The 115,343-nt window shown below is 69.5% G+C and carries 99 protein-coding genes and 4 pseudogenes (2 of these 103 running past the window's edge); 47 read left to right on the forward strand and 56 right to left on the reverse strand.

Features of this window, described 5'->3' with window-relative positions; all coding sequences use genetic code 11:
* Positions 1-649: the 3' portion of an SAM-dependent methyltransferase gene (locus MMA15_RS26155; RefSeq protein WP_241062621.1), read on the forward strand. 200 nt of this gene lie to the left of the window's left edge; 649 of the gene's 849 nt are visible here — the last part of the coding sequence; the start codon falls outside the window, past its left edge; its stop codon occupies positions 647-649.
* An 82-nt stretch (positions 650-731) separates the two neighbouring features.
* On the opposite strand, the gene MMA15_RS26160 is transcribed toward MMA15_RS26155, so the two are convergent.
* The 3 genes from MMA15_RS26160 to MMA15_RS26170 all read right to left on the reverse strand — a co-directional run bounded on the left by MMA15_RS26160 (position 732) and on the right by MMA15_RS26170 (position 3,990).
* Entirely contained in the window at positions 732-2,084 is a 1,353-nt protein-coding gene (locus tag MMA15_RS26160) for a phytase (protein ID WP_241062622.1), read from the reverse strand.
* 283 nt (positions 2,085-2,367) lie between these two features.
* Positions 2,368-2,820 carry a subtilase-type protease inhibitor gene (locus MMA15_RS26165; protein WP_241062623.1) on the reverse strand — a complete coding sequence of 151 codons (453 nt, stop codon included), beginning with the start codon at positions 2,818-2,820 and terminating at the stop codon, positions 2,368-2,370.
* Positions 2,821-3,240: 420 nt separating this feature from the next.
* Positions 3,241-3,990 carry a dienelactone hydrolase family protein gene (locus MMA15_RS26170; protein WP_241062624.1) on the reverse strand — a complete coding sequence of 250 codons (750 nt, stop codon included), beginning with the start codon at positions 3,988-3,990 and terminating at the stop codon, positions 3,241-3,243.
* Positions 3,991-4,545: 555 nt separating this feature from the next.
* On the opposite strand from MMA15_RS26170, the gene MMA15_RS26175 reads away from it, so the two are divergent.
* The gene (locus MMA15_RS26175) at positions 4,546-5,586 is read left to right on the forward strand and encodes a ricin-type beta-trefoil lectin domain protein (protein WP_241062625.1); all 1,041 of its coding nucleotides are present in this window, start codon (positions 4,546-4,548) and stop codon (positions 5,584-5,586) included.
* A 9-nt stretch (positions 5,587-5,595) separates the two neighbouring features.
* Positions 5,596-6,216, forward strand: coding sequence for an L-threonylcarbamoyladenylate synthase (locus tag MMA15_RS26180; RefSeq protein WP_241062626.1), 621 nt, complete (start codon positions 5,596-5,598; stop codon positions 6,214-6,216).
* Positions 6,217-6,332: 116 nt separating this feature from the next.
* Here the strand turns inward: MMA15_RS26180 and MMA15_RS26185 are convergent, their stop codons facing one another.
* Positions 6,333-6,977, reverse strand: coding sequence for a TetR/AcrR family transcriptional regulator (locus tag MMA15_RS26185; RefSeq protein ID WP_241062627.1), 645 nt, complete (start codon positions 6,975-6,977; stop codon positions 6,333-6,335).
* A 334-nt stretch (positions 6,978-7,311) separates the two neighbouring features.
* Between MMA15_RS26185 and MMA15_RS26190 the strand changes: the two genes are divergently transcribed.
* Complete coding sequence (locus MMA15_RS26190) at positions 7,312-8,724, forward strand: YncE family protein (protein ID WP_241062628.1); 1,413 nt, start codon at positions 7,312-7,314, stop codon at positions 8,722-8,724.
* A gap of 157 nt (positions 8,725-8,881) precedes the next feature.
* Here MMA15_RS26190 and MMA15_RS26195 read toward each other — a convergent pair whose 3' ends face one another.
* The gene (locus MMA15_RS26195; RefSeq protein ID WP_241062629.1) at positions 8,882-10,015 is read right to left on the reverse strand and encodes an MFS transporter; all 1,134 of its coding nucleotides are present in this window, start codon (positions 10,013-10,015) and stop codon (positions 8,882-8,884) included.
* 274 nt (positions 10,016-10,289) lie between these two features.
* On the opposite strand from MMA15_RS26195, the gene MMA15_RS26200 reads away from it, so the two are divergent.
* Together MMA15_RS26200 and MMA15_RS26205 are read left to right on the forward strand one after the other, a co-directional pair.
* Positions 10,290-12,911, forward strand: a complete 2,622-nt coding sequence (locus MMA15_RS26200; protein ID WP_241062630.1) for a glycosyltransferase — start codon at positions 10,290-10,292, stop codon at positions 12,909-12,911.
* On the forward strand, positions 12,911-14,380 hold the full coding sequence (locus MMA15_RS26205; RefSeq protein ID WP_241062631.1) for a radical SAM protein: 1,470 nt from the start codon (positions 12,911-12,913) through the stop codon (positions 14,378-14,380). Before MMA15_RS26200 ends, MMA15_RS26205 begins: the two co-directional genes overlap by 1 nt.
* A gap of 81 nt (positions 14,381-14,461) precedes the next feature.
* On the opposite strand, the gene MMA15_RS26210 is transcribed toward MMA15_RS26205, so the two are convergent.
* The 7 genes from MMA15_RS26210 to MMA15_RS26240 all read right to left on the reverse strand — a co-directional run bounded on the left by MMA15_RS26210 (position 14,462) and on the right by MMA15_RS26240 (position 22,640).
* Positions 14,462-15,730, reverse strand: coding sequence for a phospholipase D-like domain-containing protein (locus MMA15_RS26210; RefSeq protein ID WP_241062632.1), 1,269 nt, complete (start codon positions 15,728-15,730; stop codon positions 14,462-14,464).
* 130 nt (positions 15,731-15,860) lie between these two features.
* Entirely contained in the window at positions 15,861-16,934 is a 1,074-nt protein-coding gene (locus tag MMA15_RS26215) for a terpene synthase family protein (RefSeq protein WP_241062633.1), read from the reverse strand.
* Between the two features lie 171 nt (positions 16,935-17,105).
* Positions 17,106-18,185, reverse strand: coding sequence for a polyprenyl synthetase family protein (locus MMA15_RS26220; RefSeq protein ID WP_241062634.1), 1,080 nt, complete (start codon positions 18,183-18,185; stop codon positions 17,106-17,108).
* Positions 18,186-18,223: 38 nt separating this feature from the next.
* Positions 18,224-19,738, reverse strand: a complete 1,515-nt coding sequence (locus MMA15_RS26225; protein WP_241062635.1) for an ABC1 kinase family protein — start codon at positions 19,736-19,738, stop codon at positions 18,224-18,226.
* A 48-nt stretch (positions 19,739-19,786) separates the two neighbouring features.
* Entirely contained in the window at positions 19,787-20,107 is a 321-nt protein-coding gene (locus tag MMA15_RS26230) for a hypothetical protein (RefSeq protein WP_241062636.1), read from the reverse strand.
* A 631-nt stretch (positions 20,108-20,738) separates the two neighbouring features.
* A complete protein-coding gene (locus MMA15_RS26235; RefSeq protein ID WP_241062637.1) occupies positions 20,739-21,035 on the reverse strand; it encodes a hypothetical protein in 297 nt (98 codons plus the stop codon).
* A 159-nt stretch (positions 21,036-21,194) separates the two neighbouring features.
* On the reverse strand, positions 21,195-22,640 hold the full coding sequence (locus tag MMA15_RS26240) for an NCS2 family permease (protein WP_241062638.1): 1,446 nt from the start codon (positions 22,638-22,640) through the stop codon (positions 21,195-21,197).
* 276 nt (positions 22,641-22,916) lie between these two features.
* On the opposite strand from MMA15_RS26240, the gene MMA15_RS26245 reads away from it, so the two are divergent.
* The gene (locus MMA15_RS26245) at positions 22,917-23,600 is read left to right on the forward strand and encodes a helix-turn-helix domain-containing protein (protein WP_241062639.1); all 684 of its coding nucleotides are present in this window, start codon (positions 22,917-22,919) and stop codon (positions 23,598-23,600) included.
* Positions 23,601-23,657: 57 nt separating this feature from the next.
* Here the strand turns inward: MMA15_RS26245 and MMA15_RS26250 are convergent, their stop codons facing one another.
* Positions 23,658-25,787 carry a beta-glucosidase family protein gene (locus MMA15_RS26250; protein WP_241062640.1) on the reverse strand — a complete coding sequence of 710 codons (2,130 nt, stop codon included), beginning with the start codon at positions 25,785-25,787 and terminating at the stop codon, positions 23,658-23,660.
* 316 nt (positions 25,788-26,103) lie between these two features.
* Between MMA15_RS26250 and MMA15_RS26255 the strand changes: the two genes are divergently transcribed.
* Positions 26,104-27,084 carry a hypothetical protein gene (locus tag MMA15_RS26255; RefSeq protein ID WP_241062641.1) on the forward strand — a complete coding sequence of 327 codons (981 nt, stop codon included), beginning with the start codon at positions 26,104-26,106 and terminating at the stop codon, positions 27,082-27,084.
* Positions 27,085-27,199: 115 nt separating this feature from the next.
* Here the strand turns inward: MMA15_RS26255 and MMA15_RS26260 are convergent, their stop codons facing one another.
* The gene (locus tag MMA15_RS26260) at positions 27,200-27,451 is read right to left on the reverse strand and encodes a hypothetical protein (protein ID WP_308290594.1); all 252 of its coding nucleotides are present in this window, start codon (positions 27,449-27,451) and stop codon (positions 27,200-27,202) included.
* A gap of 660 nt (positions 27,452-28,111) precedes the next feature.
* On the opposite strand from MMA15_RS26260, the gene MMA15_RS26265 reads away from it, so the two are divergent.
* From MMA15_RS26265 to MMA15_RS26285, 5 genes are all read left to right on the forward strand, one after another.
* The gene (locus MMA15_RS26265; RefSeq protein ID WP_241062643.1) at positions 28,112-28,258 is read left to right on the forward strand and encodes a keywimysin-related RiPP; all 147 of its coding nucleotides are present in this window, start codon (positions 28,112-28,114) and stop codon (positions 28,256-28,258) included.
* Between the two features lie 89 nt (positions 28,259-28,347).
* Positions 28,348-30,207: an asparagine synthase-related protein gene (locus tag MMA15_RS26270; protein WP_241062644.1), complete on the forward strand. Its 1,860-nt coding sequence runs from the start codon at positions 28,348-28,350 to the stop codon at positions 30,205-30,207.
* Positions 30,204-30,635 (forward strand): lasso peptide biosynthesis B2 protein, encoded by a 432-nt coding sequence (locus MMA15_RS26275; RefSeq protein WP_241062645.1) that lies wholly within the window; start codon positions 30,204-30,206, stop codon positions 30,633-30,635. The genes MMA15_RS26270 and MMA15_RS26275 overlap by 4 nt, the downstream gene beginning before the upstream one ends.
* A complete protein-coding gene (locus MMA15_RS26280) occupies positions 30,632-31,681 on the forward strand; it encodes an ABC transporter ATP-binding protein (protein ID WP_241062646.1) in 1,050 nt (349 codons plus the stop codon). The genes MMA15_RS26275 and MMA15_RS26280 overlap by 4 nt, the downstream gene beginning before the upstream one ends.
* A 117-nt stretch (positions 31,682-31,798) precedes the next feature.
* Positions 31,799-32,689, forward strand: coding sequence for an ABC transporter permease (locus MMA15_RS26285; protein WP_241062647.1), 891 nt, complete (start codon positions 31,799-31,801; stop codon positions 32,687-32,689).
* 109 nt (positions 32,690-32,798) lie between these two features.
* On the opposite strand, the gene MMA15_RS26290 is transcribed toward MMA15_RS26285, so the two are convergent.
* Together MMA15_RS26290 and MMA15_RS26295 are read right to left on the reverse strand one after the other, a co-directional pair.
* The gene (locus MMA15_RS26290; protein ID WP_241062648.1) at positions 32,799-33,077 is read right to left on the reverse strand and encodes a lasso peptide biosynthesis PqqD family chaperone; all 279 of its coding nucleotides are present in this window, start codon (positions 33,075-33,077) and stop codon (positions 32,799-32,801) included.
* Between the two features lie 263 nt (positions 33,078-33,340).
* Entirely contained in the window at positions 33,341-34,321 is a 981-nt protein-coding gene (locus tag MMA15_RS26295) for a LysR family transcriptional regulator (RefSeq protein ID WP_241062649.1), read from the reverse strand.
* Positions 34,322-34,563: 242 nt separating this feature from the next.
* On the opposite strand from MMA15_RS26295, the gene MMA15_RS26300 reads away from it, so the two are divergent.
* The 6 genes and pseudogenes from MMA15_RS26300 to MMA15_RS26325 all read left to right on the forward strand — a co-directional run bounded on the left by MMA15_RS26300 (position 34,564) and on the right by MMA15_RS26325 (position 41,477).
* Positions 34,564-35,409 carry an enoyl-CoA hydratase/isomerase family protein gene (locus tag MMA15_RS26300; RefSeq protein WP_241062650.1) on the forward strand — a complete coding sequence of 282 codons (846 nt, stop codon included), beginning with the start codon at positions 34,564-34,566 and terminating at the stop codon, positions 35,407-35,409.
* A gap of 195 nt (positions 35,410-35,604) precedes the next feature.
* Positions 35,605-37,350, forward strand: a complete 1,746-nt coding sequence (locus MMA15_RS26305; RefSeq protein ID WP_241062651.1) for an acetate--CoA ligase — start codon at positions 35,605-35,607, stop codon at positions 37,348-37,350.
* Positions 37,292-38,683 carry an MFS transporter gene (locus tag MMA15_RS26310; RefSeq protein WP_241062652.1) on the forward strand — a complete coding sequence of 464 codons (1,392 nt, stop codon included), beginning with the start codon at positions 37,292-37,294 and terminating at the stop codon, positions 38,681-38,683. Before MMA15_RS26305 ends, MMA15_RS26310 begins: the two co-directional genes overlap by 59 nt.
* Before the next feature lie 368 nt (positions 38,684-39,051).
* Positions 39,052-39,681, forward strand: coding sequence for a DUF1345 domain-containing protein (locus tag MMA15_RS26315; protein ID WP_241062653.1), 630 nt, complete (start codon positions 39,052-39,054; stop codon positions 39,679-39,681).
* Positions 39,682-39,901: 220 nt separating this feature from the next.
* Positions 39,902-40,309: a YciI family protein gene (locus MMA15_RS26320; protein WP_241062654.1), complete on the forward strand. Its 408-nt coding sequence runs from the start codon at positions 39,902-39,904 to the stop codon at positions 40,307-40,309.
* Positions 40,310-40,317: 8 nt separating this feature from the next.
* Positions 40,318-41,477, forward strand: a pseudogene (locus tag MMA15_RS26325) (RNA polymerase sigma factor).
* An 83-nt stretch (positions 41,478-41,560) separates the two neighbouring features.
* Here the strand turns inward: MMA15_RS26325 and MMA15_RS26330 are convergent.
* Positions 41,561-43,225, reverse strand: coding sequence for an adenosine deaminase family protein (locus MMA15_RS26330; RefSeq protein ID WP_241062655.1), 1,665 nt, complete (start codon positions 43,223-43,225; stop codon positions 41,561-41,563).
* A gap of 367 nt (positions 43,226-43,592) precedes the next feature.
* Between MMA15_RS26330 and MMA15_RS26335 the strand changes: the two genes are divergently transcribed.
* The gene (locus MMA15_RS26335; RefSeq protein ID WP_241062656.1) at positions 43,593-43,958 is read left to right on the forward strand and encodes a PH domain-containing protein; all 366 of its coding nucleotides are present in this window, start codon (positions 43,593-43,595) and stop codon (positions 43,956-43,958) included.
* Positions 43,959-44,135: 177 nt separating this feature from the next.
* Entirely contained in the window at positions 44,136-45,356 is a 1,221-nt protein-coding gene (locus MMA15_RS26340) for a cytochrome P450 (protein WP_241062657.1), read from the forward strand.
* A gap of 138 nt (positions 45,357-45,494) precedes the next feature.
* Here MMA15_RS26340 and MMA15_RS28355 read toward each other — a convergent pair whose 3' ends face one another.
* Both MMA15_RS28355 and MMA15_RS26350 read right to left on the reverse strand, forming a co-directional pair.
* A complete protein-coding gene (locus MMA15_RS28355) occupies positions 45,495-46,562 on the reverse strand; it encodes a DUF4142 domain-containing protein (protein WP_308290630.1) in 1,068 nt (355 codons plus the stop codon).
* 230 nt (positions 46,563-46,792) lie between these two features.
* Positions 46,793-47,539 carry a VOC family protein gene (locus MMA15_RS26350; protein ID WP_241062659.1) on the reverse strand — a complete coding sequence of 249 codons (747 nt, stop codon included), beginning with the start codon at positions 47,537-47,539 and terminating at the stop codon, positions 46,793-46,795.
* A 316-nt stretch (positions 47,540-47,855) separates the two neighbouring features.
* On the opposite strand from MMA15_RS26350, the gene MMA15_RS26355 reads away from it, so the two are divergent.
* The 4 genes from MMA15_RS26355 to MMA15_RS26370 all read left to right on the forward strand — a co-directional run bounded on the left by MMA15_RS26355 (position 47,856) and on the right by MMA15_RS26370 (position 51,369).
* On the forward strand, positions 47,856-48,986 hold the full coding sequence (locus MMA15_RS26355) for a hypothetical protein (RefSeq protein ID WP_241062660.1): 1,131 nt from the start codon (positions 47,856-47,858) through the stop codon (positions 48,984-48,986).
* A 910-nt stretch (positions 48,987-49,896) separates the two neighbouring features.
* The gene (locus MMA15_RS26360) at positions 49,897-50,583 is read left to right on the forward strand and encodes a DNA alkylation repair protein (protein WP_241062661.1); all 687 of its coding nucleotides are present in this window, start codon (positions 49,897-49,899) and stop codon (positions 50,581-50,583) included.
* A gap of 85 nt (positions 50,584-50,668) precedes the next feature.
* Positions 50,669-50,854: a hypothetical protein gene (locus tag MMA15_RS26365; RefSeq protein ID WP_241062662.1), complete on the forward strand. Its 186-nt coding sequence runs from the start codon at positions 50,669-50,671 to the stop codon at positions 50,852-50,854.
* A 161-nt stretch (positions 50,855-51,015) separates the two neighbouring features.
* The gene (locus MMA15_RS26370; protein ID WP_241062663.1) at positions 51,016-51,369 is read left to right on the forward strand and encodes a hypothetical protein; all 354 of its coding nucleotides are present in this window, start codon (positions 51,016-51,018) and stop codon (positions 51,367-51,369) included.
* A gap of 72 nt (positions 51,370-51,441) precedes the next feature.
* Here the strand turns inward: MMA15_RS26370 and MMA15_RS26375 are convergent, their stop codons facing one another.
* Positions 51,442-52,128: an SLC13 family permease gene (locus MMA15_RS26375; protein WP_241062664.1), complete on the reverse strand. Its 687-nt coding sequence runs from the start codon at positions 52,126-52,128 to the stop codon at positions 51,442-51,444.
* Here MMA15_RS26375 and MMA15_RS26380 point away from each other — a divergent pair.
* The 4 genes from MMA15_RS26380 (at position 52,032) to MMA15_RS26395 (ending at position 56,570) form a co-directional block, all read left to right on the forward strand.
* Positions 52,032-52,445, forward strand: coding sequence for a LysR substrate-binding domain-containing protein (locus tag MMA15_RS26380; RefSeq protein WP_241062665.1), 414 nt, complete (start codon positions 52,032-52,034; stop codon positions 52,443-52,445). The genes MMA15_RS26375 and MMA15_RS26380 overlap by 97 nt on opposite strands.
* A gap of 280 nt (positions 52,446-52,725) precedes the next feature.
* A complete protein-coding gene (locus MMA15_RS26385; RefSeq protein ID WP_241062666.1) occupies positions 52,726-52,932 on the forward strand; it encodes a hypothetical protein in 207 nt (68 codons plus the stop codon).
* Positions 52,933-52,936: 4 nt separating this feature from the next.
* Positions 52,937-54,655: a sodium:solute symporter family protein gene (locus tag MMA15_RS26390; RefSeq protein ID WP_241062667.1), complete on the forward strand. Its 1,719-nt coding sequence runs from the start codon at positions 52,937-52,939 to the stop codon at positions 54,653-54,655.
* Complete coding sequence (locus tag MMA15_RS26395; RefSeq protein ID WP_372498305.1) at positions 54,546-56,570, forward strand: ATP-binding SpoIIE family protein phosphatase; 2,025 nt, start codon at positions 54,546-54,548, stop codon at positions 56,568-56,570. The genes MMA15_RS26390 and MMA15_RS26395 overlap by 110 nt, the downstream gene beginning before the upstream one ends.
* A gap of 116 nt (positions 56,571-56,686) precedes the next feature.
* On the opposite strand, the gene MMA15_RS26400 is transcribed toward MMA15_RS26395, so the two are convergent.
* The 3 genes from MMA15_RS26400 to rph form a co-directional block, all read right to left on the reverse strand.
* A complete protein-coding gene (locus MMA15_RS26400) occupies positions 56,687-57,097 on the reverse strand; it encodes a RidA family protein (protein ID WP_241062668.1) in 411 nt (136 codons plus the stop codon).
* A 146-nt stretch (positions 57,098-57,243) separates the two neighbouring features.
* Complete coding sequence (locus MMA15_RS26405) at positions 57,244-58,242, reverse strand: RNA polymerase subunit sigma-70 (protein ID WP_241062669.1); 999 nt, start codon at positions 58,240-58,242, stop codon at positions 57,244-57,246.
* A 178-nt stretch (positions 58,243-58,420) separates the two neighbouring features.
* Complete coding sequence (rph, locus tag MMA15_RS26410) at positions 58,421-61,063, reverse strand: rifamycin-inactivating phosphotransferase (RefSeq protein ID WP_277400588.1); 2,643 nt, start codon at positions 61,061-61,063, stop codon at positions 58,421-58,423.
* A gap of 318 nt (positions 61,064-61,381) precedes the next feature.
* Between rph and MMA15_RS26415 the strand changes: the two genes are divergently transcribed.
* Complete coding sequence (locus tag MMA15_RS26415) at positions 61,382-62,368, forward strand: LacI family DNA-binding transcriptional regulator (protein WP_241062670.1); 987 nt, start codon at positions 61,382-61,384, stop codon at positions 62,366-62,368.
* A 48-nt stretch (positions 62,369-62,416) separates the two neighbouring features.
* Here the strand turns inward: MMA15_RS26415 and MMA15_RS26420 are convergent, their stop codons facing one another.
* From MMA15_RS26420 to MMA15_RS26445, 6 genes are all read right to left on the reverse strand, one after another.
* Positions 62,417-63,772 carry an MmgE/PrpD family protein gene (locus MMA15_RS26420; RefSeq protein ID WP_241062671.1) on the reverse strand — a complete coding sequence of 452 codons (1,356 nt, stop codon included), beginning with the start codon at positions 63,770-63,772 and terminating at the stop codon, positions 62,417-62,419.
* A complete protein-coding gene (locus MMA15_RS26425) occupies positions 63,769-65,124 on the reverse strand; it encodes an amidohydrolase family protein (RefSeq protein WP_241062672.1) in 1,356 nt (451 codons plus the stop codon). Before MMA15_RS26425 ends, MMA15_RS26420 begins: the two co-directional genes overlap by 4 nt.
* A 31-nt stretch (positions 65,125-65,155) precedes the next feature.
* Positions 65,156-66,001, reverse strand: coding sequence for an ABC transporter permease (locus MMA15_RS26430; RefSeq protein ID WP_241062673.1), 846 nt, complete (start codon positions 65,999-66,001; stop codon positions 65,156-65,158).
* Positions 65,998-66,924 carry an ABC transporter permease gene (locus MMA15_RS26435; RefSeq protein ID WP_241062674.1) on the reverse strand — a complete coding sequence of 309 codons (927 nt, stop codon included), beginning with the start codon at positions 66,922-66,924 and terminating at the stop codon, positions 65,998-66,000. Before MMA15_RS26435 ends, MMA15_RS26430 begins: the two co-directional genes overlap by 4 nt.
* Before the next feature lie 8 nt (positions 66,925-66,932).
* A complete protein-coding gene (locus MMA15_RS26440; protein WP_241062675.1) occupies positions 66,933-68,528 on the reverse strand; it encodes an ABC transporter substrate-binding protein in 1,596 nt (531 codons plus the stop codon).
* Positions 68,529-68,602: 74 nt separating this feature from the next.
* Positions 68,603-70,501 (reverse strand): dipeptide ABC transporter ATP-binding protein, encoded by a 1,899-nt coding sequence (locus tag MMA15_RS26445; RefSeq protein ID WP_308290595.1) that lies wholly within the window; start codon positions 70,499-70,501, stop codon positions 68,603-68,605.
* A 268-nt stretch (positions 70,502-70,769) separates the two neighbouring features.
* Between MMA15_RS26445 and MMA15_RS26450 the strand changes: the two genes are divergently transcribed.
* Entirely contained in the window at positions 70,770-71,870 is a 1,101-nt protein-coding gene (locus MMA15_RS26450) for an NAD(P)/FAD-dependent oxidoreductase (protein WP_241062677.1), read from the forward strand.
* Between the two features lie 60 nt (positions 71,871-71,930).
* On the opposite strand, the gene MMA15_RS26455 is transcribed toward MMA15_RS26450, so the two are convergent.
* Genes MMA15_RS26455 through MMA15_RS26495 form a run of 9 tightly spaced genes read right to left on the reverse strand, consistent with a single transcriptional unit; the run spans position 71,931 to position 81,703 of the window.
* Positions 71,931-72,830 carry an NAD(P)-dependent oxidoreductase gene (locus MMA15_RS26455; protein WP_241062678.1) on the reverse strand — a complete coding sequence of 300 codons (900 nt, stop codon included), beginning with the start codon at positions 72,828-72,830 and terminating at the stop codon, positions 71,931-71,933.
* 29 nt (positions 72,831-72,859) lie between these two features.
* The gene (locus MMA15_RS26460) at positions 72,860-73,666 is read right to left on the reverse strand and encodes an N-acyl homoserine lactonase family protein (RefSeq protein WP_241062679.1); all 807 of its coding nucleotides are present in this window, start codon (positions 73,664-73,666) and stop codon (positions 72,860-72,862) included.
* The gene (locus MMA15_RS26465) at positions 73,663-74,523 is read right to left on the reverse strand and encodes an isocitrate lyase/PEP mutase family protein (RefSeq protein ID WP_241062680.1); all 861 of its coding nucleotides are present in this window, start codon (positions 74,521-74,523) and stop codon (positions 73,663-73,665) included. Before MMA15_RS26465 ends, MMA15_RS26460 begins: the two co-directional genes overlap by 4 nt.
* Positions 74,520-76,019 (reverse strand): FAD-dependent tricarballylate dehydrogenase TcuA, encoded by a 1,500-nt coding sequence (tcuA, locus tag MMA15_RS26470; protein WP_241062681.1) that lies wholly within the window; start codon positions 76,017-76,019, stop codon positions 74,520-74,522. Before tcuA ends, MMA15_RS26465 begins: the two co-directional genes overlap by 4 nt.
* Before the next feature lie 38 nt (positions 76,020-76,057).
* Positions 76,058-77,401 carry an MFS transporter gene (locus MMA15_RS26475; RefSeq protein ID WP_241062682.1) on the reverse strand — a complete coding sequence of 448 codons (1,344 nt, stop codon included), beginning with the start codon at positions 77,399-77,401 and terminating at the stop codon, positions 76,058-76,060.
* Positions 77,402-77,419: 18 nt separating this feature from the next.
* Positions 77,420-78,889, reverse strand: a complete 1,470-nt coding sequence (locus tag MMA15_RS26480) for an aldehyde dehydrogenase (protein ID WP_241062683.1) — start codon at positions 78,887-78,889, stop codon at positions 77,420-77,422.
* Positions 78,886-79,632: a GntR family transcriptional regulator gene (locus MMA15_RS26485; protein ID WP_241062684.1), complete on the reverse strand. Its 747-nt coding sequence runs from the start codon at positions 79,630-79,632 to the stop codon at positions 78,886-78,888. The genes MMA15_RS26480 and MMA15_RS26485 overlap by 4 nt, the downstream gene beginning before the upstream one ends.
* Before the next feature lie 17 nt (positions 79,633-79,649).
* A complete protein-coding gene (locus MMA15_RS26490) occupies positions 79,650-80,792 on the reverse strand; it encodes a PrpF domain-containing protein (protein ID WP_241062685.1) in 1,143 nt (380 codons plus the stop codon).
* Complete coding sequence (locus MMA15_RS26495) at positions 80,789-81,703, reverse strand: NAD(P)-dependent oxidoreductase (protein WP_241062686.1); 915 nt, start codon at positions 81,701-81,703, stop codon at positions 80,789-80,791. Before MMA15_RS26495 ends, MMA15_RS26490 begins: the two co-directional genes overlap by 4 nt.
* 721 nt (positions 81,704-82,424) lie before the next feature.
* On the opposite strand from MMA15_RS26495, the gene MMA15_RS26500 reads away from it, so the two are divergent.
* Positions 82,425-83,729, forward strand: coding sequence for a phospholipase D-like domain-containing protein (locus MMA15_RS26500; RefSeq protein WP_241062687.1), 1,305 nt, complete (start codon positions 82,425-82,427; stop codon positions 83,727-83,729).
* 100 nt (positions 83,730-83,829) lie between these two features.
* Here MMA15_RS26500 and MMA15_RS26505 read toward each other — a convergent pair whose 3' ends face one another.
* Positions 83,830-84,804: a hypothetical protein gene (locus MMA15_RS26505; RefSeq protein ID WP_241062688.1), complete on the reverse strand. Its 975-nt coding sequence runs from the start codon at positions 84,802-84,804 to the stop codon at positions 83,830-83,832.
* Positions 84,805-84,865: 61 nt separating this feature from the next.
* On the opposite strand from MMA15_RS26505, the gene MMA15_RS26510 reads away from it, so the two are divergent.
* Entirely contained in the window at positions 84,866-85,531 is a 666-nt protein-coding gene (locus tag MMA15_RS26510) for a TetR/AcrR family transcriptional regulator (protein WP_241062689.1), read from the forward strand.
* Between the two features lie 112 nt (positions 85,532-85,643).
* Here the strand turns inward: MMA15_RS26510 and MMA15_RS26515 are convergent, their stop codons facing one another.
* From MMA15_RS26515 to MMA15_RS26535, 5 genes are all read right to left on the reverse strand, one after another.
* On the reverse strand, positions 85,644-85,805 hold the full coding sequence (locus MMA15_RS26515) for a hypothetical protein (RefSeq protein ID WP_241062690.1): 162 nt from the start codon (positions 85,803-85,805) through the stop codon (positions 85,644-85,646).
* A 230-nt stretch (positions 85,806-86,035) separates the two neighbouring features.
* Positions 86,036-86,698 (reverse strand): response regulator, encoded by a 663-nt coding sequence (locus MMA15_RS26520; protein WP_241062691.1) that lies wholly within the window; start codon positions 86,696-86,698, stop codon positions 86,036-86,038.
* Positions 86,695-87,921: a sensor histidine kinase gene (locus MMA15_RS26525; protein WP_241062692.1), complete on the reverse strand. Its 1,227-nt coding sequence runs from the start codon at positions 87,919-87,921 to the stop codon at positions 86,695-86,697. The genes MMA15_RS26520 and MMA15_RS26525 overlap by 4 nt, the downstream gene beginning before the upstream one ends.
* Positions 87,921-88,745, reverse strand: coding sequence for an ABC transporter permease subunit (locus MMA15_RS26530; protein WP_241062693.1), 825 nt, complete (start codon positions 88,743-88,745; stop codon positions 87,921-87,923). The genes MMA15_RS26525 and MMA15_RS26530 overlap by 1 nt, the downstream gene beginning before the upstream one ends.
* Positions 88,742-89,698, reverse strand: coding sequence for an ATP-binding cassette domain-containing protein (locus MMA15_RS26535; RefSeq protein WP_241062694.1), 957 nt, complete (start codon positions 89,696-89,698; stop codon positions 88,742-88,744). The genes MMA15_RS26530 and MMA15_RS26535 overlap by 4 nt, the downstream gene beginning before the upstream one ends.
* Before the next feature lie 318 nt (positions 89,699-90,016).
* Between MMA15_RS26535 and MMA15_RS28600 the strand changes: the two are divergent.
* Positions 90,017-91,312, forward strand: a pseudogene (locus MMA15_RS28600) (FAD-dependent monooxygenase); the annotation flags it as partial.
* Positions 91,313-91,560: 248 nt separating this feature from the next.
* On the opposite strand, the gene MMA15_RS26545 reads toward MMA15_RS28600, so the two are convergent.
* Positions 91,561-92,190, reverse strand: coding sequence for a TetR/AcrR family transcriptional regulator (locus MMA15_RS26545; RefSeq protein WP_241062695.1), 630 nt, complete (start codon positions 92,188-92,190; stop codon positions 91,561-91,563).
* Positions 92,191-92,381: 191 nt separating this feature from the next.
* Complete coding sequence (locus MMA15_RS26550; RefSeq protein ID WP_241062696.1) at positions 92,382-92,990, reverse strand: GOLPH3/VPS74 family protein; 609 nt, start codon at positions 92,988-92,990, stop codon at positions 92,382-92,384.
* A 581-nt stretch (positions 92,991-93,571) separates the two neighbouring features.
* On the opposite strand from MMA15_RS26550, the gene MMA15_RS26555 reads away from it, so the two are divergent.
* On the forward strand, positions 93,572-95,011 hold the full coding sequence (locus MMA15_RS26555) for a tannase/feruloyl esterase family alpha/beta hydrolase (protein ID WP_241062697.1): 1,440 nt from the start codon (positions 93,572-93,574) through the stop codon (positions 95,009-95,011).
* A gap of 279 nt (positions 95,012-95,290) precedes the next feature.
* On the opposite strand, the pseudogene MMA15_RS28605 reads toward MMA15_RS26555, so the two are convergent.
* The 3 genes and pseudogenes from MMA15_RS28605 to MMA15_RS26565 form a co-directional block, all read right to left on the reverse strand.
* Positions 95,291-95,893: pseudogene (locus MMA15_RS28605) on the reverse strand (VOC family protein); the annotation flags it as partial.
* Positions 95,893-95,982 (reverse strand): annotated as a pseudogene (locus MMA15_RS28610) (hypothetical protein); the annotation flags it as partial. The pseudogenes MMA15_RS28605 and MMA15_RS28610, both read right to left, overlap by 1 nt.
* A complete protein-coding gene (locus tag MMA15_RS26565) occupies positions 95,979-96,221 on the reverse strand; it encodes a ferredoxin (RefSeq protein ID WP_241062699.1) in 243 nt (80 codons plus the stop codon). The gene MMA15_RS26565 and the pseudogene MMA15_RS28610, both read right to left, overlap by 4 nt.
* A gap of 310 nt (positions 96,222-96,531) precedes the next feature.
* On the opposite strand from MMA15_RS26565, the gene MMA15_RS26570 reads away from it, so the two are divergent.
* From MMA15_RS26570 to MMA15_RS26610, 9 genes are read left to right on the forward strand one after another with little or no spacing between them, the layout of a single operon-like run.
* Positions 96,532-98,094 carry an aldehyde dehydrogenase family protein gene (locus MMA15_RS26570; RefSeq protein WP_241062700.1) on the forward strand — a complete coding sequence of 521 codons (1,563 nt, stop codon included), beginning with the start codon at positions 96,532-96,534 and terminating at the stop codon, positions 98,092-98,094.
* Complete coding sequence (locus MMA15_RS26575) at positions 98,091-99,434, forward strand: aromatic ring-hydroxylating oxygenase subunit alpha (protein WP_241062701.1); 1,344 nt, start codon at positions 98,091-98,093, stop codon at positions 99,432-99,434. The genes MMA15_RS26570 and MMA15_RS26575 overlap by 4 nt, the downstream gene beginning before the upstream one ends.
* Before the next feature lie 48 nt (positions 99,435-99,482).
* Entirely contained in the window at positions 99,483-99,998 is a 516-nt protein-coding gene (locus tag MMA15_RS26580; protein WP_241062702.1) for an aromatic-ring-hydroxylating dioxygenase subunit beta, read from the forward strand.
* Positions 99,998-100,279 carry a dihydrodiol dehydrogenase gene (locus MMA15_RS26585; RefSeq protein WP_241062703.1) on the forward strand — a complete coding sequence of 94 codons (282 nt, stop codon included), beginning with the start codon at positions 99,998-100,000 and terminating at the stop codon, positions 100,277-100,279. Before MMA15_RS26580 ends, MMA15_RS26585 begins: the two co-directional genes overlap by 1 nt.
* Positions 100,280-100,284: 5 nt before the next feature.
* Positions 100,285-101,055 (forward strand): SDR family NAD(P)-dependent oxidoreductase, encoded by a 771-nt coding sequence (locus tag MMA15_RS26590; protein WP_241062704.1) that lies wholly within the window; start codon positions 100,285-100,287, stop codon positions 101,053-101,055.
* Positions 101,056-101,115: 60 nt separating this feature from the next.
* The gene (locus MMA15_RS26595) at positions 101,116-102,591 is read left to right on the forward strand and encodes an aldehyde dehydrogenase family protein (RefSeq protein ID WP_241062705.1); all 1,476 of its coding nucleotides are present in this window, start codon (positions 101,116-101,118) and stop codon (positions 102,589-102,591) included.
* Positions 102,592-102,622: 31 nt separating this feature from the next.
* Positions 102,623-105,361: a branched-chain amino acid ABC transporter permease/ATP-binding protein gene (locus MMA15_RS26600; RefSeq protein WP_241062706.1), complete on the forward strand. Its 2,739-nt coding sequence runs from the start codon at positions 102,623-102,625 to the stop codon at positions 105,359-105,361.
* Positions 105,342-106,097, forward strand: coding sequence for an ABC transporter ATP-binding protein (locus MMA15_RS26605; protein ID WP_241062707.1), 756 nt, complete (start codon positions 105,342-105,344; stop codon positions 106,095-106,097). Before MMA15_RS26600 ends, MMA15_RS26605 begins: the two co-directional genes overlap by 20 nt.
* Before the next feature lie 15 nt (positions 106,098-106,112).
* Complete coding sequence (locus tag MMA15_RS26610; RefSeq protein WP_241062708.1) at positions 106,113-107,264, forward strand: ABC transporter substrate-binding protein; 1,152 nt, start codon at positions 106,113-106,115, stop codon at positions 107,262-107,264.
* A gap of 99 nt (positions 107,265-107,363) precedes the next feature.
* On the opposite strand, the gene MMA15_RS26615 is transcribed toward MMA15_RS26610, so the two are convergent.
* Positions 107,364-108,341, reverse strand: a complete 978-nt coding sequence (locus MMA15_RS26615; protein WP_241062709.1) for a dihydrodipicolinate synthase family protein — start codon at positions 108,339-108,341, stop codon at positions 107,364-107,366.
* A complete protein-coding gene (locus MMA15_RS26620) occupies positions 108,338-109,525 on the reverse strand; it encodes an NAD(P)/FAD-dependent oxidoreductase (protein ID WP_241062710.1) in 1,188 nt (395 codons plus the stop codon). Before MMA15_RS26620 ends, MMA15_RS26615 begins: the two co-directional genes overlap by 4 nt.
* A gap of 92 nt (positions 109,526-109,617) precedes the next feature.
* Between MMA15_RS26620 and MMA15_RS26625 the strand changes: the two genes are divergently transcribed.
* Positions 109,618-110,310 carry a class II aldolase/adducin family protein gene (locus MMA15_RS26625; RefSeq protein ID WP_241062711.1) on the forward strand — a complete coding sequence of 231 codons (693 nt, stop codon included), beginning with the start codon at positions 109,618-109,620 and terminating at the stop codon, positions 110,308-110,310.
* Between the two features lie 19 nt (positions 110,311-110,329).
* On the opposite strand, the gene MMA15_RS26630 is transcribed toward MMA15_RS26625, so the two are convergent.
* The 5 genes from MMA15_RS26630 to MMA15_RS26650 are packed head-to-tail and all read right to left on the reverse strand — an operon-like array spanning position 110,330 to position 113,376.
* Positions 110,330-110,641 carry a Dabb family protein gene (locus MMA15_RS26630; RefSeq protein ID WP_241062712.1) on the reverse strand — a complete coding sequence of 104 codons (312 nt, stop codon included), beginning with the start codon at positions 110,639-110,641 and terminating at the stop codon, positions 110,330-110,332.
* The gene (locus tag MMA15_RS26635; protein WP_241062713.1) at positions 110,638-111,420 is read right to left on the reverse strand and encodes an SDR family NAD(P)-dependent oxidoreductase; all 783 of its coding nucleotides are present in this window, start codon (positions 111,418-111,420) and stop codon (positions 110,638-110,640) included. The genes MMA15_RS26630 and MMA15_RS26635 overlap by 4 nt, the downstream gene beginning before the upstream one ends.
* A gap of 27 nt (positions 111,421-111,447) precedes the next feature.
* On the reverse strand, positions 111,448-111,630 hold the full coding sequence (locus MMA15_RS26640) for a hypothetical protein (protein ID WP_241062714.1): 183 nt from the start codon (positions 111,628-111,630) through the stop codon (positions 111,448-111,450).
* Between the two features lie 13 nt (positions 111,631-111,643).
* Positions 111,644-112,135, reverse strand: coding sequence for an aromatic-ring-hydroxylating dioxygenase subunit beta (locus MMA15_RS26645; RefSeq protein ID WP_241062715.1), 492 nt, complete (start codon positions 112,133-112,135; stop codon positions 111,644-111,646).
* On the reverse strand, positions 112,132-113,376 hold the full coding sequence (locus tag MMA15_RS26650) for an aromatic ring-hydroxylating oxygenase subunit alpha (protein ID WP_241062716.1): 1,245 nt from the start codon (positions 113,374-113,376) through the stop codon (positions 112,132-112,134). The genes MMA15_RS26645 and MMA15_RS26650 overlap by 4 nt, the downstream gene beginning before the upstream one ends.
* A gap of 271 nt (positions 113,377-113,647) precedes the next feature.
* Between MMA15_RS26650 and MMA15_RS26655 the strand changes: the two genes are divergently transcribed.
* On the forward strand, positions 113,648-114,577 hold the full coding sequence (locus MMA15_RS26655) for a MarR family winged helix-turn-helix transcriptional regulator (protein WP_241062717.1): 930 nt from the start codon (positions 113,648-113,650) through the stop codon (positions 114,575-114,577).
* A 512-nt stretch (positions 114,578-115,089) separates the two neighbouring features.
* A protein-coding gene (locus MMA15_RS26665) for a cupin domain-containing protein (protein ID WP_241062718.1) crosses the window boundary here: on the forward strand, positions 115,090-115,343 show its start. It continues 820 nt past the right edge of the window; only the first 254 of its 1,074 coding nucleotides appear in the window; it begins with the start codon at positions 115,090-115,092; the stop codon falls past the right edge of the window.

Raw genomic sequence — 115,343 nt, forward strand, 5'->3', positions numbered from 1 at the left:
CCACCGGGCCGCGCGCCATCTCGCCCGGGAGCACGGCTTACGCCAGTTCCTCGACATCGGGACGGGCATCCCCACCTCGCCCAATCTGCACGAGGTCGCACAGGCCGTCGACCCGACGGCACGCGTGGTCTACGCCGACAACGACCCGATCGTGCTGGCGCACTCCCGTGCTCTGCACACCAGTTCACCGGAGGGTGCCACGGCCTATATCCAGGCCGATGCGACCGAGCCGGACGCCATCCTGAACGCCCCTGAGTTCCAGCAGACGCTCGACCTGGGCCGTCCCGTCGCGATCACCCTCTGCCTGCTGCTGCACTGGCTGCCGGAGGGCTACGACGCATACGGCCTGGTCCGTAAGCTCGCCGACGTCGTACCGGCCGGGAGCGCGCTGGTGATCACCCATGTCACCAAGGACTTCGATGAGCGCGCGGGAAAGATCGAAGAGGACTTCGAGGACACGGGCTCTTCGGTACGCACCCGCACCAAGGCGCAGGTCGAGCGCTTCTTCGACGGATTCGACCTCGTGCCGCCAGGACTGGTGCCGCCGCAGCGCTGGCACCAGGAGCAGATGGAGATCGAGGCGGGCAGCAGCGACGTCGTCGGCGAGGACCACATTCCCATCTGGGCGGGCGTCGGCCTGAAGCGCTGAACTGCCCCAGCAGCGGCGAGAGTTCAAGCACACGGCTTCCCGGCAGCCGCCTGGCCCGGTCAGACCAGCCCCGGTCCGGACCTCAGCCGGGGTCGCGGGGGTCGAAGGAGTCCGGGTCGACGGTCAGCGGATCGGGAAAGGCCGCCGCGAGGCGGTCCCAGCGGGTGAACTTGAAGTTCGTGCCCGGCCGTTCGCCGTCCGCCGGAGTCTCCGCACCGTCGTGGGTGACAAGCACGCCCTTCGGAAACGCCCTGCCCAGCGGGGAGTTGACCACCGTGGAACCGTCGGAGTGCTGCACGGAGTCCGTCGCCGGGCCGTCCGTGACGGTGAACGACCCGACGTACGGGGTGCGTTCGCCCCGCCCGTACACCGCGAAGGTGTCGTCGCCCTGGCTGGAGGCGAGGACGTATCCGCGGCCGTCGCCCGCGTGGTAGACCGTGAGGCCCTCGGCGTCGGCGCTGAGCCGCCGTCCGCCGTGACCGGGGTCGTGCGCGGTGTCGAGGACGCACTCCTCCTTCTCCTCGTCGTAGCTCCAAGGCACCCCGTACTCACGGACCTTGTCGAACAGCGAGGGCGCGGCGAACTCGCCGCCGTCGAGGCCGATCCGCCACAGGCCCACGTCCTCCTGGGCGGCGTAGAGGATGTGCTCCTCCTGGTCGACGGCCATTCCCTCGACCTGTGGCCGCTCACCGGGGTCGGCGCACGGCGTCCACCTCTTGCCGCCGGGAAGCGTGAAGGAGGCCGGCAGGGCGGCCGAGTCCCGCGTGGTGTAACCGACCCTGCCGCCCACGTCCTTGAGCCTCAGCAGCTTCAGACCGGTCTCCTCGCGCCGTGAGACGACCGCGTAGGCCGCGTCGTCGTCGCTGTAGGCCGCGAGGCCGTAGGCGTTGCGCTGCTCGTCCACCTCCTCCTCGTCGCCGGAGAAGACCGGGCGCACGCCCCGAGCTGTGACGTCGGTCAGCGGAGGCCGTCCGGCGGACACGGCCGCCGGGTCGATCGCGTAGGCACGCACCCGGTCCCGGCCGCGGTCGCTTACGAGGGCCAAGTCCGTTGCGTGGCCGTCGAGTTCGAAGCCGTAGACGATATCGACGTTGTTGAGGCGCCCCGGCTCGGACCCCTCGCCGGGAGCGCCCGGCGCGTCGAGATGCTGAAGCCGCCGTCCGTCCGTGCCGTACACGTCGAGACCGGCCTCCTTGAGCGTGCCGACGACCAGGCTGAGCCCCGGGTCGTCCGGGTCGACCCAGACGGCCGGGTCGTCGGCGTCGGCGTTGCCGCCCTGCTCGTCGTCGTGTACGGCGGGTGTCTCGACGGCGGCCGTGGTACGTGCCGGGCCCGAAGCACCATGCGTCCGCCCCGGCCCGCCGGCGGCCAGCGCGGCGGGCGCACTCACGGTGAGCAGCACGCCCGCCACGACGGCGGCTCTGCGAACGGCCAAGGCACACAAGGGAGTTCGGACCCCCGCACGAACGGAGGCACCAACGGAGGAACGGACGGATGCACGAACGGACGCTCGGGCGGAGGCACGCGCGGAGGTGAAGGCGGTCGGTCTCACGGCTCTCCTCTAAGGCAGGAACGAGGTCGGCAGACCTGTGCGGGGAATCGTCGCACCGGCCGGTGAACCGGCCTCCACCGCCGGGCGTCCGAAGCCCGATCAGTACATGACGGGCTCAGTACGGGACGGGATCAGCCCTCTCTGATCCCGTCGGTCACACGACGGATCAGAAGGCGAAGACGCTGCTGCCGGTGTCCTTCATCGTGCAGGGGTTGGCGAAGGTGTGCTGCCAGTCCACGCGCTGCCCCTTCCACACGCCCTCGGCGGTGACCACGACCGGGTCCCAGATCCTCGTGCACATCGCCCCCGTCGATCCTTCGGTGCGTACGAGCTGCTCGAACCGGCCGCCCACGGAGGCCAGTTGACCGCATGCCCGGCCGGCTGCGGGGTGCGTGCCGCGGGGTCTGGGCGCGCACTCCAGCACCACGGCCCGCTGAACCGCCGCCGTCGCGGAGTCCGTTCCCCTGCCGACGGTCAGCACCAGCGCCGACGGGGCGTAGATGCTGTCCGCCTCCACGGAGTCGGCGTGGGCGACGCCGCTGCCGACGCTCATCAGACACCCGGCGGCGATCGCCGTGGCAGTCCCCAGCGCCTTCACACTCAACTGCTTAAACCGCATTCCGAACACTCCTCGACTTGAGTTCTCATATATCGGACGCGGAGGACTCTGGCGCAAGCCGCCGCCGCATGCACATCAAGCGCATACCGAACGATCGGTTCCGGTCGCGGTGCCTGCGGCCGATCGTGGTTGTGAGCGCGGACCGCCTGGTCAGGAGTGGTCCACGGGGCGCCAGGGGCATCCGGGACGGTGTCCGTCATGTGGGCAGATCATGGGTCGTTCAACCGAAAACAACCCAGCGACCTGCGGTGATGCCCGCAATCGTGCTTGCCCCGCTGTCACATTTCGGCCGGATACCGCCCTTGGGGCGTGTAACGGGAGCACGGGCGGGCGCTCTTGAGCGCCTCGCGGGCACAGCAGTCCGCAGGCCGCTGAGAGGGACGCGTCGTGGAGTTCGAACGGCCGTAGGGGCTGGGAGCCTCAGACGCCGCCCAGGGTGCGTTCCAGCAGAGGCAGCAGGCGGTCCCAGTGGCGCTGCGTCGCCGAGGGGCTGAAGGCGTCGGTGTCCGACATGGTGAAGCCGTGGACGGTGCCGGGGTAGATCTCGGTGGTGTATTCCACGCCTGCGGCGTCGAGTGCCTGGTTCAGCTCGCCGAGGGCCTCGGGCGTCAAGTCGTTCTCGGCGAGGCCGAGATGAACCTGGGCGGTGAGCTTGGGTACGAGGCGGTGCGGGCTGTCCGGGGCGTCGGTGACCAGGAAGCCGGGGTGGAATCCGGCGACGGCGGCCACCTGGCCGGGGTGGGCGGTCGCGGTGCGCATGGCCAAGGCGGCGCCCCAGCAGTAGCCGGTCACCCCGACCGGACCGGCGCTCACCTCGGGCTGGGCGGTGAGGAATGTGAGGTAGGCGTCGGCGTCGCGCAGTACACGCTCGGTCGTGTGCTCCTCGATCAGGGGCATCAGCCGGGCGATGAGCTCGGAGCGGACGTCCTCGCCGATGTGCTCGGGCAGTTCGGTCACCGGTGCCGGGCCGTGCCGGTAGTAGAGGTTGGGTACGAGTACGTAGTACCCGTGCTCGGCCAGTTCGCGGGCCATTCGCCTCAGTACGGGCCGCACGCCGAAGGCGTCCGTGTACAGCAGCACCCCCGGGTGCCGTCCGCCACGGTCGGGGAAAGCGGCGAAAGCGTCGGCCTGACCGTCGTCGGTGGGAATGTGAAGCGTCTTGATGGGCATGGCTGATCATCTTTCCCCAACGCCGGTGCTCGCACACAAGGGTTTCAGGACAACCACGGATGGAACGGACGACCGGCTCGCCCTGCGCACGTAACCCGCGTTGAAATACCGGCACATGACGCAAAAAAACACAGGCGGGGAAAGTGAGTCCGACATCACGAAAGAGGAGGCTCGTCCCATTGCGTTCGAGCCGTTTTCTTCCGTCAACGGCTTTCACGCCCGCGCCTTTTGGCTGTTGACTGGACCGGGGCGGGTGACCCCGCGCCCCTTGCGGCCCGTGAGGCTTCCGGACGGCACGACCTGTGTCCTGCGGCTTTCGGCGCCCCCACGTCCCTATGGGCCTGGATATGTGCGCGTACCGAGCGCGTCGGTCATGGAGCCGCGGCGGCGGCGCGAGCGTCGTACCGGGGAATGAACCACCGCGGGCGGCGGGCCCGTCGAGGCGCCCGGCGTATTGCACGGGCAGGGACTCCGACGGCTACGGCCGAATTCCATTCGGTACGTTGCATCGATCCGTAAGTTCCATCGATCAGTACGTTTCAGCGAGAGGACGCGATGACCGGTTCCCGTGATGAACGGCAGGCGAAGTCCGGTTCCCCCGGCCAGGGTTCCGGCGATTCCGCGCACGCCGCGCAGGAGCCGTCCGCCTCATCGCAGGTTCCGCTGAATCCCCAGGACTTCCAGGACCCCCTGGACCCACGCGACCGGGACGCGAGAGACCGCGCGGCCGCTCCCACGTCGGAGCCGGACCCGGACGACGCGTCGCGCGTCGTCACGACGATCAACCCCCGCATCGTCCCCGCGGGTTCGAGGAACCCGGTCCCGCCACCGCCGCCGCCGAGCCGGATGCGCAGGGCCCTCCTCGCCGCCGTCGCGGCCACGGTCGTCGCGGGGCTCTCCGCCGGAGGCTTCATGCTGTACGGCGACGACGACACGGACGAGACGTCGGGCAGGGACGCCGACCGGGAGACGTACTGGAACGGCGGCCAGGAGAACGACGCACCGGGCTCCGCCTCGCCCGCCCCCAGCGACTCCTCCGGCAAGGACGACGGAAAGGGCAAGCACAACAAGCCCGGCCCGGGCCGCAGTTCGAAGACGGGCACCCCCGGCGACGGCGACGGAGGCAAGCAGCGCCCGCCGCAGGACGACGACGATCAGGCGCCTCCCGCACCGGGTCCGCCCGACGGCTCCGGCGGCGGCGACGGCGCGGACGGCACCGTGCTCATCTGGAACCACAACTCCGACCAGTGCATCAACGTCCCAGGCGGCGAAGGCCGCGACGGTACACCGCTGGAGATACGTACCTGCTCCGGCGCCGATTCGATGCGCTGGACGTTCGAGGGCGACGGCACGGTGCGCGCCCTGGGCCTGTGCATGGACGTCGCCAACGGTTCCACCGAGAACGGCGCCGTCATCCAGCTCGCCGACTGTAGCGGCAACCCCGCCCAGCAGTTCCGGCTCAGCGAGGGCAGCGACCTGGTCAATCCGCAGGCCGACAAGTGCGTGGCGGTGCGGGACGGGAACGTGCAGAGCGGCACGCCGCTTCAACTCTGGGAGTGCACGGGCGAGGACAGCCAGAAGTGGAGTCCGGCGTAGGGTCGACGGATGGCGAAGTATTTCGACGTGCATCCTGAGAACCCGCAGCGGCGCACCATCGGCACGGTGGCGGAGAGCATCCGGTCTGGGGCGCTCATCGCGTATCCGACGGACTCCTGTTTCGCGCTGGGGTGTCAGCTCGGCAGCCGCGACGGCATCGACCGGATCCGCTCCATCCGCAATCTCGGCGACCGCCATCACTTCACGCTGGTGTGCGAGAACTTCGCGCAGCTCGGACAGTTCGTGCATGTCGACAACGACGTGTTCCGCGCGATCAAGGCCGCGACGCCCGGCAGTTACACCTTCATCCTGCCCGCGACCAAGGAGGTGCCGCGCCGGCTGCTGCACCCCAAGAAGAAGACCGTGGGCGTGCGGATCCCGGATCACGCCGTGGCGTCGGCGCTCCTCGCCGAACTCGGCGAGCCGATGCTCTCCAGCACGCTGCTCCTTCCCGACGAGGAGGAGCCGATGACCCAGGGCTGGGAGATCAAGGAACGGCTCGACCACGTGGTGGACGCGGTGATCGACTCAGGCGACTGCGGCACGGAGCCGACCACGGTCATCGACTTCTCCGAGGGCGAGGCGGAGATCGTACGGCGGGGCGCGGGCGACACCACGCGCTTCGAGTAGCGACTGCGGCCGTGGCCGCGGCCGTGGTCACGAATGACGGCCGTGGCCGCGATCGTCGCGGCCACGGCTGAGCGGCGGCCGGCCGCCGGAGACTCGATCGGGGACCTCGTCGGCGCTCAGCCCTCGAAGCGCAGCAACCCCAGGAGAATGCGGACGAGTTCGTCCACGACCTCGTCCAGGGACGCGTCGACCCACCCCGCCGACCAGTCGTGCAGCAGCCCGTTGACGCTGCCGATGAACGCCGCCGCCGCGAGGCGGTAGTCGCGGTCCGCGGCTTCGCCCCTGCGAACGGCGGCCTCCGCCTCCGCACGTATCAGCTCGATCCACCGTGCGCGCCGGGCCAGCCGCTGCTCGTCCATGCGGGGACTGACGCCGACGATCTCCGTGAAGGTGATCCTGATACGGCGCGAATCCTCGGCGATGCTCCCCGCATACGCACGGAAGACCCGGGCGTAGCGTTCCGCGAACGGCATGCCCGAGGTACCGGCGAGCGCTTCGACCACGGCGCTCTCGGCCCAGTCGTTGACCTGCAAGTGCAGTACGGACAGGACGTCTTCGAGGGTGCGGAACTCCTCGTAGAACTGCCGGGTCGACAGTCCTGCCGACTCGCAGAGCGCGGCGACGGTCGTCGCCCGGTAGCCCGGTCCCGCGCCGAACAGCTCCAGTGCCGCGTCGAGGAACCTCTGGCGGCGCTCGGCGCGCCGCTCGTCGGCCGCCTTTCCCGCATAGCGGCCGGTCGGCCGCCTGAGCCGCTGCGTCACCGGTCTCCCCTCATCGTGTTCCAGTCCTTCGCCGGCCCGGCTGCCCTCGGCCGACCCGTCCACCCGGCCGCCCCCTCAACGCCCGTACGCGGGTGCGCACATGGCCGTAGGCGGCCGTAGGTGCCGCCAGCCATCCTCTCCCGCCAGGGGGTTGAAGAACGACGAGTCCGCGGTTACCTTCGGTAGCCCAATGTGAAGTGAACTGTTTTCACATTGTCCGGCAGTGACGCCCCGCCGGAAACCCCTGTCCCGCACGGCAATTCACCCCCCACGCGCGTGCTCGCCCGGCACCGTCCGCGCCCGCGCGGACGCAGTCACCACGCGAAGGAGAGCCATGGACGTTTCCAGAACCACGCACGCGGACGACGCGCACCGCCGTGAGGCCCCGGCGCCCCGATCGCCCGGTGTCACACCGGCCCGCCGCCGCAAGCTCGGGCTGCCGGTCGCCGTCGCCACGGCGCTTGTCGCGGTCGCGGCCACCACGGGTGCGACCTCCCCGGTGAAGACCGCCGCGCATTCCCCGGCCTCCTCCGGCTCCTCCACGCCCTCGGCCTCCTCGGCCGCCGCATCCGCCTCCACGGACACGGATGCCGCGAACCTTCAGGAAGTGATGTTCGTCGGCAACAACTGGGACGGCACGGCCGACGTGATCAAGTCCAGCGGCTCCTTCGAGAAGCTGGGGCGCATCAATGTGATCCCCGACAAGGAGGAGCGGCTCAAGGAGATCTACGCGGACCCCGTGAAGCTCGTCTACTTCATGGCCATACGCAACGGGCCGGGGGAGGGCCACGACCAGTTCGTGGACGACATGTACTCCACCCCTGACGGCAAGTCCATGGTCGTCTCCCGCCCGAGCTTCGCGGACGTCGTCTCCGTCGACGTGGAGACCGGGAAGATCAACTGGCGCTTCCCCGTGTCCGGTTACCGCTCAGACCACATGGCCGTCTCACCCGACGGGAAGCGTGTCGCCGTCTCCGCCTCCACCTCCAACACCGTCCACGTGCTCGACATCGAGACGGGCGAGGAGGCCGGTTCCTTCAAGACCGGCGACAAGCCGCACGAGAACGTCTTCACCGGCGGCGGCCGATACATCTGGAACATGTCCATCGGCGATGTGCAGACCGCCACCGACGACCCCTGGCTGGACTGGACGAAGGGCGACCGCAAGATCACCGTCGTCGACGCGTCGACCTTCGAGGAGGTCAAGGTCGTCGACATGCGCGAAAGGCTCGACGCCTTCGGCCGCAAGGACCTCTCCGACGCCGTGCGCCCGGTGGCCTTCACCCCCGACGAGTCCAAGCTCTACTTCCAAGTGTCCTTCTACAACGGCTTCTTGGAGTACGACGTCGCCGAAGACAAGATCACCCGCGACAAGACCCTCCCCAAGAACCCGGACACCAGCGAGGACCGCACCACCTGGGTCAACGACTCACGCCACCACGGCATGTCGATGAGCCCCGGCGGTGACAAGCTCTGCATCGCCGGGACCATGGACGACTACGCCACCGTCGTGGACCGCGAGTCCCTGGAGGAAGGGCCCCTGGTCGCCGCCGACAAGCCGTACTGGGCGACCGTCAGCGGAGACGGCGAATCCTGCGTCATCTCCGAGAGCGGAAGCGACCGCGTCACCGCCATCGACTTCTCCACCGGGAAGAAGACGGTCTCGGTGCCCGTCGGAGACCATCCGCAGCGTGTGCGCGTCGCCCATGTCCCCGAGGGCTGGACCGGCCCCGCCGCACGTGGATGAGTGCGAACGACGGGCGCTTCCGGTGCTGTTACGGATCTCGGGGCCGCGTGCGTGCACGGGCGCACGCGAGGACCGGGGCACGTGGGCGGACCCGGGCACGTGCCCGTACGCGATGCGCGTACGGGCGCGGCCCCCCGGGCTCCCCGGCCCCGGCCCGTCACTCCTCCCGCGTGCCCGCCCGCGCCAGCTCCTTCCCCGAGGCGCGTACGGGTCCGGCCCCTCGCCCGCGCACCGCGAGGGCGACCGGGGTTATCAGCAGCGCCAGCAGCCCGACCAGGCCGATCGAGACCGTGAGGCTCGTCAGCGACGCCATGCCGCCGACCATCGGCGGACCGCCCAGCATCCCCGCATAGGCGACGGTCGTGACGAAGCCCAACTCCCGTTCCCCGCCGCCCCCGTCGGCGCGCCGCCCCGCGTCACCGGCGAGCGCCATCGCCGTGGGGAAGCAGAACGCCAGCCCCGCACCCGCAAGCGCGAAGCCGCCGTAGGCCACCGGCCCCGCCGGTACCGCCGCCGCGGCCCCCAGACCGGACGCCGCCACCAGACCGCTGCCCGCCAGCACCCGGTGCGGCCCGTAACGGGACTCCACCCGCTCGCCGACCAGCCGGGTCACCGCCATCGTCACCGCGAACACCGAATAGGCCGTCGCCGCGACCGACTCCGTAACGGAACGCTCCTTCACGAGGAACAGCGCCGACCACTCGGCGCACGTGCCCTCCGCCACGGCCGCGCACAGCGCGACCGCAGCGAGCAGCCACAGCCGCCCGCTGCGCACGACTTGCAGATAGCCGCCCTCGGCGCGGTGCTGCGGCTCGGGCCGTTCACCCGGCAGCGACCTCCCGGCGGCCAGCAGCGCCAGCAGCCCCGCCCCCGTCACGAAGCAGAAGTGCTGCGCGGGCGGCACGTCCAGCGCGGCGGCCAGCCCGGCACCCAGCGACCCCAGCAGCCCGCCGCCGCTGAAACCCGCGTGGAAGAACGGCATCAACGGCCGCCCCGTCTCACGGACCACGGCCACCGCGGCCACGTTCATCGCCACGTCGACCGTGCCCATCAACCCGCCGAGACCCGCCAGCGCCGCACCCAGCATGAGCGGCGAACCGGCCAGCCCCACCAGCGGCAGCACCAGGCACGCCCCGGCGAGCGCCCCCACCACAACGGAACGCGCACCCCACGCCGCGCAGGCACGCCCGGCGAGCGGAGCGGTGACGATCATCGCGATGCTCGGCCCCAGAAGTGCGAGTCCCAGCCCCGCCGGATCGGCCCCGGCCTGCGAGGCGAGCGCCGGCGACACGGGCCGCCCAGGCGCCGTAGAGCCCGCCGTTGACGACGAACACCGCCGCCACCGCTGCGCGGTGGGAAACCACGAGTACCCCCTAATTCCGGCCATGGACCCTGGCTGCGAGGGAGGTCAGGCTATTGGCATCTACCTTTCCGTGGCAGGAAGTTGATCGAATCGCGGTGTTCTCGTCAAACCCCCGGATCGGTTGCCTAACGTCTGGTCAGCGGGTCCCGCGGGCCCACCCCGGCCCGTACAGCGGCACGAAGCGGCAGGAGTACCGAGATCCATGACCGTCTTGTGGGGCATATCGTTCGACGCCACTCCGATCTCCGGCGTGGTGGTCGAGTTCGTAAAGACCGCCCGGATCTTCCGCGAGCAGGGCTACCAGGTGCACCTGGACCTCGGCTACGACGTGAAGGCCGACAAGAACGCCTTCTTCCGTCCCTACGCTGACGAAGCGTCATTACTGCCCGACTGGGTGCGGCTCGGCAGAGTAGAGGGCCTGGACCAAGTCCCCGGCTACGACCAGCAGTTCGTCTCCGACGTGCTGAGCGAGTACGTCAGGGACGGCGAGGGCGCCCGACTGCTGCCCCGGATCGAGGCCGCGGCCGAGGCCATCAGCGACCGCATCGTGGAGACTTGGGAGCGCCATGACGTCTCCTTCGTGATGGTGGAGAACGGCACGCTGCCGGAGAACATCACCTACACCAGGGCACTGCGCGCGGCCGTCGAACGCTACGGGAAGCGCCACCGCCTGGGCCGCTTCGTGCTGTGGCGCGACCACGACCTGATGTGGCAGAGCGAACCCGGCACCGGCAAGTACGGCACCTTCCCCTACCCCCGCACCGTCGCGCCCGTGAACTCGCCCTACATCCACTACCTCGCGCTCCATGAGGAGGCCCGCCGAAAGACCCTCGAGTGGGTACCGGACCTGGAGAACATCGACGTACTGCCCAACACCTTCACTCACGCCCCCGCCGTCCCCGGCCGGCGGCCCGCGGGCTTCCGCGCCGGCTTCGGCATCCCCGAGGACGCCCCGCTCATCGCCCGCTGCACCCGGATCATCCCGCAGAAGCGCATCGACCGCGACATCCACCTCCTGGCCCGGCTCGCCGAACGCGTCCCCGGCGCAAGGCTGTTCGTGGCCGGCGACACCGAAGAGGCGCCAGGCGAACACGCCAGGCTGGTGCGTCTGGCCGAGACGCTCGGAGTAGGCGACCGCGTCGTCTTCGGCGGGCGACTCGCACCCCACGAGGCCGACATCGGAGCCGCCAGCGGCGACGGCTGGTCGGTCCGCGACCTGCTCGCACACGCCGACCTGGCGTCCTTCCTGACCTCCTACGACTACGAGAGCTACGGGAATCCGATCGGTGAGGCCATCGCCTCGCGCGTCCCGTATCTGACGACCCGCTACCAGCTCTACGACACGGTCTACGGGGACAAGGGATTCCGCGCCCCCGTCATGGAACTCACCGACGGAGACCTGCCCACGGCCTCGTTCGTGGACAGCGTGGCCGAACTGATCCTGGACGAAAGGAAGCGCGAGGAGATGGCCGACTTCAACCACCGGCTCGGCAAGCGGCACTTCGGCGCGGACCGGGCAGGAGAGCTGCTTGCCGAGCTGTTCCTGACGCCCATGGGCGAACACACCCGCATGAGCGTCGTCCTCCCCGTCTACAACGAGGCCGCCAACCTGCCGGCCGTACTGACGTCCCTGTACGAACAGCGCGGCGCCGACGGCCCGTTGGACAAGTCGCTCTACGAGATCGTGCTCGTCGACAACAACTCCACCGACGACACCGTGAAGATCGCACGGCGCTTCGCCGCCGAACACCCCGACCTCGCCCTGCACATCGTCCCCGAACCGGAACAGGGCGTGGCCTGCGCCCGCAAGACCGGCATGGACTTCGCCTCGCAGCGCAGCGCCCGCCGGGGGCTGCCCGACTCCGAGAGGCGCTTCTACCTCGTCTCCGCGGACGCCGACTGCCGCGTCGACGAGCGCTGGCTGTGGGAGCTGCTGACCGCGATGGAGTCCGGCAAGGCCGCAATCGGCGTGTGCGACTACTACTACTCGCCCGAGCACTTCACCGGCAGGCCCAGGCTGTGGGACGCCATCCAGCGCACGCTGCGCTGCCGCGCCGTGACGTTCTCGCTGTTCGGGGGCTTCCCGGACGGCAAGGGGTTCGCGGTCGAGAGGGAGGCGTACGAGAAGGTCGGCGGCATCGAGATCTTCTACCAGCTCCAGAACGGACGCTTCGTCAACCACCTGTCCGACGACTGGGACTTCGGCATCCTCGTCCGCGGCTCGGGCGAGGACATCGCCTACGTCCCAGGCTCCCGTGTGGAGATCAACCCGCGGAGGGTCAACCACGCCCTCGACGAGGTGATCACGGGCCGCGCCTACGGCTCCGACGGCATCATCGTGATGCGCGACATCCGCATGCCGGAACCTGAACCGGACCGGGGCGGCGAGGACCTCACCGAGGAAGAGGCCCTCCAGGCATGGGAGTTCTCCATCAAGGACTTCACGCCGAAGAACACCATCCTCCCCGTACTGCTGACACCGTCCCTCCTCGACGACGACGGAGTGATCGAGTTCTTCGGGCCGTCGCTCGCCGAACGGCTGGGGCAGCGCATCGCGGAGATCAAGGAGGAGATGCGCGTCGTCGACTTCACCCCCATCCACTCCTACAAGACCCCCTCGTACCGGCTGTACTTCGAGTTCGCCGACGAGATCTTCGCCCGGCTGCGCGCCACCGTCGGCGAGGACATCGGCTACCCGCCGCCGCTGCCCGAGTGCCTGCGAGACGTGCCGCCGGAACGCTTCACCGAGTTCGTCCGCTACTTCTGCGAGGACCGCGAATCGGGCGAGGCCCACAACTACTTCGGAAACGGAGGCGTGTTCTGATGACGGTGGACATCGGGCACCGGCCGACGTACGAAGAGACCCTCGCCTCGCTGCGGGAGACCGACCCCCGCCACCCCGCTCCCGCCGTAGTGGAGACCCTCGGCGCACCGCGGAACCGCCATCTGCTGGAGTACGTCACCGAGGACCCCTTCGGGGCGCACGTCTTCCCCGGCAACATCCCCGACGCCTCACCCGAGGGCTTCCTCGCCGACCTCGACCGCCAGCTCGCCGCCACGGCACCCATCCATCTGTGGTCCTACATCCCCACGTGCGCCTACCGCTGCCGGTTCTGCCAGTACCCCGTGGTGCTGGCCAAGGGCGCCCCCGAGGTCGTCGACCGCAAGGCCAACCAGTGGGTCGACTGGAACATCCGCGAGGCGGAGCTGTGGCTGCGTGACGTGCCCAGCCTGGCGTCGGCACCGATCGGCGAGTTCAACGTCTTCGGCGGCACGCCGTCGCTGCTGCCGCCCGATGCCATCCGCCGCCTGCTGGACTTCTACAAGGAGCACTTCAACTTCGGCCCCGACACCGCCATACGCTTCGAGGGCGACCCCAGCACGTTCACACCCGAGAAGCTGGAACTGCTCGCCGAACTGGGCTGCACCAAACTCAGCAGCGGCGTCCAGTCGTTCGACGACCCCGTGCTGGAGCAGTGCGGCCGTGAGCACACCGCGCGGATGTGCGTGGACTTCATACGCGAGGCACAGCGCACCGGCTTCGAGTGGATCAGCATCGACCTCATGTACGGGCTGCTCGACCAGACCGTCGACAGCGTGCGCCGCGACCTCGACATCGTCCTGGAGAACGAACTGACCGCCGTGGTCTGCACGAAGCTCCACCTCGCCTCCTACAGCGACACCAGGACCGGAGTCGCCGGCGTCCAGCCCGCGGCATGGCAACTGCCCGACTACCGCGCCAAGTTGGTACGCGACGGACACCACTGGCCCACCCTCGGCGAGCAGTACCAGATGCGCGAGGTGCTCCACGAGGGCCTGGCGCGCGGCGGCTACCGCGAGCAGCCCACCATGTACTTCGCACGGGAGGAGTCGGGCCCGGAGAAGTGGAAGTCGATCATGGTCGACCAGGACAAGCAGGAGGCCGAGGTCGCGATCGGGCTGGGCGGAAGCTCAAGCTGCCGCACCTCCGAGGCGATCACCGACGTGAACTGGAAGACGTACTCCGAGGCGGTCGAGGCGGGCCGCGTGCCGCTGGGGTCGGTGACGCGCTTCACCGAGGAGGCACAGGAGGCCAGGGCGGTGAAGATGGCCCTCTCGACGCTGCGTCCCGTCAGCGACGAGCTGCACCGGCGGCGCTTCCCCGGCTCTTCGCTGTTCGCCGAGCCCTGGCTGGGCAGGTTCCGCTCCCTCGCGGAGCGCGGTCTCGCCGTCGTCGACGACTCCGCCGGGGAGATCCGGCTGACCTCCGACGGCAAGGTGCTGGTCGAGGCGCTCATCAACGCCGAACTGTGAGGCGGCCGTTCGCCCCTCCCGCGCCGTATGGACGGCCCCGGCGCGGGAGGGGCGGGCCGTGCCCGCGAGGTCACGCAGGACTCACGTATGGGCCTTGCACGTGTCGCGGATCTTGTAGAAGTACGAGAGGTACTTGGCGTGGTAGTCCGCGCCGGTGATCCTCACCATCGCCTCGTCGGCCGAACGCAGCCCGGAACCCGTCCAGTTGTGGCTTCCGGTGTAGACGCGCGGCGTGAGGCTGCCGCCGTAGTCGCCGTCCAGCAGCATGAACTTGGTGTGCGTACGGACGTCGACGCCGGGCCCGTTGGGGAACTTGCAGGCCAGGCTCTGGACGCCGGCGTCGTCCAGGACGGACTTCACGGTGGAGTCGCCCTCGCTGTAGACGACGTCGATCCAGCAGCCCTTGCCGCGCAGTTCGGCGAGCTTGTCCGCCACCTGCTTCCTCGACTTGAGGAACTGGTACATCGCCACCCGGATGTCGGTCTGGTGCTTCGCGCCGTCGCCGCCGGTGTACGAACAGCGCACCTCGTCAAGGGTGTTGACGATCGTGTCGGTCGACGGATCGCCGTAGTCGGAGTCGCCGCGCGGGAAGTAGTAGGCGCGGTAGGCCGATCCCGTGGGCGTCGACCAGTAGTAGGTGTTGTCGCCCCGCTTCGAGGAGCGCAGCTTGCGCTCGTCCTCGTGGAACTTGGCGTACCCGTCGTACACCGCGCCGTCGGTGAACGTCACCGCGTCGTTGTACGACTCCTTCTTGTACCAGTCGTTGAGGTTCGACGACGACTGGAAGACGACCTTCGAATAGCTCGAACCGTCCTCGAAGCCGCCGATCTTCGAGAAGAGGAAGAACTTGTTGTGGTTGTAGGCGGGCTTGGGCGGCGGGGTCGCGGCGCATCCGCGGCTGACGTCGTCCTCCCCGTCGTCGTCCTCGAACTTGTCGTCGCAGACGACGATCCACGATCCGGCGCCGTCGTCGGTGCCCAGCGCTTCCTTCAGCGCGGCGTACGCCTGGCTGCCCTTGTCACGGGTGTTGTCGTCGACGATCAGCCGCACCGCGACGCCCCGACTCTTCGCGGCGACGAGCGCGTCTGCGACCGCCTTGTCCTCCAGTTCGAACATCGACGCCCGTATGGTCTCGCCCTTGGGCGTGGCGTCGATGAGGTCGATGAGCTGGTCGAAGACCGCGGACTGTGCCGCCTCGTCGCCCAACGGGTCGTTGAAGACAGGGCCGTTGACGACGGGCTTCGCCGGTGCCGCGGAAGAATTCGTGGCCTGGCTGACCATCAGGCCCGCCACCAACGCGATCAGCGCGGTCAACAGCCCCGCTAAGCGGGCCGAACGGCGTGCGAACATGCGTAATTCCCCCCAGAAATACGGTGCATGAGTCCCGAGCACCCTAGAGGGGCGTACGTCGCGTTGTCAGGGCGCGGGGCCTTCCGTCACAGGTCGGACCGGTGGCGGTGGTCCCGTCAGGGTCGGGCGTTCACAGGGAGAGGTCCTGCCACCACCATGAGACTGACGGGAGGCTCCGCGGGTCCAGGTCGCCCGTGACCGGCTCGTCCGCCCATGCGAGCCGCTCGATCGTGCGCGCGTGCGCGGCCTCGGGCTCTGCCGGGTTGAGATAGCGCGGAGTGCGCAGCCCCCAGTCGATGTTGCCCCGGATGCCCTGACCCAGGCCGTTGAGATAGCGGTACAGATCGCGGCTCCCGTTCGCCATCACCTTCGCGCGCAACGCGAGGAACCTGCACATCACGGTGTCGCGCAGGGCGACCGCCTCATGGAGGGCCTGCTCGGGGCCGCACGCCTGCTGCGCCTGGAGCACGGTGAGGACGTTCTGGTCGGTGTGGCGGAGGGTGGCCTCCTTCGAGAAGGAGTGCCGGTCGTTGTCAAGCGCGGCCACGAGGATGGCCATCTGCGTCAGCGCGCAGACGGCAGGCGAGTCCATCTCGGCGGCGGGCACGTCGCAGCCGTACGCGATCTCCAGCATCGCGAACGTCGGCTCCCCGCCCGCGGAATGCAGCCGCATCGCCAGATAGTCGTCGAGGGTCGGCATCTCCTTGCGTGCCCGGTTGCCGATCTGCCACTGGACGCCGCTGAGCCAGGCCCGGTGCGCATGATGGAAGCGGCGGCTCTGCACGGGACCCGAGTACGCGAGGAAGCGTTCGCCGAGATCGTGCAGCGACGCGGCGTAGGGGTCCCGGATCGTGAGGGGGCCGGGCACTTCGAGAGCCTGCTGAACCTGGGCGGCCATCGCCGCGAACGCCGCCGGGTCGGCGGCCAGAGGGCCCTCGTCGCATCGCGCGTCGTCGAACGCGAAGCCCCAGTAGACCCAGGCGGCCGTGATCCACAGCCCTTCCAGGTCGGCCTCCGGTACGAAGCGTGCGTAGAACTCGGCGCTGCGGGTCCCGGCAACCCGCCTCTCCTCCTCGGGGGTACGGCAGACGCCGAACCGGTTGATCCAGCTCAGCGCCCGGCGTTCGGCTTCGGCCACCTCGGGATGGATGGCGGACTCGATGGGGCAGTAGAACGGCAGTGTTCCGGTGGTGGTGGTGCTCACTGGTGCCTCGTACTCGTCTCGGAGCCGGTCGTCGACCGGATCGTGGAAAGGCCGTCGGCGCTGGAGGTCTGCTGCGGGCGTGCTGGTCGTGGGGGAGCGGGGTGTCGAATCCGGAGGCCGCTGGCTCGTCGGGAGTCGCGGTGACCGCCGGGAGCCGCGGTCGTCGGAGGGTCAGGTGGAGCGGATGGTCAGGCCGTCGGCGATCTCCCGCAGCGCCGCGGTCACTTGGGGCGGGAACCCGGCGTCGTCGAGAGCGCCGAGCGCCTTGCGGTGGCGTTCCGCGATCATGTCCTCGACGGCCTGACGGGCGCCGACGGTCTCCAGCACCCCGCACACGGCGGCGGCTCCCGTCTCGTCGAGGTCGGGGTCGCCCACCAGGTCCTCCAGCAGCCGCCGCTGCACGGGCGAGGCGTGCCGTGCGGCCATCGTCATCAGGGCCGTCCCCTTGCCCGATCTGAGGTCTTCGAGCACGGGCTTGCCGGTGAGGCCGGGCGACCCGAACGTGCCCAGCAGATCGTCGCGTAGCTGGAAGGCCTCGCCGAGCGGCACCGCGAAGGCGGAGAAGCCTCTCAGCGTCGCGGAGTCCGCGCCTGCCAGCGCCGCGCCGATTTGCAGCGGCCGTTCCACGGTGTACTTGGCGGTCTTGAGACGGGCCACGGTCAGCGCACGGTCCAGGTCGTCGGCCGGGGGACCGGCGCCCAGCAGGTCGATGTACTGGCCGAGCAGCACCTCGTCGCGCATCGAGTCGAGCAGGGGCAGTACGGCACGGAGCTGCTCCCACGTCAGCCCCGCGCGGTGCAGGAGCTGATCGGACCGGATGAGCGCGAGATCGCCGAGGAGGATCGCCGAACTGGCGCCCAGGACCTCGGCGTCGGGGCGTCCGGCGTGCAGCGACGTAAGGGCGCGGTGTGCGCTCGGCAGCCCGCGCCGGGTGTCGCTGCCGTCCATGAAGTCGTCGTGGATGAGCGTGAAGACGTGGAACAGCTCCAGGCTCGCGGCGGTACGCAGCACGGGCTGTGTCACGCTGCCGCCTCCCGCCGCATGCCATCCCAGTACGCACAGCAGCGGGCGGATTCGTTTGCCGGGAGCGGTGACGTAGCGGGTCAGCACCTCCGTGAGGTCGTCCCTGCCGCCGAGGCAGCGGGCCTCCTCCAGAGGGAGAGGGCGGAGGCAGTCGGCGAGGACGGTGTCGATCCTCCGGCGGATGCTGGTGAAGTCGAGTCGTTCGGGTGTGAATGTCTGCGTGCTCATGGTTCCTTGGGACGTTGAGGGCGCGCGGAGGCTCGCTTTCAGTGGTTTCTGGAGCTGTGCCGCCAGAGCATGGCGGCGGTGAGGCCGAGCAGCACTTCCTTGGCGCCCAGGCGCATGCCTGAGCAACGCCGCGTGGACTGTGTGCCGTTGACGGTCATGCTCAGACTCAGGTCGCGGTTGGACAGATCGCGGGTGACGCCGCGTAGCTGCTGTGGGGCGACCGCGCCCGCGGAGATCACCTCCAGGGCGGTACGCACGGCCTGCTCCGGCGAGAAGGCCTCCTTGACCAAGTCCGTGACGATGCCGAGGAGTTCGTCGGAGAAGACGTCGATGAGCGACAGCTCGGGGCACAGATGTCGGATCGAGCCTTCGATGTTGGCGAAGGACTTGCCCAGGATGGAGACCATCGGACTGGTGCGGATGCCGCGCCGAGTCGAGTGCTGAAGCAGCGCGGTGAGGGTGACGCCGAAGTTCAGCTCCTCCAGTGAGGCCGTGGCGATCTGCGGCACCAGGGCCGCCAAGTCACCGGCGAACGCCGAGGACTTGGCCCACGCCGTGGTGCTGCCCATGTCGATCCACGCCCTCGCCGTGCCCGCTCCGTCGTTCATGGCGAGGTTCAGCAGCAGAAGCAGGATGCTCGTGCTCATCGGCCGGTCGATGCGGCCGACCATTCCCCAGTCGATGATCGTGGCCTTCTCGCCCGGGTGTACGAAGACGTTGCCCGGGTGGGGGTCGGCGTGGAAGACGCGGTCCACGAAGTAGCCGCGGTACATGAAGCCCAGCAGGTCACGGCCGATCCCCGCACGCTCCTCCAGCGAGAAGGCGTCGCGGTCGGCCTCCCTGATCGACGTCCCCGGCGCCAGGCTCTGGACCAGGACCCTCGGGGTCGCGGAGATCACCTCCGGGACGGCGATGTGCTCGAACCTCGCCACCGCCTCGGCGGCCTCCGTCATGTTCCGCGCCTCGACGACGTAGTCGAGCTCCGGGCGCATCGCGTCGAAGACCACCCCGAGCATGGCCTCCACGTCGATGACCTCGTTGAACCGGGGCGCCCGCCGTGCCGCGAACCGCGAGAGCGTGCGCATCAGCTTCATGTCCGCGGTCACGGTCTCCCGCACGCCCGGCCGCTGGATCTTCACCGCCGCGGGTCTGCCGTCGGAGAGGACCGCACGGTAGACCTGCGCCAGCGAGGCGGTGCCCAGAGGGGAGTCGGTGTCGATATGGCGGAACCGCCGGCGCCAGCCGGCGCCCAGCTCCTGCGTCAGCGCCGGTTCGAACTCGGCGAACGCGGCGGGAGAGACCTGGTCGTGGAGCTTCTCGAACTCGCTGACCATCTCGGGCGGTACGAAGTCGGGGCGGGTCGCGAGGATCTGACCCATCTTCACGTAGAAGGGGCCGAGGGACTCCAGGGTCTGCCGGGCGTGACGTGCCCTGCGCTCGCCGAGGTCCTCCTGCCCCGGTGACGGCCCGGCGTTGCGGAACAGGTCCGTCGCCGTGCGCCCGGCGAACTGGCCGAGTGCGCGGGCGACCAGACCCGCGCGGCTACCGCGCATGATCCCCCTCCGTCGGGACGGCCCGTCGGGCGGCTCGTCTCATGGCTGCTAGCGCTGCGCGTCGGAAAGCTGCTCGATCCGGTGCGTCAGCGCCTCGATCTGCTCGCGCAGGCCGTCGAGTTCGTCGGGTGTGCGCATCCGCGGAACCTTGACCTCCGGCTCCTCCCCGGCCTTCTGCTCCCCGGCGTGCTGCTCACGCCGCTGCCGCCGGTGCGAGCGGTCCTCGTCGTCGACTGCCCTGCTGAGTGAATGGCGTACGTCGTGTTCGAAGTCCTCGGCCCGGTCGAGTACGTCGTCCACGAGGTCCTCCGTGGCGTCGACGATGCGCCGCAACGCGCGGCTGACCGAGGAGCGGGAGTGGCGGGACATCGGTGACCTCCAGGAAGGGAAGACGGCTCTGCTCTGCGCTGTGACTACCGAGCGCGACAGCGACCGTGATCCGGCGCGGACGGCCGCTCGGTGCCGCCGGGCATCCGGCGGAGCGCGTTTATGCACTCGGCAGGAGTTTTCCGACGACATGGAGTGTCTCCCCCGTGCCTGGGAACCGACTCCCCTTCCACTTCGTGTGGGTTACTTAAAGTGACTAGTCCTCCCATCGGGAGACCGCGAGTCCTGCCGCGGGCGTCGTGCACGGGAGCGGGATCTGCCAACTGCGGGCCGCCTTCTGCTACTTCAGGCGGGGTCGTACGGCAGCGGCCTCCGGCGGTCGCGGCACACGAAGCGCCCGGTGACTCGAAGGGGTCACCGGGCGTGGCGCGGGCAGCCGAACTGCCGTGGCGGTCCTGGACCTGAGAGCCAAGGCCAAGTCGCGGTCAGGCGAGGTCACTTACGGGGTGGGAACGGAACGTACGGCGCAAGTGCGCATGCTCAGGGGAAAGCCGGCGCCCGCGCATGCGCACGGGGAGGTCGAGCACCGGACTCGTGAAGCCTGGCGCACCGGCGCGCGCTCACACGGGCACGCGGACGCGGGAGCGCGGATGACGAGAGCGCCGGGCGCCCGTCAGGGGACCGTCGTGCCGGTGTCGTTCTCGTCGGGCCCGTCTTCGGCGTCCCCGTGGTACTGCGGGTCGATCGCGTTGGCGGCGCCGAGTGCCGTAAGCACCCAGGCGTCGTCGCGGAGCCGGAGCCGCGCGGCCTCCCGGTGGGCGAGCGCGGCTTCCAGTTCGTCGAGTGCGGTCTCGAGCTGGGCGCTGTCTGTTCCGGCCGCGGCTTCGCGAACATGGCGGCGTGCTTCCTCCACGCCCTGGTTCGCGTCCTCGTACAGGGCGTCGGCCTCGGGCTCCTTCGGATCAACCATGTGCCGAGCCTACGGCTCCCGGGGCCCCGCACGGGCTGCCGGGTCGGCCGGTGGCGGCGCGATCCATACCTCCGCCTCGGCCCGGTTATGCCACGCAGCGGACGGGGCGGGCCCCGGCAGTGTGTGCCGGGGCCCGCCCCGCTGCGTCCGTATGTGTGATCACTTGACGCCGAGGAGCATCTTGAGCGGCTCGATGGCGAAGTAGACGAGGAAGAGCAGCGCCGAGCCCCACAGCAGCCAGTGGACCTCGCGGGCCTTGCCCATGCACGCCTTGATGACGACGTAGGCGATGAAGCCGGCGCCGATGCCGTTGGTGATGGAGTACGTGAACGGCATGACGGCGATGGTCAGGAACGCGGGGATGGCCAGTTCGTAGCGGTCCCAGTCGATGTGCTTGACCTGCGTCATCATCAGGAACCCGACGACGACGAGCGCGGGGGACGCGGCCTGGAGCGGAACGATCGTCAGCACAGGCGTGAGGAAGAGCGCCAGGCCGAACAGGCCGCCGGTGACGATGCTCGACAGTCCGGTGCGCGCGCCTTCGCCGACGCCCGCCGCGGATTCGATGTAGGTGGTGGCCGACGATGCGGAGGAGGCGCCGCCGGCGACGGCCGCCGCGCCGTCGATCAGCAGTACGCGGCCGATACCGGGCACCTGGCCGCGGTTGTCGAGGAGTCCGGCCTCGGCGGTGACACCGACGATGGTGCCCATGGTGTCGAAGAAGTCGGACAGGATCAGCGCGAAGATGAGCAGGACGACGGTCAGAACGCCGACCTGTCCCACCGAGCCGAGTAGATCGAACTTGCCGATGAGCCCGAAGTCGGGGGCGGCGACGGGGTTGGCCGGCAGCTTGGGCGAGGTGACGCCCCAGTTCTTCACCTTCGCGAACTCGTTGACGACGATGGCGACGACCGTCATCAGGATGATGCTGATGAGAATGGCGCCCTTCACCTTGCGGGCGACGAGCACGATCGTCACGAGCACGCCGAGGCAGAAGACCAGCATGGGCCAGCCGTTGAGGGTGCCGGTGCCGAGCTGAACGGGCACGGTGGTCTTCGCCGCGTCCGGGATGCGGGTGACGAACCCGGCGTCCACGAAGCCGATGAACGCGATGAACAGGCCGATGCCGACGCTGATCGCCTGCTTCAGCGGCTGCGGGATCGCGTACATCACGGCCTCACGCAGACCGGTCAGCACCAGAACGCTGATCAGCAGGCCCTCGACGACGATGAGGCCCATCGCGTCTTCCCAGTGCATCAGGGGCGCGACCTGGAAGGCGACGATGACGTTGATACCCAGGCCCGTGGCCAGCGCCAGCGGCAGATTGCCGCCCACGCCCATGATCACGGTCATCACCGCGGCCACGAGGGCGGTGGCGGTGGCCAGTTGGGCACCGTCGAGGTGGTTGCCGAACTTGTCCTCGGCGCTGCCGAGGATGATCGGGTTGAGCACGAGGATGTACGCCATCGTGAAGAAGGTGGCGAAACCGCCGCGTATCTCCCGGTTGAAGGTCGAACCGCGTTCGCTTATGCGGAAGAACCTGTCGACCGGGCCGCCCGTTCTGGGGGGCGGGGGGGCGGCGGGGCTTGTCGTGCTGGTCTGCATGACTGCGTCTCCTGGATACCAACGTCGAGAAGGAAGGCAGAGCACCGCAGCAGGGGGCGTATTGGCAGGCGATCGTGCAAACACTCATGCGGCGCCTTGCGCAGCGGATCATACGCGGCAGCGCCGGTTCCACAACGTGTTGCGACGTCCGGCGGGAGACGCATGCGGCTTGTCCCTGTCGGTTCCTACGAAATCAGCCACGACCTATCCCTCAAAACGGGATGCAGGCGACAGAGGGTCGTGGAGTTGCCGTCGGTAACTGCTTACTCTCTGCGCGTGCATCCACGGATCTCCTTCAACGCGCGCGCCGCCCGTATCCTGCGCGAGAGACTGGGGATGGCTCCTGGCCACGTCGCATACGGCATGCGCGCCTCCTACGGCATGAGTCACGTCAGCCCCGATCACATCACCGCATGGGAACGCGGCGACGCCCTGCCCGACGCCAACGAGGTGACCGCTCTGGCGGGCGCGCTGTGGTGCTCTCCCGGCGAGTTGATGGGCCGGCCGCGCACCCTGCTGGAACACCGCCTGGCCCGCGGGATCTCCGCCGAGGACGTCGCCCGCCTCATCGGCATGGACCTCGCCGCCTACCAATACATGGAGGAAACCGGTCGCTGGACTGGTGACAAACGTCAGTCCGCCAACCTCGGCAGTCTCCTCAAACTGCCCCCTCGCGACTTCGTCGCCATCACGGGCCTGGAGGGCGAACTCGAACGTCTCCTCACCGAAGCCGTCACCACCCGCTGGCAGGCCCATGTCCGCGCCATCGCCAAGCTGGTCGCCCTGGAGAAGCGGGAACTACAGGAACCACTGCGCTCCATGCAGGACGAGTACCAGGCCCTGCTGGCGGCCACCCTCGGGCGGGCCAGCAGCAACGCGACCGCCGAGGAAGGGCGTCGCTTCATGGAGAACATCGTCGACCACTTCTGGGCACGGGTGGAGGAGAACGAGGGGCGCTAGCGGCCGAGTCGACGGCCTCCGGGCACGCCGCCGTCGCCGCGTCCCCTGCGGTGGTCCTCACTCCCTGACCTGGTAGGAGGCGCCGAGCGGCAGCGAGCGTGAGGAGGGGCCGACGGCGACGCCGTACTCGCCCTTGCGCACGCGGAACCCGTCGGTCTCCGTGTCCCAGAACGACAACTGCCGCGGGGCGACGGAGACTTGGACTCGCTCGGTCTCGCCGCTCCCCAGGCTCACCTTCCGGAAGCCGCCCAGTTCCCTGGGCGGGCTGTCCGCCTCCGTATCGGGTTTGCTCACGTACACCTGCGCGGCCTCGGAGCCCGCCCGCTTCCCGTTGTTGGTGACGGTGAACGACAGCTTCACCGGGTCGTCCGGGCCGCCGGAGTTCTTCTCCAGACGCAGGCCGGAGTAGGTGAAGTCGCTGTAGGACAGGCCGTGTCCGAAGGGGAAGAGCGGCTTGGTGTCCGTCTTGTCGTACCAGCGGTAGCCGACGTCGATGCCTTCCGAGTAGTGCGCCGTGCCGTCGACTCCCGGGTACTGCGCCCTGGTGCGCGCCGGCACCTCGTCCTCGGCGGCGGGGAAGGTCTGGGGAAGCTTGCCGGAGGGGTTCACATCGCCCCACAGCAGGCGTGCGGTGGCGGCGCCCCCGCGTGCGCCCGGATACCAGGTCTCCAGAACGCTCGCGACCTGCGGCAGCCACGGCATCAGCACGGGGCCGCCGGTCTGGAGCACCACGGCCGTACGGGAGTTGGCGGCGGCGACCTTCGAGATCAGCTCGTCCTGGTTGCCGGGCAGCGAAAGGCCGGAGCGGTCGCTGCCCTCCTCCTCCTTGTCGTGCGCGAAGACCAGGGCGACGTCGGCGGACCTCGCCGCCTCGGCCGCGGCCTTCGTATCGCACCCGTCGTGGTAGGTGACGTGTGCCGAGCCGCCCGCACGCTCTTTGATCGCGTCGAGCGCCCTGTCCTCGGAGAGCGGGTCGACCTTGCTGCTGCCGCCGCCCTGCGCGGAGTCGGCGGCGGCGGCTCCGATCACGGCGATCCGGGACGTGGCATCGCCCAGGGGGAGGGCGTCGTCGTCGTTCTTCAGCAGTACGGCGCTCTGTTCGGCGACCCGCTGCGCCGCGTCGTTGCCCGCCGCCTCGTCGATCGGGGAGGTGGCGGTGCCGTCACGCTCGAAGAGCCCGAACCGGAAGAGGACGGTGAGCACTTCGCGTACGCGCCGGTCGACGTCCTCCTTGGTGATGTCGCCGCGGTGCAGCGCGGCACGGACGCTGAGCGGATTGACGTGGAAGGACAGGGGCAGTTCGACGTTCAGGCCCGCGGCGAGGTCCGAAGTGGCGTGCGTGGAGGGGTAGTCGGAGACCACGTACCCCTCGAAGCCGAAGCGGGAGCGGAGCATCGTGCGCAGGGTGTGCGCGTTGGAGCAGGCGTAGACGGTGTTGACGCGGTTGTAGGAGCACATCACCGAGCCCGGCTCGCCCTGCCGCACCGCGAGGTCGAAGGGCGTTCCGTAGATCTCGTGCAGGGCGCGTTCGCCGATCTCGGCGGAGACGGTCATGCGGTCCGTCTCCTGGTTGTTGGCCGCGAAGTGCTTGACGGTGGCGATGACGCCCTGCGACTGGATGCCGACGGTGTCGGCGCCCGCCATGCTGCCGGAGAGATACGGGTCCTCGCTGAAGTACTCGAAGTTGCGGCCGTTGACGGGGACCCGCTGGATGTTGGTGCCGGGTCCGAAGACCTGCGACTGACCCCGTGCTCGTGCCTCGCTTCCGACCGTCCGCCCGTACTCCCGTGCCACCTCGGTGTCGAAGCTGGCGGCCTGTGCGACGGGGGCGGGCAGTTCGGTGGCCTTCTGTCCGTTGCGTACGCCGGCGGGGCCGTCCGTCATCGTCACGCCGGGCACGCCGAGGCGCCGTATCGGAGCGATGTAGCCGGTGGTCGGCACGGGGGAGCCGATGGTGCCGTGCAGCATGCGGACCTTCTCGTCGAGGGTCATCGCATTCAGCAGCAGATCGGCGCGGTCGGACGGGCTGAGCGATCTGTCCGTCCAGGGGCGGTCGCCTTCGGCGCCCGCCGAGGCGGCGGAGGCAGTGGACTGGGCGTGGGAGAGCGGGCCGGGGCCCGGAACGGTCAGCGCGGCACAGAAGGCCAGGGTCGTCGCGACCCTGACGAGGGGCCGAGGAGGTCCCATCACCTCAGCACGTCCTTTCCGCCGCGGCAGCGGCCCGACAGACGACTGATGTTCACTTGTTCGCTTGTTGTGGTATCCCCAAGTGCCGCCGAAGAATGCGGCACTTGTGCGAAAGGTGAGTCAAATGCTCTGAACTACGGGGCTGCGGCGGAGAGTTGGGAGCGCCGCCGTCCGGCCGGGGCCGAGCGGTCGCCGACTCCCGCGCCACAGGGGCGAGTCGGGGCCGGTTTCGGCATCTTGCGCCGGTCCTTTCGCCGTGGTTAGGTCCCGGCGGCTCACTTCTACGCGTGTCACCGACGGAAGCCGAAAAGGACTCATGCCCCCCACGAAGCTCGTCAGAACCGCCCTCGCCGCCGTCGGCGCGGGCACCGTGCTCGCCGTCGTCGCCCTGCCCGCCGCATACGCGGGCGACGACGACGGCTGGCAGTCCGCAGGCAAGGGCAAGACGGCAGGAATCAGCGGAATCGCCGTATCCGAAGCCGCAGTCGCGGACGGCGACGTCAAGGCGGTCGTCGTACGCGACAACAAGAAGCCCGACGAGAACCGCGTCGCCGCCGTCGGCTATCACGACGGGGACAAGCCCGACGTCGAGCCGCTCGACTGGAAGGGCGGCGAACTGCCCGCCGACCTGGAGGCACTCACCGGCATACCCGGCGAGAAGGGCGGCCACCTCGCGGCCACGAGCTCGGGCACGGTCTACCACCTCCGCGTGGCGGGCGGCGAGGCGAAGGTCGTCGACACCTTCGAGCTGCCCGCCGTCCAGTCGGGCGACGAGGTGGAGAGCCTCACGCTCGGCACCGCTTCACCGTCCGCCGCACGGGGCGCCCGGGCCCCGGCGGCAGAGGGCAAGTTGACCGCGGTCTGGGGAGGCCGCGGCGAGGACGACCGCCCCGGCACCCTGCACGCCGCCCTCCTCTCCTTCGACTCCGAGGGCAGGGCCGACTTCGGCAAGGTGCAGTCGGCGGAGGTGCGCGCCCCGTACCCGGCCGAGAACGTCCGCCACGCCTCGGACACGGCAGCCGCCGACTCCGGTGATCTGCTGGTGAGTTCGGCCTCCGACCCGGGTGACGACGGGCCCTTCGACTCCGCGGTGTACGTCGCGGGACGTGTCTCGCTCGACGACTCGGGCGCGCTCGTACTCACCGTGGCGAAGGACCCCGAGGTGCTGAGGAAGTTCGAGAAGCACAAGATCGAGGCTCTTGCCTGCCTTCCCGGTAAGGACAAGGCGATCCTCGGCACCGACGACGAGAACGAGGGCGGCTCGCTGACGACGGCCGGCGGTGTGTGCGGCAAGTGACGACGGGCCGTGGCCGCCGCGCTGCCCCGCCCGTCGGATGCGGTGAACATGCGGTGGAGGCCGGGCTCGGCATCTTTTCCGGTTCTGCACATTATGGGAAGCCGGGGTGCGCGCGTCAGCGGTGACGGATCTTCGCGGCGACCCCGTGCCCTATGAAGAGGTAGACGACCGCGGGAAGGCCGTAGTTGAGGACGAAGCGCACCTGCTCGTTCTCCATGGTGAAGATGTCGTGCGACCAGGCGGAGAGCCAGCCCGCGAGGTCGCGTACGAACTGGACGAAGACGTTGCCCTGGTTGGCCTCCAGCAGGTGCAGCAGGATCCACAGAACCAGCAGCCCGGCGGCGACATCGGCGATCGTATGGATCACCAGGGCCGTCCGCCTCGACGGCGAGTCGTCCCGGGAGTCGCCGTGGCGGGGGCCGGCGGGGGCTGGTTCATGCGGGTAGCTCATGGCGGTCCGATCTGCGGTGCGGGGGAGTTGCCGAGGGCGGGCCGGGCGCGGGTGCGGAGGCGGTCCTCCCCGTTCCCGTGAACGGGCGCTCCGCGTCGGCCGGTTGCCGGCCGCCGGGGGCCCGTGCCCTTTCCGCGTCTCTCTGCGGGAGCTGTGCCGGGGGTGTTACCCGGCCGTGGGGCGAACACCTTCACGGAGGCGTCGCAAGGCGTACACGTGAGCTTCGCACCCGGGAGTCCCGGTGAGCGGCGCCGCACCTGCCCTCATGTTCGCCCGGTGCGCGGACGGGCACCCCGCCCCTCCCGGAGTTCGCGATGCGCGGGCGTGAATCGCCGCTGGTTCAGGCGTGTTGGGCGTGCGCCGATGGCTTGAGGGCGGGGAGTCCGCGCCGTTGCGCGGGAAGCGGCCGTTCCGTCCTGTGTGCATCACGTGCGCACCAAAGTGCGGTTTAACACCTTCTGTCGATTGTGTTCCGGTTCTCGGGGGAGGCACAGGACCGGGCGGTCCGCGACCCGGCCGTGCGGGTCCGTCCGATGTCCGACCAGGCCGGAAAGAGGACCGGAAGAGGAGAACGCGATGACGGAAGAGACGGTCTACGAGCCGCCGGCGCTGACGCCGGCAGGCGACTTCAGCGAGGACACGCTGGGAAGCGCCGTCGGCTTCACGCTCGACGGCGGTCAGTACCCCTACCACGTGTACTTCGGCGGGCCCCCGCACACCTGAGCGCGCCGTGAGTCGCCGGCGGGGACGGTTGCCGACCGTCCCCGCCGTGCCGGTCAGTCGATCGACACGCTTGTGTGGAGGAGGCGTTGGTGGAGCGTTGGTGGGTGGCCCTGCCGGACACGGCGGCGGCCGCCGGTGTGGCGCGGCGGATTGCCGATGCCGCGCCGGACCGTCTCACGCACGCCTCCGGGCGTCCCTGGCTGCTGGGCCGCTGGTCCGGCGGCGAAGCGGCCATCGCCGAGGCCGGGCCGGTGCGTGCCGCCGTGCTGGGACGCTCCGCGCTCACCGCGCGTACGTTGCGGCACAAGGCCCGCGGGGTGCGGCACGTACGGGACGTCGAGGCGGCCGTCGCCGGGCCCGGCAGCTACCACCTGCTGGCGTCCGTGGACGGCTCGGTGTGGGCGCGTGGTTCGGCGTCCGCGGTACGCAGGGTCTTCACCGCCGTCGTCGACGGTGTCCAGATCGCCGCGGGAGACGCCGCCACCCTGGCGGTGCTGACCGGCGCCGAACCCGAACTGCCCGTACTGGCGGCCCACTTGCTCGACCCCCCGGTGTCGTCGGCCGCCCTCTCGGAGCGGACGGTGTGGCGAGGCGTGCGCGCGGTGCGCCCCGACGAGGCGCTGCTGTGGCACCGGGACGAGGGGCGTGCGGGCCGCACCGTCCGCTGGTGGCATCCGCCGCGGCCGGGTCTCCCGCTGCGCAGGGCCGCCGTGGCCGTACGCGCCGCCCTGCACGAGGCGGTGGCCACCTGTACTTCGGGAGGCGGCACCGTCAGCGCGGACCTGTCGGGCGGGCTCGACTCGACGAGCCTGTGCTTCCTCGCCTCCCGCAGCGAGGCCGAGTTGGTGACGGTGCGCTGGGAGGGCGTCGATCCGCGCAACGACGACGCCGCATGGGCCGCCCGTGCCGCCCAGCATCTTCCTGCCGCCACCCACGAGGTGGCGGGAGCGGAGGAGACCCCGGACTGGTTCGCGGGACTCGACGGCATGCGGCTCGCCACGGACGGACCCGCCGCCTGGGTGCGGGACGTGGCCAAGCTCGACGACGTACGGCGGCGGGCGCGCGGCCAGGGTTCACGTATGCATCTGTGCGGAGGCGGCGGCGACGAGCTGTTCACACCCGCCCCCTCCCATCTCACCGATCTGCTCGCCAGGCATCCGCTGTTCGCCCTGGGCGGCCTGAGGCGCCGTCGTACGGACTGGCGCGCCGGGCGCATCGAGACGATCCGCGGGCTGTGGCACGGAGTCCGGCGGGACCACCGGCAGGCGCTGCGTGCTGCCGCCAGGCGGCTGACCGTTCCCGGCATCTCCCCACCCGAGGCACTTCTCGGCTGGCAGACGCCGCCGCGCATGCCGGTTTGGGCCACCCCCGAGGCGGTCGACGCCGCGTGCGACGTGCTGTGCGACATCGCCGACGAACTCCCCGAGCCCCTGGCCCCGCAGCGCTGGATGCACGGCGTGCTCCACCAGGTACGCCACGGCGGCGACGCCGTACGGCAGATGAACTCGGCGCTGGACGGCCCGGAATGCGCCTTCCCCTACGGGGACGACGCGGTAGTGGCCGCGGCGCTGTCGGTCGATCCGCGCGAGGCCGCCGCCCCGGGCCGCTACAAGCCGCTGCTGACGACCGCGATGACGGGCCTGATGCCGCCCGGTCTGCTGCGGCGCACCACGAAGGGCGCCTACGACGCGGACCTCTACCGTGCGCTGCGCCGCCAGACCCGCGGCATCCGGGCGCTGCTGGACGACTCACGGCTGGCCGCGGCCGGACTCATCGACCCTCAACTCCTCGGCAGGGCCGTCCACTCGCACGCCCCCGTAGCCGCGCTGACGCCGCTGATGCCGACCCTCGGCTGCGAGGTCTGGCTGCGCTCACTGCCTCATGCCGCCACATCGCCGCCCGTACCGAAGGCCACTGAGCTTCCCGATTCCCTGCGAGGAGCCCCATGACCGGCGCCCCCGCGCCACCGGCGGCGCCCTCCCGCACCGGCCCGCACCAGCGCCTGCTGGCACGGCTGTGCGTCGCGGTCACCCTGCCGCTGGCCCGGGCACGGCCGCACCGGGTGCGCGGCGTGCTGTGCCTGCTGCGCACCGGCGCCGCACCCGCGAGCGCCCGGCAGGCCGCAGCGGCCCGTGAGTTGATCGTCTCCGTCAGCCGACGGTGTGCGGCGCCGCACGGCTGTCTGCACCGTTCGCTGGCGACGACCGTGCTGTGCCGGGCCCGAGGCGTGTGGCCCACCTGGTGCACCGGCGTACGGACGCAGCCGTTCGGCGCCCACGCCTGGGTGGCCGTGGCGGGCGAACCGGTGGGCGAGCCCGCGCACGAGAGCGACTACGCGCCGATCCTCACCGTGCCGCCACGTGGGAGGAGTTCATGACGTGGACGGCCCGCCCCCGCTCCGGTACGGCTCGGGCGCCGGGCGCGGAGAGCGCAGGAACGGTGAACGGGGCGAGGGCAACGGATTCCCAGGCCGCCGCCGGGCAGAGGGAGGTCGAGAATGCCGTCGTCCACGCACGAGGGCTGACGAAGTCCTACCCGGGCCACGACGCCGTACAGGGCGTGGACCTGACCGTCCGCGCGGGCGAGATCTTCGGCTTCCTCGGCCCCAACGGCGCCGGCAAGTCCACCACCATCTCGATGCTCTGCACGCTGACGCCGCCCACCGGCGGGCGGGCCGTCGTCGCCGGCGCAGACATCCGCACCCGGCCCCGGCTCGTGCGTGCCCGCGTCGGCGCGCTCTTCCAGCACAGCGCCCTGGAGCCGGACTTGTCCGCCGCCCGCAACCTCTATCTGCGTGCACGGCTGCATGGACTGCCGCGTCGTACGGCACGCGTGCGCACCGCGCGGGCACTGGAGACGGCGGGGCTCGCCGACCGGGCCGACGAGCGCGTACGCACCCTCTCCGGCGGACTGCGGCGCCGCCTCGACATCGCGCACGTACTGCTGCACGCACCCCGTCTGCTCTTCCTGGACGAGCCCACCGTGGGCCTCGACCCGCCCGCGCGTGCGCAGTTGTGGCAGCACCTGCGCTCGCTGCGCGCCCGGGAGGGCATGGCCGTCTTCGTCACCACGCACTACCTCGACGAGGCCGAGCACTGCGACCGGCTGGCCATCATCGACCACGGACGCATCGTCGCCGAGGACTCCCCGGAGCGGCTCAAGTCGCGGCTCGGCCGCGAGAGCGTACGGTTGCGCACCGACGACGACTCCCGCACGTCGGACGTGCTGCGCGAAGAGCTTCAACTGGCCGCCGGACACGGCCCGGACGGCCTGCTGACCGTCCCCGTCACCGACGCGGGAGCCTCGCTGCCCCGGCTGTGCTCCCTGCTGTCCGCACGAGGCGTACGGGTCCACGAGGCCACGAGCGCGACCCCCACGCTGGACGACGTCTTCATGCACCACACCGGCCGCCGCTTCGACTGAGTGAAATGTCCGCGCCGGTACGGGGGAAGGGCCGCCGGGGCCGATTGGGGGGGCCGGCAGGCAGACCGCCGTGGCCCGGCCGGCGAACAGCGAAACCGACGGAGAGACGAGCCCGCCATGACCGCCACGCACACGAGCCCGGCCGCCGGACCGGCCGTCGCCGCCCGGCAGTTCACGCTTCGCGGTGAGGTGCGCGCCGTGCACTCCCTCGTGCTGCGCGAGCTGCTGCGGCTGTCCGCCAACCCGACCCAGGTGCTGATGCTGCTGCTTCAGCCGCTGCTGTTCCTGCTGGCCTTCGGCGGCGGTCTCAACTCCCTCGTCCCCGGCTCCGCCGTCGGCGGCTCGTACCGTACGTATCTGTATCCCGGCATTCTGCTGATGACGATTCAGGCACCCGCGATCAGCGTGGGCATCCGCCTCATCACCGACCGCAACAGCGGCGTGCTGCGCGAGACCCTCATGGCTCCCGCCCGCCGCGCCACGTTGCTGTGCGGCATCTGCCTCGGCGGCTGTCTCACCGCCGCCGCCCAGGGCGCGCTGCTGCTCGCGCTCGCACCCGCGGGCGGCCTTCCCTATCAACCGCTCCTGCTGCTGGGCCTGTTGGCGCAGCTCACGCTCGCCGCCTTCGCGCTCACCTCGTTCGGCATCGCCTTCGCCGTACGTACGCGCAAGGCCGAGACCTTCAACACCGTCCTCGGGCTGTCGGCAGCGCCACTGCTCTTCACGTCCGGCGCGTTCGTGCCTCTGTCAGCGCTGCCCGGCTGGCTGGGGCCGCTGGCCGCGTGCAACCCCCTGAGCTACGCGGGCGACGCGCTGCGCCGCACGATTCACGCGCTGACGCCCGGAGGCCACGGGCACGGCCACGGGGCCGGCGGCGTCGAGGTGAGCGTGCGATGGGGTTCCTGGACGCCGCCGCTGGCCCTGGAGACGGCCGTGCTGCTGCTGGCTGCGCTTGGGGCACTGTTCGTGGCCGCGCGTGCCTTCAGACGGCACGAGGCGACGGTGTGAGCCGCGGGGCGGGGATGAGGGGACGCCGGATACCCAATCGGCACGGGCATGTTGAGGCACCGCGCATCGGGCGCCGCCGCGAAGCGCGGGCGGACGTTCTGCCGGACGTTCAGGGGGACTTCCGCGTGGTGAGCCTGGCCTCTTCGAGGCCGCGTACGAGCGACGCCACGTCGTCGGCCGACCTCCCCGAGGCTTCCGGATGCCGGGCGGCGAGCCGTGCGGCGACCTCCTCGGTCGTGGCGCCGTCCAGCAGGCCCCGCAGCACCAGTGACGCGGTGTCGTTCAACTGCCAGTAGCGGCCGGTGCGTTGGTCGAGCAGGACCATGCCGCTCTCGGTCTCCGTCGCGGAGACGTACGGCCGGAGCCTCACGGTGCCGGAGTTGCTCATGACGAACGGACCGCCTTCCGGGGGAAGTTGTGGGTGACGTAGGGGCTGGGCGGGCGGCAGCGCAGGCAGGCCCGCGCCTGGAGCCCGCCACGGGAGGCGATGCCCGCGGCTGCCTGCCGTAAGCGACGCGCGCCGTCAAACCACACGACCCGGTGGAGGCGAAGCACAGCCGGCATGGGAGGCGTGGGAGGTATCGGAGGTGGCGAGGGCGCGCACGTCCGGCCGCGGGCCCGCCCGCGCAGCGGCAGTCCGCCCGGCCCCCGCTAGCCCGGCTCCCCGTCGGAGAGCCGGTCGTCCGTGATCCGGTGGCCCGCGGCCTTCAGCCCCTGGGTGACCGACCGTGTGAAGGCGGCCACCGCCTCGTTGTGACGGCTGGGCACCCAGACGACCGAGGTCGTCCACGCCAGTTCGGGACGCTCCAGGGGCCGCCAGACCAGGCCGTGCGGAAGGGGCGCCGCGGGCTGCTCGTTGAGGTGGATGCCGCGCCCGGCGAGTGCGAGCCCATGGACGAAGTGCGGATTGCGGGCATGCCGGATGGCCCCCGGCAGGAAGCCCTCGTCCCGGCAGACGGTGAGGATGTGGTCGTAGAGCCGCGGCGCCATCTCACGGGGGAAGATGATCAGCGGCGTGCCGTCGAGGTCGCGCAGCCGCAGGGGAGCGGGCGCATCGCGTGAGGGCACATCGTGTGCGGACGCATCGCGTGAGGGCGCCCCGGCAGCGGACGCGAGGTCCACGGGCAGCACGACGCCGAGTTCGCGCCGTGCCACGGGCCCCGACTCCAGGCCCACGGTGTCCGACGGGTGCCGTACGACTCCCGCGTCGAGTCCGCCCTCCCGCAGCCTGGTGAGCTGCTGGTCCGTGGTGAGTTCGTGCAGCTCGATCAGTACGCCTGGAGCACGGCGGGCGAAGTCGGCCGTGAGCGTGGGCAGTACGACCGGATTGGTGTCCGGCGGTACGCCTGCCCGCAGAACCCCCGCCTCGCCCGGCCGGATTCGGCGGATCGCCTCTCGGGCGGTCTCCACGCCCGAGAGGACCGGCCGTACATGCTCCAGCAGAAGCGCACCGGCCTCGGTGAGCTGCACACGGTGGCGCGTCCGGTCGAAGAGGCGGACGCCGAGTTCCCGCTCCAGATCGCGGATGCGCTGCGACAGCGGCGGCTGCGCCATGTGCAGTCTCTCCGCCGCCCTTCCGAAGTGCAGCTCCTCGGCGAGGACGGCGAAATAGCGCAGGTGTCGCAGCTCCATGAGCGGACCATATCGCTCCGATATCAAGGCCAGTCCCGATTGGTGTTGGCCGAAACGCATCCACCGCTGCTTGCATGACCGACCAAGCGGAAGCCCGCGGCGGACGGTTCGCCTCGGCCGTACGGCACTGTTCAGCACTCTTCAGCGCTCTCCGCACTGCTCCGTGCCGCCCCGGCGCTGATCGGCCTCCCTTCCCCGGCTCGCGCTCCCCGCCCCGTACACCCCCAGAAAGGCAACGCCTCATGACAGACACCCCGGATACCGCGGAGACCACGGACACCCCCGCCGTCGTCGTGACCCGTCATCCGGTCACGGCCGACGGTGGAGCCGAGAGGGGCGAGGGGCCCGGCAGGTTCGTCGGTGAGATCACCCTGAACCGCCCCGGCAAGCTCAACGCGTGGACGAGCGCCATGCGCGGCGAACTGATCGTGGCGCTCGGCGAGTTCGGCTCCGACCCGCAGTGCGGCGCCGTGGTGGTCACCGGCGCCGGCCGGGCCTTCTGCGCCGGTCAGGATCTCGCCGAGACGGCTGCGATCGACCCCGGCGACCATGGCGCCACCGAGGCGTGGATCGACGACTTCGGCCGCCTCTACCGGGCGCTGCGGAGTCTGGACAAGCCGTCGGTCGCCGCCGTCAACGGGGTCGCGGCCGGTTCCGGCTTCCAGTTCGCCCTGCTCGCAGATCTGCGCATCGGACATGCGGGCGTCACCATGGGCCAGCCCGAGGTACTCTCCGGCATTCCCAGCATCACCGGGATCTGGGCCATGTGGGACATTCTGGGCCGGGCGAAGACCACCGAGTTCGCCCTCGCCGGGCGGCTCGTCGACGGCACGGAGGCACACCGGCTCGGCCTGCTCACGAGGCTCGCCGCCGAGGACGAGGTGAAGTCGGAGGCCGTGTCCGAGGCCGCCCGGCTCGCCTCGCTGCCGCCCGGGGCCGTCGCGCTCACCAAGCGCCGCATCCGCGAGCTGGACGACGCCGGTCTCGACGAGGCGATCACCGCCGCGAAGAAGGTGCATACGGCGGCCTACGCCACCGGTGAGCCGCAGCGCGAGATGGCCCGCTTCCTGTCCGGGCGCCGCCGCTGACCCGGCGTACGACGGCGTACCACGACGTACGGACGTCCACGACGCGACGCCCCCGAGCCGAACGCACACGACGACCCCCGAGCAGCGCACCCCTCGCAGCGCACCCCTCGCAGCGAACCACCACGCACCACCACGCAACGCACCGCGGCGCGAGCAGCAACGCCCGCCGCCACCGCAAGAGAGGACCGAACCGCGATGACCACCAGCGTCACGCCGCACACCGGCGATGTCGCAGACGGCGAAAGCGTCTACCGCGACCTTGTGGCCGGGCACCGCTGGAACGTGCCCGCGCGCTACAACATGGCCGCGGACGTGGCGGACCGCCACCCCGGCGACGCGCTCGCCCTCATCTACGAGGACCACGGCGGGCACACCGAACACGTCCTCTGGCAGCGGATACAGGACCGCTCGAAGCAGGTCGCCGCCCATCTGGCCCGCATCGGCGTACGGCAGGGCGACCGGGTGGCCGTGCTGCTGCCCCAGCGCATCGACACCCCCGCCACCCATCTCGGTGTGCTGCGCACTGGCGCCGTCCTGGTCACCATGTCCCTGTTGTGGGCCGACGAACCCATCCGCTACCGGCTGGAGGACTGCGGCGCCACGGCCCTGATAACCGAGACCGGGGCACTGGAGCGTGCCCGTCACTTCACCGGTGCCGTCGTCGACGTCGACGACCCGGAAATCGCCGCGCTGCCGCCCGAGTTCGACACCGTCGACACCGCCGCCGACGACCCGGCCCTGATCTTCTACACCTCGGGCACCACCGGCGCCGCCAAGGGCATCGTGCACGCCCACCGCACCCTCCTCGGCCACAACGAGTTCCGCTACTGCCACGATCTGCGCCCCGGCGAGGTCTTCTACGGCGCGGGGGACTGGGCCTGGTCGATGGCGAAGCTCATGGGTCCGCTGCGTGCCGGTGCCGTACATCTCGTCTACCGGCCGGCCGGCGGCTTCGACCCGCACGGGCTGCTCGACGCCATGTCGCGCCACAAGGTCACCACCGCCCTGGTCAATCCGACGTTCCTGCGCAAGATCAGAGCCGACGTGCCGGACGCCGGCAGCCGCTACCCTCAGTCGCTTCGCGTCGTGTGCTGCTCCAACGAACCGCTCACCCCCGACCTCATCGACTGGTTCCGCGGCCAGTTCGGCGTGACTCCGCTCGACTACTACGGGTCCACCGAGTCGTATCCGCTGATCGGCAACTTCCCCGGCGTACCGGTCAAGGCCGGTTCCATGGGCCGCCGTATGCCCGGCTGGGACGTACGGCTGCTGGACGGCGACGGCCGGGAGGTGCCCCCCGGGCAACCCGGTGAGATCTCCCTGCGCGCGGGCTCCAACCCCCAGTACCCGCTGGGCTACTGGAACCGGCCCGAGGCGTCCGAGGAGGCGTTCGGCGGCACCTGGTACCGGACGAAGGACCAGGCCGTCATGGACGAGGACGGATACTTCTGGTTCCTCGGCCGGACCGACGACGTGATCAAGACCTCCGGATACCGGGTCGGCCCGTACGAGGTCGAGGACGTGCTGCGGCGCCACCCGGCGGTCGCCGACGCCGGCGTCGTGGGCGTGCCCGACGCGGTGCGCGGCCAGGCCGTGAAGGCATGGATCGAACTGAACCCCGGCTACGAACCGGGCCCCGGCCTGGCCGACGAGATCACCGACTTCGCCCGCACCGCCTATTCACGCTTCGCCTATCCGCGGCTCGTCGAGTTCGTGGACGAACTGCCGCGCTCGGCCACCGGAAAGATCCAGCGCGCGGCCCTCCGCGCACGGGACAGCGCCCCAGCCGACGCCTCCCCGAATACCGCCCCGACAGCCCCCGTCCGTACAGCCCCCGCCCCAGCAGCCCCCGCCGAAGGGCCAGATCAGAAGGAACAAGGACATGACGACGGAGCACCAGGCAAAGCCGGCGAAGGAACCGCACCCCGACGCGACGCCTGACGGCGCGGTCGCCCCGCCTCCCGACAGCGCGATCGAAAGGGCCGTAGACAGCAAGGGCCGCCGCAAGGTCACGGCCGCCACCGCCATCGGCAACTTCGTCGAATGGTTCGACTCGGGCGCGTACGCCATCATGTCCGCGACCATCGCCGGGCTCTTCTTCCCGCAGTACGACGACGCGGCGGCACTGCTGGCGACATGGGCGGTCTTCGGCGGGGGATTCGTCGCCCGTCCGCTCGGCGCGGCCTTCTTCGGGCGCTACGGCGACCGCATAGGCCGCAACAGGATGCTCGCGCTGAGCGTGCTGTGCATGAGCGGCGCCACGTTCCTCATCGGGCTGCTGCCCGGCTACGCCACCATCGGCATCGCCGCACCCGCGATGCTCTTCGTACTCCGCGCCCTCCAGGGCTTCTCCACCGGAGGCGAATACACCGGCGCCTCGGCCTTCATCATGGAGTACGCGCCCGAGGGCCGCCGCGCCCGCTACGCCAGCATCGTGCCGCTCACCGTCGGACTGGCCTCCGTGGCGGGCGCCATGGTGGGGCTGCTGATCACCTACACCCTCGACGAGGCGGCACTGCAAAGCTGGGGCTGGCGCATCCCCTTCCTGCTCGCCGGGCCCCTCGGCCTGATCGGCCTCTATCTGCGCAGCCGGATCCAGGACACCCCGGTCTTCCGCGCCATGGAGCAGCGCGAGGCGGTACGGAAGGCGCCGTTGAGGGAAGCGGCACGAGTCTGCCGCAGGCAGGTGCTGACGCTCTTCGGCTACAGCATCACCAACGCCGTCGGCTACTACCTGATGAGCAGCTACCTCATCGCGTACATGTCCGAGGAGGTCGGCTACAGCAAGACGGAGACGATGCTCATCAGCGTCGTGACGATGCTCGCCTACAGCGGGGCCTGCCCCCTGATGGCCGCGGCGAGCGACCGCTACGGCCGCAAGCCCATGCTGCTGGTGGCCTGCGGCGGCTTCGCCGTCGCCACTCTGCCCGCCTTCTGGCTGATCGGCGCGGGACTGGGCGGCGCCCTGATCGGCGCCCCGATCCTCGGCGTCCTGGTAGCGGTCATCGGCACCTCCAACGTGCCGGCGATGGTCGAGATGTTCCCCGGCCAGCTACGCGCCAGCGGCTCGGCCATCGGCTACACGGCCGCCTACGTCCTCTTCGGCGGCACGGCGCCGTTCGTCGCCACCGGCCTCGTCTCCCTGTCCGGGACCCCGCTGGCTCCCGGCCTGTATCTGATGAGCCTGGCGGTCCTCTCCGGACTGGTGGTGCTCTTCTCCTTCCGGGAGACCGTGCGCCTGCCGCTGACCCGTACGACGGTCCTGGAGAAGTGAACACGCGCCGCACCCCACGCCCGGGCTGCCCGCGGTCCTTCCGCGCGGAAACCGGTACGCGGGTACGCAGGTACGTACGGAAGGTCTGCGGGAGCCCTGAATGCCACCGGCGCCAACCGTCCGTCGGCGTAAGGGCGTTGTGGGGTGCGGCCAGGGGTGAACGGTGGCCGCTACGGGCCGCCCGTGTACGAGGCGGGTCCTGCCGCCGTTCCCACCGTCCGATTGCCCGGGGGAGCACGGCGGTTGGGCTTCGGCGATCAATCGGCACGATCAACGGCGGACGGGCCCGCCGCATCCGCGGTCAGCGCCGCGTGCCCGGGGAGCGGGCAGGCGGCTGACCAGCGGCAGTGCGGCTATCGTTGCTCTCCATGAGCAGCACACGGTTGCCCGTTTCGGCGGTCACACGACTCGGCGGCGCGGCCGTCGCGGGAGCGTTGGCGGGGACCGTGGTCGGGGTGTCCGTCGATACGCCGCTGGGCGTTCTCGCGGGTATCGCCGCGACCGAGACCTGCTTCGTCGTGGCGGGCTGGGCGGTGCTCTGGCCCATGGACGCCGCCGCCACCCATCGCAACGCGGGACGTGAGGACTTCCGCCCCCTCACCGAGGAACTCGTCGTCGTGGCAGCCGCGTTGTGCGGCCTGGGAGGCATCGTGGTGCTGCTGCTCGGCAATTCCGACACCAGCCATGCCGCGACCGCCCTCGCCGGTGTGTTCATGGCCTGGGCAGCGCTGCACCTGATGTACGCCACCCGGTACGCGTATCTGTACTACCTGGAGTCCGCGGGCGGAATCGACTTCAACTCCCGCGAGCCACCGGCCTATCGGGACTTCTTCTACTTCAGCTACAACCTCGGCATGACCTACCAGGTCTCCGACACCGACGTCTCAAGTCCGTCGATCCGCGCCATGGTTCTGCGGCACTGCCTGCTGTCGTACGCCTTCGGCACCAGCATCCTGGCCACCGCCATCAACCTCGTCGTGGGCATCGTCAGCGCCTGACCGTCCCATCCTGCCCGTAGCCCGGGGAGCCGGTGGCCCGGGAAGAAGCCGGTGCGCTACGGGCGTGTACCCCCGCCGACGGGAGGCGGCCGGGCGGCTCGCCCACGCTCGTCCAAGAGAGCCGAAAAAATCCGGACGACGATGTCGAGAACCCGCGACCGGCTCCGTCCCCCCTATGAACGCGGCCAGAATGGGCCGCACGAGCGCCTAGGAGAACACGATGGCCAAGTACCTGCTGCTCAAGCACTACCGCGGAGCCCCGGCCGCGGTGAACGACGTTCCCATGGACAAGTGGACGCCGGAGGAGATCTCGGCCCACGTGCAGTACATGAACGACTTCGCGTCCCGTCTGGAGACCACCGGCGAGTTCGTCGACGGCCAGGCGCTCGCCCCCGAGGGGACGTGGGTCCGCTACGACGGCGAGGGCCGCCCGCCCGTCACCGACGGCCCGTTCGCCGAGACCAAGGACCTCATCGCCGGATGGATGGTGATCGACGTCGACAGCCACGAGCGGGCCGTGGAGCTCGCCGGGGAACTGTCGGCCGCCCCCGGGGCGGGCGGGAAGCCGATCCACGAGTGGCTCGAACTGCGCCCGTTCCTGACCGCGCCGCCCACCATCACCGAGTGACCTCTGAGATGGACGAGGTTCTGCTACGGAGCCTCACGCCGAGCGTGATCGCGATCCTCGTCCGCCGCGGAGCAGACTTCGCGGCGGCCGAGGACGCGGTGCAGGACGCGCTGGTCGAAGCGGTACGCGTCTGGGGCGGCGGCACCGACGGGGCCGCCCCCGTTGCGGACCCGAAGGGCTGGCTCGTCACCGTGGCCTGGCGCCGCTTTCTCGACGCGACCCGCGCGGACGCCGCACGCCGCCATGCGGAGAGGACCGCGTCGAAGAGGAACCGTCGCCGGGGCCCGCGTCCGCCGTGGACGACACGCTCCAGCTCTACTTCCTGTGCGCCCATCCGTCGCTGACGCCGTCGTCCGCGGTCGCGCTCACGCTGCGCGCCGTAGGCGGGCTGACCACGCGCCAGATCGCCCAGGCGTACCTGGTGCCCGAGGCGACCATGGCGCAGCGGATCAGCCGGGCCAAACGCACCGTCTCCGGCGTGCGGTTCGACCAGCCCGGCGATGTCGCCACCGTGCTGCGCGTCCTCTACCTGGTCTTCAACGAGGGCTACTCCGGCGACGTCGACCTCGCCACCGAGGCGATCCGGCTCACCCGGCAACTCGCGGCCTCCATCGACCACCCCGAGGTGGCGGGCCTGCTCGCCCTCATGCTGCTCCACCACGCGAGGCGTGCGGCCCGTACCGCACCCGACGGCAGCCTCGTGCCGCTCGCGGAGCAGGACCGTAGCCGATGGGACACGGAGATGATCGCCGAGGGCGTCGAGATTCTCCAGGCGGCCCTCGCCCGCGACCGGCTGGGCGAGTTCCAGGCGCAGGCCGCCGTCGCGGCCCTCCACGCCGACGCACCCACCGCCGAGGAGACCGACTGGGTGCAGATCGTCGAGTGGTACGACGAACTCGCGCGTCTGACCGACAGCCCCGTCGTCCGGCTCAACCGGGCGGTGGCCGTGGGCGAGGCCGACGGACCACGCGCCGGTCTGGCGGCGCTCGCGGAGCTGGACGACTCCCTTCCGCGCCACACCGCGGTGTCGGCGTACCTCCACGAGCGTGACGGGGACCTGGCGACGGCGGCAAGGCTGTACGCCGAGGCGGCCTGGAAGGCACCCGACATCGCCGAACGAGATCATCTGACCCGCCAGGCCGCCCGGCTCAACGCACGCGGCGCGTAGGGGACTTGCCAGACCGCACCCCCTTGGGCTTTCGAGTCCCCGGAGCGCGCTGCGGGATCAGACCCCGGACTCAGACCCCGGACTCAGACCCCGGACTCAGACCCCGGTACGGACCCGGACTCAGATCCGGACCCCGAGGCGCCGACGGTCGTCTCGAAGCGGTGGAAGGCGACCTCCTGGCGCCACTGCGACTCGGCCTTCTCGCTGGAGTCGAGCAGCGCACGGCACCGCCCGCCCGGCGCGGTCACACCGGGCAGCTCCCCGGCACAGGGCCCGGCGAGGGCGTAGCCCTCACGCGTGGGGTTGCCGCGCCACAGGCTGCGCCCTGGCAGGAACGAGTACTCCAGCGACGCACGCGAGAGGTCCTTGAGTTCCGGATAACTCAGCCCGTAGGTCTCGGCCGCGTACTCGTACTCGTTGCCGATGTCGGTACGGGAGATCCCGGGATCGTCGGTTGACAGCACGACCGGGACCCCGAAGTCCCGGTAGGTGCCGAAGGGATGGTCGTCGCCCTTGACGCCGAGGATCTGGGCGTTGCTGGTGAAGGGCACCTCCACGGCGACCTCGCGGCGGGCCATCGTGCGGGCGGTCCTCCGCCAGTGGTCCTCGTGGACGAGGTCGACGCCGTGCCCGATACGTTCGGCTCCCGCGACGCCCACGGCCTCCTCGATGTGGAACCTCAGGTCCTCCGGCTTGACGAGGCCAGGCCACAACTCGCCCGCGTGCAGGGTGACATGCGCCTTCGGATAGACGCCGCGCAGATACTTCAGCATCCGCATCTGAAGGCGGTAGCCGGCCAGCGCGTTCTCCCCGTCCTCGGGTGCCACGAGGTTGACCGCCACGAAGCGCCCGTCCCGTTCCGCCAGCCTCATGCCGAGCGCCAACTGCGTGAAGACGCGGGCGGGGGCGCTGCCCCTGGACGCCTGGGAGATCCAGCGCACCTTCATCCGGCAGCCGGGCCGTGCGCCGGAGGTGCCGCAGTGCGCGGCCTCGCGGTACTCGGCGTCGGCGTCGTCGGCTTCCCGGCGCGCCTCGGCCACCAGACCGTCGAGCTTGCCTCCGGCGGCCAACTTGCCGTGCAGCTCGGCGAGATCGTCGTCCCAGCCGACCTTCTCCGCGAGCCTCTTCGCGCCGTCCGACGCCGGGGTGACCATCGTCTCCAGATAGGTCTGGTTCTGCTTCGCGGCACCGTCGGCGACGTCCGCGAGCAGCTTGCCGCGATTGCGCCACGTCACCTCGCCGAACTTCCCGAACGCGTCGAAGAAGTGGTCGTGTCCGTTGCCGTCCGGCGGGAAGTCCTCCATCGACCACGCGCGCACGATCTGGTCATGGAACTCCGCATCCGTGCGGGCGTCGGCGGCGGGGCGGGCGTTCCCTCCGCACGGCGGAGGCACGGCGGTCATCGTCGAGGTGTCGATGCACAGGCCGTCCTGCCCGGCCAGCTCGACGAGATACTCGGTGGTGACCGCGCCGGAGAGATGGTTGTGCAGGTCGCCGCCCTTCGGCAGCGCGGTGAAGAACCGTTCCATACGGCCGGGATCGTCCCGGATCGCATCGAGGCGCGCGTCGGTGATCGCCTCCGCGGGAGTCATCGGCCGGGGCCCGGCAGCGGCGGCGGGATGGGCCGCCGGTCCGGCCGTCTGAACGGCCAGGGCGGACAACGACAGCAGACCTACGGTGAGGGGCAGGGCCTTACGGGGCAGGGCCTTACGCCTGCGGCGGGTGTCAGCTCGGTGTTGAGGAATCACCGGCTCATGATCGGCAGGGTGTCCCGGTCATCCCCGTTGTTTTCCGGGGGAGTTCACCAGGTCGTGTACGGTCTGCCACGACTCGCAGACGTCCGCCGCCGGCACAGGCTAAGGCGACCGGCGCCGGCTGCGGGCCGATTGACGGCGGTCCCCGTGGTGGCGAAGGCCGGACTAGCAGCCCGCGAGCACGCAGGGAGCCGCGAGCAAGCAAGGGCAGCCGACGGGCACCCAGGCCGCGCCCGCCGCCCCGGACCGCAGGAGGAGACAGGCCGCCGGGACTCCTCCCGAGGGGCGACGCGGCGTCCGGCTCGCCGTGAATACCCTGCGGATGCGACGACTGCCGCAACGACCACGACTGGGGGCCCACATGGCGCTGTTCGGGAACGCACACACCATCGATCCGGTGAACGCCCAGCAGGAGTACGGGCGTCTGCTGGGACGGAACGAGCAGGTGCACGCCGCGTTCCTGCTGATACGCGACACGATCCTCTTCACCGACCGGCGGCTGATCCTCGTCGACAAGCAGGGCATGACCGGCAAGAAGGTCGAGTACCACTCGATTCCCTACCGCAGCATCACGCACTTCTCGGTGGAGACGGCAGGGACGTTCGACCTCGACGCGGAGCTGAAGATCTGGATCGCCGGCGACCCCGTGCCGATCGAGAAGACCTTCACCAAGGGCGTCGACATCTACGAAGTGCAGGCCGTGCTCACGGAGTTCGTCACGCACTGACGATCCCGCGCCGTACACCGGCGGGCCGGGCGCGTGGATGTGCCCATGCGCTGCGGGGCCGCGCGCCCCCGATGTGCACCCGTTCGGCCTGAACTGCGCCTGTACGGGCGGGAGTCGGGCCCATAGCGTCACGCGCGATCAGCTTCTGGCCGACGCCGAACGAAGCGAGGTACGCCCGTGCCGCCCACCGCCGCGGAAGCGCCCGACATCCTCTCCCCGCAGTTCGCAGCCGACCCCTACTCCTCGTACCGCGTTCTGCGCGAGGACTTCCCGCTGCTGTGGCACGAGGCCACCGGCAGCTACATCCTCTCCCGCTACGAGGACGTCGAACGCGCCTTCCGCGACGAGGTGTTCACCACCCGCAACTACGACTGGCAGCTCGAACCGGTTCACGGGCGGACCCTGGTGCAGATGAGCGGCCGGGAGCACGCGGCGCACCGCGCGCTGGTCGCCCCCGCGTTCCGCGGCAGGATGCTGGAGGAGAAGTTCCTTCCGGTGATCGAGCAGAACGCACGCGATCTCATCGAGCCGCTGCGGGGCGCCGGTTCGGCCGACATCGTCGAGGACTTCGCCACTCACTTCCCGATCAACGTGATCGTGGACATGCTGGGCCTGGACAAGTCCGAGCATCCGCGGTTCCACGACTGGTACACCGCGATCGTCGCCTACTTCGGCAACCTCGCCCAGGACCCTGAGATCACGGAGGCCGGTCACCGTACGCGCGACGAACTGGCCGCCTACATGATCCCGGTCATACGCGAACGCCGGGAGAACCCGGGAGACGACCTGCTCTCCGCGCTGTGCACGGCGGAGGTCGACGGCACCGCGATGACGGACGAGGACATCAAGGCGTTCATCAGCATCCTGTTCGCCGCGGGCGGCGAGACCACCGACAAGGCGATCTCCAGCCTCGTCGGCAATCTGCTGCGCAATCCCGGGCAGTTGGCGGCCGTGCGGGAGGACCGAGAGCTGATCGCCCAGGCACTCGCGGAGACGCTGCGCTTCACACCGCCGGTCCACATGATCATCCGCGAGACGGACGACGACGTCGAACTCTCCGGCGGCACCATCCCCGCGGGCTCCACGGTCGACTGCCTTATCGGGGCGGCCAATCGGGACGCCTCGCGCTTCGCCGACCCCGACTCCTTCGACATCTTCCGTGACGATCTGCCCGCACGGTCGGCGTTCTCGGCGGCGGCTCGGCATCTGGCGTTCGCGCTGGGCAGGCACTTCTGCGTGGGCGCGCTGCTCGCCAAGACCGAGGTCGAGGTGGGCGTAGGGCAACTCCTCGACGCTATGCCCGAGTTGACCCTGGAGAAGGACTGCACGCTCGTCGAACGAGGGTTGTTCACCCGCGGTCTGGAGTCCCTGCCGGTGCGCTTCGCACCCGGCGGCTAGCGGAGCACAACCTGGCGGCAGGCACGGCGCCTCAGCGACCTGTACGGCCGAAGCACCGGCGGCGCCGGGCAGGTGCGCCGCACCGGTCACTCCTCGGCGGAGCCCGTCCCGGTCACTGCCCGGCGGACGCCGTCCCGGTCACTCCTCGACGGCCAGCTCGTCGTAGTCCACGAGCCCCGTCTCCTCCAGGACGTCGAGGTGGTCGAGGACGATCGAGTTGTGCCTGGTCGCCAGCGACCTCACCATCGAGTTGCGGGTCTGGTCGCGTACCAGGCTCACGAGGTTGATGGCCACCCCGTTGCGCTTCCGCAGATGGTTGACGAGGACACGGTCGAACTCGTCGCCCTTCGCCTTCTCGATGTCGTCCAGATACTTCTGCTCTGTGCTGCTCGGACGGTTCGGCAGCGCCACCTTCAGCGTGCGGCCCGCCTGGATGACCCGCTTGTCCAACTCGGTGTCCCCGTCGATGAGATGGTCGCCGACGGTCCGCACCGACCTGCGTTCGCTGCGCTCCCGCGCGGCGCGCCCGGCGGGCAGTTCCCACAGTCCCGCGCTGCGCACACTCCGCAGGAAGTCACGGTCGAGCGACGTAAGTGGCCCATATTCCGTTTTCCAGACGCCTTTGCCGTCGTCTTGCCATCCGGCTCTGGAAAGCGCGGCGGACCGGTTCCCGTCGAAGAAGTAGATGGGAACAAGCAGAGCGGCGAGTGTCGCCATCAGTCCGAAAACGACCAGAACGGTGCCGGCCGCTCGGCCCGACGGTATGGCAGCACGCATCTGTTTCCCTCTCCAAACACATCCGCGTAGTGCGGGGATATTAATGCAGTGCGTGACGCTGCCGTGGAGGCTTCGTCCAGATCTGACAAAGCAGTTTGACCTGCCCCGATATGCGGTGTGGAGCGGAGAGACGGTCCAGGGGGTGCGCTTCGGGCACCTGGAGCACGGCGACTGCGGCTCCCGGCCGCTGCCGCCGGCGGCGGGCTCGCGCAGGTCCGGATGCTCGTCGGACAGCTCCCGGACGAAGGGGCACCATGCGCTCGGCGATGTCCTGACGCGTCCCCTCCTCGGCGTCGGCGGGCAACGCGTCCAACTCGCTGCCTGTGGGGTCCTCGGGCAGGCTCCGCAGCATCTCCGCCCACGCCTGCCGGGGGCCGGTCCGAGGACTCGCGTCATCACCGCGAACAGGGACCGGTCGGCCTCGGACATCTCCGTCCGGGCCACCGGGGCGAACTCCGGCGGCAGGCCGGCGGGCAGCGACTGCCGCAGAATCAGGCCGAGTTCGGCGCGGCAGCAGGCCAGTCGGGGCGCCGAGGCGGTGAGCACCGCCGTGCTTCGAACCACGACAGCGCACTCCGCGGGACCGCCGCCACGGTCACCGGCAACCGAGGACACGAGGAGACAGGGCTCCCGTGCGGGGGGTTCTTCGGGGCTCCGCGTCAGGACGGGGCGAGGACGCAGAACTCGTGTCCCTCCGGATCGGCCAGGCACGTCCACGGAACGTCGCCCTGGCCGACGTCGAGATCGCCGGCACCGAGGGCCCGCAGCCGGGCCACCTCCGCCGCCTTGTCGTCACCGGGGTACGGCAGCAGATCAAGATGTACGCGGTCCGGCACGGTCTTCACGCCGGGCGTGCGGAGGAATTCGAGATACGGGCCGGTACCCCTCGCGGAGCGCAACACCGCATGATCGTCGGTCACTTCGTGCAGGACCCAGTCCACCGCCTCGCCCCAGAACCGGGCCATGGCCCGCGGGTCCGCGCAGTCGGCCACCACCGCGGCGATGGGCCCGGTGTCCCGGTAGCTCTCCCGAGGCTCCAGCACACAGAACTCATTGCCCTCCGGGTCGGCGAGGACCGTCCACGGCACTTCGCCCTGGCCCACGTGGGCGGGCGTCGCACCGAGAGCCTGGAGACGCGCGACCAACTCCGCCTGATGTTCCGCTGAGTCGGTGGCGAGGTCGAGGTGCACACGGTTCTTCGTCGTCGTCTTGCCCTCCGAGACCCTGACGACGTCTACGCCCACGGCGACCGGGTCCGGCCAGACGAAGTCGCCGACCGGCCCCACGTAGGAGGTCACCCCGGGAGTTCCGCCGGAAACACTCCAGCCGAGCGCCTCCGCCCAGAACCGGCCGACCGCCGATTCATCGAGGGCCTTGATGTTCACCTGTACAGGTCGCAGTGCCATGCCGCCGATCCTATGCACCCCTTTACAACGACAACCGCAAGTCGTCGCCCGACAGAGATCTCCATGGCAGGGCGCGAGTCAGCCGTGTACCGGTGTCGGCCCAACGGACTGGGGCCCAATGGAACTTGGAGTAATTCGGCGGACGGCCTCGTTCGGCGCTTGAGGCTGCTGATGCGCGGGGGACTTTACGAACTCAGAACTATGGCAGCGCCGATTCGCGAGCAGTGGCTCCTTGCGCTCTTGTGGAGACTGCGAGCGCTCGTCACCCTGGAACAGACAGGCAGGTCCCGCCACTTCGAGTCGGGGGAGCGGACGGATGTCTGAGCGTGACAGCGGTTTACGTCTCAATGGGCAACGCCTTTGGAGCCTTCTGCTCGACCGAGTTCTCCTCTACACCCGAGCGAAAGTACTTCGCGGTGGCCCCCCACCACAGCCCGCAGAACGCCACGGCGGCCTCATGCTCGGTGGGCAGAACGCGCTCACCGAGGCGGAAGCGCGAACATGGGCCCGGAGTGGCGAGACGGTTCTCATCGACCCAGCGCGATATGAGACCCACTTCGCAACAGAAGAAGAGCCTTTCCATCTTCCTCCAGAACTGCCCGAACAGTTGGAGCTACTTCCCCAGGATCGGACCCTCGCCGGTTATCTTCAGCGCCAGCGCGCGAGCAGCGGACTGTGGCTCGCTCTCACGCCGACCGGCTACTTCGCCCCGGGGGCCAGGAGGGCCGTCCGGGCCGCGGTCCGTCAGGTCAAGTACGAGACCGACGAAGAGTCGACGGTGCTCTCACTTCCTCTCGACCGCCGGTGGCTGACAGACGAAACCGCCGTGGACTTTCTGATCCGGGAACTCGGTTCCCTTGTCTCCCTCAAGGCATTCGTCCTCGGCGCGGACCGCAATCCGCTGGAGCGAGTGGGCACGGCCCGTGCCCTGCGTCTGCTGCTCTCCGAAGTCCCCGGTGCGGCATTGATCCGTACCGATCTCGCCGGTCTCGACGCGGTCGCTCACGGCGCGGTCTTCGCCGCCATCGGCACACGCAGCTCGCTGCGACACGCACGTCCGCCCCGCAACGGCGGCTTTCCACCGCCCGGACGTCCGGCGTATGTGCTCCATCCCCGGCTGATGCGGTTCATGCGGAACAGCACCCTGATCGAGAAGTACGGAGCTCGCGCCGCCCCCACATGCGGCTGCACATACTGCGAGGGACGGCCGCTGACCCGTTTCCAGGACACTGAAAAGGGCGCCGCTGAAGCGGAACTTCACAACATCGCCGTGCGGACTCCCTGGGATGCGCGAATACTTGAGCCGGCCTCCGAAACACAGCGCCAAGCGGTGTGGCGGCAGATGTGCGTGGAAGCCCTCGCCGACTACAGCGATCTCAACAGAGAACTCGGCTATGAGGCATTCACCCCGGACCCGGCACTGGAGACCTGGGCCGGCGTACGGTGAGCCGCTCGCATTCCGCAGACGGCAGGCGCTGATAAACCTGCTCGGAGAACCGCCAGGCCGCCTCGGTGTGCCGCGCATCCGTCATCACGCGGGGCAACGCCACAACCTGCGGTTCCCCGTGTACGGGCCCGTGTACGACGCCGTGCCCGTACCACTCGGCACGCAACTGCCCGAACGCATCGACTCGTGATCCGGTGACGCGCAGCCCCGTAGCCGGAGCGTAGGAGGCATACCTTCCCGCATCGGCCACCGCGGCACCGGTCAGCCTTCGCGTGCTCACCAGCGCCAAGTCGACTCGCAACGGCGGAACAGCAAGCCGCTCCACCGATCCGTCTGCCACGGACACCGACCCCGCAGGGCACTGCCGCAGCACGTCACGCTCCCGCGCCGTCAACGACTCCAGCGGGACCGGCGCCCCGGCAGGCAGGCTCAGAAGCAGACGGAACAGCGCCAAGTCCCTGCTGAGCGGGCGACGTTCGCAACCTAGCGGGGCAGCGACGCAGGTCCGACGCCGGACATGCTCGGCCTCGTCCAGCCGGTAGAACACATGCGCCCTGGAGCCTCGCGCGGTCAGTTCCGTGACCCGCGTACCGGATCGCAGCGCTCCGAGCAGAGCCTCGCCGTACGGTTCCATCTCGCCAGCATCGGAAAGGATCACCGACTCGCTCCCTGATCTCCCGCTTAGGCAACGCAGTTGACTGACTTCATCACGCCCGGTTCCGCAATGCGAGGCACACATGCGCAAGGCTTCGGTCAGGCGCACAGAACGCTAGAGTGCGCCCCCGCATCGCCCGCGCCCGCCCCAACGGGCCCATGGCCTCGGCAAGATCCGTATCGGCCGGCCCGACCACGGCGCCGCGCCGGGTTTCCGTCGTAGGCTCGATCCCGCACGTGAGGGACAGGAGCTGAGATGGCCGAGACGACTCAGAGCCGGACGACGGTGGCCGAGGTCATGGCCGAACTCGCCGAGCTCGACGACCCGAAGACGCGCGCTGTCAACGAGAAGCACGGTGACGATCACGGGGTGAACCTCGGCAAGCTGCGCGCCCTCGCGAAACGGCTGAAGACGCAGCAGGAACTCGCGTGCCGCCTCTGGGAGACCGGCGACACCGCGGCGAGGCTGCTGGCGCTCCTGATCTGCCGCCCGAAGGCGTTCGGACGCGACGAGTTGAACGCCATGCTGCGCGAGGCGCGCACCCCCAAGGTGCACGACTGGCTCGTGAACTACGTGGTGAAGAAGAACCCGCACTGCGAAGAGCTGCGCCTGGCCTGGTACGCCGACCCTGACCCGGTGGTCGCGAGCGCCGGCTGGGCGCTGACGACCGAACGCGTGGCGAAGAAGCCCGAGGGTCTCGATCTCGCGGGGCTGCTCGATGTCGTCGAGGCGGAGATGAAGGACGCCCCGGACCGGTTGCAGTGGGCGATGAACCACTGCCTGGCTCAGATCGGGATCGAGCACGAGGAGCACCGCAGTCGTGCGCTCGACATCGGTGAACGCCTGGAGGTCCTGAAGGACTATCCGACGTCCCCGGGCTGCACATCTCCGTTCGTGCCCGTCTGGATCAACGAGATGGTCAGCCGACAGCGCGCCGAGTAGGCACGACGGCAGGTGTGCGCTGCTGACACCGCGCCCAACCGTCCCTGTCCCGACACCCCGCCGACTACCGCCGACTGGAAGAGAATTGACCACAGACGAGCGCCGTGAGCGATATGCGAAGGCGCTGTACGCGACGCTCGGGTTCAGCGCCGAACGCCACCCTTGGACGACCCTGGCCCCGGCCCGGCGCGAGGTCTGGTACCAGCGGGCCGATGCCGCGATCGCCGTGGCCGACGAGGAGATCGCGGAAGCGGTTCGCGCCTCGGGATAGCCCGGCAGGGGCGCGCGGTCGCCTCGCCGCAGCCGGGCCGGGAGATGCGGCCAAACGGGACATCCGGGGCCGTCACGCAGAGAGCGCGATTCAGCGAAACCCCCGCACCCGTGGCCCGCGTCCTTCCTCGTGATCGCCCCCCGCGCACAGGAGAAGAGACCATGACCGACGACCACGCCGAGCGGACCCACGAGCAGCGCGACGAGCAGCCCGACGGGCAGTCCGTCGAGAAGTCCGACGGGCAGGGCTGTCAACACGAGCCCTGGTGGGCGGGTCTCGGGACGCGGGGAGCCGTGGGGCTGGTCGTCCTCGGGGGCATCGCGGCCGCGTGGACCTTCCTCGCTCCCGCCGCGGGGCTCGGCTGGCTGCCCTTCACCCCGGAGGAGGCGGCTACGGGCTACTACCAGGCCGCCAAGGTCGCCGCCATCGGCCTCGTCATCCTGGGCAGCGCCTTGCTCGGCCGTCGCTCCCGTGGCGCGGGAGCCGAGGAAGCGAAGCGGCCGGAACGCGACTGACGGCGCGGCCCGGATCGCGGCGAGCGTGGCGAACCGCGAGGAACCACCCGGCGACGGGGCGGTGAGGCGCGCTCACCACCAGCCGAACGCCAGCCAGGCGAGGAAGGGTGCGACGACGATCGACACGACGCCGTAGGTGAGAAGCTGGCGGAACAGGCGAGGCCGCACCGACGGTTCGGCCGCTCCCAGGATCAGGCCGCCGGTGATGCCGAGCGGATTTATGTCGACGAGTACCGAGGCCAGCGCCAGGGCGAGTACGCCGCCGACAGGTGAGACGCCGTCGGCCACCAGCGGAGGCAGCAGCGGCATGGTCGTCACGAACACCGCGACGGAGCTGGCGGCGAACGATGTGATGCCCGCTATGTAGCAGAGCACCAGCAGGCTGAGCACCGGCGACCCATGGACCTTCAGCAGCTCGCTGATCTGCTTGAACGCACCGAGATCCTCCATCAGACCCACGTACGTCAGCAGGCCGCCGATCAGCAGCACCACGCCCCACGGGATTCGCGAGACGATCGCTCCGGGCTTCAGCCGTAGCACCAGTTGCAGAATCAGCGCGGCTGTCAGGCCGAGGTAGCCCACGTTCATCTCGAAGCCGACCGAGAGTACGACGACGGCGAGCAGGCAGAGCACCGTGAGGACGCGGGTTCCACGGCCGCCCGGTGTCGCTTCGGAGGACGGTTGGGCGCCTGCCGTCTCGGTGCCCTCCGCCGCGCTGTACGGACGGGGCGCCTCCTGCGGCTCTCCTGAGGTGCCCACAGGAGAGGCACCCTCGACCGGGCGGCACGGGCACCGTGATGTGGGAGATGCTGCACCGGCACGTGGCCGACCCCGACGTGGTCGTCCAGGCCATGTCGGCGCGCACCGTCAAGGTGATGGTGGCGCGAGGCGCCGGACTCGGCCTCCTCGCCGGGTTCGAGACCTCGGCCGACATCAACGGACTCGTCTGGCTGCCGCTGCGCGACGCGGACCCCGTTCACCTGTGCCTGACCCAGCGTCAGGACGGGCTGCCCTCGCCGTCCGCCCTCATCGTGCGGCGGCTGATACGGGCCAGAGCCGACGAGTTGACGGAGTAGCGGCCCCGGTAGCAGGCCGTGCCCCCGAACGCCCAGGTCAGCACCCGGTCCCTCAGCAGCCCGTGTGCGGGTCCCGTTCGTGTGTGGCCTCCGTCGGCACGGCGAATGGCTGGCAGCCCGCCGAGTACGCAGGTCACCCCGGTGGGCGTGGCAGTCTTCGGCGCGTCTCGAAGCCGTGTTGGACTGGGCAGATCGCTGGTCATGGCGGTGCCGGCCGGCGTCATCGCACTGGACATACGTGGCCGTCCACGGCGTGACATCGAGGATGCGGAGGCAGCCCGTGGCGCAGTCGAGAGACGACGACCAACTCGCCGGGCGCCTGGTGGCCGTGGCGGCGCTGGGCCTGGTGCTGATCATTCCGCCGTTGCTCACGCAGTTCGACCGCCCGGACCGGGTCTTCGGCGTCCCGGTGCTCTGGGCGTACCTCTATATCGTCTGGGCGGTCGTGATCGGCCTGGTCGCCGTCCTCGGCGGCAGATCGAGGTAGTGCCGTGCTCCAGACCTGGGTCATCGTCGTCGTCTCGGTGGGATACCTCGGTCTGCTCTTCGCTGTGGCCTCCTGGGCGGACCGGCGGGCAGACACCGGCCGGAGCGTGATCAACAACGCCACCGTCTACGCGCTGTCCCTCGCGGTGTACGAGACCGCATGGGGCTTCTACGGCAACGTGGGCACCGCAGCCACATCCGGGGTCGGCTTCCTGTCGGTCTATCTGGGCCCGATGCTGATGTTCGCCCTCGGCTGGCTGGTGTTGCGCAGGATCATCCGGGTCAGCCGAAGGCTGCGGATCACCTCGCTCGCCGACTTCGTCTCCGCCCGCTACGGCAAGAGCGCCGCGCTGGGCGGCGTGGTGACGATCATCGCCGTCGTCGGGATCGTTCCCTACATCTCGCTTCAGCTCAAAGCGATCTCCAACACCTTCGAGATCCTTCGCCGCCACCCCAAGATCACTTCGACCTCGGAGCTGGGCCACATCCCGCTGTTCCAGGACACCGGCTTCTATGTGGCGCTGCTGCTGGCCGCGTTCACCATCCTCTTCGGCACCCGCCACCTGGACACCACCGAACGGCATGAGGGCATCGTCGCCGCCATCGCGTTCGAGTCCGTGGTCAAGCTCGTGATGTTCCTGTCGGTCGGGATCTTCGTGACCTTCTGGGCGTTCGGCGGGTTCGGCGACCTCTTCTCACAGGCGGCGGACGCCGACCTCACCGAGCTGTTCACGGTGCGGGAGAAGACCGGGTACGGCGAGTGGATCTGGCTCAATGTGCTGTCCATGCTGGCGATCGTGCTGCTGCCCCGGCAGTGGCAGATGATCGTCGTCGAGAACGTCGACGAGGGGCACCTCAAGCGGGCGATGTGGCTCTTCCCGCTGTATCTGCTCGCGATCACCTTCTTCGTGCTTCCGATCGCGGCCGGGGGGCTGCTGCGGTTCGGTAAGTCCGTCGACGCCGACACCTACGTACTGGCGCTGCCGATGGCCGACGGGCCGCAGGTACTCGCGCTGCTCGCCTTCATCGGCGGCATCAGCGCGGGGACCGGCATGATCATCGTCGAGACGGTCGCGCTCAGCACCATGGTGTCGAACTCGCTCGTCATGCCCCTGCTGCTGCACACCAGGTCCCGGCTGGCGCACCAGACCGACGTCGCCGGGCTGGTGCTGGGCATCCGCCGGGTGACCATCGTGCTGGTGCTGCTGCTGGGCTATACGTACTTCCGGCTCGCCGGGGAGGGTTCGGCGCTGGGATCGATCGGCACGGTGTCGTTCGCGGCGGTGGCGCAGTTCGCGCCGGCGATCCTGGGCGGCCTGTTCTGGAAGGGCGGCACCCGCAGTGGCGTGCTGGCCGGTCTTGTGGCGGGGTTCGCGGTGTGGGCGTACACGCTGCTGCTGCCGAGCTTCGCCGACGCCGGACTGCTGCCGTCCTCGTATCTGCGTGATGGCCCGTTCGGCATCGAACTGCTCCGGCCGCAGCACCTGTTCGGGCTGGAAGGGATGGACCCCATCAGCCACGCGATGTTCTGGAGTGCGCTGGTGAACATCGGCGGGTATGTCGCGGTCTCCCTCCCTCGCCGGCCGGCCGAACGCCTCGGAGCGGGCGTCGGCCATGCAGTTCGTGGAGGTTCTCGCGGAGCCCGTCAGGGAGCGGCGGCGCTGGCAGGTCCGTGCCACGGTCGGCGAGCTGGATGCGCTGCTGGAGCGCTTCCTCGGCCGTGACGGGGCACAGCGGGCGCTGCGTTCCTACTCGGGAACCCGGCCCGAGTCACCGGGCGCCGAAGCGGCCCCCGAACTGGTCCACCACGCCGAAGCCCAGCTCGCCGGCTCGGTCGGCGCGGCGTCCGCGCGGCTCGCGGTCGACGCGGTGGCCGGAGAGGAGCACATCGACACCGATGACGTGATGGAGATGATCGGTGAGGCGTCGCAGCGGGTCGAACTGGTCCGGCGGCGGCTGAAGTTGCTCTACGATGCGACCGGGGGCATCGGCACGACTCTCGATGTGACGCGTACGGCGGAGGAGCTGGCGCAGGTCGCCGTCCCCCGCTTCGCCGACTTCGTCACCGTGGAACTGGCCGAGTCCGTGCTGCGGGGCGACGAGCCGGGCGTAAACGGCTCCAGCATCTACACCCACAACGGTTCCGTGCAGATGAGGCGCCTGGCCTCCAACGGCATCCGCGACGACGCGCCTCTCTTCGCGACCGGCGGCCTGATCACTTTCGTGCCGACTTCGCCTCCCGTGCGCAGCATCGAAAGCGGACAGGCCGTGCTGGTGCCTCGTCTGGGTGAGTCCCGCGGGTGGCAGGCGGTGGACCAGGTGCGGGCCGACCGCATCCTCGACTACGGCATCCACTCGCTGATCACGGCGCCGCTGCCCGCCCGCGGAGTGCTGCTGGGCGTCGTCAACTTCTGGCGCTCGGAGAAGCCCGAGCCCTTCGAGCAGGACGATCTCTTCCTCGCGTCCGAACTGGCCGCACGCGCCGCCGTCTCCCTCGACAACGCACGCCGCTACACCCGCGAGCACGGCATGGCCGTGTCCCTGCAACGGAGCCTGCTGCCCCGCGCGCTGCCCGCACAGAACGCCGTCGAGGTCGCCTCCCGCTACCTTCCCGCGCAGGCGGGCGTCGGCGGCGACTGGTTCGACGTCATCCCGCTGCCCGGCGCCAGGGTCGCACTGGTCATGGGCGACGTCGTCGGACACGGGCTGCACGCCGCCGCCACCATGGGGCGGCTGCGCACCGCCGTGCACAACTTCTCCGCCCTCGACCTTCCTCCCGACGAACTCCTCGGCCACCTCGACGAGTTGGTGGCCCGCATCGACCAGGACGCGGCCACGGCCGGCGACGACACCACCGTCGCGGGCGCCACCTGCCTGTACGCCGTCTACGACTCCGTCTCCCGCATGTGCGCCATGGCCAGGGCAGGTCATCCGACGCCCGCGCTCGCGCACTCCGACGGGAGGGTGGAGTTCCTGGAGGTACCCTCCGGCCTGCCCCTCGGCATCGGCGGACTGCCCTTCGAAGCAACGGAGTTGCGGCTCCCCGAGGGCAGCAGACTCGTCCTGTTCACCGACGGCCTCGTCGAGCGCCGCGACCAGGACATCGACACCGGGCTCCGGCTGCTCCGCGAGACCCTGGCGCACGCGGACCAGGCGCCCGAGCGGACCTGCGACGCCGTACTCGACGCGCTGCTCCCGGAATCCCAGAGTGACGACATCGCGCTGCTCGTCGCCCGCACGCAGGTGCTGAGCGCGAGCCAGGTCGCCGAGTGGGAACTGGAACCGGACCCCGCCGCCGTTCGCCGCGTACGTGCCGCAGTCACCGAACTCCTCGCAGAGTGGGGGCTGGAGGAGCTGATGGACACCACGGAACTGATCCTCAGCGAACTGATCACCAACGCCATGCGCCACGGCGAAGGGGCGATCAAAGTGCGGCTGCTGCGCGATCGCACGCTCTACTGCGAGGTCTTCGACCACAGCAGCACCTCACCGCATCTGCGCTACGCCGCCACCATGGACGAGGGCGGACGCGGCCTGTTCCTGGTGGCCCAGTTCGCCGAACGCTGGGGCACGCGCTACACCGAGGACGGCAAGGTCATCTGGGCCGAGCAGACGGTGCCGGAGTCGCACGGCGGCTGACGCGGGTACGTCTTTCTCGGCGCCGTCCCCGCTGCCGCCCTCCTCGCCTGGCTCCGATCGTGACCCAGAACCGATGCGGGGCGGTCGGTCCCCCCCGGCAGGGACCGCCCGCCGGCTCAGGAGTCGAGCACGGCGGCAATGGCTTCGATCTCTACGAGCTGGCCGTCATAGCCGAGCACGGTGACACCCATCAATGTGCTGGGCACGTCGTGTTCGCCGAACGCGTCCCGGACGACCTCCCACGCCGTCACCAGGTCCTCCTGCCGGTGGGAGGCGACGAGAACGCGGGTGCTGATGACGTCGTGCAGTGACGCGCCGGAGTCCGTCAGAGCGGTCCGCATGTTCTCCACAGCCTTGGCCGCCTGCCCCGCGAAGTCCCCGATCGCCGCAGTGGACCCGTCCTCGTTGAGAGGACATGCTCCGGCCAGGAAGATCAGCCGCGACTCGGCCGGGGCGGTGGCCGCGTAGGCGTACTCCGCGACATCGGACAGGGAGGCAGAGCGGATCAATGTGACGGCACGCGGCACGGGCTTCCTTTCGCAGCAGTTCCGGGCCACCCAGGACCTTCTCAAAGGTCGGCTCCGCGTTCGAGGCGTTTTCTGGCTGTCGACTCCCGTGACGGACCGCTGCCGTCAGCCGCCCAATGGATCTCACGTGAACGAAGAGACACCGCCTAGCCGTTGCCGTCCGGCGGCAGTCGCTCCGGCAGCCCGAGCCGTGGGAACCGGTCGTCGTGGAAGGTGACGATCTCCGTGATCGCGCCGCCGGTGATGCGCAGGACGTCGATCGTCAGCGGCAGGTAGGCGCCCTCACGCTTCCGCCAGAGGTAGAAGGCGACGGCGGGCTGCCGGTTCACGGAGGTGAGGACGGCGCGCAGGTGCTTCATGCCCTCGAAGCCGCTCTCGATCCAGTCGTTCACCACCGCGTCGCGGCCGATGTGCAGGCCCGGCGTGGGCGGCATCGAGCAGCGGACGTCGTCCCGCAGCAGTGCGGCGATCCCGTCGATGTCCGTGGCCACGCTGAGGTCGGTATAGCGGCGCACCAGCTCACGCGTCCCCGTGTCCTCCTCGCCGCCGGTCCAGTCCTGCCGCTCTGCGGGCAGGTGCTCCCGCATGCCGGCTCGGGCCCGCTGAAGCGCGCTGTTCACGGAGTTGACGGAGTCCCCGAGGAGCTCCGCGACGTCCTTCGCCGGCCAGCCGAGCACGTCCCGCAGGATCAGCACGGCCCGCGGGCGCGGCGCGAGGTGCTGGACTGCCACCAGGTACGCCAGCTCGATCGTCTCCCGCGCTACGGCGACGGTCTCCGGCTCGTCCGCGTCACCCGCGGGCAGCTCGTCGAGCAGCCGGTCCGGATACGGTTGCAGCCACAGCACCTCGCCGCCGGTCGCCGGCTCCGGGCGGCGCTTGGCAAGCAGGTCCAGGCAGGCGTTGGTGGCGATCCGGTACAGCCAGGCCCGGAACGTCGACCGCCCCTCGAAGGTCTCCCGCCGCCGCCAGGCACGAAGGAACGTCTCCTGCACGGTGTCCTCGGCGTCCTCGAACGACCCGAGCATCCGGTAGCAGTGCACGTGCAGCTCCCGTCGGTGCCGCTCCGCCAGCCCCGAGAACGCCGGCTCGTCGACGTCGCCCAGCCCGCTCACGCCCAGCTCCTCCAGCCGCGTGTCCGCACTCATCACGTCATCCTCCGCTCGTGGTGTGTCCCGTCGTAGGTGTGACGGGTGCGGGCGCGACAACTCATCACCGGGGCCGGTCGGCATGGCTGGTCCGGTCACGGACCCGTGGCGGAGCAGGACGTGCTGTCGGCCGTCCGCGACGCCTCGCCGAAGACCCCGGCATCAAGGCGCTCGGAGCCTAGGGCAGGATCTCGACATACCCGCCTGTTCCGTTGACGCGGATTCGCTGCCCGTCCCGGATCAGCCGGGTGGCGTGCTCCACCCCCACGACCGCCGGCAAACCGTACTCCCGGGCGATGACCGCGCCATGGGTCATCTGGCCGCCCACCTCCGTCACAAGGCCCTTGATCGCGACGAACAGGGGCGACCAGCTCGGGTCCGTACAGGATGTGACCAGGATGTCGCCTGCGGCGAGATCGGCCTCCGCCATGTTCAGGATCACGCGGGCACGCCCCTCGACGCTTCCGGTGGAGACCGGCAACCCGACAAGCGCGCCCTCCGGTACGTCTTCGCGCCGGTACGCACCGGCGACGGCCTCGCCCTCCGACGTCAGCACCCGGGGCGGCGTGAGCGTCTGGTACGCCCTGAATGCCTCCCGGCGCCGGCGGATGAGTTCGTCGTCCGCCTCGCTTGTCCGTACGACGTCTTGCAGCTCCTGGAACGTGAGGTAGTAGACGTCCTCCGGCTCACGAAGCACCCCGGCCCGCACAAGGCGCTCGGCCTCTTTCAGCAGGGCCTGCTTGTAGACGAAGTAGCGGCTGATCATCCCGTACTTGGGATACTCCCGGTACCCGATGAATATGCGGAGGCGGTCGATCGCCTGCTTGGTCTCCTCGGCCTTGCGCTCTCCGTCCGGAAGGGCCCGAAGGCGCTCCAGCAGTTCCTGCTCCTTCTTCCACGCCTCCTGCCGCCCCTGTTCGAATCGGCGCTCGCCGGCGCCCGGCTCGAAGTTCCCGATGTTGCCGAGAAGCACGGGCAGGAGTGTGGTGGGGCGCTCGCTCCAACGGGGCCTCGTGATGTCGATCTCGCCGGCGCAGCGCATGCCGTACTTCTCGAGGTAGGCCAGGATCGCGTCCCTGGCTTCCCGTCCGCCCGCAAGGCCGGGCAGCTCGTCGAGGAAGCCTTCGTCTTCGACGTCTCGCAGAAAGGCCACCACCTCCGGATGGGGGCGGATCACGTCTGCGACGTCCAGGAGCGCGAGCCCCATCTCCGAGGTGACGTTGTGGGGGACGGACTGCGTGAGCGTGTCGGCGGGATTCTCCTCGCCCAGCCACGTCTTCAGGTGCTCGTTGAGCCACCACGTCGCGTCCATCCCCGCCATGATCGCCTGGAAGCTCCGCGGCTCGAACAACAGCCGCCGCAGCTCCTGGAGGTCCTCCAGGATGAAGTCGAACAGCTCCGGTCCGCACTTCGTCCGGATGCCGCGCCTGACGGCCGCGACGGACGCCTCGTTGCGGGCGATCAGCTCGGCGACGATCGCCGGATCGTTCTCGATCGGAGCCGATGTGACATCGGGGAGCGGGGAGACCGGTCCCCCGGAGCCCTCGTCAGGGAGCGACGGCACGAAGTCGCCGCGGTCGAGGACGGTCTGCAACGCGTCCCGCGTCAGCGGATCGGACTTCCCCATGAGGTCCAGGAGCCCGTCGCGGCTTCCAGGCGACGCCAGGCGTGCGGTGACGTCGACGAACAGCCTCCCGCCCGCCTCGGCCATGGGCAGTGGCGTCGTCAGCTGCCACATCGACAGGCCCAGGGGCTTCATCGCGTCGGTCATCATCTGCTGGTGACCGACGGAGACGTAGACGTGGTTCTCGCCGTCCCCGGCCGCCGGAACGGGGAAGAGCGTGGTGATCGGCCGGCTCTGGACGATCTGGAAGTCACCGTCGGCCAGGCACCATTCGACGTCCTGTGGGTTGCCGAAGTGCGCCTCGATCCGGCGGCCCAACTCCGTGAGGTGCACTGCCTGCGCATCGGTCAGCGCCGGCAGCTCCTGCGAGTCCGGGTCGATGGCGCGTTCCCGCGTTCCGCCTTCCGGCGAGGCGTGTACGGCCAGATGTTTGGCAGCGATCGTCTTGTCGATCACTTCGCCGTCGCGCACCTTGTAGGAGTCCGCGTTCACCAGGCCGGAGACCAAGGCTTCGCCGAGGCCGAAGCCGGCCTCCACGGAGGCGACCTTGCGGTTCGACGTGACGGGATCGGCCGTGAAAAGGATTCCGGCGGCGTCCGAGGAGACCATCCGCTGCACGATCACCGCCATGCCGACCCGGCGATGGTCGAAGCCGTTCCGCAGGCGGTAGGTCACGGCACGCTCGGTGAAGAGCGATGCCCAGCACCGGCCTACGTGCTTGAGGACCGCCGACGGGCCGATGACGTTCAGATACGTGTCCTGCTGCCCCGCGAATGAGGCTGTCGGCAGGTCCTCTGCGGTCGCGCTGGAGCGGACGGCGTAGGCCGCGTCCTCGCCGAGCCGCGCGATGGGCCGCGTGATCGCCGCAGCCAGATCGTCGGGAACGGGGATCTCCTCGACGCTGCTGCGGATCTCCGCGCTGAGCGCGTGGATCGCGTCCCGGTCGTCCGGGGCCAGACGCGACAGCTTGTCGAGCCGGTCGCCGATCGACGGTGCCTCCGCAATGACCCGCCGGAAGGCGTCCGTCGTCACGCAGTAGCCGTCCGGCACATTGATGCCTTCGATCCGCGAAAGCTCCCCCAGATTCGTCCCCTTGCCGCCGGCCATTGCGGCCTGCGCCCGGCCGATCTCCTGGAAATCCAGCACGTAACAATCGGACGGAAAAGGCCTCGCCACATTGCTGTCGGTATCACGCATTCGTTACTTCCCCCCATGCTTCGGTTCTGCCTTCGGCCGGAGGATTCTGCGTCACGAACCGGGCCTTGCCGCAAGCCCCCCTGTGTGCTATAAGTTGAAAACGGCAGGGAGAACTTGACTCCTTGCCTTTTCTTTTTTCGTCTGAACCGCGTATAAGGGCCGATTTCGGTCAGCTCCCGCGTGTATTCGTCCGGGGCCGGCGACGCGCTGACGCACCCGGCCGCTCCCGCGCGTTCCCGCCAGTCATCACCGGCTGAGTTGGTTGTCCACGACGGCAGGCGTATAACTGCCTGACCGGCGTGGTGGGAGGGACGAAAGGTGAAGCGAGCAACCATCGGCGACGTGGCGGCGGTGGCCGGGGTGTCTGTCGCGACGGTTTCGCGGGTTCTCAACGGCGGCGCCGTGAAGGAGGCGACCGCCGCCAAAGTGTGGGCCGCCGTCGACCGGCTCGACTACTCGCCGAACGCGCTCACCAAGAGCATCTTCGCCGGACGCTCCAGCACGATCGGGGTGGTCATCGACGATCTCACCAGCCCGTTCTACCTCGGTCTCATGCGCGGAATCGACGAGGTCGCCGACGCCAACGACAGCTTGGTGATGTTCGCCAGCACCTTCCGCCATGCAGGCAGCGGTGCGGCGCAGATCCGGACGATGAACGAGCAGCGGGTGCGCGGCCTGATCGTCACCACCGTCGAGGCCACCGACGACAGGACGCGCCGGATGGCCGCGGGCGGGACGCCGTGTGTCGTCGTCGCGCGGTCGGTGCAGGACCCGCCGCCCCGACTGCACTCCGTGGCCCTGGACAACCGCGCCGCCGGACGGCTGATGGCGGAGCACTTGATCTCGTGCGGCAGGCGTTCGGTGGGCGTGATCACCTCCGGGGGGCGGCCTTCGCAGCACGGACGCACCGAGGGGCTACGGCAGGGGCTTGCCGAGGCGGGTCTCGAACTGCCCGGGGACGCCGTGACATCGGTGGACGACAACGAGCAAGTCAGCGCTGCCGTGGGGGCGTTGCTGGAACACCGCACGTCGGTGGACGCGATCGTGTGCCTCACCGGGCGGCGTACCGTCGCCGTCCACTCCGCGCTGACGAGCCGCGGGCTGGCGATCCCGGACGACATCGGGTTTCTGACGATGGACGACTTCGCCTGGGCCCCTGCGCTGGGTGTCACGGTGATCGGGCAGCCGTCGCACCGGATGGGGCAGAAGGCGGCCGAACTCATCGTCGAGAACCCCGGCGAGGCGGTACAGCTCACCTTCGAACCGGAGCTGATCGCCCGCACGTCGTGCGGCGAGTCCGGGTGAGCGGACCGCTCCCACGTACCGCTCGCACGGACTGCGCCCGCGCACTGCTCAACGACGCATCGCCTCGGTCAGCCTGGAGAGCGGCAGAGAACCGTCGGAGTCGATCACTGAGCCCCGGAGTGCGCGTGCCGAGTCGGCGCCCAGCAGCGGCGACACGAGACGGTCGAACTTGGCACGTACTTCGCTCTCGGTGAGACCGAAGGGGTGCGGGCGGGCCGAGTCCGACCTGGGCACAGTGCGGTGCTGGACCCGTGCGTCGTCGAAGGTCACGGTGACAGCGCGATGGCGAGTGCGCGACACCGACACCTGGCCTGCCGGCGCCGAGGCCGATGCGACGAGGTCCGGGCGTACCCATGCCGGACCGGGCTCGACCCCTCCGGCCAGCAGGGCGCTCAGCGTACGGATGCTGAAGGCGACGTCGGCGGGCCCGCTGATCCGCGGCTCGGCGAACTTCTGTAGATCCAGGGGGCCGTCGATCCGGATGTGCCGAACGCTGCGTCCCTCGTCGGCACGTCGCAGGACGGACTGGAGCGCGACCAGATACTGCTGCACGTGCCAGCACGCGGGGAATCGCTTGAACCCGGCCCGCATCACCGCGGGTTCGGTGGTCTCCGCCAGTGTGCCGTCCCAGCGCCAGCGATCGCTGCCCGCCATCAGCCAGAACCCGGCCGGTCCGTCGAGGAGGTCGGGCAGGCCGACCGCGCCGGAGTCGGCGAGATCGACCGCCAGCACGGCCGACGCGGCGCTCCATCCCAGGTTGTTCTTCACGCTCGGCACCGGCCGCTCGTACCACTTGGCGACGTACGGTACGCAGGACTGCGTCCCGGCCAACCCCAGGACGCGGCCGAGCCGTCGGGCTGACGCGTCCGTGACCGCTGCCGCCGCGAGTGAGGCGGCGACGGCGTCGAAGAGCCCCACGGCGCGCACCTTGCCCGCCCGGCTGCTGGACGGCTGCGCCGCTCGCCCGAGCAGCCAGTGCGCCTCGTATCCGACGACTACGCCTTTCACCAGGTCGTCGAGTGTGGCTCCCGCTCGCTCGGCGGCGGCGAGCGCCGCGGCCACGACGGGGGCGCCCGGATGACCGACCAGTGTGTCGTCGTAGTCGAGCGCGTTGGCTGACTCCCCGTTGAGATACGCGGCGCAGAATGCAGAGCGCATCTGCCCGTCGGCCGTCGTCGCCTCGGGCTGTCCGGCGAGCGGTGCCATGGCGAGGAAGTTGGGCCGTACGTGGTCGAGCCGGGCGCCGACGAGGGCACAGGCGAGGTGGTCGAGGACGCAGTGCCGTGCGCGCCGTACCACTTCGGGCGGCAGCGGCGCGGATGCCAACTCGTGGCAGCGTTCGACCAGTTGACGGGTGGCCTTACGGGTGGCCCGGCCGCTGACCCGGCCGGTCTCGGTCGTCATGCGGGCACCGCCGGCGCCGCGATGTCGTCGCGTGCCAGGGCGACCTGCCCGCCGACGACGACGAGCCGCACGTCTGCCGGGCTCTTCGCCGCGGATACGACGACGTCGGCGAGCTGTCCGGGCTTCAGCAGTCCCCGGTCGGCGCCCAACCGCGGCAGCGCTTTGCCGACGTTGCCGGTGGCCATGGCGACGGCCTGCTCCAGCGGCGCGAGTCCGACGCGGGCGACGGCGTCGACCATTTCGAACATGCCGTCCCAGTGCCCTGCGGCGTAGTCCGTGGCCATGATGTCGGCCAGGCCCTCCTGCATCAGCGCGATGAGGTGCTCCGGGGCCGAGTGCAGCTCCTTGCGTCCCCATGCGTCGAAGGTGTCGATCTCGACGAAGCCTCCGTGTTCCCTGATCCAGCGCGCGTTCTCAACTGCCTCCTCCGCGCTGAAGGTTCCGTGGTTGGTGTGGCCGCCGATGAAGAGTTCCCCCGCGATGCTCGCGGCTTCGCGGGCGGCCTCGTCCGATGGCGCGGAGTTGTGCACCAGCGTGGGCAGGCCCAGTTCGACGGCGAGCCGGGCCGACGCCACCAGCCCGTCGAGGGCCACCTGGAAGCTGGGAAGCACCGACTCCTCGATCAGCGTGATCGTCTTGTCGACGCCGATGCGTCCGGACAGGCCCTGCTCTTGCAGCAGTTCGGCGAGCTTGGCGCGGTCGGGGTCGCCCGGCCGGATGTGACGGCCCAGCACGGCGTACTTGAGGGCCTTCGCCTGCCCGGGAAGGATCTTCACGCCCGTCGCCTGCTCGACCGCGGCCGGTATGTACATGTAGTCCTGGCCGCCGCCGCCGAGCGTCATACCGGCACCGACCTCACCGATGACAACGGCGTCCGCCTCGGCCATCTGATGTGCCGTCATGGCCCGGTGCGCGTCGGACAGTCCGGCGCCGTCCGCGGCGTCCGCCGCTGCGAACATCGGGTCGAAGTGCACGGTGCTGCTCTCGACCCGTACCGGCTGCCGCACCCGCACCAGCGCCGTCTCGTCGGGGATCTTGAAGCCGTCGAGGTCGACGACCGTCGTATGGCCCTGGCCGAGGTGCCGTCGCAGATTGCCCAGGGCCTCTTCCACGGAGACGCCGGGCGTGCCGCTCGCGAACCGGGGACCGGGTGCGACGGCGTGGACGTGCGGGTCGATGGCCCCCGGCATGACGAGCCGGCCCCCGGCGTCGAGGACCACGTCGCCGACGCCGCCGGTGTAGTCGGCCGGGCCGACGGCGGCGATGCGGTCGCCTTCCACGACGACCGAGCCGGTGAAGGGCGCGGTACGGCCGTCGCCGTTGACGATGAGGCCGTTGTTGAGGATGAGCATGGCAGTGCCTTCCGCCTTCCGCGGGTCGTTGTCAGTAGCGCTTGAGGCGAGGATCGAGCCGATCGCGGATCTGCTCGCCGACGACGTTGACGAGAACGAGGGTGATCAGCAGCGCCGCGCCCGGGGAGGTGGAGATCCACCACTGAGTGGCGAGCAGGGCCTGTCCGGCGCTGGTCATGCTGCCCCAGGACGGCGTCGGCGGCTGGACGCCGAGACCGATGAAGGACAGCGAGGCCTCCATATACATCATCATCCCGACGTCGAGGCTGGCGTAGACGATGACGGAGGGCGCGATGTTGGGAAGCACGTGTCTGAACAGGATCCTCGCGTGCCCGGCGCCGAGGAGGCGTGCGCCGTTGACGTAGTCCAGGTTTCGGATCAGCAGCACCTGGCTGACCACGAGGCGCGTGTAGAGGATCCATCCGGTGATGCCGAGGACCACGACGACGTTGGTGAAGCCGGGACCGATGGCGGCGATGATGCCGAGCGCGAGGATCAGGCTGGGCAACGCCATCTGCACGTCCCCGAGGCGCAGGACGGCCGTACGGAGGGGACCGCCGAAGTAGCCCGCTGCGAGGCCGATCGCGACTCCGGCCACCATCCGCACGAGGACCGCGAGTAGTCCCACGACGATCGAGACCCTGGCGCCGTGGATGATGCGGCTCAGCAGGTCGCGGCCGAGTTCGTCGGTGCCGAGGGGGTACTTCCAGGTGCCGCCGTCGAAGACGGGCGGCAGCAGCCGGTCCGAGAGGGACTGGGCCGCCGGGTCGTGCGGCGCCAGCCACGGCGCGAAGACGGCCATGACGACGATCAGCGCGAGACCGGCGGCCGGTGCGAAGACCAGCCATCGGCGAAGCCGTGCCCGTGCCGTGCTCATGCGGCTGCCTTGTCTCGCGTACGGACGTCGAGCACGCCGTAGAGGGCCTCGACGACGAGGTTGGTCAGCAGCACGAGCGTTCCGACGACGAGGATGTACGCCAGTACGACAGGCATGTCATGGCCGGTGATGCTCTGGACCGCCTGCCGGTTCGCCCCAGGCCAGCCGAAGACCGTCTCCGTGATGACCGTCCCGCCGTACAGCTCGCCGATCTGGAGACCGATGACGGTGATGACCGGGATCGCGGCGTTCCGCAGGGCGTGCACCAGCACCACTCGATGCCTGGACAGTCCCTTGGCCCGCGCGGTGCGGACGAACTCGGAGTCGAGGACCTCCACCATGCTGGAGCGCAGCAGACGGGCGTAGGTGCCGACTTGGAACGCGCCCAGCGCGACGGCCGGCATCACGAGGTACTCCGGTCCGCCGCCCCCGGACTCCGGCAGCCACCGCAGGTTCACCGCGAAGAAGAGGATCATCACGATCCCGAGCCAGAACGTGGGCAGGGACTGCGTGAAGACCGCTCCGGATATCACCAGCCGGTCGAAGCGGGACCCTCGCCGGACGGCGGCCAGGATTCCGGCCGGGATCGCGACGAGGAACGCCACCGCGAGTGACGCGACGATGAGCAGGAGCGTCGCGGGCATGCTGTCGAGGACGACGCTGAGCGCCGGGACCCCTTGGCGGTAGGAGAACCCCAGGTCGCCCTGGATCGCGCGTCCCAGCCACTCCAGGTACTGAACCGGAAGCGGCCGGTCGAAGCCGTGTTCGTGGCGGAAGGCCTCGATCTCCTGGGGAGTCGCGTCCGGCGACGAGAGCTGCGCCGCCGGATCGCCTCCGAGGTCGAGCAGGCCGAACACCACGACCGTGAGCCCCAGCAGCACCAGAACGCTGTGGAACAGGCGGCGAAGGATCTTTGACGTCATGGCCGCCCTCAGCCCTTGCCCGCGTTCCACAGCCAGAGCTTCTGGTCGCTGCGTGGAGTGAAACGCACGTCGTCGGCCATCGCGTAGGTGTCGACCGTCGAGTACAGGAAGACGACAGGCGCCGCGTCGTGCAGCTTCTCCATCAACTCGTCGTAGGCCGCCTGGCGCGCCTTCGGGTCCGCCTCGCCCCTGGCCTTGGAGATGAGCCGGTCGGTCTCGGACGAGTGGTAGTAGAGCCCGCGCCTCTTGGAGTCGAACGTCAGGCCCATGCAGAAGTCGGCGTCGAGCGTGAGGCTTGAACACCCCTGCACGAACAGGGTGTCGGCGCCCATCTTCTTCTTCAGGAAGGTGTTGCTGAAGTAGTTCAGGTCGGACTTGAGCCTGACCTTGATGCCGACCGCCTTGAGCTGGGCGCCGACGGCCTGCCAGACGAGGTTCTGCACCGGCTTGTCGTTGTAGAGCGTCAGGCTCAGACCGCTGCCGTAACCGGCCTGCTTCAGCAGCTTCTTGGCCTTCGCCGGGTCGTACGGATAAGGGTCGACGTCCGGGTTGTAACCGAAGACGGGCTTGCTCGCGGGCTGACCGCTGCGCTGCGCCCCGCCCTTGAGGAGATCGTCGACGATCTTCTCCTTGTCGATGGCGTAGTTGAGGGCCAGCCGTACGCGCCGGTCACGGGCGGCACCGGTGGAGGTGTTCATCTGCACCCACAGGTTGCGTACGCCCGGCACGGAGGTGACCTTGTAGCCGGGCTTGGACCTCAGGGACCGTGCGTGGTCCGCCGAGATGTACGGCACCATGTCGGTCTGGCCGCTCTCCAGCGAGGCGAGCGCCGTGGCCGGTTCGCTCACGAAGCGCCACACCACCCGGCTGACCTTCGGCTTGCCCTTCCAGTAGCGGCAGTTGGCGTCCATGGTGAGGTGGTCGCCCTTGACCCACTCGACGAACTTGAAGGGGCCGGTGCCCACCGGCCGGGTCGCGAACTTCGCGTTGCCCGCGGCCTGTACGGCCTTCTTCGGGGTGACGAACAGCAGCGACGCCAAGGCCTTGGTGAAGCTGGTGTCGGGCGCCTTGAGCTTGAACGTCACGGCGTGGTCGCCGTCGGCGGTGACCGAGTCGATGTTGCTGACGTACGAGGTCTGCTTCGAGGCGAGCTTCTTGTCGTTGCCGATGCGGTCGAAGGTGTTGACGACGTCGGCGGCCGTGAAGGCGCTGCCGTCGTGGAACTTCACGCCCCGGCGCAGCTCCATCCTGTACGTCTTCGGGTCGGGCCGGGTGTACTTCGTGGCCAGGCCGGGGACCGGCTTGCGGTTCGCGTCCATCGTGAACAGGCCGTCGTACAGGTTCGCGCTGATCTGAGCCGGCACCACGAGGGTGTCGTAGTTGCCGTCGAGACTCGTGGGCTCTTCGGGCAGATTGACGGTGAGGGTCTTGCCGTTGCCGCACTCGGCGCCCTCGGCGGACGAGCCGTCGGAGGTGCACGCACTCAGCGAACCGGCGGCCAGCACAGCGACTCCCAGCGCGGCGGTGAGGGACCGGCGCCGGCCGAGACCGGCGCGACAGCGGCCAGGAACACGGGCCGAACGCGGTGTCGGGGATACGTTCACGGTGTATCGCTCCTCGGGGTGCGATGGGAGATGAGTGGAGACGCCGGGCGATCCGGCGGGGGAGTGCCGGGAGGTCAGCCCGCTTTTCGCTGTTCGAACCCGTACTGGCTCGCCGCCACGAGCTGCCGGGTGTAGGGGTCCTCCGGGCGGAAGATCACGTCCTCCGTCGCTCCCTGCTCGACGATCCGGCCCCGCTGCATCACGACCGTGTAGTCGGCGAGATGGCGTATGACGCCGAGGTCGTGCCCGATGAAGACGATCGGGAGCCCCGACCGCCGCCGCTCCGCCTCCAGCACGTTCAGGACATGGGCGCGGATGGAGACGTCCAGCGAGGAGACCGCTTCGTCGCATACGAGCAGGGCGGGGTCGACCGCGAGGGCGCGGGCGATGGCGATGCGCTGCCGCTGACCGCCGGAGAACTGGTGCGGGTAGCGCTGCCGCAGCCCCGGGTCGATGCCGACCCTGGTCAGCAGCTCGGCGACCCTCTCGGTGCGCTCGGAGCTGGTCCGTACGGCGCCGTTGACGTCGAGGCCCTCGGCCACGAGGTCGACGACTCGCATACGTGGATTGAGCGAGGCGTACGGGTCCTGGAAGACCATCTGGATCGCCCGCGGCGGCTGATACCGCCTGCGGCCCTGCGGCGGGAACACCTGCTTCCCGTCGAAGGTGATCGTGCCAGTGCTGGGGCGTTCCAGGCCGACGAGTGCGCGTGCCAAGGTCGTCTTGCCCGACCCGGACTCGCCGACCACGCCGAGTATCCGCCCTCTGCCGACGCTGAGACTGACACCGGCCACAGCCTCGACAGGAGTGGTCTTGCGGCCGAGACGTCCCGTCGAGCCGTACCGCACGCTGAGATCCCGGACGTCGAGCAGAGCCCGGGTGCCGGTGTTCGGCCCGTCCGGCTGCGGCGCCGGTGCGAGCGGCGCCGGGTCGTACGCCTGCCGGGGCTCGGAGGGGACCAGAGGGGCGGCGGCTTCGGGAGCCACCGCGTCCGCCGCGAGCAGCTCCGCGACTGCCTCCGCGTACTCAGGACCGGCGGAGTCCTCAGCGCGCATGGCCTCGAAGATGCGCTCGTCGACACCGGCGAACCGTTCCACCCGCGGTCCCAGCAGCTCCGGCGTCGATGCCAGCAGCGCCTTCGTATACGGATGGTTCGGGGCCTCGGCGATCCGCGCGGTCGGGCCCTTCTCGATGACGCGGCCGCCGTGCATGACGAGGATGCGGTCCGCCAGGCTGCCCACCAGGTTCAGATCGTGGCTGATGAAGATCATGGCCGCGCCCGTGCGGTCGCGTACGTCCCTCAGCAGCTCGACGACCTGCGCCTGGACGACGACGTCCAGGGCGGTGGTCGGTTCGTCGGCGACGACGACCGACGGCTCGCAGCAGATCGCCATGGCGATCATCACCCGCTGGCGCATGCCGCCGGACAGCTCGTGCGGGTACTGCCCGGCCCGCCGGGCAGGGTTCGACAGCCCCACCGCCTCGAAGAGTTCGACCGCACGACGTCGCCCCCGGCTGCGCGGTGTGCCCTTGTGCGCGCGGAGGATCTCGGCGACCTGGTCACCGCATGTCATCAGCGGATTGAGGGCGGCCTGGGGGTCCTGGAAGATGTAGCCGATGTCCCGTCCGCGGACCCGCTGGAGTACGGCGGCCCGGCGCCCGAGGAGTTCTTCGCCCCGGAACTGGACGGAGCCTGTCGTCTGTGCCTGTGATGGCCCCAGTCCGCACAGGGCGAGCGAGCCGATGGACTTGCCGGAGCCGCTTTCGCCCACCACTCCGAGGATTTCACCCGCCGCCAGTTCGTAACTGAGGTTCGCCACCGGCGTCGAGAGACCCTGTTGTGTCCGGATCTCGACGGTCAAGTCACGCACTGTCAGCACTGGTTCGGCACGCCGTGAGACCGGACTCCGATCGACGGTGGGCCCGCCTGAGACGTCCATGGACGTCGGCTGTCGCTGCATGCCGGTCATCATTGCGACGCTGGGACAGGAGACGTCAAGACTTGGGTGTAACTAGTTTCATCAAGCCCTCAAACGTTACCTTCGCGTTATCCGCGAAGGGGCAAAACTTGACACTTGGGTGGAAGCCCGCACCTCACAAGTGAGTTGACCCCTTGTCGAGTCGCACCGTCGTGATGTAACTAGTTACACAACTGGACGGGACAACCTCTCCGGTGATCGTTTTCCGTTCCCGGACCCGTCATCTGCGCGCTCGGGACCAGTCCCAGGAGGCTGAACAGTGATGAAGGCAGCAATAGTCGGCGGCGGCATACTCGGCACAGCTCTGGCCTACCGCCTCACGACCGAGGGAGTGGAAGTCGAGCTGTACGAGGCGGGCCGGCTCGGGGGAGGAACGTCGGCGGTGGGAGCCGGCTGGCTGAACTCCGGCGGCAAGGAGCCCTTCGCCTACCACCTGCTCAACGTCAGCGGCATGGCCGAATACGCCACGCTGGCCCGGGAGTTCGGGCACGCCCCGTGGTACCACGCGAGCGGCAACCTGAAGTGGACCACCCCGGACAAGACCGAGCAGGTGCGTGCCGACGCCGAGCGTCTGCGCTCGTGGGGGTATCCGGTGGAGCTCCTCTCACCGAAGCGCGTCACCGAGATCGAGCCGTACCTCAAGGTGCCCGGCGACGTGACACAGGTCGCGTACTACCCCTGGGAGGGCCTGGCCGACCTCACACAGCTCACCGGTGTGCTGGCGCACGCCGCCGCGGCGAACGGGGCGAGGATCCATACGAACACCCGGGTCGCGTCCCTGGTGACCGAGGGAGAACAGGTCACCGGGCTCACGCTGGCGGACGGCACCGCCGTCGACGCCGACGTGGTGGCGGTCTGCACCGGCCGCTGGTCGGACGAGCTCGTCAGGACGGCAGGCGTGGGCCTCCCCATGGCGCCGAGCCTCGGCTTCAACATCTATACGGGTCCGGCACCCGTCGTCCTGAACGCGATGGTGCACACCCCGGACGTCAACTTCCGGCCCGACGGCTCCGGACGCGTGATGGCGCGTACGAGCGAGTTCGACGACGCGGTGCCCATCGACGGTGCGGTCGACCCCGTCCCGGACATCGGCAAGGAGATCCTCGCGCGGGCGGTCAAGTACCTTCCCGGACTCGAAGGGGTCGCCATCGAAGGGGCCCGCGTCGCCTACCGTTCCATCCCCGGCGACGACCACCCGGTCGTAGGCGAGGTGCCAGGGCGTCCCGGCCTCTACCTGCTCGTCACGCACAGCGGCGGAACGATGGGGCCGCTGTTCGGCAGGCTCTCGGCACTGGAGATCGCACACGGCGAACGCGACGCACGGCTGGCCACGTTCCGCCCGGAGCGGATCGTCACGGTCTGACACCGCGCCCGCCGTCGAACCCGGAGGACCAGAGCACCGGGAAGGGAACGTGGCTGGTCGTCATTCGCCGGACCGCCGGCCCCAACGGCGGTAGAGCCGCGTCAGGCCGACGATGTCCTCACCGGCCATTCCCTCGGCGATGGCGAGCGCATAGACCGACCGCACCATCGACGCGGTGGGTGACGGGATGCCGAGCGACCGCGCCAAGTCCACGGCCAGCCCGAGGTCCTTGTCCGCGAGCCGGATCGAGAAGCGTGTGCGGCGGTCGTCGGCGACCACCCAGGGAAAACGCTTCACGAAGTGGTGGGAGCTTCCGCCGCTGCCTGCCAGCACGTCGAAGAGCCGCTGGGGGTCGACTCCCGCGGCGACGCCGACTTCGAACGCCTCGGCTGCCACCAGGACGTTCCCCATCGACATCATGTTGTTGACGATCTTGACGGTCTTCCCGGTGCCGACGTCGCCGGTATGGGATACCGAGCTGCCGACGGCGTCCAGCAGGGGCCTGCTGTAATCCAGATCGGGCTCGTCCGCGCCGACCAGAAGACCCAGCTTCCCCACGGCCGCCTCGTCCGGGCCGCCGCTGACCGCACAGTCGATCACCCGGAGCCCGGCGGCCGTGGCGAGTTCCGCGATCGAGGTCATCGTGCCGGGATCGATCGTGCTGAGTTCGAGCAGGACGGTGCCCTGGGCGGCGGATGCGACGACGCCACGGTCGCCTTCCCACGCCGATCTGACGGCGGCGGGATCCGGGAGGCTGGTGATGACGAAGCGGGCGTGAGCGACCGCTTCCACCGGGTCGGCCGCAGCGGTGACACCACCGTCCACGGCCCGCCGGGCCGCGTCGGGGTCGGGATCGTAACCGGTGACCGCGAAGCCCTCGGTGACCAGATGGCGGGCGATCGCCCCGCCCATGGCACCGAGCCCGAGGACGGCCACCGGTGTCTTCGTGTCGTCGTTCATCTCGGCTCCCCTCGACGCGTGGCGGCCTGTCATGCGATGCGGACCGCGGTGCCGTCGATGCCGGCCACCGGATCGAAGCGCCGCAGGACTTCGGGGTCGTGGCCGGGCACGATCAGCTCGGGCCCGCTCGCGAGTTCGTGGATGAGGTCGAAGGCGCCGTACATCCCGGCGAGGTCGGTGTGGATGGCGAAGGGCGCATCGTCACAGACGTTGCCGTAGAAGTGCGAGGCGTCGGCCGCGAGTACGACGGTCCCGCGGGCGGTCGCGACGCTGACCACCTGGGTCCCGGCCGTATGCCCTCCGACGAGGTGGACGCGCACGCCGGGCACCAGTTCGCTCGAACCGTCGACGAAGCGCAGGCGGCCCGCCAGGCTCAGGCTGACCAGCCGGGTGATGTCCTGTTCCTCGATCAGCCTGCGGAATTCCCCCCTGGCGGCGAACCGGCCGGTCCAGAACGCCATCTCCTCGGCCTGGACGACGAATCGGGCGTTCGGGAACGCCTCCAGTTCGCCGACGTGGTCGTAGTGGAAGTGCGACAGGACGACCCAGGGGACGGCCGAGCAGTCGGTCCCGAGCTGCGCCAGGGCCGCCGACGGTGTCCGGTGGTAGACGCGCTTGCGTTTCTCCGCCGTCTCGGCTGTGAAGCCCGCGTCGACCACGATGTCGGCCTGCGGCGTACGCACCAGCCAGACGAAATAGTCCAGGGGCGCCGAAGCGCCGCGAGGCTCCGCCGCGCTTCCGTGGAAGTACTCGCCGCGTGTTCCGCCCGGATGCTCGGCGAACTTGACCGCGTAGACCTCATGAGTGTGCGCGGAGGCACACGGCTGTTCCGTCATCGGACCTCCTCCGTGCTGAACCGGCTGTCGAGCTGCTCGAACTCCGCACGCCGCACCAGCCGTTGCCGTTCCTCCCAGGTCGCCAGAGGCGCGTCCGACAGCGGCGCCCCGTCCCGGAGCAGCCTCAACGCGTGCTGCATGCCCTCGATCCCGGCGAGGAGCGGCAGATTCGCGTGCAGCGCGATCGCGAACCCCAGTTCCTGAAGGCGCTGTTCGGACAGCAGCGGGGTCGCACCGCCCACCACGAAGTTGACGACCTGCGGTGCTCCGACCTTCGCGGCGACGGTCTCGATCTCGGCCTCCGACCGGGGGGCCTCCACGAACACGATGTCGGCGCCTGCCTCGTGGTAGGTGTTCGCGCGCTCACACGCGTCCTCGAGTCCGTTGACCGCGCGTGCGTCGGTTCGCGCCACGATCAGGGTGCCGTCGTCGGCACGTGCGTCGACCGCTGCGTGCACCTTCGCCACCATGTCCGCCGGGGCGATCACGTTCTTGCCCTCGAAGTGGCCGCACCGTTTGGGGAAGGTCTGATCCTCGATCTGGATGGCGTCCGCGCCCGCCCGTTCGAGCTCGCGCACCGTGCGGTGCACGTTCAGTGGGCCGCCGAAACCGGTGTCGGCGTCGACGATCAGCGGTACGTCGACGGCAGTGCGGATCGCCGAGACCTGGGCCGCGAGTTCGGAGAACGCCAGCAGCCCCACGTCGGGCACGGCGAGCTGGGTGTTCGCCACCCCGGCGCCCGTCACGTACACGCAGGGGAATCCGCAGTCCTCGATGACCCGTGCCGTCAGCGCGTTCGCGGCTCCCGGTACGACGAGGACCCGGCCGGAGTCGATCAGCTCCCGGAGGCGGCTCATCGGGTGCCGCCCTTCGCATGCGCGGCGGCGTTGGCTCCGGCGATCCGCCCGAACACGGCGCCGCGCATCAGGCCGGAACCGGCGGCGTAGTTGTAGTGGAAGAAGTCGCCGGCGATCTCCCCGGTCGCGTAGAGCCCGGGCATCGCACGCCCTGTCACATCGATGACGCGTGCGTCCGTGTCGACTTTGACCCCGCCGTAGGTGAAGGTGATCCCGCACGTCACCGGGTAGGCGATGAACGGTCCCTTGTCGAGGGCCTGTGCCCAGTTGGACTTGGGGGGCTGCCCGGCGGGTCGCGCCATCAGCCCGTCGAGCGTCAGCGGATCGAAGCGGGCGGCGGCGTCGGCGGCGACCGACTCGTTGAAGGCGGTCACCGTGGCCACCAGTTCCTCGGCGGGTAGGCCCAGTTTGCCTGCGAGCTCCTTCAGCGTTCCGGCCTCTACGGGTGTGCCCGTGCTGTAGCGCGGCTCCAGCAGGTGCGCGGTCTTCTCGTCGAACAACTGGTAGGCCACGCTGCCCTTCTGCGCGAGGATGGCGCTGCCGGTCTTCGCGTACGTCAGCCAGACCTGGTCCTCGCCCTCGTCGACGAAACGGCGCCCGTCGGAGTTGATCAGCAGCGAGTACGGGAACGAGTAGCGGCTCAGCTTGTCCGTCATCCGCAGATCGCCGACGGGAGGGTGGGCGGCGTCCTGAGGGCTGGCATGGCACCCGCCCCAGTGCCCGGCCGGCTGGGCACCGGCCTGGAGGGCCTGCGCCAGCATCGTGCCCATGTTGAACCTGGTGCCCCGCACCTTCACCAGGTCCCAGCCGGGCCCGAGGTAGCGCAGCCGCATCTCCGGATTGGCTTCGAACCCGCCGCTGGCGAGTACGACCGACCCGCGCACCTCCTCGAAGGCACGCTCCCTGCGGATGCGTACACCCACGACGGTCGACCCTTCCGTGACGAGGGAGGCCGCTGGGGCGTCGTACCAGATGTCGATCCCGGCGTCTTCGACTGCCTTGAACAGCGCGGCCACCAGGCCCACGCCCTCGCCCCGCACACGGATCGCACCACCCGGAGGCACGTCGTACTTGCGGTCGAGCTTGCCGGTGTCGAACAGCTTGCCGGAGGTCAGCTCCCACTCGACTCCCTTGTCGCGCATCCACTCCAGGGTCTTGAACGACCGGTCGACGACTGTCTCCACCAGCTCCCTGGGCGGGCGGTTCTGCGAGGTGCTCAGCCAGTCGTCGATGTAGCGCTCCCGTGAGTACGGGCCCACCGTCACCTGATCCAGCACCTCCTCCTCGGGGTCGGCGAGGATCGGCTTGATCGAATCCAGCCCGGAATGGACGGCGCGGAAGATGGAGCCGGAGAACCGGCTGTTGCCTCCGCGTTCCTCGAAGCTCGCGGCCTCGAGAACCAGGACGCGGGCGCCCGCCTCGTGGGCGGTCAGCGCCGTGACCAGTCCGGCGTTTCCCGCGCCGACGACGACCACGTCGTATTCTGCATTGGGCACAGCAAGTCCCCTTCTGTGAATCGGATTTCGAGCAGGAGTCAGGATTCGACGGCGACCTTTTCGGCGTGCACGCCGGCCGGCCGGTCCTCTTTGAATTCCAGGCGCGACGTCTCCGGCGCCAGGAACGCGGCGGCGGCGCTGACGACCGCGGTCGCGACCATGTATGCCGCGAACAGCCACGGCGCTCCGGCGGTGGCGGTGATCAGAGCGGTCGCGATGATCGGCAAGGGCCCCCCGAACAGGGCGCCTGCCACTTGGTATCCCATCGACAGCCCGGTGTACCGGATCGCTGTCGGGAACAGCTCGGAGAAGAAGCTGGCCTGGGTTCCGAATACGGCGGAGTGCGCGACGCCCAAGCCGATCGCCAGCGCGCCGAACAGGGCCCACCCGGACCGCAGTTCGAGAATCCAGAAGAACGGGAACGTGATGAGCGCGAGTCCGGCGAGCCCCGCGATGTACACGGGCCGGCGCCCCAGCCGGTCCGACAGCCGCGCGAACATCGGCAGGGTGATGACCTCGACGACGGCCGCCAGGCTCACGCCTATCAGGACGCTCCCCGTCGAGAACCCCAGTTGTGTCGTCGCGTAGCTCAGCACGAAGGTGGCGAAGGTGTAGAAGAAGGTGTTCGGCGCGATGTGCGCGACCATGATCAGCAGCACTCGGCGCCAGTGATTCCGCACGACCTCGACGAGCGGAATGCGCACCACCGTTCCCCGGTCCTGGGCCTCCGCGAACACGGGACTCTCGACGATCTTGACCCGGATCACGAGCCCGAAGACGACGAGTACGAAGCTGAGCAGGAAGGGAATGCGCCAGCCCCAAGAGAGGAACGTTTCCTCGGGCATGGTCGCGAACGCGTAGAACACGCCCGTCCCCAGCACGAGTCCGGCCGGCACCCCGACCTGCGGCCAGCTCGCCGCTACACCACGCCTGCCCGTCTTGGCGTGTTCGAGCGCCATCACCACCGAGCCGCCGTACTCGCCTCCCACGGCCAGTCCCTGGATGACGCGGAGCACGACCAGCAGGATGGGTGCGGCGACACCGATCGTCGCGTACGTCGGCAGCAGACCGACGAGGACCGTGGACAGGCCCATCCCCATCACGGTGACCACCAGCATGTTCTTCCGGCTCAGCCGGTCACCGAAGTGCCCGGCCAGTACGCCTCCGATGGGCCGGGCGAGCCAGCCGGTCGCGAACGTGGCGAATGCGAGAAGTGTTCCCGAGGTCGGCGATGCCTCCGGAAAATACAGCTTGTTGAAGACCAGCGCTGCCGCCGTCCCGTAGATGAAGAAGTCGTACCACTCGATGGCGCTTCCCACGAAGGTCGCTACGGCGACTCTCCGGCTCTGTTTCTGCGACGTGCCATTACCGCTCTGGGACATTGCGTGTTTCCTTCCCGGCTATGTCTTTATGGAGAACGGGTCACGGGCGGCCCCCGAGTAATCGACCATGACGTTCTGGACGAAGGTGTATTCGGCGAGGGCTTCCTCGCCTCGTTCGCGGCCGTATCCGCTGCTTTTGATGCCTCCGAAAGGAGCCTGAGCCGCGTTTGTGCGGTAGGTGTTCACCCAGACCGATCCGGCTTCCAGGCGGTCGACCACGCGGTGCACGCGTTCGATGTCCCGGCTCCAGACGGCGGCCGCGAGTCCGTATTCGACTCCGTTCGCGATTTCGACGGCCTCTTCCTCGCCGTCGAAGGGAATGACCGAAAGCACCGGCCCGAAGACCTCTTCGGAGGCGATGCGCATGCCGGGCGAGACCTCTCCGAACACGGTGGGCGCGATGAACAGTCCGTCGGCCAGGTCGGGTCCGGTGGCCGGACCGCCGCCGGTCAGGAGCGTCGCGCCTTCCTGCTTCCCCTTCTCGATGAGTTTCACAATGCGCTCGAACTGCGGGCGGTTCGCGACCGGTCCCATCTCCGTGGAGGCGTCGAGCGGGTCGCCGAGCCGGATGGCCGCGGCCCTTTTCGTGATGGCGTCGACGACCTCCGGATAGACCGACCGCTGCACGAGCAGACGTGAGCCCGCGATGCATGTCTGTCCTGCGGCGGCGAAGATCCCGGCGACCGCGCCGACGACCGCCCGGTCGAGATCGGCGTCGTCGAAGACGATGTTGGGGGACTTGCCGCCGAGTTCGAGCGTGACCGGTACGAGCCGACGGCCCGCGGACTCCGCGATTCGCGCACCGGTCGGGGTGCCCCCGGTGAAGCTGATCTTGTCGATCCCTGGATGGCCGACGAGCGCATCGCCGACCTCCGGTCCGCCGGTGACGACATTGACCACCCCGGGCGGAAGGCCGGCATCGATCGCCATACGGCCGAACTCGCATGTCGTCACCGAGGCGTGCTCCGACGGCTTGACGACCACGGTGTTCCCCGCTGCCAGGGCGGGCGGAAGCTTGTTGGCGAGCAGTGCGATGGGGGAGTTCCACGCGGTGATCAATGCGGCCACACCGTGCGGACGGCGGCGGGTGAAGTCGAACAGCCCCGGATTGTCCAGCGGGATCGTCCGCCCGTAGAGCTTGTCCGCGTATCCCGCGAAGAAGCGCAGGTTCCGGGCCGCGAATCCCATTTGATTGCGTGTCTCGCGGATGACCTTGCCGTTGTCGGTGCTCTCCATCCGTGCCATCGCGTCCGCCTCGGATTCGAGCCGGTCCGCCAACGCGTGCATGAGACGAGCGCGTTCGGCTCCGGAAGAAGAACTCCAGCCTCCTTGAAAGGCGCGCCGGGCCGCATTCACCGCACGGTCGACGTCCTCGTGTGTGGCTTCGGGAAATGTCGCCCACACCTCGCCTGTGTACGGGTTGACGGCGTCACGTCGTGTGTCGCTTTCGGCCGGCTTCCCGTCGACGATCATCGTCGCGTTCTTCACTGCTTCTCCCTGTGTGCGGCCGCGTCCCGTTCCGAGGTGGAATCGCCTTCGGCGCTCTCGCCCCGCAACACCTCGCGGACGTGGGCCTGCGCGGCTTCGAGGTGTTCGGCCATCGCCGCGGCCGCGGCGTCGGCGTCGCGTGCGCGCAGGGCCTGATAGATGCGGCAGTGTTCGGCGTAAGCGGCCTGGGCGCGGCCGGGGTTCTGGCTCGATCGCGCGCGTGCGAGCTGGTATTGGGTCGTGACACCGCGCACGGTGTCCATGAGTTTCGGATTGCCGCTCATGGCGACGACTTGCTCGTGGAAATCCAGATCGCGCGGATAGGGATGTCCGGTCTCGCCCAGCGCGTCCTTCGTTCGCATCAAGAACGCCTCAAGCTCGTCGAGGGAGGCGTCGTCCGCCCGGACCGTGGCGAAGCGGGCAGCCGCGCATTCCAGCGTGGCCCGTACTTCGAGAAGATGGTCGACGGCCTCCATGTCGAAGGACGCCACGAACGCCCCACGGCCGGAGACGCTTATGACCAGCCCCTCTCCCGCCAGCGTCTGCATCGCCTCACGGATCGGGGAACGGCTGATCTTGAGCCTGTCCGCGAGTTTGATCTCGTTGATCCGCTCGCCGGCAGCGAGTTCCCCGGACAGGATCATCTGCCGGAGTATCGTCACCACGTCCTCCGCGAACCTCCGCGGACGGAACATGGGGTCCTCGACTCCAGGCGGGTTTCCCGCACTTCGCCCCGATTCCATGTCTTCTCCGTTTCCTGTCATTCGAATTCGGCTTCCGCGTCTGCGGCCGTCAGTTCTTCGTCGAAGGGATAGACGGTTCCCTTCATCAGGCGCCGGGCCGTGCGGACCACGCCGACCGACCTGATCGCCGGAGCGTCGTCCGCCGGCGAATCGACATCTGAGACGGCCTCGACTTCGCCCAGCGGGTGGGCGATCCGAAGGGCCTTTCCGCAACCGTCGGTGCGGGCGGCCGCGTTGACGACCGTTCCGGGAATCCTTGCCGCGGCCGCCAGGCAGAGCGCCGCCGTCATCGGCAGCGCACGGTGGACGGCGCCCATCGACACCGCGACCACGTCGAGATCGGCGACGGCGACATCGCCGCCCGGCGCCACGAGGACGATCCTGGGCACGGCCGGAGACAACCGGGCGGCGTCCTCGGCCCGTTCGACGGACCCCATGAGCCGCGCCGCCGCCCCGCGCACCGACTCGATACGCTCCAGCAGTTGTTCATCGGCGTTCATCTGCGCCACCGTCCGCGCCCTCGTTACGACGTCGAGGTCCGCGGCCAGAGCGAACACGAACGCGCTGGCCGCGTCGACGACCGAGACCCGCAGCCGCCCCTCGGGAAGGTCGAGCACATCGAGTCCCCGGCCGGTGGGAAGCAGCCGGCCCGTGACCGAGCCAGCCGGGTCCTGGTAATGCGTCGCGATCGGCGCTCCCGGCCGCGGCACCCCCGCTACGCGCTGCGTACCGTGGGTCCGTACGCGGCCGTTCTCGACCGGGACTTCGGCCTCGACCCACACGTCGGTGTTGCGGTTGAAGAGGAGCACGCTGGTCACCGGCGAGACCGCGGGAACAAGGCCCTCGTCCACGGCGAACGCCGCCACCGCCGTCGTCAGGTTGCCGCAGTTCCCCGACCAGTCGACGGTGGGGGAGTCGACGCCGACCTGACCGAACCAGTAGCTCACGCCCGAATCCGGTCCGGGCTCGACGATCATCACCTTGCTGGTACTCGAGTACGTACCGCCGAGCCCGTCGATCTGCATCGGGTCCGGACTGCCCATGAGGTCGAGGACCAGCGCGTCACGCCGCGGGCCCGGCGGCGGCACGTCGCGGGCGTGCAGGAACACGCCCTTGCTCGTACCGCCCCGCATCAGGACCGCGGGCACGCCCCCGCTCACGACGTCTCCGATCGCTGGTCGAGCAACCGGACGACCGCGGTGTGGTAGTTGTCGCCGAGTCCATGCTCACAGAGGCGGCCGAGCAATGAGTGCGCCAACGTGGCTGCCGGAAGGGCGACACCGAGTTCGGAAGCCAGATCCAGCGTGTAGCCGACGTCTTTTCGCATGTACGACGCGGGGAACACCCCTGTGGGGTGCTCATCGGGCAGCAGCGCGGAACGCCCGTGGTTCTCGAGTACGAAGCTGGCGGCCGAGCCGCCTCCGAGTACGTCGAAGAGGACCTCGTCGGAGACGAGACCGCTGCGCCGGGCGAGAGTGACCGCTTCCGCCAGCGCGACGACGGTCTCGAACACCACTGTGTTGTTGAGCAGTTTGAGCAGTGCCCCGGCCCCCGCGGGACCGCAGTGGGTGATCTCCGTGCCCATCATGCGCAGGAAGGGCTCCGCGCTCGCATAGTTCTCGGCGGTGCCGCCCGCCATGATCGCCAGCGTTCCGTCGGCGGCAGCGCGCCGCGTACGGGCGACCGGTGCGTCCAGGAAGCCCACGCCCCGCTCGGCCAGGCGCCGATGAGCCTCGCGTGCGACCCCGACGGGTGTGGTCGAAAGGTCTACGACCAGGGTCCCCGGGCGGGCGCCGGCGAGGACGCCCCCGTCGTCATAGAGGACCGACGCGACCTCGTCGCCTCCGGGCAGCGAGAGGAACACCAGGTCCGCTTTCGCCGCCACGTCTCCTGCCGACGTAGCGGCGACGGCACCCGAGGCGACCAGCGAAGCGGCGTTGCCCGGCCGAGCGTCGAACACGGTCAGCGGCAGATCGCTCTTCCGCGACACGTTCAGGCACTGCCTGGACCCCATCACCCCGAGGCCGATGAAGCCCAGGCGGTCGATCGTTGCCGAATCCGCGCTTGTCATTCCGGGACCTCCCTGTGATCGGCGAGGCGTCGTCGTCGATGAGCGGGCGCTGATCGCCCGGCCAGGCATCGGTGTTCCGCCGATCGTTGACGAGACCGTAAGCCTGATGACAGTCGTCTGTCGACAGGCGACAGGGAACTTTCTTTCGCTTGGTCCGATTTCGACGCCGCGTGACGGGCCGAGGACTCCGGGCAGCGGACGCGCGGCCGATGTCCGCCCAGGGCGTTGTCGAGTGAGCTGGCGCGCTTTGTCTCGCGGTCCCTCGTTCGGCTCGGCCGGGCATGCGGAGCCCGCCCCGGGGGCATCGCCGCCGCCCCAACTCGCCGAAGCTCTGGGTCCGTTCGCCTATCGGGTTTCGATGGCTGCTCCTGGCGGTGTCTCAGACGGCCCTGGCAGAACTACCGACGGCGCGTGTCATCGCGGGCACTTCGACCTCGGCGGCCTGTCCCGAACCGGGAGCCATCCCCAACTCATTGCCGATAGCGGCGTACTCCCGCTCATGACGGATGCAAGTGCTATGTCACGGTTCGGTTCGTCCTGCAACCATTCGAAGTTCCCGCATGTCGCAAGTTGGTACATGAGTCAACCAACTTGATGCCGTGGGAGCTTCCTTGTCGTTCTGCTTCAATCCGTCACTTTTCCGGCCTCGGCCCTCGCAGCCCTGTGGGCCTCTCGCGGCGATCCGACTCTTCATCATCAACAGCCCGGCGAAAGGCCGCTCATGAAGCGAACGATCACGTTGATCACCGCGCTGGTCGTCACCATGCTGGCGCCGACACCGGCGCATGCCGCGGTCAAGAGGGCCAAGCCCCCGCTCAGTTGCGAGTCCCGGACGTTCACTTCCAGCCCCGGCCCGCGCTTCAACGACCCGGAGGACCCCGCCGCCCAGATGAAGATCATGGGCCCGATCATCGAGTCGATCAACAGCGCAAGCTGCGGGCAGACCATCCGCGTCGCCATGTACTCGATCAGCAGCGCACACCCGGGCCCGGAGTTCGCCGCAGCCCTGATCGCCGCGCACCAGCGCGGCGTCATCGTCAAGGCGCTGATGGACGCTCACAGCGACAACTCGGTCTGGCAGTCGCTGGTCGACGAGTTGGGCAACGACCCGCGGGCCTCCAGCTTCGCCGCCATGTGCCCGGGCGGCTGCCTGACGCACTACGCCGGCTCCTCCCTGCACGCGAAGTACTACATGCTCAGCGGCGGGAGCGACGCGAACAGGACGGTGACCGTCAGCAGCGCCAACCCCACCTCGGCCCAGGCCAGCACGGCGTGGAACAGCAGCGCCACAGTCAAGGGCAACGTCGCCCTGTACAACTCCTACGTCGGCTACTTCGGCGCCATGGCCAAGGGAGCGCTCAACGGCACGGGCCCGCTGGCGCCCGACTACTACAGTTCGGCCGCCGCCACCGCCGCCAGGAAGCTGTCCCCGCCCTCCTACCAGTGGCCCAAGGCACGCTCCAAGAGCGACACTTGGGTCGACTTCCTGAACAACGTCAAGGCGCTTACCACGATCAACATCGCCATGTTCCAGTGGACCGCTCACGGGCAGCCGGGCGACCGGAACTATCTGGAGCTGCCGAAGAAGCTGGCGGGCCTGGCACGTACCGGTGTCAAGATCCACATTCTGATCACCGCCGGAATGGTCGACGACAGCGTGCAGGACTACCTGAGGAACCGGCCGAACATCGCCGTGCACGACACCACCCGCGACACCGACGTCAACGGCTACGCCCGGCACTACACCCACGACAAGTACATGATGGTCAGCGGCACTTACGCGGGTACCGCCAACTCCAAGCTCGTGTTCGTCGGTTCCTCGAACTGGACGAGCAACGGCGTCTGGCACAACGACGAGTCGGACCTGAAGCTCGTCGGCCGCTCCGCCTACGACACGTTCATGACGGACTGGCAGGACCAGTACGCCCGCTGCTGCGGGACCGCGGGGCGCCAGTCGATCGCCGAGGACCGCGCCGAGAACACGGCGCGAGAGATTCCGATCGACCCGAGCCAGGCCCGGGAATAGGCATCGTCGGCCGAACGCCTCCACGCCCGCCGGCGTGCCGCTCCCCGGAGCCTTTCCGGGAGACCTGAACCGGGGCTTCCGGGCACGTGACTTCCGTCGATCAGCGCGGGCAGACCGGCGGACCGCCCAGTTCGCCGATGAGACGCCGGTACGTTTCGAAGGCCGGCTTGGGGGTGTAGTCGTCGCGCAGCAGACCGAAGCGGTGGAAGAGGCCCTCGGCGGTGCTGTCGGCGTCTCGCAGGGCGAAGAACGAGTATCCGTCGATGTTCAGGTCGTCGGAGAGGGCGGCCACGGTCCGCACGACGGTCTCGAGGACCGTGGCCTGCTGCTGTTCACTGCGGCCCGGACCGGTGGGCCAGCCGTTCTCGCAGATACGGATCGCGACGCTGCCGGTGATGCCTGCCTTCGGCAGGTCCGTGCGCCGGAACATGGTGAGGACCGCAGTGACCGCTTCCGCCAACTGCTCAGTGGCGATGGGACGGAACACGTCCGGGAAGAAGTCCAGGCCGACGTAGTCCAGGCTCTGCCGGAAGCGGTCGTCGGCCAGGGCGCCTAGCTCGGACCAGAAGGTGTCGTCCGGATCGAAGGTCGGCACCGCGTTGAAGCCGACCGCCAGGCTGTGGCCCAGGGCCAGGGCCTCCTGCTTGGCCGCGACGACTCCTTCGACGAGCGCGTTCAGAACGTTGGGAGTGCTGCCGTCGACCACGGGAAGGTCGGCATTGGGCTCTTCGCAGATCTGGACGGATGCCAGCCGCGGCCCACCGGCGCGAACGGCCTCGCGGACGAACCCCGGCCACCCCTCCAACTCGCCGGACGGCTCACGGAATTGCAGTACGAGATCCAGCTTTCTGCCCCGTTGCGCATACGTCGCGGGATCGGTGGGCGTGGGCGGTTCCAGCGGTGTCACAGTGGGGGCGAAAGACTGATAGGCGCGCACCCGCAGGGTGGCTGCGTCGCCTTGGAGGGCGTCGAGCGCCTCGGTGATGCGGTCCGGCACATCCGGGCGGACCGGGTGGACGATGCCCTTGTCGTCGCCCAGAAGCCCACCGGGATAGATGCCGAAGTGCAGAGCCATGCGTACTCACCTCGGAAATCTTGGTGTCACTGCAAAATTGTGGCGACACTATCATCTGGGCATGGGCCTTCGAGAGATCAAGAAGCAGCAGACCCGCACGGCGATCGCCGACGCCGCCCTGCCTCTCTTCCTGGAGCACGGCTTCGACCAGGTCACGGTCGCCGCGGTGGCACAACGCGCAGGCGTCTCCACCAACACCGTCTTCAACTACTTCGTCACCAAGGAAGACCTCCTCTTCGACCGTCAGGCAGAAGTAGAGGGCCATCTCGCCACGTTGGTGCGAAACCGTGCTCCCGGCGCCTGCCCAGTGGAGACCATCCGCGACGACCTGCTGACCGCCTTGCGGCACGAAGACCCCGCCCTCGGGCTCCACTCCGACGCGCCCCGGTTCTGGCAGGTCATCCACGACAGTGCCGCGCTGCGCGCACGCGAACGCGAGATCAGCGAACGCGCCGAGGCCATGCTGGCGACCGCCCTGGCCGAACACCCGCCGACCGCCTGGCAGAACCAGGGCGACTCCCCGATGCTGACGCTTCTCGCAGGGGCCGTCGCCGGCACACACCGGGCCGCCTTGCGTGAACTGCAACGACGGATCTTGTCAGGCGAGCCGCCCGCCGACGCCCGCGACACCGTCGCCACGGCGGCAGGCCAGGCATTCAACGTGCTGTGCTCCGGACTCCACACCGCCGCCGGCCAGGCATCGCAGGAGCCAGGACGCCCTCGATAACCTCACGGCCCGGCCAGGGCCTTCAGGCAGTTCCAGTCAGGTTCCAATAGGCATCGAAGTCGGGCGGGACGCGGCGAGGACGAACCCTGCTGGCGTTCCCGTTGTGCCCCCGCTACTCGCCGCCGTCGCAGACGCTCAGCTCGCCGTGTCTGGAGAACAGGCCGGGAAGGTCCCTCGGCCGGTCGCGAAGCTCGGCGTCGAGGAAGCCGATCGTCAGCTCGTTGATGATGCGGTTGCCTTCGGTACGCCCGAGGCTGCCGACCAGCGACGGCACCGGCGGCATCCACAGGGGCGCGTCGGTGAAGGTCTTCAGAGCGCGCGGCCTCGACGGCCGCCCGGGATAGGGGTGTTGTGGTGGTCGCCCAGTGGTCGCCCAGTGCCTGGGCGACCAAGGGTGATGGGCTTTCGGGGGCGCTTTGAGGTGCTTTCAGGAAGTGCCGGCACGGACGCGGCCGGCACGGGCACCGGACTCGATCGCCTGGCTGATACCTGCCGCAGCGGCCCTCATTCGGGGTGGATGAGCCGTGTCTCGTACGCGAAGACCACGGCCTGCACCCGGTCGCGCAGCTCCAACTTCGTCAGAATCCGGTTGAGATGGGTTTTGACGGTGGCCTCGGCGAGGTGGAGCGCGGCGGCGATCTCGGCGTTCGACAGGCCGCGGGCTACCTCGATGAGCACTTCGCGCTCGCGTGCCGTGAGCCTCTCCAGCCGGTCGTCCTCCACCGTGCCGCCGTCGGCGGGCAGTTGGTGGGCGAAGTTCTCCAGCAGACGGCGGGTGATCCGCGGGGAGACGACCGCGTCCCCCGCGGCGACGCTGCGGATCGCCGCGAGCAGCTCTTCGGGCAGCGCGTTCTTCAACAGGAAGCCCGATGCCCCGGACTTGAGCCCCGCGAAGGCGTGTTCGTCGAGGTCGAAGGTGGTGAGGATGAGCACCCGGGTCTGCCGGCAGTCCCGCGTGATGCGTGCGGTCGCCTCGATTCCGTCGGTGCCGGGCATGCGTACGTCCATCAGCACGACATCGGGGTTCGACTGCCGTGCCAGGCGCACGGCTTCGGCGCCGTCACCGGCCTCGCCGACCGGTTCCATGTCCGGCTGTGCCTCCAGCACCATGGTGAAGGCCATGCGCAGCAGCGGTTCGTCGTCGGCGAGCAGGACGCGGATCGTCACGCGGTACCGTCTCCCGCCGTGCCGAGGCCGAGCCGCGCCGACACCCGCCAGCCGCCGCCGTGCGGAAGAGGGCCCGCCTCCAGCGTCGCCCCGTACGCGGCCGCGCGCTCCCGCATGCCGGGGATTCCGTGCCCGGACGGTGAGCCGCCCGCCTGCGCGGTGCGGCCGGCGTCCGCCCCGTCGTCGGTGACCTCGACGGCGACCGCCTCGGCGGAGCACCGCACCCGGACTTCGGCGCGAGTGCCCACCGGGGTGTGCTTGAGGGCGTTGGTCAACGCCTCCTGCACCAGGCGGTAGACGGTCAGTTGGGCGGCGGCGGAGACGGGAGTGGGATCGCCCGTCTGATCGAGGCGGGTCGGCAGTCCGGCCGCCCGCACCTGATCGGCGAGAGACTCCAACTGCGCGATGCCGGGCATCGGATGGCGCAGCGCGTCAGGTTCTTCCGCCCGCAGCACTCCGAGGAACCGCCGCATGTCGGTGAGGGCCTGCCGTCCCGTACCGGAGATCTGCCGCATGGCGGCGGTCGTCGTATCGGGTGAGCGGAACTGGGCGAAGACCGCGCCGTCGGCGAGTGCGACCATCACGGACAGGTTGTGGCTGACGATGTCGTGCATCTCGCGGGCGATACGGGCCCGTTCGTCCGCGACCGCGAGCCGGGCCCGCTGGTCGCGTTCACGCTCCAGACGTACGGCCCGGTCCTCCACGGACGCGAGGTGGGCACGCCGTGTCCGCACGTTCGTACCGATGACGGCGGCGGCGACGGCCATGGCGGTCAGGCTGACGATGTCGCCGACGACTCTGCCCTCGGGCGCCCAGCTCAGGGAGTTCAACACGATGCCCGCTTCGAGAACGGCAGCGGCCAGCAACGTGCGGCGCCGGTCGCAGTACGCGGCCACCGTGTAGAGAGCGATCAACAGCGCGACGTCAGCCGCGAGTTGAACGTCGGCGAGCCACTGGGCGAACGCCGCGGCGGCCACCGCGGCGAACACGGCCAGCGGCGCCCGCCGACGCCACACCAGGGGCACCAGCAGCCCCGCCTGGAGGGCCAGGAACCACGGATGGTCGCTCAGGTCGTCGCGGATGAAGACGCAGGTCGGGACGGAGACCACGGCGACCAGCAGCGCGTCCACCGCCGTCGGCGACAGCCGGGTACGTTCCCGCAGCAGCCGGAGACCACCGGTCAGGGCGGCCCGCGACCGTACGGGGGGTGCTGCGACCGTCATCACGCGTCCCGCCGCTTCAGCGTCACGGCGGCTGCGGCGAGCGCCACGGCCGCGTACAGGCACAAGACCGCGAAGCCGGTCCACGGGGCCAGCGAACCGGGCCCGGGATGGAGGACGGTGACAGCGCGTCCGGCGTTGTTCGGCAGGTACTCGCCGATGGTCTCGGCCCAGTGGGCCGGGAGAGTCTTGACGACTTCCGGCACGACCAGCAGCAGACCGAAGACGGTGGTCGTGCCGCCCGCCGTGTTGCGGATCAGCGCGCCGATGCCGACGCTCAGCAGCCCCAGCATCGTCAGATACAGACCGTTGCCGAGGACGACACGGGTGACGCCGGGATCGGCCAGCGAGGTCCCGATGCCCGTGGGTTTCAGCAGGTCCTGGCTGACCACGAAAGCCGCCAGGGACGCGGCGGTCATCAGGACCCACACCACCGTTCCGTACACGGCGGCCTTGGCCCACAGGACCGGAAGACGGCGCGGCACGGCGGAGAGCGTGGCACGGATCATGCCGGTCGAGTACTCGCCCGTGATCACGAGAACACCCAGTACGCCTATTGCGAGTTGGGCCAGGTAGTAGCCGACCAGGCTCAGTGCGGCCGGTTCGTAGGCCGCCCGCTCGGCCGCGGTCAGATCCGGCCAGCGGTCGGCGGTGACTTCCGCGAAGAGAGGTCCCAGCCCGACCATCGCGATCGTCGCGGCGACCAGAGTGAAGAAGGTCGAGCGCACGGTGCGGAGTTTGACCCACTCGGAGATCAGAACCCGGGCCTGGGTGACATGGCCGTGCGCGGACCGGGGACGGGGGAGGGCATCGGTGCCGGTGCTCATGCCGCACTCCCTTCGCCGCCGGTCCGGCCTGTCGCGCCGACGGTGACCGGCCTGGCGGTCGCGTACTCGACGGCATCGCGGGTGAGTTCCATGAACGCCTCCTCCAACGAAGCCTGCCGCGGGGTCAGTTCGCAGAGCGCGATCCCGTTGTCGGCGGCGATCCGGCCGATCCGCTCGCCGCTCAGGCCGGTTATCTCCAGTGCTCCGCGGGCGTACGAGGTCACGGTCACCTGTGGACCTGCCAGCAAAGTACGCAGCCGGTCCGTCTCGTCGGTGCGTACGTGCACCGAATTGCGCGCCGCGTTCCGCGTGAACTCGTCGACCGAGGTGTCCGCGATCAGCCGCCCGCGCCCGACCACGATGAGGTGCTCGGCGGTCAGCGCCATCTCGCTCATCAGGTGCGAGGAGACCAGAACGGTGCGGCCTTCGGCTGCCAGCCCCTTGAGGAGGTTGCGGATCCAGAGGATGCCCTCGGGATCGAGGCCGTTCACCGGCTCGTCGAGGACGAGGGTGGCGGGGTCGCCGAGCAGGGCGCTCGCGATGCCGAGCCGCTGGCCCATGCCCAGCGAGAAGCCGCCGGCTCGTCTGCGGGCCACCCCCCGCAGACCGACGATGTCGATCACCTCCTCCACCCGGCTACGGGGTATGCCCGTGGTGGCCGCCAGAGAGAGCAGATGATGGAACGCGGAACGGCCGGTGTGGACCGAGCGCGCCTCCAGCATCGCGCCGACCTCGTGCAGCGGTGCGCGGTGCGCGGCGTAGCGCTTTCCGTTGACCGTGACGTGACCTGCGGTCGGGGCGTCCAGGCCCAGGATCATCCGCATCGTGGTGGACTTCCCGGCGCCGTTCGGCCCGAGGAATCCGGTGACGGCGCCGGGCCGTACGGTGAAGCTGAGATCCGCGACGGCGGTCTTGTCTCCGTAGCGCTTGGTGAGCGCGTGAGCTTCGATCATTGAGATTCCTCGTCGGGGGCGGGAGTTGGATGACTCCCAAGCTAGATTTCGCGGCCCGGCGAGCGCGTGAGCCCACAGGCTGGACTCCCCGGCGAAGAACTGCATCCACGGGTGGAGCCCTGCTACGCCTTGAGGCTGGTCGTGAGGGAGAGCGGTCCGCCCATTGCTCCGCCGACTACTGCCCGGCAGCTCTCGCCGTGGGTGCCTGGGAGTCCGTTGCCGTTCCACTATGGCTATAGTAGTAGCACCGTAGTGGTTTCCCTGAGATCTTCAGGGCAGCGGCATCGTGAGAGATCGCACCGGGAGCGAGGACATGGCATGAGTGAGCGGCGAGTGATCGTGGTGGGCGCCGGGCCGACGGGCCTGGCCCTCGCGGCCGAACTGGCGCTGGCGGGAGTCCGCTGCACCGTGCTGGAGAAGCGAGGCGCGGCGCCGAACATCACCCGTGCGTTCGGAGTGAGCGCACGGACGTTGGAGCAACTGGACGCGCGCGGGCTCGCCGACGAAGTGATCTCAAAAGGCAACAAGGTGCCCAGGGCGCAGGTCAACGTAGACGTGTCCATCGACTTCACGCGGCTGGACAGCCGTTACAACTTCATGTTGATCGTGCCTCAGAGCGGCACTGAAGCGGTGCTGGAACGCAGGTGCCACGAGCTCGGTGTGGAGGTCCAGCGGGGGGCCGAGGTGACCGGCATCGACCAGGACGACGACGGTGTCGATGTCCGGATCGGCGGTCCGGGAGGCGCCAGGACGGAACGCGCCGCGTACGTGGTGGGTTGCGACGGTGCGCACAGCGCGGTCCGGGACCGGCTCGGGGCGCGGTTCGTCGGCGAACAGTACGACGTCCACTTGGCCCTCGCCGACGTCCGTCTCTCCAGTCCACCCGACGAGTTCGTCTTCGGCCGCACGAACGAGGCCGGAATCCAGTTGCTCATCCCGTTCGGCGACGGCTACCACCGCTCCATCTCGTTCCTGCACGGAGCGGCATCCACAGATCAGCCGCTCACGCTGGACGAGGTCCGTGAGGCGACTCGGCAGATCGCGGGAACCGACTACGGAATGACCGACATGCGGTGGGCCGCGCGGTTTCACAGCGAGCGCCGGCAAGCCGAGCACTACAGGTTCGGCCGGGTCCTGCTCGCCGGGGACGCCGCTCACGTCCATTCCCCGGCGGGGGCGCAGGGCATGAACACCGGGATCGGCGACGCCATGAATCTCGGCTGGAAACTCGCCGCCACGCTGCGGGGGACAGCGCCGTCGTGGCTCCTGGACACTTACGAGTCCGAACGCCATCCGGTCGGAAGCCAGGTACTGAAGATCACCGACCGCATGTTCCGGCTCGTCATGGTGAAGTCGAAGCTCGCCCAGAGGCTCGCACGGGCCGGGATGCGGACGGCCCTCGGCATCGAGGCGGTACAGCGGGTGCCGCGCTCGTTCCTGTCCGGGATCGGCTTCTCGTACGCTCCGCACGCTCCCCAGGGAGACAAGCCGCACAAGCTGGTCGGCAGGCGTGCACCGGAGACGGTGGTGCAAGGCACACGGCTGGCGGAGGCTCTACGCTCCGGGCGGTTCGTGTTGATCGACCACACCCACTCCGGCGCCGCCGCCGAGGTCGCAAAGGCCCACTACGGCGACCGTGTCGACACGCTCGCAGGAGGACCCGAGAGGGGGCGACGGGGCCGCGCGGCCGCGGGTGCTCCTGGTCCGCCCGGACGGTTACATCGCGTGGGCCAGGGACGACTCGTCCCCCGATCTGGCGGACTCCGTGAACGGGGCTCTTGCCGCGTGGTGCGGCACTCCGGCGGGCGCGACATGACGCTCGGACGCGCGTCCGTCTTCGAGGCAGAGGGCTGGGGCCGCCCTCAACCGCGGCGCTGCTTGGGCTTTCGGCGTACGGGAGTGACGCCCGGCGAGTCCGTCTCCAGGACCAACTCGAGCATGGCGCGGGTGATTTCGCCGGGACTCCGCCCTCCCATCGTCTGCGGCATCACCAGGGAAGTGAACAGCACACCGTTGTAGAAGGCGTTGAGCAGCTCGACATCCTGACGTGACGGCTCGTCGCCGCCGTTGATATGTGCCTCTTGGGTGAGCTTCATGGATTCGTCGGTGATACGGGCGAACTCTCGCCGCAGTTCGGGTCTGCGAGTGCTCTCCAGCGACAGCTCGAACATCGTGAGATAGCGCCCGGGAAACCGGCTGAGAGCCTGATCGACGACGCTGCTCAGAAGCTCGATCGTGTTCGTCTTTCCCGGCTCCCGAGTGTGTTGCGCGCGCACTTCCTCGATCAACGCGAAGTGAAGTTCGACGATCCGCCGAGCGGTCGCACCGAGCAGCGCCTCCCGTGAGCGGAAGTAGTTGGACGTCGTCCCCCGCGGCACTCCGGCCTCTTCGTCCACCGCGCGGTGCGAGAGACCGTGCAGGCCGTCGCGTTGAACGATTTCGACGGCGGCGTCGGTGATGTCGTCACGTCGCTGCTGGTTGCTCGGTGGCACGCGGTGATCCTCCGGGTCTCAATCCACTACCGCGATAGTACTACGGCTGCATCTTGGAGCCGCGAGAGCCGAGCGGTCCCGCAAGCGATGTCAGACGACGCGAGCGTGGCTCCCGGCATTTCACCGAACTCGGCGCCGTACGTGTTCAGTTCGGTCAGACAGCGCCCGCAGCGACGACGGTCATATCGCCGTCAGTCGCCTCGCCACACGTTGTCGAAGGCCGCTTGCTCGATTGCACGCCGTTGCCGCATGGCCTCCAGTTCCCTCACCGCGTCATGGGCCGCGGCGAGGACGATCTCCACCGCGTCGTCGGCCCCGGTCGGTGCGTCCCGGGTCTCCGCGCCGCCGATCCCGGCAGCCGTCGCGAGTGCGGAGAACACCGGCTCCTTGGATGCCCAGCGCTCCCTCGCCCGGCGCCGGTCGAGAGAGTCGGTCAGCGTCAGCCGTCCGGTTCGGAAAGGTGCCCAGCGGCGACGTTGCCGCGTGAGAAGTTTTTCCGCCTCAAGAGACGCCAGATAGGTCGAGGCCAGGCCGTTGCCCCGGCGCCACAGCCAGTCGGCGACCGACTCGTACGGTGCCTTTCGCACGATCGACGCCGCAGCCTCGTCCAGCAGGTGATCGGATGGGGCCGTCCCCTGGTCGCCCGGCATGACCTGGGCGCCGTCCAGCCTGATGGTCCCCGCGGCCAATAGGTCGATCAACTCGGCTCCCGCCAGCGCGAGCGACAGGTCGCCTTGCTCCAGAGGGCGACCGGGTGCCACGTCCACGGCGATGATCATCAGGTCGCGGGGTGTGGTCATAGCGGCTCCCTGCCAGGGACGGTCGGCAAGCGTGCCCGCAGGTTCACCAAGCCGATCGCGCAGCGCTTCCAGTCCGGTTCGCCGTCCAGCTCTTCCTCCGCCGTGCGGCCGTCGAGAGCTGCATGCCTCGTCTGCGCTCCCGTCTCGCTCGCACGTCCACGATGGCACGGCCGTACGTGCTTCGCTCACTGCGCCGATCCGAGTGGCATCCGGATCACGAGCCGGTCTGTCGCTGGTCGGGCCAGTTGACCGGAGGCCCTCCGCACACGAACTGCATTGCCTGGTCCGAGGGCGATGCTCCCGGAGCACGGAACATCGCCTTGCCGAAATCCCATGACTGCATGAGGCAATGTGCTCATCCCCTTGACGGGTGGCTCGGTGCGCACTAGATACTCCGTATGCGGAATATATCCGAGATCCGATCTCTCCTGACCCGTAGCGTCGGTCGGAGCTGTGCTGTCATCTCAGTGACGCTCGCGTTGTCTCTCCTCGTGGTGGCGCCCGTCAGAGCCGACGGGGAAACGTCGCGAGCTACTGCGGAAGGGGGCGGCATCGCACCCGTGCTGGCGTGCGAGGAGCTGGTGTCCGAGTTCAGCCTTCCCAGCGGCGACGTGAGCGTCGTCAGCGCGGTCCCTGTTCAGGAAGGCGACCCGGAGGCTCATTGCCTGGTTCGCGGCACGGTCGAGCCCGCCGTCGACTTCGAGCTCAAGCTCCCGCTGCGCGGCTACCACGGCCGGTACTTGCAGTACGGGTGCGGCGGTTTCTGCGGCGGCGTCGAATCCCCGGTCCTGAAGGGCTGTGCAGCCGAAGACGGAGGAGCGGCCGTGGCCGCCACCGACGACGGGCACCGGGCGCCATCGCTGGACGGAAGCTGGGCAGCGAACGACCGTGCGGCGCGTGACGACTACTTCTACCGCGCCCCGCACGTCGTCGCGCAGGCCGGCAAGCGGCTCATCGAGAGGTTCTACGGCGACCGCCCCCGGCATTCGTACTTCACCGGATGTTCGAACGGCGGCCGCGAGGCGCTGATCCTCGCGCAGCGCTATCCGTCGGACTTCGACGGGATCGTCGCGGGCGCTCCGACAAGTCACCTCGGGCCGCTCTCGATCTACACCGCCTGGCTGGTCCGCACGAACAGCGGGCCGCACGCGTTGCGCCCCGACCAGATCCCGGCCCTGCATCAGGCCGTGCTGGACGCCTGCGACGGGCTCGACGGACTGGTCGACGGGTCGTTGGAGGATCCGCGCGACTGCCGGTTCGACCCCGCGGACGCGGGCTTCTCGGCCGGACAGTCCCGCCTGATCCGGAAGCTGTACCGGGGACCACGCGACGAGCAAGGCCGGCGTCTCTATCCCGGTGGGCAGCCGTACGGATCCGAGTCGAACTGGGTCCCGTGGCTTGCCGCTCCGCCCGACTTCGGACCCACGGTCGCCGAGCGGCTGGCTGACGGCCTCCTGAAGTACACGATGTACCCGATCGGTTCGCCGGCGTCGTCAGTGGCCGACGTTCCCTTCACGGCCCGGGAGGTCCGCCGGATCAGCGTCGAGGGCAGGAAGACGCACGCCATGAACCTCGATCTCTCGCGGTTCCGCGCCGCAGGCGGAAAGCTCATCCTGTGGCACGGCTGGGCGGACCAGGGCATCCCTCCGACGACGACCGTCGACTACTACCGTCGTCTCGGGAGTCCCAAGGCCTGGGCGCGGCTGTTCATGGTGCCGTCGGTCGGGCATTGCAGCGGAGGCGACACCTTGAACACGTTCGACGCCTACCCGGCAGTCGTGGACTGGGTCGAGCGGGGTGACGCGCCCCGCGTGGTCATCGCCGAGCGACGGTCCCCGACGGGCGCGGTGGAACGAACCCGGCCGGTGTTCCAGTACCCGTACCGGGCTCGGTACGACGGCACGGGCGACGTCGACGATGCAGCGAACTTCCGCCCCGTGAGCCCGGGCGTCGATCACCGGGACCGCATCGACTGGGTGGGGGAGTACCTGCACCGCATCCCGGGGCCCAGCGTGCCGTAGTCCGCAGGACCGCAGCACGCACTTCTGCCTCCGGCCGCGCACGCGGCCGGAGGCAGAAGTCGCTGAGGAGTTCTCGATTCGGTGAGGAGGTCTTGTTCCGGGCCCGCGTCGGTCAGCGCATCGCTGCCGGCATATCGGAGTGCCCCATTGTTCGGGCCGTCCCCGCGGCCACACGCGCGGCACCCAGGTCGAGTCGTCGACCCGCAGAACCTCGCAGGTGTACTCGACGATGTGCTGGTCGGGGTCGAAGAAGTACGAGAAGAGGTTGTTTCCCGGACCGTGCCGGCCTGGGCCCCACACCCGCGAGATGCCGGCGTCTCCCAGCACCTTCACCCCGTTCGCCAACGCCGTCCAGTCCTCGACCGTGAAGGCGGTGTGATGCATGGACGGTGCCGGGTTCTCGGACCGGATGAGCGCGAGCGAATGATGGTTGGCGTTGCAGCGCATGAAGGCCATGAGGTTCTCGGTCTCGTCGGAGAGACGGAAACCGAGGACGTTCTCGTAGAACTCCCTGCTGGCGTCGTAGTCGGGGACCCTGAGCACGACGTGGTCCAGCCCCAGGGGCTTCACATCGCGGGTGCCGTATCCGTCCGTCCGCACCTCGAGGTCGGTGACCAGCTCGACGAGCACCCCTCCCGGGTCTCGGAACCGCAGTGCCGCTCCGACGCCGGGTTCGAGGTCGCGGGTGGGCGGTATCTCGACCGGAAGCCCGCGCATGCCGAGTGCGTCCTCGGCTCGTCTGAGATCGTCGGCGCTCTCGACGACGAACGCGATGTGGTCGAGATCCGGTGCGCCCTCACTGAGCACGACGGCGTGGCTGTCGGGCGAGTTCGCCCGGAAGTACCGCGGCCCTCGTGCTCCTCGGTGAGATCGAGGCCCCACCGGTCGGCGTAGAACTCGCTGGACCGATCGACGTCGCCGACCCGGAGCCCGACGTGCGCGAGCCGGACGACGTTGACCGAGGTGTTCACGGCAACTCCCGTCGGGTGGTGGACGCTGCGCTCTCATCCGTCGCGGCGGCCACGATGGCAAGGGCCGCAGCGGGGCATTCGGCGACAGCGTGCTCGACCTTCGGGCGGTCGCCGTCGGCGATCTCGTGCTGGAGCACCTTGACCGAGCCGTCGCTGCCGATGTCGAAGTACGCCGGGGCGGCGAACACGCAGTTTCCGTACCCGTCGCACGCCTCGACGCTGGCAGAAATGAAGCTCATGGCTGACTCCCTCGCGACTGATGCGTATACGGAATATTGCAATCAGAGCCCTGCGGCGGGCGCCTGTCAAGCCTGCGGGGCGGCCCCAGGCCCGGTGCGGTGGATCGCCGTCGGTGCTCCGACGAGGCGGCGCCATCGGCAGTGACCTCGCAGGAACGCGCCGCTCGGCCCGAATCGGCGAATGAGGGGCCTTGGCCCCGCTGGCCCCGCTACCGGGTCAGGCGAATCGTTGACACTGGGATTTGGCTGTGCCTAGGATCACAACGAGAAGAAATGACGTATACGGACTATCCATTCCTGGGAGGCTCCTGTGACGCGATCAACGGCGGATCCGGCGCACGCGTCCCTGAAGCCTGCCGGTGGCGGTCTTTCGGCCAACGAGGCTCGGGCACGCGAGCTGCTGAACCGCGACTGGCGCCTGCTGGTCGGGGGAGAACTCCGCTGCGCCCAGAGCGGGGCCGCCTTCCCGGTGACCAGTCCGTACACCGAGGAACGGATCGCGCTGGTGCCGGACGGAGGGCAGGCCGACGCAGACGCAGCGGTGGCCTGTGCGAAGGAGGCGTTCACGGCCTGGTCGGCGCGGACGGCGGCCGACCGCGCCGACCTGGTCCTGCGCCTCGCCGATGCCGTGGAGCGCCGGGCCGGCGATCTGGCCCTGCTCGACGCCGTCGACGGCGGTGCGCCGATCGCCGTGATGGCTGACGATGTGGCGTTCGCCGTCCAGACGCTGCGGTACTTCGCGGGGCTCGCCCTCGAACTGAAGGGCACCACAACGCCGGCCAGTGAAAATCTCCACTTCACGGAGCGCCAGCCGTACGGCGTGGTGGCGAAGATCATCCCCTTCAACCACCCAGCGCTCTTCGCGATCAGTAAGGTCGCCGCGCCTCTCGTGGCCGGCAACAGCGTCGTGCTCAAACCGGCAGAGGCGACTCCGCTGTCGGCACTCCTGTTCGGCGAGATCTGCCGCGGCGTCCTCCCGGCAGGCCTCGTCAACGTGGTCGTCGGCGACGGCCCACTCGTGCCGGACGCTCTCGTACGGCACCGGGACGTGCACCGCATCGGGTTCACCGGAAGCGAGGCCACCGGGCGAGCGATCCAGCGGGCGGCAGCGGAGGTGGCGGTCAAGCAGGTCACGCTTGAGCTGGGCGGCAAGAACGCCCTGATCGCGTTCCCGGACGCCGACCCGGAAGAGGTCGCCGAGGGTGCTGTCCGGGGCATGAACTTCACATGGTCGGGCCAGTCCTGCGGATCCACTTCACGTCTGCTCGTGCACTCCGCCATCGCTGACGACGTGCTCCGGCGGATCGCGGAGCTCCTCGCTGACCGCGTGTACGAGTCGCCACTGTCGCCCACCGCGGTCCAGGGCACCATCGTGAACCGCTCGCAGTACCGACGGATCTTGGACTTCATAGAAGCGGCCGTCGCGGAAGGCGCCGAGATCGCCGCCGGCGGCGGACCCCCCGGTGGCGACGTGCCGGGCCTGTTCATCGAGCCGACGGTGCTCGACCAGGTCCGGCGGGATCACCGGGTGGCGAATGAAGAGGTCTTCGGTCCGGTGCTGTCGGTGATCCGCTGGACCGACGAGCAGGAGGCCATCGAGATCGCCAACGGCGTCCGGTACGGGCTGACGGGCAGCGTGTACACGAACGACATCCGCCGGGCTCACCGCGTGACGCGGGCACTCGAGACCGGCTACGTGTGGATCAACGGGTCGGGTCGGCACTTCATGGGGGTGCCCTTCGGCGGGTGGAAGAACTCGGGCACGGGCCATGAGGAAGCGCTGGAGGAGCTGTTGAGCTACTCGCGGCTCAAGTCCGTGAACGTGATGCTGCACGCCACCGGCACCGATACGGAGAGGGCGAAGAACTCATGAGCACACCGATCTCTCCGCGTGCCTTGGAACTGCTCGAGGACATGCGCGACAACTTCGAGCAGGGCCTGGTCCCGCTCTCCGTCTACAACGACCCCGAGCTGAGCGAAGTCGAGCTCGACCGCGTGTTCAACCGCAACTGGGTGTTCCTCGCCCACGAGTCCGAGATCCCCGAGCCTGGCGACTACGTCCTGCGGACGATCGGTGAGGATCCGTGGATCGTCGTGCGTGACGAGAGCGGCACGATCCGGGTCCTGCTCGACAGCTGCCGCCACCGGGGCGCCCAAGTATGCCGAGCGGACAAGGGCAACGCGTCCCACTTCCGCTGCCCCTACCACGGATGGACATACAAGAACTCCGGCGACCTCGCCGGTGTGCCTCACCGCGTCGAGTCCTACCGAGAGCTCGATCTCAAGCAGTGGGGCCTCGTCAGGGCTCCTCATGTCGACACTCACCGCGGGCTGGTCTTCGCCTGCCTGGCCGCTGACGCTCCGGAGCTGAGCGACTACCTCGGCGGCATCGCCTGGTACCTGGACGTACACCTGGCACTGACCGAGTTCGAGGTGCTGGGTGACCCTCACCGCTGGGTGGTGGGAGCCAACTGGAAGATCGGTGCGGAGAACTTCGCCGGCGACAGCTATCACACGGAGTCGGTCCATCGCTCGGTCGTCGAGGTGAGCCTGTTCCCCAGCATCCTCCTCAAACACGGGGTCGCGGCACAGGGGAAGCGGCACATCAGCGGGCTGGGCGGCCACGCCGCGAACCTCAATCACGACGTGGGCGCCCCGGAGGAAGCACAGTTCTGGGGCTACCCCTCCGAAGTCACCGAGCAGTTCGACGCCGAGGGGATGGACCCCGACCAGTACGAGCTCGCCAAGTGGAGCAAGCTCAGCACCGGCACCGTCTTCCCCAACCTCTCCTACCTCTGCTCCGCCTTCGTGGACGCGCCCGGCAGGCCGGCGGGCACCGTGCTGATGCTGCGGCAGTGGCAACCGCGCGGCCCCGCGGCCATGGAGCTGTGGAGCTGGATCCTGGTTCCGAAGGGCGCGAGCGACGAGTACAAGGAACGCGTCGCACGGGTCGCCACGGCGTCGTTCAGTCCCTCCGGGAACTTCGAGGAGGACGACACGGCGATCTGGTCGACGATCGCCCGCACTGCCGGAAGCCGCTACGCGCGCAGCAGGAACCTGAAGCTGAACTACCAGATGGGGATGCCGGGCATGGCGGAGATCGAGCGGGACGAGAACTGGCGTGGCCCCGGGGTGGCCCTGATGTCGGACCTGGAGGACGGCGGGCAGCGCACCGTACAGCGGCGCTGGATCGAGGAGATGCTCCGCCCATGACCTGCGCAGACGCCGCCGTACGCTCGCCGAGGCAGGAAGGAGCGGGCTGTGAATGACGTGCCCCTCCAGTGGGAGGCCCGTCAGCACGCGATGGACTTCCTCCATCTCGAGGCTGACCTTCTCGACCGTCGTCGGCTCCCCGAGTGGCTGGAGCTGCTTCACGCGGACCTCGACTACCGAATCCCCGTGCGCACGACTCGTGAGCGTTCCGCGACGACGACATTCAGCGCTGCGGCCTTCCACATGATCGAGGACCGCTCCACGTGTCAGGCGAGGGTCGACAGATTCGCCTCCGAGTTCGCCTGGGCGGAAGACCCGCCGTCGCGTACGCGCCGGTTCGTCTCCAACGTCCAGGCCCTCTACGCCGACGACGCCCGCGACACCATCGACGTGCGGAGCAACCTGCTCGTCTTCCGCGCACGCGGCGAAGACGCGGCGATCCACCTGAGCGGCGAGCGACAGGACGTGCTCAGCCGCGGCCCGCAGGGCTGGCAGCTTCGTAGCCGCACGGTCCTGCTCGACCACACGTCGCTGCCCACCTTGAACCTCGCGATCTTTCTCTGATGAACCCGGACGAGAGCGAAGACGAGCGTCACGAGGGCGAGCGTCACGAGGGCGAGCAGGACATCGTCATCGCCAACGAGTTCGCCTACGTCGTCGTCCGAAAGGTCTCCACCCGGAACGGCGACCGTCTGGAGATCGTCTCGCCGCGTCTGCACTACTCGATCCGGCTCGACGCCCTGATCCTCGAAAGCCTGACCTGGCAGCGGCCGGATGCGCTTTCCACATTCCTGGAGGACCCCCACGGTCCCACCGAAGGCCACCACACCACCGAAGGAACCTGATCGACATGAGCGAGACCATTTCCCTGGACGGCTCCGTCGCCGTCGTCACCGGTGGTGCTGTCGGCATCGGCGCCGTGTACGTCGAAGGCATGGCGCGTGCCGGAGCGTCGGTGCTGGCGACCGACATCGACGACGAGGCGGCGATAGCGCTCGCCGGCCGCCTGCGGGCCGACGGCCTCCGGGTCGAGAGCATGCGGATGGACGTGACCGACCCCGCGCAGATCGACAAGGCGTTCCGCTTCGCGGACAGGACGTTCGGCGGCGTCGACATCCTCGTGAACAACGCCGCTCTCTTCACGACCCTGCTGCCCATGCGCCCGTTCACCGAGATCGAGTCCGAGGAATGGGCGCACGTCATGAAGGTGAACGTGGAGGCCCCGTTCCTCTGTGCCAAGGCGGCCCTGCCGTATCTCCGGCGGTCCGGCCGCGGGCGCATCATCAACATCTCCTCCACGACGGCCCTGACGGGGGCACCGACCCTGCTGCACTACATCACCTCGAAGGGAGCGGTGATCGCCCTGACCCGCGCCCTCGCCCGCGAGGTCGGCGGCGACGCGATCACGGTGAACAACATCGCCCCCGGCCTCACTTCCAGCCCGACCGCGCTGTCCACCGTCGACGCGGAGCGTTTCGACGCCGCCGCTGCCACCCGTGCGCTGAAGCGGCACCAGCAGCCTGAAGACCTGGTCGGAACCCTGTTGTTCCTCGCCTCGGAGGCATCTTCGTTCGTCACGGGCCAGACCCACGTCGTGGACGGCGGCGCTTTCCTCCAGTAGCCGCCCCCCAACTCCTCACGTTCACCCCCACCTTCGTCTCGCAAGGAAGGTCATCGCCGCATGCCCAGTTCAGCGACCCCGCATCCGGCTGTAGAAGTCGGCAGCTTCGCCGGTCACAGATCCCTCGGGGGCGAGCGCTACGCGATCCACGACCCCGGTCGTCCGGACGTCGTCGTCGGGTACGCCCTGGCCGCGTCGGCTGCCGAGGCCGACGAGGCGGTCTCCGCCGCCGTCCGCGTCGCCCCGCAATGGGCTGCGACGCCCCTGGACGAGCGCATCGAACTGCTTCGGTCGGCCACGCAGCAGCTCATCGAGGCCTCGCAGTCGAACGGATGGGACGAGGTGCTGACGTCGGAGCAGGGCAAGATCCGCACCGAGAGCACCGGTGAAGTCCTTCGCTCCACCCGCCTCTTCGAGATCTTCGCCGAGCAGGCGGATGCGGCGCTGCGTACCGAGGTGCTCGAAGACGAGCGCGGCCGACGCGAGATCGACTATCCGGCAGTCGGCCCCGTAGCAGCCATAACTCCCTGGAACTGGCCCGTCCTCCTGAGCTTCAACAAGATCCTCCCGGCGCTGCTCGCCGGGAATCCGGTCGTCCTCAAGCCGGCACCGAACACGCCCCTGACCGTCACGGCCATGGCTGCCGTGCTGGCCCGCGCCCTGCCCGACGGTGTGCTCGGCGTACTGGTGGGCGGAGGCGACGTCGGCGCTGCGCTCGTATCGCACGCCGATATCCGCAAGGTGGTCTTCACCGGAAGCATCGCCAACGGCCGGCGGGTCTACGCCGCTGCCGCCGACGGAATCCGCAGCGTCACCCTCGAACTGGGGGGAAACGACCCCGCAATCGTGCTCGAGGACGCCGACCTCGATGAGGACCAAGTGTCCCGGATCGCGGCCTCCGCCTTCATCACCAGCGGCCAGCTGTGCTGGGCGATCAAGCGGATCTACGTCCACGAGCGTCGAATAGACGAGTTCGTCGACGCATTCAAGGCGACGACGGCATCGATCCGCGTCGGCCACGGGGCGGACCCCGAGGCGACGCTGGGCCCGCTCAACAATGCCTCGCAGCTCGAACACGTCACCCGGGTCATGACGGAAGCCGTCGGCGGCGGCGCCCGGGCAACCGCGCTGGGATCGGTGCTTCCCAGCGGAGGCCCGGACACCGGAGGCCACTTCCTCCAGCCGCAGCTCGTGTCGGGGGCGGATGAGCGGTCGGAGTTGGTGCGCGCCGAGCAGTTCGGCCCCGTGGTGCCGGTGCTCGCATTCCGGACGACCGACGAGGTCGTGGCCCGTGCCAACGACACCAGCTACGGATTGTGTGCATCGGTGTGGTCGGCGGACCGCGACCACGGCTTCGACGTCGGTCGCCGCCTAGAGGCCGGGCAGGTCTTCGTGAACGCCCACGCGGGTCCCGCGTTCGACTACGCCGCCGGTATCGGCGGCGTCAAGCAGAGCGGTGTGGGCCGCGCCTTCGGCACCGCGGGCCTGCGCTCCTACACCGAGCCGCGCGTGCTCTCGGACCGGATCCTCCGGTGAGCGCCGTGGCCGCGGGCGAGGAGAACGCCCCATGACGCAGGCACTGCTCGGCGGACTGGCGACCGGCTCCGTCTACGCCCTGCTGGGACTCGGGATCGTCCTGGTCTTCTCCGTCTCCCGGAACGTGAACCTCGCTCAGGGCGAGTTCTACGTGTACGGCGCGCTCATCGCGAGCACCCTGGTCGGGCTCGGGCTGCCGATCCTGGTCGCCGCCGTGATCGCCGTTGTGGCCGTCGCCGTGATCGCCGCGGTCCTCCAAGTCGTGGTGGTCGCGCGGATGGAGTCCGCGCCGCACGCGACCCAACTGCTCGGCAGCATCGGCATCGCGCTGATGATGGCCGGCGTCGCACGCATGCTCTGGGACACCGACGAGCGAAGCCTGCCCGGCCTCTTCGACCGCGACGAGCCCTTCGACATATGGGGCCTGTCGATCACCCCGCAGACGATCGTTCTCTTCACGGCGCTCGCGGTGACCTGCGCGCTCCTGTGGTTCCTGCTGACCAGGACGATGCTCGGTGCGCAGATGAGCGCCGTGGCCGCCCTGTCTTCGCGGGCCGGTCTGCTCGGCATCCGTACGAACTCGGTGGCGAGGCTGACCTACGCGGTCGCCGGGGGAGTGGGTGCGCTCGCCGGCATCGTCGTCACGCCGCTGGTGTTCGTCTCCTACCACGCCGGGCTCGGACTGACCATCTCCGGCTTCATCGCCGCCGCGTTCGGCGGACTGCGCTCGGTCCGCGGCGCTGTCGCCGGCGGGCTGCTGCTCGGAGTGCTGGAGGCCACGGCGGTGCACGTCGGGCAGTCCACGATGAAGACGCCGCTCGCACTTGCGCTACTGATCGTCGTGCTCCTCGTCAGGTCGGAGTCGGAGGCTTCAGGGCGCCGCTGGCGGACGTTGAGGCTGTGGAGGGCTCGTCGTACTGCCGTTCCGCGTCTGCACGCCGTCGCCGGTCGGGCACGTCCACTGGCGTCCGCCGGGCGCAGAGGCCGGTTCGCGGCGCTGGCCGTCATCGCGGCCTTCGGTCTCGCCGGACCCCATCTGCTCGCTCCTTACTGGCTCTCCGTCTGGACGTTCGTCGGTGTGCTCGTCGTGGTGGGGGTGGGACTCGACCTGCTCCTGGGTTACACGGGGCAACTCTCCCTAGGCCAGACGACCTTCATGGGGGCTTCGGCGTACCTGGTCGCCCTGGCCGCGAAGTGGTGGGACGCGAGCCCCTTGCTCGCCGTGGCTGTCGCGATGGCGGGCAGCGTGGCCATGGCGGGGCTGGTCGGCGCCGTCGTACTGCGGCTTCGTGGTTACTTCTTCACGCTGGCGACGCTCGCCGTGGCCATGGGCCTGGAAGCCTTGGCCGACGGCTTGCCGGAACAGCTGGGCGGCCCGTCCGGCCTGCCGGTCCTGACGACGCTGGGCATCGGCCCCTTCGCTCTCGACACTCCGGAGAAGCTGTTCGCCGCGACGTGGCTCACGGCCGCTCTCGGCATGGCGATCGCGGCCAGGCTGGTGCGAAGCCGCTTCGGCTACGCGATGCGGACCGTCGGCCACGACGAGGCGCTCGCAGCGGCTGTCGGCGCCTCCCCGTTCTCGATCAAGCTACGGGTGTTCTGCCTGTCAGCCGCCTACGCCGCAGCGGCCGGGGTCTTGACCGCGCACTCCTACCTCTCCGTCTCGCCCTCGGTGCTCGGCTTCCTCGGCGGGATCGACGCGATCCTCGGACTGCTGCTCGGGGGTCTGGGGACGGTGTTCGGCGCGGCCCTCGGCATCCCCTTGGTGCGGCTGCTGCCCGAGGCCGGTGAGAGCGTCGCGTCGTATCAGCTCGTCATCCAGGGTTTCGCGATCGTCGCGATCGTTCTGCTCATGCCCCGAGGACTGATGGGCGGTCTGCGATCCGTCCTCCAGTCCTTGCGGCGACGCGGCGACGCCGACGCCACGCCACAGTCCCCTGAGGCCGCAGCCCCTGGCCACCTATCCGTAAGTGCCGCAGCCGCCCCGGCGGAGGTGCCCGCGCGAGATCCGCGGACCGAGCCCCGACTGAGGCTCACGGCCAGTGGTGTCGAGGTGAGGTTCGGAGGAATCGTGGCCCTCTCGGGGGTCGACCTCGAAGTCGCCCCAGGCTTGATCACCGGACTGATCGGGCCGAACGGCGCGGGCAAGAGCACCTTGCTCGCCGTCCTGGCCGGCAGCCGCCGGCCGACCTCCGGCACCGTACGGCTCGGCGAACGTGACCTCACGGGCATCGGCGCCGGCACCTGCGCGCGGCTCGGCATCGCCCGGGCGTTCCAGCTCCCCAGAATCCCGCCCCATATGACGGTGCTGGAGGTGGCGATGCTGGGCACGTTCCGCCGCGGTCGCGGCGGCATCCTGCGGTCATGGTGGCGAGGGCAGCGTGAGCTCGCCGCGATGGAAGCGACGGCCTGCGAACAGCTCCGCCGGGTCGGGATCGCCCACCTGGCCCGGGCCGAGGCGAGCACGCTGTCGACCAGCGACCAGAAGCTGCTCGAGGTTGCGCGCGCCCTGGCGTCGGCACCCGAGGTGCTCTTGCTGGACGAACCGGCCGGCGGCCTGTTCGAGGACGACCTCCCGCGCCTGGCACAGCTCCTGAGGGGGCTGGCCGAGGAGGGTCTGGCAGTCGTGCTCGTCGAGCACGACATGAGCCTTGTCATGGAGGTGTCCGACCGCATCGTCGTCCTCAACGAGGGATGCGTCATCGCGGACGGCCCGGCGGACGTCGTCCGCCTCTCACCGGAGGTGATCGATGCCTACCTCGGAGTCTGAACTCGCCCTCGAACTCGTCGACGTGACCGCCGGCTACGGCCGACTGCGTGTCGTGCACGGAGTGGACCTCCAGATTCGCCGTGGTGAATGCGTTGCCCTGCTGGGCGCCAACGGCGTGGGCAAGACCACGCTGCTGCGCGCGGTCGTGGGCATGGCGACCCTGAGCAGCGGCACGGTACGCCTCCACGGCCGGGACGTCAGCCGATGGCCGACGCACGAGATCGCTCGCGCAGGCGTGGCCGTCGTCCCCGAAGGCCGAGCGCTGATCCCGGAGCTCTCGGTCAGGGACAACCTCCTGCTGGGCACCACGGTTTGGAACAGACGCTTCCGCTCGCAGGCGGTGGACGACGCGCTGGAGCAGATCTACCGAGAGTTCCCGATCCTCAAGGAGCGTCGCCTCCAGACCGCCGGCCGGATGTCCGGCGGCCAGCAGCAGATGCTCGCCATCGGGCGCGCCCTGATCGCTCGCCCTGACGTGCTGATCCTGGACGAGCCGTCACTCGGTCTCGCGCCGCGAGTGGTGTCCGAGGTCTTCGACCGGCTGCACGCGGTCAGCGCTACCGGTGTGACCGTGCTCGTCGCCGAGCAGAACGCGCGCGCGGCCATGCGCGTGGCCGGCCGCTCCTTCGTCCTCACTGGGGGCCGGATCGCCCCAGGCCCCGAACCCGGCACCGACCTGTCCGACGACTTGTCGGCCGTCTACCTCGGTTACGACCGAGACCGTCCTCCGGGCTGACAGAAGGGAAGAACCGTGAAGAGAACACACGTCAGACATGCCGCGGCGGGGGTGACCTGCCTGATCCTCGTGGCTGGAGCGTCTGCCTGCGCGGACGACAAACGAAGTGGCGGCGACGGCCCACGCGTCGGCGTCATACTCTCCCGCTCAGGGCCGGCTGCCGCCCTGGGCGAAGACATCGAGGCCGCCCTGGACGCCTTCAAGGAGATCGATCCGACGACTGCGGACCTCGACATCGAGTACGTCACCTGCGATGACAAGTCGACACCCGAAGGGGCGTCGGCCTGCGCCAGGAAGTTCGCCCAAGAGGACCCGGTCGACATGATCTTCGGCCCCGTCATCGGCGCGATCCACGCCAAGGCGGCACCCATCCTGCGGACGGGTCCGCCCTCGATCACGCCGTCGCCGTACGTGGTGCCGTCTCCCGACAGCCCCATCTTCTCGGTCTACGGCAGCGCCGCCGACATGAACCACACGATCGTGCAGCACGCGGCCGACCGTGACTACGAGCGGATGGCGTTGCTCGCCACGACGGACCAGACCGGCACCATCGCCGTCGAGAACATCGAGAAGTCGGCTGAGAAGCTCGGGGTGAAGGTAGCCGTCGAACGGTTCGCCGCCGAGGACGTCGATGCGACAGCACAGCTCAACAGACTCCTCGACACCGACCCGGACTACGTGTACGTCGCGGCGTCGGGAGCTGCCGCGGGTGTGGCGTTGAAAGGGCTGAAGCAGCTCGACGCCGATCTCCCCACAGCACTCGCCGGTTCCAACACCTCGGCGGACTTCTTCGCCGCGGCCTCGAAGGCCCTTCCCTCGGAGACGCTGTTCGCCGTGACGCCGTCGTGGCTGCCGGACGACCTCGACGACGCCGAACGTGCCGACCAGGTTCGCGAGTTCCAGCGGGCGTTCGAGAAGGCGGCGGACGCACCGCCGAGCTTCGTAGTACAGAGCGTCTACGACTCGTTCCAGGTGATCGCTCAGGCGCTGGACAAGGCCGGGACCGAACGCGACGACATCGTCGGCTACATGGAAGGCCTTGACGAGTCCCAGGGCCTGAACTGGACGATCTCGTTCTCCGAGAGCCGGCACAACGTCTCGACGCTCGGCAACTGGACGATGGCCCGCTATGACCCGGCTGCAAAGCAGTGGAGTCTCGCCGACTGAACCAAGGAGCGCCCTGTCCGGCCGGCCGTCGAGCCGGCCGGACAGCGCGTGAGAGACCCGGCCACTGGTCCTGTCCGCCCCGGACTTCGTGTCAGACGCTCAGCCGAATTGGTCGACGAGGGTGCGCCACCGGCGCGCCGACTCCAAGGCCACCGCTGCGATCTCGTCGGGCACGTGCGAGTACGGCGGACGGATGGGGCCGCTGCGGCAGTAGCCGGCGGCGTTGATCCGGGTCCGCTCTAGCTGCACGTTGTAGGACGCGAACAGCTCGTCTTCCTTCGCCAGTTCGATGAACGGCTCCGCTGCCCACAGGATTCGCGAGCTGACCTCGTCGAGCGAGGCTTCGTCGCCCGCCGCCAACGCGTCGCGCAGCGCCAGGCACGGTTGCGGCCCCATGGCCGCGGCGGTCGCCCAGAACGCGGTCGTCTCCTCCGCGCCGATGGCACGGAACTGCGTGACGACCATGTCGCTCGGCAGGAAGTTGACCCGGTGCCGGGTCACGCGCCGGTTCTCGGACAGGGCGCCTGGGCGGGAGCACTTGGCCGCCACGACCGTCGGAGCCGAGGCCGCCACGCCCTGCCAGAAGCCGGTGGCGTCGGCGAACGGGAAGCGGAACGCGCGTTGGTTCGCGTAGACCATGACCGCCAGGTCAGGGAAGTAGTGGGAGACCTGCGCGAAGTAGTCGACGGCGGCGCGCTCGGTCAGCGGTTGCCACATGGGCAGTCCCAACAGGGTGCCGTCGACGCCGGCGCGACGCAGGACGTCCATACGGGCATATGTGTCGTAGGCGCCGGTGGTCGTGGCACCGACGAAGAGGGGGACGCGGCCGTCGACCGTTTCGGCGAGGCACCGCACCAGGGACTCGTACTCGCCCGCGGGCAGGGTGGGGCACTCACCGGTCGTGCCCAGGGCGATCACGCCGTCGACTCCGTCCGCCAGCAGGGCCTCCACCGTCCGCGAGGTCTCGGCGAGATCCACCGTGGCGTCCGCGTCCCAGCGGTGTGCTTCCGGGAGGGCAGGGGTGGGGATGATCGCGAGCAGGCCCGTGAGGTCGCCGGCCGATACGGCGGGCGTCATGCGCCGATCGTCTCGTGCTCGGCGACAAGCTGCCGTCGGCGGGCGATGAACTCCCGGTTCATGCCCATGCCGACCACGCCGGTCAGCCGCCCGTCCGTCAGGTGCCGGGTGACGAACCTGGGGGAGGCGGGATTCCCTTCCCAACGACGCTCGGCCGAGTCGCTGAGCTCGCCGGCCGTCTGGAATCGGAGGCCGTACTGGTCGGACCAGACGTAGGGAACCGGGACGTAGGGGAGGGCGCCGTCGGGACCGTTCAACAGGTTGGCGGCGGCGCGGCGGGCCTGCTCGGTGGCGTTGGTCCAGTGCTCATGACGGATAAGGCGGCCGGATCGCGTGTCGTACCAGCGCGCGACGTCGCCGGCGGCGACCACGCGCGGAGCCGCGAAGCACCCGCTGTCGCACACCACGCCGTCGTCCAGACGAAGTCCCGACCCCGCCAGCCACTCGACGGCAGGCGTGGCGCCGATCCCCACCACGACCGCGTCTGCGACGAGTGTGGAACCGTCCGTGAGGTGCACCGACTCGACCCGGCCGGAACCGCGGACCCCGCTGACTCCCACCCCCAGCCGGAACTCCACGCCGTGTTCGCGGTGCAGGGCCTGCATCGTCTCCCCGGCCCGGCGGTCGGCGACCCGGGCGAGCAGCCGGTCGGCCGCTTCGACGACTGTGACGTGGACGCCCAAGGACCGCGCCGCAGCAGCTACCTCGAGCCCGATGAAGCCGCCACCGATGATGACCAGTCGCCCGCCGTCGCGCCGGAGGAGGGACCGCCGCAGGTCGGCTGCGTCATCGAGGGTCCGGAGCACGGTGACGCCGGCGAGCGCCTCGACCGGCAGCGTCCGCGCAGTGGCCCCCGTCGCGACGACGAGGCCGTCGAATGCGACTTCGCCGCCGTCGGCGAGGTCCAGCCGCCCCGCCTGGAGATCGGCGCCCGCGGCAGCCGTACCCAGGCGCAGGTCGACTCCGAGATCGTCATAGTGACTTCGGGGACGCAGCGGAAGGCGGTCGGCGGACCAGTCGCCCGTGAGGTACTGCTTGGAGAGCGGTGGCCGGTCGTAGGGAAGATGGCGCTCCGCGCCGACCAGGACGATGTCTCCGTCGAAGCCCTCCGCACGCAACGACTCTGTGGCGCGCACGCCGGCGAGCGAGGCTCCGACGACGACGACACGACGTATGGCTTCCACGACGTCCCTTCACGGCACTTGACCTGACCTGAGCTGACTGCGACTCTACCCGGAAATCCTCCGTATGCATACTAATTTGCAAAGGCGTCGCGATGACTGACGAGGTCGACCAGCTCGTGGAGGGCTATCACGCACTCGGTAACGCCGGTCACGGCGACCTGGTGTGGGGACACGTCGCGTTGCGAGACGCCTCCACCGGCGGTTTCTGGATGAAGGCCGCCGGATGGGGCTTCGACGAGGTCACCCGAGATCGCCTGGTCCTGTTGTCGAGCGACGGATCGATGCTGGCCGGAACAGGGCCACGCCACGTCGAGTGGCCGATCCATGCGGAGATCCTCCGGGTACGTCCCGAGGTGTCGGCCGTGGTCCACACGCACGCCGGCGCGGCCGTCGTATTCGCCTCCCTCGCGACGCCGCTCAGGGCGATCTCCCACGATGGCGTCCCCTTCGCGGCGCCGGACGTGCCGCGCTTCACCGAGACGGCAGACCTGATCCGCAGCGCCGAGCTCGGAGCGGCGCTCGCCGCGACCCTCGGGGATGCGAACGGGGTGCTCATCCCCGGGCACGGGCTGGTGACGGCTGCGGCGACGCTCGCGGAGGCGGCCATGTACGCCGTGCTCCTGGACCGGGCGTGCGCGCATCAGCTTCGGGCGCTCCAGGCGGGCGGCCCCCGGCTGTGGAGCGATGCCTCGGAGGTGGCGGCGAAACAATCGATGTGGACACCGGCGAGCCTCGCGTCGGGCTTCGACTATCTGGTGCGACGCGCACACGAGAGCCGCCGGTGAGTGCTGCCGATCGCCCTCGCTAGGGGTCGGCCGGGTCCGGGATCTCCATCACGACACCGGCGCGCTCGGCGAGGTAGGGTGTCACCGCCGTACGGATCGTCTCCCAGTGGCGCTCGTCCTCGCGGAAGGCCAGGTAGTCGTCGACCGTGGCGAAGTCCGCCGTGTAGCCGAAGTCGTAGTTGTCCGGGCGGACGCGCAGATCCTCGCCCACGCACATGTCCTCGATCTGTGAGAACTCCGCGCGTAGGGCCAGCAGCGCCGCTGCCATCTTGGGTACGGCGTCCGCCGGAGCGTCCGGCGACAGCCGCACCAGCACGATCTGGCGGATCACGGGGCCGAGCCGCCGGGAGGCCGGATCCCGTAACCGAGCACCCCGCCGTTGACCGCCAAGGTCTCACCCGTCACGAACGAGGCCTGGTCCGACAGCAGGAACGCCACCGCGGCCACGGCCTCCTCCGCCCGGGCGAGGCGTCCGAGGGGGATGTGGTCGATGATCGCCTGCCGCTCGGGGTCCCGGACCGCGGAACCCTTGTCTCCGGGTTCGCGCTCGATGGCCGTGGGCGACATGGCGTTGACCGTGACCCCGTGAGGAGCGAGTTCGACGGCCATGGTGCGCGTCAGGTGCACGACGCCTGCCTTCGCTGCGTGGTAATGCGGGCCCTGCCATGGCACGTAGCCGAAGGCCGCCTGCGACGCGATGTTGACGATGCGTCCGAACCGCCGCTCGACCATGTGGGGAGCCGCGGCGCGCGAGCACAGGAAGGTCGTGGTGAGTGTCAGCCGGAGGATGCGTTCCCACTCTTCGGGATCGGTCTCCCAGAAGGGCCCGACGTGGCGCACGTACGAGGCCACGTTGTTGACGAGCCAGTCGATGCGGCCTTCCCGGGCGACGACGTGTCCGACGAGTTCGTCGACCGACGCGGCCGACGATACGTCGCCGGTGAGTGCGCTCGCCTCACCGCCCGCCTCCTCGATCTCGGAGACGGTGCGCGCGGCCAGGTCGCCGTCGATGTCGTTGACGAACACCCGGGCGCCGCCGTCCGCCAGGGAGCGGGCGATGCTCGCACCCAGCCCGCGCCCGGCGCCGGTCACCACGGCGACCTTCCGCACGAAATCACCTTCCTCACTGGCCGGCAGTCAGTCGACGGGGGGCGGGACGAAGTCCTGAAACACGTCGCCCATCCGCGTAATGCTCTCGACCTCGAGTGGGTCCAGCAGGATCTCCCGGCCGCTGTTGAGATCGCGGATCAGCAATCGTGGGCCGTTCGCCGACCGGTCGATCAGCAGTTCAACGCACGCGAACTCGCTCCGCAGGTGCACGGCTGCCCCTTGCCTAGATGATGATCGAGACGTTGAACAGAGGCAGCACGCTGTTCTGCAACAACGCCGTACGGGCCGCGACCTTCCAACCGTCGGGGGCGGGGCTCAAGCGGTGGCGGTACTGGCCGACGAAGGACCGCTCCTGACCCTTGCGGATCTCGTGGACAAGGAAGTTCGAGGTCACGAGTACGTCGTCCTCGGCCCCGGCGACACGGACGTTGGAGATCAGCCGACGGGTGGTCGAGCGGGGGATCTGAGCGTGAGCGGGCCCGGTGACGAGCCTCCAGACCCGCTCCTCCAGCCGTACGCGGTCGTCGTTGATCAACGCTGCCCGGACAGGGGCGGGCGAGTCGTCGATGCCGTCCGGGACGTGATAGGTGGCGTCGTCGGTGAACAGGTCGAGCCAGTCGTGCAATCGCCACTGATCCAGCAGCTCGGCCTCGTGGTACAGCCAGTCCTCGGCGTCGCCGCGGCTGAAGGTGCTGGGGGATTCCGGCATGCTCATGCCCCGCCCCCTTGGTCGCTTCCCACCAGGCGGGCGTACTCGGCGTACATGCCTCGTTGATGGATCTCGTCCGTCGGCGAACCACGGCGGACGCCGTCGCCGAGGTCTTGGCAGTCGTGCGCGCCCCGGTTGAGCAGCAGCCACGGTGTCGACATGGCTTGCAGCCCCTCGGTCACCGCCGAGAACACCTCGTAGTCGTCGGGCGTGCCGAATCCCGTCGGCGGATAGAACCCCTCGTGCTCGGCCATCCGTTTCCGGTTCAGCGCCTCTGGAGCGTCCGTGAGCAAGTAGGGGTACATCATCACCTCGGTCTCGTCGACCGAGACCGGCTGGACCACCCGGATCTGGTGGCCGATGAGGAAGAGGTTCGGAAAGACGAACACGTTCATGTGCGCGAGGATCTCCAGGAGGCGCTCGGAGCCGTGCTTCGCCTCGAGCGCACTCGTGTACTCGGGGAACTGCTCTCGAAGCACGTCGATGGCCCGCGGGTCCGCGCGCCGGGCGAGCACCGCATGACCGCGTGGGAACGTCTCGGTCCAGCCCTGGTCTTCGCCGTGGGACCCGAACTTCAGCTCCACCTCCTCGGCCCGGGACATGATGCCGATGTAGGTCTCGTGGACGAACGCGGTGTGGTAGCCGTCGACGCCGTTCTCCATCTGGAGCTTCCAGTTACCCGGGTACCGGTGCCTGCTGACACCGGCCGACAAATCGATCTCGCCGGAGAGTGAGAAGTCGAGCGTGGCATCGACGTAGTCGCGCACCGGCCCCAGGTATTCGACGAGAGGCTCGATGCCGTCGTCGAAGCAGGCGAAGACCAGTCCTCGATAGCTCTCCACCCGCGGAACGTTCACGAGGCCCAGTCCGCCGAGGTCGAAGTCCCTGGGGTAGCGGCTTCGCTTCGGAACTCCCATGAGGTCGCCGTTGTTGCGGTACGTCCAGGCGTGGTACGGGCACCTGAAGAACTTGCCGTTCCCCTTCTCTTCGCGGCAGACGAGGGAGCCCCGGTGCAGGCACCGGTTGACGAGCACGCGCACGGCCTCGTCCTCGCCGCGCACCAGGATGACCGGTTCGCTGCCGATCTTCGCCCGCTTGTAGTCGCCTACGTTGCGCACCTCGGACTCGTGCCCGACGTATACCCAGGCACGTCGAAAGAGGGTGCGCATCTCTTCGTCGTAGATCGCTGGGTCGGTGTAGAGACGTCGGTGCACCCGGTCGGGGAGCAACAGCTCATCTAGGTTCACAGCACCTCCGGGGCATTCGTCGAGACCCGGGCAGACACCCGCTCGCATGGCGGGCCCCGGCAGAGCACGTGCGTCGGTGAGCTCGCCGATGTGAACACCGTAGTCGCGCCACCGAGCAAACTCGAACGTATACGGAGGAACCTAGAGTCAGGGAAGAGCCCGTGTCAATGGCAGCATGCGGCCGCCGCTGCCGCGCGAGTTAGTATCCGTACGTACGCAGAGGACGTACGCAGAGGAACCGGGATCGGCCGATCGTGATGAGGAGTCGGGGATGGGGAAGTCCGGCCGCGGGGCAGAAGTGACGTCCGTGCGGACGGGCGCCGAAATGCTCGCCCTCGACGAGGCTCCGGGTCATCTGGTGAGAAGAGCGCAACAGCGTCACGCGGTCCTCTGGGCGCACGAGTTCGGCCAGGACCTGGACATCACGGGGCCTCAGTACGCGTTGCTGTGCGCCGTTGCGGCCGCCGACGGTCTCGACCAGGGCACCGCGGGGGAGCGCGCCTCGCTCGACAAGTCGAGCACGGCCGACGTCGTGGCCCGGCTCGTGGGCAACGGCTGGCTACGGGTCTCACCGGACGTGCACGATCGGCGCCGTAAGGCCTTGTCGATCACCCCGCTGGCCCGCACCGCCCTCGAAGTCGTCACTCCCCGCGTCGCCGAGGTGCAGACGCGGCTCATGCGCAACATCCCTGTCGGCGACCGGCCCGCCTTCCTGGACGCGCTGCGCGTCGTGGCCTACGCGGGCCAGGTGCCGGAGGCCGACGCGGGAGCCGGACCGTTCCATTCGCTTCGCGATACACCGGGACACCTGCTGCGCAGGGCGCAACAAGTGCACACCGTGCTGTGGGGGGAGGAGGTCGGTCCGGTGCCCACCGCGCCGCAGTACGCCGTTCTCAGCGGGTTGTGGTCGCATCCGGCCGGAATAGATCAGGGCACCGCGGGCGAGTTGGCGTCCCTGGACAAGTCGAGCATCGCCGACATCGCGCGACGTCTGGTCAACCGCGGCTGGGTCAGCCGGGAGCGAGACGACGCCGACAGCCGGCGCTGGGTTCTCCGGCTCACGAATCCGCTCCGAGAGGACTTCACCAAGTACACCCCCGCGGTTCGCCGCGTCCAGCAGCGCATGTTGGCGCCCCTGGAAGGCGCGCAGCAGAAGCAGGCGTTCATCGAGGGTTGCCGCGCCCTGGGATACGCCGACTGAGCCTCAAGTCACCGATTCCTCAAGGGACGTGTCCCCAAGGGACGTGTCGCGTCTGTGGGTGGGGGGCATTGAGCGCTGGCCGTCGGTTGCGGCGACCGCAAGGGCGAGCAGCCGAGGAGCAGCCGAAGCATCACGGCATCGAGTTGGCGGGCGTGGCCGACAGCCGGTCGACCCGGCAGGTAGCGCGTTGACGTCCTCGATGCGGCCCCCGCCCGCCGACGGCGAGCGGATCAGAGTGAGGCACTTGTGATCCGGGGGCCAGGGGCAGTGCGGCGCACGCAGCAACGGCCCGAGCCTCCCTGGCTCGGCGTGACCGGACCAGCGGCCTGCCCGGCGTCGGATACGGCGCTGTCGTCACCGCCCATCACCAACCACCCGTAATCCTCCGCATACGTTGTGATCCTCGACGCGCCCCGCCAAGGAAGCGATGCGCGGTGATAGTTGACCGATTCAAGACCGAGAACCTACGATCAACGAAATGGTCCGTATACAGAATATCGAGGTGATCGTGGATGTCGACTCGTCGGTTCAGGGCGGACGACCGAGCCCTGGATGTCTTGTACGACCGGCTGTCGGTCACGGACCTGCAACCCCTGTGGGAGCTGACGGGCCTGCTGACACCTGAGCCGGTCGTCGGCGCCGTGCCCTACCGGTGGCCGGGGGAGGAGCTTCGGGCACTCGGCGAAGCCTCCGGCGAACTCGTCCCGGTCGAACGCGGAGGAGACCGCCGGGTGTTGGCCTGCTGCAACCCCGGCCTCGACGGCGC

Source organism: Streptomyces marispadix (assembly GCF_022524345.1).
GTDB classification, from domain to species: domain Bacteria; phylum Actinomycetota; class Actinomycetes; order Streptomycetales; family Streptomycetaceae; genus Streptomyces; species Streptomyces marispadix.

Coding starts and splice junctions, on each gene's coding strand:
- MMA15_RS26500 (WP_241062687.1), top strand. CDS start 82,425: ATGAAGCGAACGATCACGTTGATCACCGCGCTGGTCGTCACCATGCTG.
- MMA15_RS26450 (WP_241062677.1), top strand. CDS start 70,770: ATGAAGGCAGCAATAGTCGGCGGCGGCATACTCGGCACAGCTCTGGCC.
- MMA15_RS26220 (WP_241062634.1), bottom strand. CDS start 18,185: ATGAGCACGCAGACATTCACACCCGAACGACTCGACTTCACCAGCATC.
- MMA15_RS26435 (WP_241062674.1), bottom strand. CDS start 66,924: ATGACGTCAAAGATCCTTCGCCGCCTGTTCCACAGCGTTCTGGTGCTG.
- MMA15_RS26445 (WP_308290595.1), bottom strand. CDS start 70,501: ATGATGACCGGCATGCAGCGACAGCCGACGTCCATGGACGTCTCAGGC.
- MMA15_RS26175 (WP_241062625.1), top strand. CDS start 4,546: ATGACCGGTTCCCGTGATGAACGGCAGGCGAAGTCCGGTTCCCCCGGC.
- MMA15_RS26285 (WP_241062647.1), top strand. CDS start 31,799: ATGACCGCCACGCACACGAGCCCGGCCGCCGGACCGGCCGTCGCCGCC.
- MMA15_RS26475 (WP_241062682.1), bottom strand. CDS start 77,401: ATGTCCCAGAGCGGTAATGGCACGTCGCAGAAACAGAGCCGGAGAGTC.
- MMA15_RS26645 (WP_241062715.1), bottom strand. CDS start 112,135: ATGAGCATGCCGGAATCCCCCAGCACCTTCAGCCGCGGCGACGCCGAG.
- MMA15_RS26315 (WP_241062653.1), top strand. CDS start 39,052: ATGAGCAGCACACGGTTGCCCGTTTCGGCGGTCACACGACTCGGCGGC.
- MMA15_RS26495 (WP_241062686.1), bottom strand. CDS start 81,703: ATGACAAGCGCGGATTCGGCAACGATCGACCGCCTGGGCTTCATCGGC.
- MMA15_RS26370 (WP_241062663.1), top strand. CDS start 51,016: ATGACCGACGACCACGCCGAGCGGACCCACGAGCAGCGCGACGAGCAG.
- MMA15_RS26205 (WP_241062631.1), top strand. CDS start 12,911: ATGACGGTGGACATCGGGCACCGGCCGACGTACGAAGAGACCCTCGCC.
- MMA15_RS26200 (WP_241062630.1), top strand. CDS start 10,290: ATGACCGTCTTGTGGGGCATATCGTTCGACGCCACTCCGATCTCCGGC.
- MMA15_RS26290 (WP_241062648.1), bottom strand. CDS start 33,077: ATGAGCAACTCCGGCACCGTGAGGCTCCGGCCGTACGTCTCCGCGACG.
- MMA15_RS26320 (WP_241062654.1), top strand. CDS start 39,902: ATGGCCAAGTACCTGCTGCTCAAGCACTACCGCGGAGCCCCGGCCGCG.
- MMA15_RS26180 (WP_241062626.1), top strand. CDS start 5,596: ATGGCGAAGTATTTCGACGTGCATCCTGAGAACCCGCAGCGGCGCACC.
- MMA15_RS26585 (WP_241062703.1), top strand. CDS start 99,998: ATGAACCCGGACGAGAGCGAAGACGAGCGTCACGAGGGCGAGCGTCAC.
- MMA15_RS26240 (WP_241062638.1), bottom strand. CDS start 22,640: ATGCAGACCAGCACGACAAGCCCCGCCGCCCCCCCGCCCCCCAGAACG.
- MMA15_RS26255 (WP_241062641.1), top strand. CDS start 26,104: ATGCCCCCCACGAAGCTCGTCAGAACCGCCCTCGCCGCCGTCGGCGCG.
- MMA15_RS26605 (WP_241062707.1), top strand. CDS start 105,342: ATGCCTACCTCGGAGTCTGAACTCGCCCTCGAACTCGTCGACGTGACC.
- MMA15_RS26280 (WP_241062646.1), top strand. CDS start 30,632: ATGACGTGGACGGCCCGCCCCCGCTCCGGTACGGCTCGGGCGCCGGGC.
- MMA15_RS26190 (WP_241062628.1), top strand. CDS start 7,312: ATGGACGTTTCCAGAACCACGCACGCGGACGACGCGCACCGCCGTGAG.
- MMA15_RS26425 (WP_241062672.1), bottom strand. CDS start 65,124: ATGCTCATCCTCAACAACGGCCTCATCGTCAACGGCGACGGCCGTACC.
- MMA15_RS26460 (WP_241062679.1), bottom strand. CDS start 73,666: ATGACGGAACAGCCGTGTGCCTCCGCGCACACTCATGAGGTCTACGCG.
- MMA15_RS26295 (WP_241062649.1), bottom strand. CDS start 34,321: ATGGAGCTGCGACACCTGCGCTATTTCGCCGTCCTCGCCGAGGAGCTG.
- MMA15_RS26525 (WP_241062692.1), bottom strand. CDS start 87,921: ATGACGGTCGCAGCACCCCCCGTACGGTCGCGGGCCGCCCTGACCGGT.
- MMA15_RS26170 (WP_241062624.1), bottom strand. CDS start 3,990: ATGCCCATCAAGACGCTTCACATTCCCACCGACGACGGTCAGGCCGAC.
- MMA15_RS26310 (WP_241062652.1), top strand. CDS start 37,292: ATGACGACGGAGCACCAGGCAAAGCCGGCGAAGGAACCGCACCCCGAC.
- MMA15_RS26550 (WP_241062696.1), bottom strand. CDS start 92,990: ATGACCACACCCCGCGACCTGATGATCATCGCCGTGGACGTGGCACCC.
- MMA15_RS26455 (WP_241062678.1), bottom strand. CDS start 72,830: ATGAACGACGACACGAAGACACCGGTGGCCGTCCTCGGGCTCGGTGCC.
- rph (WP_277400588.1), bottom strand. CDS start 61,063: ATGCGTGATACCGACAGCAATGTGGCGAGGCCTTTTCCGTCCGATTGT.
- MMA15_RS26510 (WP_241062689.1), top strand. CDS start 84,866: ATGGGCCTTCGAGAGATCAAGAAGCAGCAGACCCGCACGGCGATCGCC.
- MMA15_RS26225 (WP_241062635.1), bottom strand. CDS start 19,738: ATGCGCGGTAGCCGCGCGGGTCTGGTCGCCCGCGCACTCGGCCAGTTC.
- MMA15_RS26625 (WP_241062711.1), top strand. CDS start 109,618: ATGACTGACGAGGTCGACCAGCTCGTGGAGGGCTATCACGCACTCGGT.
- MMA15_RS26235 (WP_241062637.1), bottom strand. CDS start 21,035: ATGGTTGATCCGAAGGAGCCCGAGGCCGACGCCCTGTACGAGGACGCG.
- MMA15_RS26305 (WP_241062651.1), top strand. CDS start 35,605: ATGACCACCAGCGTCACGCCGCACACCGGCGATGTCGCAGACGGCGAA.
- MMA15_RS26505 (WP_241062688.1), bottom strand. CDS start 84,804: ATGGCTCTGCACTTCGGCATCTATCCCGGTGGGCTTCTGGGCGACGAC.
- MMA15_RS26265 (WP_241062643.1), top strand. CDS start 28,112: ATGACGGAAGAGACGGTCTACGAGCCGCCGGCGCTGACGCCGGCAGGC.
- MMA15_RS26485 (WP_241062684.1), bottom strand. CDS start 79,632: ATGGAATCGGGGCGAAGTGCGGGAAACCCGCCTGGAGTCGAGGACCCC.
- MMA15_RS26405 (WP_241062669.1), bottom strand. CDS start 58,242: ATGAGTGCGGACACGCGGCTGGAGGAGCTGGGCGTGAGCGGGCTGGGC.
- MMA15_RS26615 (WP_241062709.1), bottom strand. CDS start 108,341: ATGACGCCCGCCGTATCGGCCGGCGACCTCACGGGCCTGCTCGCGATC.
- MMA15_RS26350 (WP_241062659.1), bottom strand. CDS start 47,539: ATGGCACTGCGACCTGTACAGGTGAACATCAAGGCCCTCGATGAATCG.
- MMA15_RS26575 (WP_241062701.1), top strand. CDS start 98,091: ATGAGCACACCGATCTCTCCGCGTGCCTTGGAACTGCTCGAGGACATG.
- MMA15_RS26250 (WP_241062640.1), bottom strand. CDS start 25,787: ATGGGACCTCCTCGGCCCCTCGTCAGGGTCGCGACGACCCTGGCCTTC.
- MMA15_RS26565 (WP_241062699.1), bottom strand. CDS start 96,221: ATGAGCTTCATTTCTGCCAGCGTCGAGGCGTGCGACGGGTACGGAAAC.
- MMA15_RS26335 (WP_241062656.1), top strand. CDS start 43,593: ATGGCGCTGTTCGGGAACGCACACACCATCGATCCGGTGAACGCCCAG.
- MMA15_RS26465 (WP_241062680.1), bottom strand. CDS start 74,523: ATGAGCCGCCTCCGGGAGCTGATCGACTCCGGCCGGGTCCTCGTCGTA.
- MMA15_RS26430 (WP_241062673.1), bottom strand. CDS start 66,001: ATGAGCACGGCACGGGCACGGCTTCGCCGATGGCTGGTCTTCGCACCG.
- MMA15_RS26420 (WP_241062671.1), bottom strand. CDS start 63,772: ATGACGACCGAGACCGGCCGGGTCAGCGGCCGGGCCACCCGTAAGGCC.
- MMA15_RS26275 (WP_241062645.1), top strand. CDS start 30,204: ATGACCGGCGCCCCCGCGCCACCGGCGGCGCCCTCCCGCACCGGCCCG.
- MMA15_RS26360 (WP_241062661.1), top strand. CDS start 49,897: ATGGCCGAGACGACTCAGAGCCGGACGACGGTGGCCGAGGTCATGGCC.
- MMA15_RS26590 (WP_241062704.1), top strand. CDS start 100,285: ATGAGCGAGACCATTTCCCTGGACGGCTCCGTCGCCGTCGTCACCGGT.
- MMA15_RS26210 (WP_241062632.1), bottom strand. CDS start 15,730: ATGTTCGCACGCCGTTCGGCCCGCTTAGCGGGGCTGTTGACCGCGCTG.
- MMA15_RS26600 (WP_241062706.1), top strand. CDS start 102,623: ATGACGCAGGCACTGCTCGGCGGACTGGCGACCGGCTCCGTCTACGCC.
- MMA15_RS26355 (WP_241062660.1), top strand. CDS start 47,856: ATGTCTGAGCGTGACAGCGGTTTACGTCTCAATGGGCAACGCCTTTGG.
- MMA15_RS26300 (WP_241062650.1), top strand. CDS start 34,564: ATGACAGACACCCCGGATACCGCGGAGACCACGGACACCCCCGCCGTC.
- MMA15_RS28355 (WP_308290630.1), bottom strand. CDS start 46,562: ATGTCCGAGGCCGACCGGTCCCTGTTCGCGGTGATGACGCGAGTCCTC.
- MMA15_RS26595 (WP_241062705.1), top strand. CDS start 101,116: ATGCCCAGTTCAGCGACCCCGCATCCGGCTGTAGAAGTCGGCAGCTTC.
- MMA15_RS26395 (WP_372498305.1), top strand. CDS start 54,546: ATGCAGTTCGTGGAGGTTCTCGCGGAGCCCGTCAGGGAGCGGCGGCGC.
- MMA15_RS26165 (WP_241062623.1), bottom strand. CDS start 2,820: ATGCGGTTTAAGCAGTTGAGTGTGAAGGCGCTGGGGACTGCCACGGCG.
- MMA15_RS26655 (WP_241062717.1), top strand. CDS start 113,648: ATGGGGAAGTCCGGCCGCGGGGCAGAAGTGACGTCCGTGCGGACGGGC.
- MMA15_RS26230 (WP_241062636.1), bottom strand. CDS start 20,107: ATGTCCCGCCACTCCCGCTCCTCGGTCAGCCGCGCGTTGCGGCGCATC.
- MMA15_RS26530 (WP_241062693.1), bottom strand. CDS start 88,745: ATGAGCACCGGCACCGATGCCCTCCCCCGTCCCCGGTCCGCGCACGGC.
- MMA15_RS26535 (WP_241062694.1), bottom strand. CDS start 89,698: ATGATCGAAGCTCACGCGCTCACCAAGCGCTACGGAGACAAGACCGCC.